Origin of the sequence: Thalassospira xiamenensis M-5 = DSM 17429, from assembly GCF_000300235.2 — a bacterium.
Lineage (GTDB): Bacteria > Pseudomonadota > Alphaproteobacteria > Rhodospirillales > Thalassospiraceae > Thalassospira > Thalassospira xiamenensis.
Genome location: NZ_CP004389.1, coordinates 57,672 through 173,014, shown reverse-complemented (window position 1 = coordinate 173,014; position 115,343 = coordinate 57,672). Strand labels below are relative to the sequence as shown.

The 115,343-nt window shown below is 50.4% G+C and carries 116 protein-coding genes and 1 pseudogene (2 of these 117 cut by a window edge); 43 read left to right on the top strand and 74 right to left on the bottom strand.

Features of this window, described 5'->3' with window-relative positions; all coding sequences use genetic code 11:
* From TH3_RS22070 to TH3_RS22015, 11 genes are all read right to left on the bottom strand, one after another.
* Positions 1-377: the 5' portion of a hypothetical protein gene (locus tag TH3_RS22070; protein ID WP_007091052.1), read on the bottom strand. The gene continues 1,651 nt to the left of window position 1, outside the view; 377 of the gene's 2,028 nt are visible here — the first part of the coding sequence; the start codon lies at positions 375-377; its stop codon lies off the left edge, out of view.
* Between the two features lie 51 nt (positions 378-428).
* Complete coding sequence (locus tag TH3_RS22065; RefSeq protein WP_007091051.1) at positions 429-878, bottom strand: hypothetical protein; 450 nt, start codon at positions 876-878, stop codon at positions 429-431.
* Positions 879-1,415, bottom strand: coding sequence for a LabA-like NYN domain-containing protein (locus TH3_RS22060; protein WP_007091050.1), 537 nt, complete (start codon positions 1,413-1,415; stop codon positions 879-881).
* 540 nt (positions 1,416-1,955) lie between these two features.
* Positions 1,956-2,243 (bottom strand): hypothetical protein, encoded by a 288-nt coding sequence (locus TH3_RS22050; RefSeq protein ID WP_007091048.1) that lies wholly within the window; start codon positions 2,241-2,243, stop codon positions 1,956-1,958.
* 135 nt (positions 2,244-2,378) lie between these two features.
* A complete protein-coding gene (locus TH3_RS22045; RefSeq protein ID WP_007091047.1) occupies positions 2,379-4,046 on the bottom strand; it encodes a hypothetical protein in 1,668 nt (555 codons plus the stop codon).
* Positions 4,047-4,121: 75 nt separating this feature from the next.
* On the bottom strand, positions 4,122-5,261 hold the full coding sequence (locus tag TH3_RS22040; protein WP_007091046.1) for a replication initiator protein A: 1,140 nt from the start codon (positions 5,259-5,261) through the stop codon (positions 4,122-4,124).
* Between the two features lie 1,329 nt (positions 5,262-6,590).
* Complete coding sequence (locus tag TH3_RS22035) at positions 6,591-7,019, bottom strand: DUF7831 domain-containing protein (RefSeq protein WP_007091045.1); 429 nt, start codon at positions 7,017-7,019, stop codon at positions 6,591-6,593.
* A gap of 97 nt (positions 7,020-7,116) precedes the next feature.
* Positions 7,117-8,304, bottom strand: coding sequence for a site-specific DNA-methyltransferase (locus TH3_RS22560; protein WP_007091044.1), 1,188 nt, complete (start codon positions 8,302-8,304; stop codon positions 7,117-7,119).
* Positions 8,305-8,342: 38 nt separating this feature from the next.
* A complete protein-coding gene (locus tag TH3_RS22025; RefSeq protein WP_007091043.1) occupies positions 8,343-9,416 on the bottom strand; it encodes a phosphoadenosine phosphosulfate reductase domain-containing protein in 1,074 nt (357 codons plus the stop codon).
* A gap of 6 nt (positions 9,417-9,422) precedes the next feature.
* On the bottom strand, positions 9,423-9,680 hold the full coding sequence (locus TH3_RS22020) for a hypothetical protein (protein ID WP_007091042.1): 258 nt from the start codon (positions 9,678-9,680) through the stop codon (positions 9,423-9,425).
* A 17-nt stretch (positions 9,681-9,697) separates the two neighbouring features.
* Entirely contained in the window at positions 9,698-10,603 is a 906-nt protein-coding gene (locus TH3_RS22015; protein ID WP_007091041.1) for a DNA cytosine methyltransferase, read from the bottom strand.
* A gap of 114 nt (positions 10,604-10,717) precedes the next feature.
* On the opposite strand from TH3_RS22015, the gene TH3_RS22965 reads away from it, so the two are divergent.
* Positions 10,718-11,182, top strand: a complete 465-nt coding sequence (locus TH3_RS22965; RefSeq protein WP_139328232.1) for a helix-turn-helix transcriptional regulator — start codon at positions 10,718-10,720, stop codon at positions 11,180-11,182.
* 110 nt (positions 11,183-11,292) lie between these two features.
* Positions 11,293-12,510 (top strand): hypothetical protein, encoded by a 1,218-nt coding sequence (locus TH3_RS22010; RefSeq protein ID WP_007091040.1) that lies wholly within the window; start codon positions 11,293-11,295, stop codon positions 12,508-12,510.
* A 54-nt stretch (positions 12,511-12,564) separates the two neighbouring features.
* Here TH3_RS22010 and TH3_RS22005 read toward each other — a convergent pair whose 3' ends face one another.
* The 6 genes from TH3_RS22005 to TH3_RS21980 all read right to left on the bottom strand — a co-directional run bounded on the left by TH3_RS22005 (position 12,565) and on the right by TH3_RS21980 (position 17,180).
* On the bottom strand, positions 12,565-13,314 hold the full coding sequence (locus TH3_RS22005; RefSeq protein ID WP_007091039.1) for a DNA N-6-adenine-methyltransferase: 750 nt from the start codon (positions 13,312-13,314) through the stop codon (positions 12,565-12,567).
* Positions 13,311-13,820, bottom strand: coding sequence for a hypothetical protein (locus tag TH3_RS22000; RefSeq protein ID WP_040109989.1), 510 nt, complete (start codon positions 13,818-13,820; stop codon positions 13,311-13,313). The genes TH3_RS22005 and TH3_RS22000 overlap by 4 nt, the downstream gene beginning before the upstream one ends.
* A 2-nt stretch (positions 13,821-13,822) precedes the next feature.
* Positions 13,823-14,053 carry a hypothetical protein gene (locus tag TH3_RS21995; RefSeq protein WP_007091037.1) on the bottom strand — a complete coding sequence of 77 codons (231 nt, stop codon included), beginning with the start codon at positions 14,051-14,053 and terminating at the stop codon, positions 13,823-13,825.
* A gap of 30 nt (positions 14,054-14,083) precedes the next feature.
* The gene (locus TH3_RS21990) at positions 14,084-14,485 is read right to left on the bottom strand and encodes a hypothetical protein (RefSeq protein ID WP_007091036.1); all 402 of its coding nucleotides are present in this window, start codon (positions 14,483-14,485) and stop codon (positions 14,084-14,086) included.
* A gap of 154 nt (positions 14,486-14,639) precedes the next feature.
* Positions 14,640-15,128, bottom strand: a complete 489-nt coding sequence (locus tag TH3_RS21985; RefSeq protein ID WP_007091035.1) for a helix-turn-helix domain-containing protein — start codon at positions 15,126-15,128, stop codon at positions 14,640-14,642.
* Between the two features lie 522 nt (positions 15,129-15,650).
* Positions 15,651-17,180, bottom strand: coding sequence for a hypothetical protein (locus TH3_RS21980; protein WP_007091034.1), 1,530 nt, complete (start codon positions 17,178-17,180; stop codon positions 15,651-15,653).
* 976 nt (positions 17,181-18,156) lie between these two features.
* Here TH3_RS21980 and TH3_RS22555 point away from each other — a divergent pair.
* Positions 18,157-19,332, top strand: a complete 1,176-nt coding sequence (locus tag TH3_RS22555; protein ID WP_007091032.1) for a hypothetical protein — start codon at positions 18,157-18,159, stop codon at positions 19,330-19,332.
* A 57-nt stretch (positions 19,333-19,389) separates the two neighbouring features.
* On the opposite strand, the gene TH3_RS21965 is transcribed toward TH3_RS22555, so the two are convergent.
* The 5 genes from TH3_RS21965 to TH3_RS21945 form a co-directional block, all read right to left on the bottom strand.
* Positions 19,390-20,544: a hypothetical protein gene (locus tag TH3_RS21965; protein WP_040109987.1), complete on the bottom strand. Its 1,155-nt coding sequence runs from the start codon at positions 20,542-20,544 to the stop codon at positions 19,390-19,392.
* Between the two features lie 23 nt (positions 20,545-20,567).
* Positions 20,568-20,855 (bottom strand): hypothetical protein, encoded by a 288-nt coding sequence (locus TH3_RS21960; RefSeq protein ID WP_007091030.1) that lies wholly within the window; start codon positions 20,853-20,855, stop codon positions 20,568-20,570.
* 9 nt (positions 20,856-20,864) lie between these two features.
* Positions 20,865-21,608, bottom strand: a complete 744-nt coding sequence (locus tag TH3_RS21955) for an endonuclease I family protein (RefSeq protein WP_052268448.1) — start codon at positions 21,606-21,608, stop codon at positions 20,865-20,867.
* Positions 21,609-21,747: 139 nt separating this feature from the next.
* Positions 21,748-22,266: a conjugal transfer protein TraL gene (locus tag TH3_RS22960; RefSeq protein WP_139328231.1), complete on the bottom strand. Its 519-nt coding sequence runs from the start codon at positions 22,264-22,266 to the stop codon at positions 21,748-21,750.
* 97 nt (positions 22,267-22,363) lie between these two features.
* A complete protein-coding gene (locus TH3_RS21945) occupies positions 22,364-22,834 on the bottom strand; it encodes a hypothetical protein (protein ID WP_139328230.1) in 471 nt (156 codons plus the stop codon).
* 630 nt (positions 22,835-23,464) lie between these two features.
* Here TH3_RS21945 and TH3_RS21940 point away from each other — a divergent pair.
* The gene (locus tag TH3_RS21940) at positions 23,465-24,169 is read left to right on the top strand and encodes a hypothetical protein (RefSeq protein WP_007091026.1); all 705 of its coding nucleotides are present in this window, start codon (positions 23,465-23,467) and stop codon (positions 24,167-24,169) included.
* 158 nt (positions 24,170-24,327) lie between these two features.
* Positions 24,328-24,972 carry a hypothetical protein gene (locus TH3_RS21935; RefSeq protein ID WP_007091025.1) on the top strand — a complete coding sequence of 215 codons (645 nt, stop codon included), beginning with the start codon at positions 24,328-24,330 and terminating at the stop codon, positions 24,970-24,972.
* Here the strand turns inward: TH3_RS21935 and TH3_RS21930 are convergent.
* Complete coding sequence (locus tag TH3_RS21930; RefSeq protein ID WP_040109980.1) at positions 24,969-25,586, bottom strand: hypothetical protein; 618 nt, start codon at positions 25,584-25,586, stop codon at positions 24,969-24,971. The two genes, TH3_RS21935 and TH3_RS21930, sit on opposite strands and share 4 nt — an antisense overlap.
* A gap of 71 nt (positions 25,587-25,657) precedes the next feature.
* Between TH3_RS21930 and TH3_RS21925 the strand changes: the two genes are divergently transcribed.
* The 7 genes from TH3_RS21925 (at position 25,658) to TH3_RS21895 (ending at position 35,214) form a co-directional block, all read left to right on the top strand.
* Positions 25,658-26,230, top strand: a complete 573-nt coding sequence (locus tag TH3_RS21925) for a hypothetical protein (RefSeq protein WP_139328229.1) — start codon at positions 25,658-25,660, stop codon at positions 26,228-26,230.
* A 154-nt stretch (positions 26,231-26,384) separates the two neighbouring features.
* On the top strand, positions 26,385-27,233 hold the full coding sequence (locus tag TH3_RS21920) for a hypothetical protein (RefSeq protein ID WP_007091022.1): 849 nt from the start codon (positions 26,385-26,387) through the stop codon (positions 27,231-27,233).
* On the top strand, positions 27,233-28,021 hold the full coding sequence (locus tag TH3_RS22550; protein ID WP_007091021.1) for a lytic transglycosylase domain-containing protein: 789 nt from the start codon (positions 27,233-27,235) through the stop codon (positions 28,019-28,021). Before TH3_RS21920 ends, TH3_RS22550 begins: the two co-directional genes overlap by 1 nt.
* Positions 28,021-29,658 carry a secretion/conjugation apparatus DotM-related subunit gene (locus TH3_RS21910; protein WP_007091020.1) on the top strand — a complete coding sequence of 546 codons (1,638 nt, stop codon included), beginning with the start codon at positions 28,021-28,023 and terminating at the stop codon, positions 29,656-29,658. Before TH3_RS22550 ends, TH3_RS21910 begins: the two co-directional genes overlap by 1 nt.
* An 83-nt stretch (positions 29,659-29,741) precedes the next feature.
* Positions 29,742-33,572, top strand: coding sequence for a type IV secretion system DNA-binding domain-containing protein (locus TH3_RS21905; protein WP_139328228.1), 3,831 nt, complete (start codon positions 29,742-29,744; stop codon positions 33,570-33,572).
* Positions 33,573-33,692: 120 nt separating this feature from the next.
* Positions 33,693-34,316 (top strand): DUF7007 domain-containing protein, encoded by a 624-nt coding sequence (locus TH3_RS21900; protein ID WP_007091018.1) that lies wholly within the window; start codon positions 33,693-33,695, stop codon positions 34,314-34,316.
* A gap of 82 nt (positions 34,317-34,398) precedes the next feature.
* A complete protein-coding gene (locus TH3_RS21895) occupies positions 34,399-35,214 on the top strand; it encodes a hypothetical protein (RefSeq protein WP_007091017.1) in 816 nt (271 codons plus the stop codon).
* 112 nt (positions 35,215-35,326) lie between these two features.
* On the opposite strand, the gene TH3_RS21890 is transcribed toward TH3_RS21895, so the two are convergent.
* The 24 genes from TH3_RS21890 to TH3_RS21780 all read right to left on the bottom strand — a co-directional run bounded on the left by TH3_RS21890 (position 35,327) and on the right by TH3_RS21780 (position 56,856).
* The gene (locus TH3_RS21890) at positions 35,327-35,659 is read right to left on the bottom strand and encodes a hypothetical protein (protein WP_139328227.1); all 333 of its coding nucleotides are present in this window, start codon (positions 35,657-35,659) and stop codon (positions 35,327-35,329) included.
* Positions 35,628-35,852, bottom strand: a complete 225-nt coding sequence (locus tag TH3_RS22955) for a hypothetical protein (protein WP_139328226.1) — start codon at positions 35,850-35,852, stop codon at positions 35,628-35,630. Before TH3_RS22955 ends, TH3_RS21890 begins: the two co-directional genes overlap by 32 nt.
* Positions 35,853-36,287: 435 nt before the next feature.
* Complete coding sequence (locus TH3_RS21885) at positions 36,288-36,872, bottom strand: hypothetical protein (RefSeq protein WP_007091015.1); 585 nt, start codon at positions 36,870-36,872, stop codon at positions 36,288-36,290.
* Between the two features lie 89 nt (positions 36,873-36,961).
* Positions 36,962-37,999, bottom strand: a complete 1,038-nt coding sequence (locus tag TH3_RS21880; protein ID WP_040109973.1) for a hypothetical protein — start codon at positions 37,997-37,999, stop codon at positions 36,962-36,964.
* A gap of 87 nt (positions 38,000-38,086) precedes the next feature.
* Positions 38,087-38,638, bottom strand: a complete 552-nt coding sequence (locus tag TH3_RS21875) for a hypothetical protein (RefSeq protein ID WP_007091013.1) — start codon at positions 38,636-38,638, stop codon at positions 38,087-38,089.
* Positions 38,639-38,678: 40 nt separating this feature from the next.
* The gene (locus TH3_RS21870; RefSeq protein ID WP_007091012.1) at positions 38,679-39,254 is read right to left on the bottom strand and encodes a type 4 pilus major pilin; all 576 of its coding nucleotides are present in this window, start codon (positions 39,252-39,254) and stop codon (positions 38,679-38,681) included.
* An 84-nt stretch (positions 39,255-39,338) separates the two neighbouring features.
* Positions 39,339-40,424, bottom strand: a complete 1,086-nt coding sequence (locus TH3_RS21865) for a type II secretion system F family protein (RefSeq protein WP_139328225.1) — start codon at positions 40,422-40,424, stop codon at positions 39,339-39,341.
* A 101-nt stretch (positions 40,425-40,525) separates the two neighbouring features.
* Complete coding sequence (locus TH3_RS21860) at positions 40,526-42,289, bottom strand: ATPase, T2SS/T4P/T4SS family (protein ID WP_007091010.1); 1,764 nt, start codon at positions 42,287-42,289, stop codon at positions 40,526-40,528.
* Between the two features lie 24 nt (positions 42,290-42,313).
* Complete coding sequence (locus TH3_RS21855; RefSeq protein ID WP_007091009.1) at positions 42,314-43,012, bottom strand: hypothetical protein; 699 nt, start codon at positions 43,010-43,012, stop codon at positions 42,314-42,316.
* Between the two features lie 28 nt (positions 43,013-43,040).
* Entirely contained in the window at positions 43,041-44,477 is a 1,437-nt protein-coding gene (pilO2, locus tag TH3_RS21850) for a type 4b pilus protein PilO2 (RefSeq protein ID WP_007091008.1), read from the bottom strand.
* Between the two features lie 55 nt (positions 44,478-44,532).
* Positions 44,533-46,164 (bottom strand): type IVB pilus formation outer membrane protein, encoded by a 1,632-nt coding sequence (locus TH3_RS21845; protein ID WP_007091007.1) that lies wholly within the window; start codon positions 46,162-46,164, stop codon positions 44,533-44,535.
* Positions 46,164-47,096 (bottom strand): TcpQ domain-containing protein, encoded by a 933-nt coding sequence (locus tag TH3_RS21840; protein ID WP_007091006.1) that lies wholly within the window; start codon positions 47,094-47,096, stop codon positions 46,164-46,166. The genes TH3_RS21845 and TH3_RS21840 overlap by 1 nt, the downstream gene beginning before the upstream one ends.
* On the bottom strand, positions 47,096-47,407 hold the full coding sequence (locus TH3_RS21835; RefSeq protein ID WP_007091005.1) for a hypothetical protein: 312 nt from the start codon (positions 47,405-47,407) through the stop codon (positions 47,096-47,098). Before TH3_RS21835 ends, TH3_RS21840 begins: the two co-directional genes overlap by 1 nt.
* Positions 47,408-47,500: 93 nt before the next feature.
* A complete protein-coding gene (locus TH3_RS22950; RefSeq protein WP_076519598.1) occupies positions 47,501-48,022 on the bottom strand; it encodes a prepilin peptidase in 522 nt (173 codons plus the stop codon).
* A 24-nt stretch (positions 48,023-48,046) separates the two neighbouring features.
* Complete coding sequence (locus tag TH3_RS22545) at positions 48,047-49,084, bottom strand: ATPase, T2SS/T4P/T4SS family (protein WP_007091003.1); 1,038 nt, start codon at positions 49,082-49,084, stop codon at positions 48,047-48,049.
* A gap of 15 nt (positions 49,085-49,099) precedes the next feature.
* Positions 49,100-50,095, bottom strand: coding sequence for a hypothetical protein (locus TH3_RS21820; protein ID WP_007091002.1), 996 nt, complete (start codon positions 50,093-50,095; stop codon positions 49,100-49,102).
* Between the two features lie 54 nt (positions 50,096-50,149).
* Entirely contained in the window at positions 50,150-50,782 is a 633-nt protein-coding gene (locus TH3_RS21815) for a hypothetical protein (protein ID WP_007091001.1), read from the bottom strand.
* Between the two features lie 29 nt (positions 50,783-50,811).
* Positions 50,812-51,834 carry a ParM/StbA family protein gene (parM, locus tag TH3_RS21810; RefSeq protein ID WP_007091000.1) on the bottom strand — a complete coding sequence of 341 codons (1,023 nt, stop codon included), beginning with the start codon at positions 51,832-51,834 and terminating at the stop codon, positions 50,812-50,814.
* Positions 51,831-52,109, bottom strand: coding sequence for an IcmT/TraK family protein (icmT, locus tag TH3_RS23610; protein WP_007090999.1), 279 nt, complete (start codon positions 52,107-52,109; stop codon positions 51,831-51,833). The genes parM and icmT overlap by 4 nt, the downstream gene beginning before the upstream one ends.
* Positions 52,109-53,251 (bottom strand): type IV pilus twitching motility protein PilT, encoded by a 1,143-nt coding sequence (locus TH3_RS21800; protein WP_167710615.1) that lies wholly within the window; start codon positions 53,249-53,251, stop codon positions 52,109-52,111. Before TH3_RS21800 ends, icmT begins: the two co-directional genes overlap by 1 nt.
* A 32-nt stretch (positions 53,252-53,283) precedes the next feature.
* Positions 53,284-54,135, bottom strand: coding sequence for a type IV secretory system conjugative DNA transfer family protein (locus tag TH3_RS21795; protein ID WP_167710614.1), 852 nt, complete (start codon positions 54,133-54,135; stop codon positions 53,284-53,286).
* A 7-nt stretch (positions 54,136-54,142) separates the two neighbouring features.
* Entirely contained in the window at positions 54,143-54,673 is a 531-nt protein-coding gene (locus TH3_RS21790; protein ID WP_076519594.1) for a DotD/TraH family lipoprotein, read from the bottom strand.
* Between the two features lie 91 nt (positions 54,674-54,764).
* Positions 54,765-55,715, bottom strand: a complete 951-nt coding sequence (locus TH3_RS21785) for a hypothetical protein (RefSeq protein WP_007090995.1) — start codon at positions 55,713-55,715, stop codon at positions 54,765-54,767.
* Complete coding sequence (locus TH3_RS21780; RefSeq protein ID WP_007090994.1) at positions 55,705-56,856, bottom strand: site-specific integrase; 1,152 nt, start codon at positions 56,854-56,856, stop codon at positions 55,705-55,707. The genes TH3_RS21785 and TH3_RS21780 overlap by 11 nt, the downstream gene beginning before the upstream one ends.
* Before the next feature lie 734 nt (positions 56,857-57,590).
* Here TH3_RS21780 and TH3_RS21775 point away from each other — a divergent pair.
* Positions 57,591-58,514: a replication initiation protein gene (locus TH3_RS21775; RefSeq protein WP_007090993.1), complete on the top strand. Its 924-nt coding sequence runs from the start codon at positions 57,591-57,593 to the stop codon at positions 58,512-58,514.
* Positions 58,515-59,050: 536 nt separating this feature from the next.
* On the opposite strand, the gene TH3_RS21770 is transcribed toward TH3_RS21775, so the two are convergent.
* From TH3_RS21770 to TH3_RS21735, 7 genes are all read right to left on the bottom strand, one after another.
* On the bottom strand, positions 59,051-59,644 hold the full coding sequence (locus tag TH3_RS21770) for a hypothetical protein (RefSeq protein ID WP_007090992.1): 594 nt from the start codon (positions 59,642-59,644) through the stop codon (positions 59,051-59,053).
* Between the two features lie 68 nt (positions 59,645-59,712).
* Positions 59,713-62,700: a hypothetical protein gene (locus tag TH3_RS21765; RefSeq protein WP_007090991.1), complete on the bottom strand. Its 2,988-nt coding sequence runs from the start codon at positions 62,698-62,700 to the stop codon at positions 59,713-59,715.
* A gap of 22 nt (positions 62,701-62,722) precedes the next feature.
* Positions 62,723-64,189 carry a hypothetical protein gene (locus TH3_RS22945; RefSeq protein ID WP_139328224.1) on the bottom strand — a complete coding sequence of 489 codons (1,467 nt, stop codon included), beginning with the start codon at positions 64,187-64,189 and terminating at the stop codon, positions 62,723-62,725.
* Positions 64,190-64,192: 3 nt separating this feature from the next.
* A complete protein-coding gene (locus TH3_RS21755; protein WP_167710613.1) occupies positions 64,193-64,939 on the bottom strand; it encodes an HNH endonuclease in 747 nt (248 codons plus the stop codon).
* Positions 64,905-65,330, bottom strand: coding sequence for a hypothetical protein (locus TH3_RS21745; RefSeq protein ID WP_007090987.1), 426 nt, complete (start codon positions 65,328-65,330; stop codon positions 64,905-64,907). Before TH3_RS21745 ends, TH3_RS21755 begins: the two co-directional genes overlap by 35 nt.
* A gap of 82 nt (positions 65,331-65,412) precedes the next feature.
* Positions 65,413-65,985, bottom strand: coding sequence for a hypothetical protein (locus TH3_RS21740; RefSeq protein ID WP_007090986.1), 573 nt, complete (start codon positions 65,983-65,985; stop codon positions 65,413-65,415).
* A gap of 14 nt (positions 65,986-65,999) precedes the next feature.
* Complete coding sequence (locus TH3_RS21735) at positions 66,000-67,622, bottom strand: SH3 domain-containing protein (RefSeq protein WP_007090985.1); 1,623 nt, start codon at positions 67,620-67,622, stop codon at positions 66,000-66,002.
* Between the two features lie 195 nt (positions 67,623-67,817).
* Between TH3_RS21735 and TH3_RS22940 the strand changes: the two genes are divergently transcribed.
* Positions 67,818-68,291 carry a hypothetical protein gene (locus TH3_RS22940; RefSeq protein ID WP_139328222.1) on the top strand — a complete coding sequence of 158 codons (474 nt, stop codon included), beginning with the start codon at positions 67,818-67,820 and terminating at the stop codon, positions 68,289-68,291.
* 38 nt (positions 68,292-68,329) lie between these two features.
* Here TH3_RS22940 and TH3_RS21730 read toward each other — a convergent pair whose 3' ends face one another.
* The gene (locus TH3_RS21730) at positions 68,330-69,334 is read right to left on the bottom strand and encodes a hypothetical protein (protein WP_007090984.1); all 1,005 of its coding nucleotides are present in this window, start codon (positions 69,332-69,334) and stop codon (positions 68,330-68,332) included.
* A gap of 186 nt (positions 69,335-69,520) precedes the next feature.
* Here TH3_RS21730 and TH3_RS21725 point away from each other — a divergent pair, with 186 nt between their 5' ends.
* The 6 genes from TH3_RS21725 to TH3_RS21705 all read left to right on the top strand — a co-directional run bounded on the left by TH3_RS21725 (position 69,521) and on the right by TH3_RS21705 (position 74,646).
* Positions 69,521-69,931 (top strand): hypothetical protein, encoded by a 411-nt coding sequence (locus TH3_RS21725; protein WP_007090983.1) that lies wholly within the window; start codon positions 69,521-69,523, stop codon positions 69,929-69,931.
* Positions 69,928-71,151 carry a CHC2 zinc finger domain-containing protein gene (locus tag TH3_RS21720; RefSeq protein ID WP_007090982.1) on the top strand — a complete coding sequence of 408 codons (1,224 nt, stop codon included), beginning with the start codon at positions 69,928-69,930 and terminating at the stop codon, positions 71,149-71,151. Before TH3_RS21725 ends, TH3_RS21720 begins: the two co-directional genes overlap by 4 nt.
* 316 nt (positions 71,152-71,467) lie before the next feature.
* A complete protein-coding gene (locus TH3_RS21715) occupies positions 71,468-72,115 on the top strand; it encodes a DotI/IcmL family type IV secretion protein (protein ID WP_007090980.1) in 648 nt (215 codons plus the stop codon).
* 61 nt (positions 72,116-72,176) lie between these two features.
* The gene (locus TH3_RS22935; protein ID WP_139328221.1) at positions 72,177-72,455 is read left to right on the top strand and encodes a hypothetical protein; all 279 of its coding nucleotides are present in this window, start codon (positions 72,177-72,179) and stop codon (positions 72,453-72,455) included.
* Complete coding sequence (locus TH3_RS21710) at positions 72,445-73,380, top strand: DotH/IcmK family type IV secretion protein (protein ID WP_007090979.1); 936 nt, start codon at positions 72,445-72,447, stop codon at positions 73,378-73,380. Before TH3_RS22935 ends, TH3_RS21710 begins: the two co-directional genes overlap by 11 nt.
* Positions 73,381-74,646 carry a TraB/TrbI/VirB10 family type IV secretion system protein gene (locus tag TH3_RS21705; RefSeq protein WP_007090978.1) on the top strand — a complete coding sequence of 422 codons (1,266 nt, stop codon included), beginning with the start codon at positions 73,381-73,383 and terminating at the stop codon, positions 74,644-74,646.
* Positions 74,647-74,720: 74 nt separating this feature from the next.
* On the opposite strand, the gene TH3_RS21700 is transcribed toward TH3_RS21705, so the two are convergent.
* Positions 74,721-78,053 (bottom strand): AAA family ATPase, encoded by a 3,333-nt coding sequence (locus tag TH3_RS21700; RefSeq protein WP_007090977.1) that lies wholly within the window; start codon positions 78,051-78,053, stop codon positions 74,721-74,723.
* Between the two features lie 165 nt (positions 78,054-78,218).
* Here TH3_RS21700 and TH3_RS21690 point away from each other — a divergent pair, with 165 nt between their 5' ends.
* Both TH3_RS21690 and TH3_RS21685 read left to right on the top strand, forming a co-directional pair.
* The gene (locus tag TH3_RS21690) at positions 78,219-79,679 is read left to right on the top strand and encodes a disulfide isomerase DsbC N-terminal domain-containing protein (RefSeq protein WP_139328220.1); all 1,461 of its coding nucleotides are present in this window, start codon (positions 78,219-78,221) and stop codon (positions 79,677-79,679) included.
* A 79-nt stretch (positions 79,680-79,758) separates the two neighbouring features.
* Entirely contained in the window at positions 79,759-80,118 is a 360-nt protein-coding gene (locus TH3_RS21685; RefSeq protein ID WP_007090974.1) for a hypothetical protein, read from the top strand.
* A 69-nt stretch (positions 80,119-80,187) separates the two neighbouring features.
* On the opposite strand, the gene TH3_RS21680 is transcribed toward TH3_RS21685, so the two are convergent.
* The 3 genes from TH3_RS21680 to TH3_RS21670 are packed head-to-tail and all read right to left on the bottom strand — an operon-like array spanning position 80,188 to position 82,363.
* A complete protein-coding gene (locus TH3_RS21680) occupies positions 80,188-81,135 on the bottom strand; it encodes a hypothetical protein (protein WP_007090973.1) in 948 nt (315 codons plus the stop codon).
* On the bottom strand, positions 81,132-81,764 hold the full coding sequence (locus TH3_RS21675; protein WP_139328219.1) for a hypothetical protein: 633 nt from the start codon (positions 81,762-81,764) through the stop codon (positions 81,132-81,134). Before TH3_RS21675 ends, TH3_RS21680 begins: the two co-directional genes overlap by 4 nt.
* A 38-nt stretch (positions 81,765-81,802) precedes the next feature.
* Entirely contained in the window at positions 81,803-82,363 is a 561-nt protein-coding gene (locus tag TH3_RS21670; protein WP_007090971.1) for a type IVB secretion system protein IcmW, read from the bottom strand.
* A 126-nt stretch (positions 82,364-82,489) separates the two neighbouring features.
* Between TH3_RS21670 and TH3_RS21665 the strand changes: the two genes are divergently transcribed.
* The 4 genes from TH3_RS21665 to TH3_RS21650 all read left to right on the top strand — a co-directional run bounded on the left by TH3_RS21665 (position 82,490) and on the right by TH3_RS21650 (position 87,302).
* Positions 82,490-82,861 carry a hypothetical protein gene (locus TH3_RS21665; protein WP_007090970.1) on the top strand — a complete coding sequence of 124 codons (372 nt, stop codon included), beginning with the start codon at positions 82,490-82,492 and terminating at the stop codon, positions 82,859-82,861.
* An 87-nt stretch (positions 82,862-82,948) separates the two neighbouring features.
* Entirely contained in the window at positions 82,949-83,920 is a 972-nt protein-coding gene (locus TH3_RS21660; RefSeq protein ID WP_007090969.1) for a BTB/POZ domain-containing protein, read from the top strand.
* The gene (locus tag TH3_RS21655) at positions 83,917-86,574 is read left to right on the top strand and encodes a DotA/TraY family protein (protein WP_040109959.1); all 2,658 of its coding nucleotides are present in this window, start codon (positions 83,917-83,919) and stop codon (positions 86,572-86,574) included. Before TH3_RS21660 ends, TH3_RS21655 begins: the two co-directional genes overlap by 4 nt.
* A 101-nt stretch (positions 86,575-86,675) precedes the next feature.
* Complete coding sequence (locus tag TH3_RS21650) at positions 86,676-87,302, top strand: hypothetical protein (RefSeq protein WP_139328218.1); 627 nt, start codon at positions 86,676-86,678, stop codon at positions 87,300-87,302.
* 19 nt (positions 87,303-87,321) lie between these two features.
* Here the strand turns inward: TH3_RS21650 and TH3_RS21645 are convergent, their stop codons facing one another.
* From TH3_RS21645 to TH3_RS21610, 8 genes are all read right to left on the bottom strand, one after another.
* Complete coding sequence (locus TH3_RS21645) at positions 87,322-87,969, bottom strand: hypothetical protein (protein WP_007090966.1); 648 nt, start codon at positions 87,967-87,969, stop codon at positions 87,322-87,324.
* Between the two features lie 260 nt (positions 87,970-88,229).
* Positions 88,230-88,610 (bottom strand): hypothetical protein, encoded by a 381-nt coding sequence (locus TH3_RS21640; RefSeq protein WP_007090965.1) that lies wholly within the window; start codon positions 88,608-88,610, stop codon positions 88,230-88,232.
* A gap of 93 nt (positions 88,611-88,703) precedes the next feature.
* On the bottom strand, positions 88,704-89,054 hold the full coding sequence (locus TH3_RS21635) for a hypothetical protein (RefSeq protein WP_007090964.1): 351 nt from the start codon (positions 89,052-89,054) through the stop codon (positions 88,704-88,706).
* Between the two features lie 695 nt (positions 89,055-89,749).
* Positions 89,750-90,088, bottom strand: coding sequence for a hypothetical protein (locus tag TH3_RS22930; protein WP_007090962.1), 339 nt, complete (start codon positions 90,086-90,088; stop codon positions 89,750-89,752).
* A 72-nt stretch (positions 90,089-90,160) separates the two neighbouring features.
* On the bottom strand, positions 90,161-90,322 hold the full coding sequence (locus TH3_RS23150; RefSeq protein WP_167710612.1) for a hypothetical protein: 162 nt from the start codon (positions 90,320-90,322) through the stop codon (positions 90,161-90,163).
* Complete coding sequence (locus TH3_RS21620; protein WP_007090961.1) at positions 90,322-90,663, bottom strand: hypothetical protein; 342 nt, start codon at positions 90,661-90,663, stop codon at positions 90,322-90,324. The genes TH3_RS23150 and TH3_RS21620 overlap by 1 nt, the downstream gene beginning before the upstream one ends.
* Before the next feature lie 5 nt (positions 90,664-90,668).
* Positions 90,669-90,869, bottom strand: coding sequence for a hypothetical protein (locus tag TH3_RS21615; protein WP_007090960.1), 201 nt, complete (start codon positions 90,867-90,869; stop codon positions 90,669-90,671).
* Positions 90,870-91,107: 238 nt separating this feature from the next.
* Positions 91,108-91,557: a hypothetical protein gene (locus TH3_RS21610; RefSeq protein ID WP_007090959.1), complete on the bottom strand. Its 450-nt coding sequence runs from the start codon at positions 91,555-91,557 to the stop codon at positions 91,108-91,110.
* A 195-nt stretch (positions 91,558-91,752) separates the two neighbouring features.
* On the opposite strand from TH3_RS21610, the gene TH3_RS21605 reads away from it, so the two are divergent.
* The 3 genes from TH3_RS21605 to TH3_RS21595 all read left to right on the top strand — a co-directional run bounded on the left by TH3_RS21605 (position 91,753) and on the right by TH3_RS21595 (position 93,891).
* Positions 91,753-92,382 (top strand): recombinase family protein, encoded by a 630-nt coding sequence (locus TH3_RS21605; protein WP_007090958.1) that lies wholly within the window; start codon positions 91,753-91,755, stop codon positions 92,380-92,382.
* Positions 92,383-92,815: 433 nt separating this feature from the next.
* Positions 92,816-93,202 (top strand): MbcA/ParS/Xre antitoxin family protein, encoded by a 387-nt coding sequence (locus TH3_RS21600; RefSeq protein WP_040110023.1) that lies wholly within the window; start codon positions 92,816-92,818, stop codon positions 93,200-93,202.
* Positions 93,199-93,891, top strand: a complete 693-nt coding sequence (locus TH3_RS21595) for an RES family NAD+ phosphorylase (protein ID WP_007092576.1) — start codon at positions 93,199-93,201, stop codon at positions 93,889-93,891. Before TH3_RS21600 ends, TH3_RS21595 begins: the two co-directional genes overlap by 4 nt.
* 660 nt (positions 93,892-94,551) lie before the next feature.
* On the opposite strand, the gene dmpG is transcribed toward TH3_RS21595, so the two are convergent.
* The 5 genes from dmpG to TH3_RS21570 all read right to left on the bottom strand — a co-directional run bounded on the left by dmpG (position 94,552) and on the right by TH3_RS21570 (position 99,440).
* A complete protein-coding gene (gene dmpG, locus TH3_RS21590; RefSeq protein WP_007092487.1) occupies positions 94,552-95,592 on the bottom strand; it encodes a 4-hydroxy-2-oxovalerate aldolase in 1,041 nt (346 codons plus the stop codon).
* Between the two features lie 10 nt (positions 95,593-95,602).
* A complete protein-coding gene (locus TH3_RS21585) occupies positions 95,603-96,514 on the bottom strand; it encodes an acetaldehyde dehydrogenase (acetylating) (protein ID WP_040109951.1) in 912 nt (303 codons plus the stop codon).
* A gap of 23 nt (positions 96,515-96,537) precedes the next feature.
* Complete coding sequence (locus tag TH3_RS21580; protein ID WP_007092485.1) at positions 96,538-97,821, bottom strand: TRAP transporter large permease; 1,284 nt, start codon at positions 97,819-97,821, stop codon at positions 96,538-96,540.
* Positions 97,818-98,300, bottom strand: coding sequence for a TRAP transporter small permease (locus TH3_RS21575; RefSeq protein WP_007092484.1), 483 nt, complete (start codon positions 98,298-98,300; stop codon positions 97,818-97,820). Before TH3_RS21575 ends, TH3_RS21580 begins: the two co-directional genes overlap by 4 nt.
* Positions 98,301-98,432: 132 nt before the next feature.
* Positions 98,433-99,440 (bottom strand): TRAP transporter substrate-binding protein, encoded by a 1,008-nt coding sequence (locus TH3_RS21570; RefSeq protein WP_007092483.1) that lies wholly within the window; start codon positions 99,438-99,440, stop codon positions 98,433-98,435.
* 212 nt (positions 99,441-99,652) lie between these two features.
* Between TH3_RS21570 and TH3_RS21565 the strand changes: the two genes are divergently transcribed.
* The gene (locus TH3_RS21565) at positions 99,653-101,053 is read left to right on the top strand and encodes an FAD-binding oxidoreductase (RefSeq protein ID WP_052268446.1); all 1,401 of its coding nucleotides are present in this window, start codon (positions 99,653-99,655) and stop codon (positions 101,051-101,053) included.
* Between the two features lie 84 nt (positions 101,054-101,137).
* On the opposite strand, the gene TH3_RS21560 is transcribed toward TH3_RS21565, so the two are convergent.
* Positions 101,138-102,127 (bottom strand): IclR family transcriptional regulator, encoded by a 990-nt coding sequence (locus TH3_RS21560; protein ID WP_217694443.1) that lies wholly within the window; start codon positions 102,125-102,127, stop codon positions 101,138-101,140.
* Between the two features lie 42 nt (positions 102,128-102,169).
* Positions 102,170-102,897, bottom strand: a pseudogene (locus TH3_RS21555) (IS701 family transposase); the annotation flags it as partial.
* A gap of 52 nt (positions 102,898-102,949) precedes the next feature.
* Between TH3_RS21555 and TH3_RS21550 the strand changes: the two are divergent.
* The 13 genes from TH3_RS21550 to TH3_RS21485 form a co-directional block, all read left to right on the top strand.
* Positions 102,950-103,162 carry a hypothetical protein gene (locus TH3_RS21550; protein WP_040109950.1) on the top strand — a complete coding sequence of 71 codons (213 nt, stop codon included), beginning with the start codon at positions 102,950-102,952 and terminating at the stop codon, positions 103,160-103,162.
* A 14-nt stretch (positions 103,163-103,176) separates the two neighbouring features.
* Positions 103,177-103,953, top strand: a complete 777-nt coding sequence (locus TH3_RS21545; RefSeq protein WP_007092478.1) for an abortive infection family protein — start codon at positions 103,177-103,179, stop codon at positions 103,951-103,953.
* Positions 103,954-104,003: 50 nt separating this feature from the next.
* Positions 104,004-104,630 carry a DUF6904 family protein gene (locus TH3_RS21540; RefSeq protein WP_007092477.1) on the top strand — a complete coding sequence of 209 codons (627 nt, stop codon included), beginning with the start codon at positions 104,004-104,006 and terminating at the stop codon, positions 104,628-104,630.
* A 30-nt stretch (positions 104,631-104,660) separates the two neighbouring features.
* The gene (locus TH3_RS23145; RefSeq protein WP_167710611.1) at positions 104,661-104,837 is read left to right on the top strand and encodes a hypothetical protein; all 177 of its coding nucleotides are present in this window, start codon (positions 104,661-104,663) and stop codon (positions 104,835-104,837) included.
* A gap of 35 nt (positions 104,838-104,872) precedes the next feature.
* The gene (locus tag TH3_RS21535) at positions 104,873-106,042 is read left to right on the top strand and encodes an SIR2 family protein (protein WP_007092476.1); all 1,170 of its coding nucleotides are present in this window, start codon (positions 104,873-104,875) and stop codon (positions 106,040-106,042) included.
* Between the two features lie 218 nt (positions 106,043-106,260).
* A complete protein-coding gene (locus TH3_RS21525) occupies positions 106,261-106,638 on the top strand; it encodes a hypothetical protein (RefSeq protein ID WP_007092475.1) in 378 nt (125 codons plus the stop codon).
* A 12-nt stretch (positions 106,639-106,650) separates the two neighbouring features.
* Positions 106,651-107,064, top strand: a complete 414-nt coding sequence (locus TH3_RS21520; protein ID WP_007092474.1) for a hypothetical protein — start codon at positions 106,651-106,653, stop codon at positions 107,062-107,064.
* A gap of 591 nt (positions 107,065-107,655) precedes the next feature.
* Positions 107,656-108,042, top strand: a complete 387-nt coding sequence (locus TH3_RS21515) for an MbcA/ParS/Xre antitoxin family protein (RefSeq protein ID WP_040110019.1) — start codon at positions 107,656-107,658, stop codon at positions 108,040-108,042.
* Positions 108,039-108,731, top strand: a complete 693-nt coding sequence (locus TH3_RS21510; RefSeq protein ID WP_040109942.1) for an RES family NAD+ phosphorylase — start codon at positions 108,039-108,041, stop codon at positions 108,729-108,731. The genes TH3_RS21515 and TH3_RS21510 overlap by 4 nt, the downstream gene beginning before the upstream one ends.
* Before the next feature lie 575 nt (positions 108,732-109,306).
* The gene (locus TH3_RS21500) at positions 109,307-113,344 is read left to right on the top strand and encodes a helix-turn-helix domain-containing protein (RefSeq protein WP_040109941.1); all 4,038 of its coding nucleotides are present in this window, start codon (positions 109,307-109,309) and stop codon (positions 113,342-113,344) included.
* A 377-nt stretch (positions 113,345-113,721) separates the two neighbouring features.
* Positions 113,722-114,123, top strand: coding sequence for an antitoxin Xre/MbcA/ParS toxin-binding domain-containing protein (locus tag TH3_RS21495; RefSeq protein WP_007091762.1), 402 nt, complete (start codon positions 113,722-113,724; stop codon positions 114,121-114,123).
* Entirely contained in the window at positions 114,120-114,674 is a 555-nt protein-coding gene (locus TH3_RS22750; RefSeq protein ID WP_167710610.1) for an RES family NAD+ phosphorylase, read from the top strand. The genes TH3_RS21495 and TH3_RS22750 overlap by 4 nt, the downstream gene beginning before the upstream one ends.
* Before the next feature lie 410 nt (positions 114,675-115,084).
* On the top strand, positions 115,085-115,343 hold the 5' portion of the coding sequence (locus TH3_RS21485; protein WP_007091760.1) for a hypothetical protein. It continues 68 nt past the right edge of the window; 259 of the gene's 327 nt are visible here — the first part of the coding sequence; its start codon is at positions 115,085-115,087; its stop codon lies off the right edge, out of view.

Sequence of the window (115,343 nt, the reverse complement as noted above, 5' to 3'; positions counted from 1 at the left end):
GATTTTTGAGTGAAGTGATCAACTTTCTCAGCGATATATGCCTTGGCTTCCGCGTCAGAGATCAGCACAAGCTTTGACCAAACATCATCGAAATGAATTCGTGTGGAATTCCAACCCCACTCAAATTTCGGGGCTTCCACTTTTACAAAATTTGACCCGATATGCACGACGCACCCGAACCACTGATGCGGCTCTTCGTCATAGGTTTGCGTCTCCTTAACCCAATTGCGTTTGACACCGTTCACCAATACCCATTGGCCTAGATGAATGGGTGCCTCAGCTTCATTTCTTTCCAGACTTTCTTGATGCGGGCTGGGTGAAGCATCAAGCGATAGACCCGGACTGTTTTCGATCGTCGCTGGGGATTTGGGAGACATTCTGCACGCTCCTGACGGGAAGTGGTCGATTTGTTTTGGGCGGGTTTACGGCTACTGGCGGAGTAACTGCCAACGCTGAAGGCATTCTTCCGCTTCCGCTGCGCTTCGCGCGACAGCGTATGGGACGCCTATCATTTCGCACCATGCTTGAAAGTCGCTTTGATTGGCCGTCTGCTTGCCTGTACTGGATTTCATTTCAATGCAAAATGAACCGCTTTCAGCAAGGAATACATAGTCAGCGGCGCCAGCCACCATTCCCATCGCCTTGCCAATGGCATATCTGATCTTGGCGAGATTGCTTTGCTTCTTATCGCTTGCGCCTGCCAGTTCATTTGGTATGTGTGTCCAGACCGCTCTAAGCTCTCCTGTAATGCTTAGTTGGCGCAGTCTATTGGCAAATGCGACACATTCCCTTTCTTCCGGTCCCAGTCGCAGTTTTCCGGTGCCTGTCCGCTCGGTCAGCAAACGAATGAGTGTGCCAGTTCTATTCGCACCAATCATTTATTGCGCTGCCTTTCGGGCAATAACATTTTTAAGATTGGTCATGTCGATGAAGTCATCGGCCTGCTTCCGAAGTTCGTCGGAAACATGCGGATCTTTGGCCTGTGTCGATACAATGGACACCCGCAGCCCGTAGATCATTTGCAGATCGTGAACCAGCCGGGTGAAATCACTGTCGCCGCTGAACAGAATTACCCGATCGATGTGGCTCGCGATTAGAACCGCATCCAGGGCAAGTTCAATGCTCGGTTTTCCCCGTTGCTGGGGTTTTAGCTGCTTTGTAACCAGCGTGTACCCATTGAAAGACAATAAATCCATCAACGGTCGGAGCGGATTATTGGGCTGATCCGATCTGGGATTTTCAGGCTGGATTGCCGTGTAATAGAACATGCGACGCAGGTCACAGCTATCCTTGAGCACTTTGCGCAACTTGACGAAGTCGATGTCATATCCAAGGCTTTTAGCGCTTTGGTGTGTGTTTGTGCCATCAATGAAAACGGCTACCCGTTCACTCTTACTTACATCAAATACCGACATCCCTGCTCCTTGAGAGAGGTGAATTACAATGATTTATATAACACTGTGTTATATATGGCATAGTGTTATATTTTATAGGCGAGAGCGTCAACCCCCAGAATGATGATTTCGACAATTATGTTGTTCTGGGTACATCGTGGGGACCGCTTTGCAGATGTGCCGTTTAATCACGCGATGACGCGACCAACTATTGTGGCATGCGCTACTTGCCACTGGATTTCCTGTGTCTTTGTGGAGGATTTGACCGAATGGAATATGGTTGCCCAAGTCAACAATGCTGAGATCGTGGACGGCATTTGATGCTGGCAGATTGCCGTCATTTAAAGGGGCGGTTTCATGTTTAATTGATTGTCGCGGCTTGCCTTCATGTTCAGACGAACGCTGCTGGCCTCGATAGAGTGCATTTGCACTAATATCGATCACATTGCGTAACAGACTGCCCGCAAAGTCTATGTTTGGTCCAAAAAGGCTGTAAGGTCGCATAAGCACACCCTTCTCTCACAATCTCCTGTGAAGAAAGGTAACGCTTATTTCTGTTACCTATTTTTTGTCTTTGGAATATCGGGCGCGCAGGGCTGAGTTCAGTGTCTCAATTCTTTCTTCGCCATCAGGTAGAGTGTCCAACCAGTCTTCCAGTACCTTGCGGAAGGCATCAGCCGGCATCGTTTCGTGCAGAGACTTGATCAAAGTTACCAACTGGAACATGGGCCCCTTTGCCATCTTCAGTGACCGACTAATCGTGCCCTGCTGTCCGGTCGCTCCCAAAATAATTGCCAGCTCGGACTGAAGCAATTTTTTGGTTAGGTTGAATTCAATTTTACCGCTCAACACGATCTCCGAATGGCTGCGATTTCGATGCGGCAGCATTTTACCATCGGCCGATGCAAAATTGCATGACTTTGTTTTCCCATCAAAATCCTGTCGTTTTGCTGCAGGAAACAGGTCAAATCGGCCTTTCTGCTACTACATTTCAAATGAAGCAGCGTCGACCTTTGCTTGTGCCTTTTCGAGCTTGACCCGCGCCTGACTTCTTCTGAAATCTTCAAGCGAAGCCATTCTTGTAGGCATTGGAACGTTTCGATGCAGTCTTGTTTGCTCTGAAATCACCGTCGTTGCCTTGTCCAATCTACCCGAGATCACATCCCGAGCAGAGCCGATTACCATATTGACCCGATCTCTAATGGACGGGCTATCCTTCTCTCCCAGCCAGCTGAGCATAGCTTGGGTATAGTGCGGCATCCCCTCAACAATAGTCCGTACCTCTCTATGGTCTATTTGGCCTTTAATCGCGAGGGCCATTTCGCAAACCCTGGCATTTCTTTTCGCAACGTCGTGACCAGATCCGCGCATAAGTTCGTTGCGGGCCATGTCTACGTCAAGTAGAGCGACCTCGCGCTCGATGTGCTGCAGAGAATATTGCAGGGCCGCTGTCGCCCGCGCGCTTACCTGTTCGGATTGCGCGTGTTCGATGATGAAGCGATTGGAAGTGCACAAATCGATGATCAGATTGGGGACTCGTTCCTGCAAGATCTTCTGCTGCAGTGGATCTGTTGAGCTGCTTCCGTAACCAAGGGAAAGAAGTACGCCTTTTTTACTCCCTTCCGACCCTGAGCCGTTTTGGTCGGTGAGGTCTCTCACTAACTTGGCGTCGGGAAGATCAATGTTGGCTGCCGCGGCAAAATCCTCGTCTATTCTGACAAAGGTCTCATGGCTGAGAATTTCAATTGCCAGCAATGCCCGACCGGTCATCCGATCGACAATTAGTGCATCCCACCCCTCGCCTTTTGTAACGCAGCTATAGCACGGGGCTGAAAGTACATCTTCAATCGCGGATGCAAATTTATCGAGATTCTTGATTTGGGTTGTCAGTTCCTGAATGCGAGCCGTTTCAGTATTGGCTTCAACTTCCGGCAGATTTTTAACGGCCTCGCTTTGTGCAGAAACCTTCGCCCTGGTGGCAAAGAGTTTGGCGCCTAAAAATGAACTAAAGCGGTTTGTTGATTCTTCACCGTTGCCCTTAATATGAACAGCCCACTGTGAACGGTCAGAAGCAGTCGCGCGCAAACCTTCGAACATAATACTTTCAGGAGCATCATTGAGATCGATTGCACTTGCGTCGTTCAATTCGTGACGAAATTCTTCGACCGCTAGGTTGTGATCCACCTTTTGAATTTCGATGGAAATCAACTTCCCGGCTTCTACGTTAGGTTCAAGTGTGAAAAAATTGATGGGTGCTGCCTGTTTGGCCGTAAAGGATTCAATCTGGTCCGGATAGATGGTCCGAAGATTGATTCCATCGATCTCCGTCGTCACGAAACCAAGATGATCGCACCGGTTCGCGGGTGGATCCAGATGAAGCGAAGTGGCTTTTTCCCGCGTCCTGCTTGTTTGCTGCTCAAAAGACGGCGGCCGGACGGAAATTCCAGTTGAAGAAGCTGCAAATGCAAATTCGCTCGCGAAATCAGGGGCATCTCCGAAAAATACAGTCCCGTTCAAGGGTTCTGTTGGAGATGGTTCGTTTATTTCCGTATCAGCCGTTGCATCGCGAGCTGTTGCATCTTGTGGACCATCGAGAAGATAAGAAGCCTCTTCATCAGCCACTTTCTTGAACCGCTGAAATCCAACTGCCATCGGTCGCTCCAATTCTTCATTCCGAAAATTGATCTGCAACCAGATTAAAAGAACTTGCCGTTACCTGATTTTATTTCAAGACGGTGTCCCACGCTTGTCGAACCATGTTTGACAGAAGCGGCGGAAGTGCTTTCCGGGATTGTTAGGTGTGATATCATTATCGCCTACCCACTGCCGCCATTGCGATTCAAGAAAATGCGGGTCCCATCCTGGTGCGACCTCCCTTGCGTCATCAATTGCTCCGATCGGAAGGGCCCCGCCCCATGGAGCGTTGTCATCGCCATCGGCGTCTACATCGAGCGGAGGGATAGTGCCTTTGTTGACAAAGATCACCAAGTCTTGGTCTCGATCATATTCAACGTGATAGTCCGGCAAATGATCAGTTTTGGTGATCTCTTTGACTTTTTGCCGGAACTGCACGATCGGACTTGCTGAACCACACTTTTTAAGCAGGTTTTCAAGTTTGATTTTCCATGTTGTCTGGCGGCCGCAATGTTTCCGCGCAACCTCATAAATTCTGCGCTCCAAAGGCTTTCGCAGGCGGAAATAATCGCGATGAAGAGTTAGCACCTCCCTGTCGCGAATTGCGTTGAATACCCAATCTGACAATGTGACTTCGCAACTGATCATCCGCCCATCTTTTCCGTTTATTCGTTTTATGGAGGAAGATTCGATCAGTCCGAATGTGTCGGTCTGAACTTTGTTGCCAGTTTTAATGTTGGTCGTGATTGTGGTTCCGCGAATTCTCTCCAGGGCGTCGGAAAGTGCCTTGTAGTCCTTACCACCTGTGCCCCTATTGGTGAATTGAAGTAGATCACGGGTATTAAGGCGAATGCGCTTGGATGCGCGCTCCCCATTCTTCATCTTTGCGATAACCTGAGAGACGCAGTAGATAAGGATGTCTTTGTCATAGATGGTTGCCAAGCCACGAACACTCGGCGTGACGCGAAGCCATTGTCCGTTGTGCTCATACGTTCGCACAGTTCGCTCGGGCTTTTTAGACAGCGAATAGAACGGATGCTCCATATTGGGCATCAGATCCTTGATAACCGCGTCAGCAACATCACAGATGAAAAGATCGTACTGCGGGTGTCGCTCAGGCAACAGGGCGTCTAGTGGAGAGACATCAATAACGTCCGACGCATCGTCGCTATCGTCACTGCCATCAAAGACGATGACCTCTTGATATCCAGTTTGGCCGCTTTGTTCACTCAAGCGTAAATCCGCCTGTTCCCGAGATTTAAGATCATCCAGTCTTTCACGATCAGACTAAGAGTCAAGCTTCGGGGGATTAGTTATGTTTTTAAAGGGTTTCGGGGGATCAGATATTTCCAAGGCTCGGCCTATGTGCCTACGACTCGCAAACGCTGAAAGCTATCTCTTTAGAATATCGGGAAAATCTTGCGGGGGATCAGATATTCTGCGGGGTTTCAGTTATTTTGGCCCGGGATTTCAGGGTATAAAACTGTAGATGCTGAGCTGATCAGGCTGAGATATCCGTTTTGGGACAATTTGCCTCTGATTTTCTGCTCGACAACAGAGTGGACGGCCTGATTATCTAATTCTGCACCCTGCAAATTGACGGCTCTCCCTGACAAACAGGGTTCAAGACGTATTCGGGGGAACAGTTATGTTGCGGGGGATTGGTTATCTTTCGGGGGATTGGTTATCATGCGGGGGATCAGTTATCTTTCTCGTGATGGAAAGGCCGATCTGCCAGAAAAGCCGACATTTGCGCCTACCTGCAGACACCAATCCAAGGCGTTCGCTGATCCAAAACATGCATCGCATGGCTCGATCTCTGGGTATGATCATTGCTCCACGTACCCAAACACAGCGTTCGGGGGAACAGTTATCAATCGCTGCCAATGCGGGGGATCAGTTATCTGAAGTGCAGCTGGACGGAACTGTTTCATGTATTTCCAAGGGTATTGCGGCCTTCTGCCCCCCGTCCTCGACATCCTCAATTCGCCCATCGCTTATGGAATGCCTGATAGCCTTAGTGTTGGAGGCAACAGAAACGGCCTCTGATCATCCCAAGAATAGTGTCTGTGGATAACTTTTGATGGAGATTCGGGGGATTAGTTACAATGCTGCGGGGGATCAGATATTTTGATTCGGGGTTTCAGATATTTTTTGTCCAATAATGACATCCATTTCCGCCCCAAAACCGCCGAGTCATCAAAAAGGCCAGACATCCCGTAACACTAACAATAACACGGCTATTAACACCCACTGAAAAATCAACCTGTGGATAAGAATTACCACCTCCACAGCATCGTTCGGGGTTTCAGGAATAACAATGCGGGGGAACAGTTATATCTGTGCGGGGTATCAGTTATTTTGAACCGCTTATTTTATAGTTTAAGCCACTGTTATATCACATATTTTTGCAAGTAGTGAAACCTCCTTAACCCTCTATTATAACCCGTCAATAACACCCCAGTGCTCACTGGAGCACAAACCAAACATCGAACATGAGGAAAGGCGCTGCAAATTTGCTTGTCAAAGGTGTGATGTCGTTGCAGGCATTCACGACAAATTTCAGAAAGGCGAGGGTTCGTTATCGATCGCAGTTAGATCCTGCTCTGCTGCAAGTTTCGTAAGCACGGCAATCCCATCACGGATCGCAATGGCAATCTTTGGAGCATTCTCCTCAAGTCGAGCGAGGCCTGTACCGATCCCTGCTGCAGGAATGACAATTCTTCCACCCCGCTTGACATGTGACAATAGCCTGCCCCAGTCTTTGGCCGAATGTTCTCGCCATGTTTCAAAGTCATGGTCGGTAAAGAATGCTTCCGGTTCCATTGAGGGAAGCCGTTTTGTTGGGATGCCGACAGCGTTTGGCTCACCTCGCATTTCCCGAGCCTGGCCGCCCAAGCCTCTACGAATAAGATTGTCGCCGAACACAAAAAGAGTGTCACTGTTGTCTCGCAACATCTGGCGGGTAATTTTTGCTTCATAGGAGATCATTTTTGCGCACCTTCATTGTGTTCTGAGCCCAACTCCAGTCTAGATAGAATATCTGATACCCCGAATTTTTTATGAGCATTGCTCCAAATCAGATATCTCAAGATCCAAACCGAAGTGTTCCACCAGCGATGTAATGTGCTGACAGTTCCGAGCCTATCCATCGACGTTTAAGCAGTTCCGCGGCATAGCAAGTGGCCAAAGAGCCGGCCATCGGATCATAGACAAGGTCGCCTGGTTCAGTGGTGAGACGAATAAACCGGTCCGGTAGTGCGAGCGGGGAAATGGCCGGGTGCGGTCTGATGTCATGCTCCTTGCATGCCCGTCGATAAGCGCTATGGGGTCCTTCGTGAGCTTGCACCTGGAGCACTGACGGGATCGAAGTGCCGTTCGATGTCAAAAAGCCTTTTCCAGCGACTGACCCACCGGGGCGACGGCCGAGGCCCTTGCCACTCTCAAGAGCGTTTTTCCGGAATCTGGTTGTGTGAGGTGACTCAGCTTCGCGAACGTTGTCGTTGTTTGACTTGAAATCTTCAGACTTCGCGAACCAAAGCAAATGCTCGACCGAATTCTTAAGTCGCTTCTTCTTGACTGAAACCCATTGCACGGGCCCCGGCAGCTTGGCGGGATTGTGCCAGAAGTGTTCGTCGACCAAGTGCAGACCAAGTCGATCAATCAAATCGATCTCAAAACGAGCAACATACGGGTCTTTGAAAGGCTTACCAGCCACGGAAATCGAACCAATGTTCACGACCAGGCTTCCGGTATCTGCGAGAAGACCTGACCATTGCTCCGCCAAATCACCCATCCATTTGAGCCAATCTGAGCTGTTCAGGTTCCCATACTCTTTGGGTTGAAGTAGCGGATAAGGCGGGCTCGTGTAGACCAGATCGATGCTGCCGGGTTCAATTACTGCAGCCGCCTGCTCGGCAGTTCCCCATAGAACTTGCCCCAGCTCGGTCTCCCAGATCGTGAAAACGATACCAGTTTGATTTCGGCAGAGTTTATCTTCAGCCGCAGCAGTCAGTTCCCAAACACCTCGCGATGAAGACTGCAACAAGCCGCTTTCAACAGCATGGTGGCGGGCCCATCTGACCCTATGGTGGAACTTGGAAACTGTCGTGTTTCCCCCGCCTCGCACTGTCATTTCGAGTGCGGCCGGCGTTAAAGACAGTTTCTCTTCAATCGCTGCGTATGCATCCTGTGCGTGGATGCGGCCGCCTGCCTCATTGCAAACTTCCAATAAAGGTAGAACCAGCTGATTATGTGAAGGAAGCCTTCCGGACATCTATGATTTTCCTGCTGCTCTTCGTTTAGAAACGATGACTATGACGGCCCGCATCCGGACTTTTCAAAGGCGCCGGGTGGCAATAGCCATGCGTCGGCAGAGCCTATAATTGGGAGATAATAGTCTGATCGAGTGGCTTGCAATAAAGCCTCCCGATCATTGATTTCGATAGGCCTTGTGCTGTTCGCGAGTTCAACGACATTTTTCCTGCTGCGGCTAATCGTGGTGCCGAAGAGAGTTTCGTAGTTGGCGATGGGATCAATGCTGCTTGGGAAATAATGGTTCAAGGTTGCCCAGATCACTGAGGAGTTGAAAACGCACTTCTTGCAAGATGATCGCCCCCAGCCAAGCCGGTAGGGGATTGGAGAAATGACTCCATGCCGTTTGAGCGCATCCCAAACCCTATCTTCTTCCCAATGCAAGACTGGACGCCATGAGTCTACATGTCGGGCTTTCCGCCCGGAACGACGATCACAGGCATGCGGTTCAAGTTGATTGTAATGGGCTCGGTTCGCGCTTTCTTCACGTCTTTCACCAGTAATGAAGAGAACCCTTTTACCGTTAAATCGGGTTTGATTATTGAGTGCTCGACGACCGACATCAATTTTCAATGCCGAACTGCACCAACGCGTCTGGAGATTGGCCGACACTTGCGGAAATTTGCGGCGGGTGCCGGGCTTTGCGCGCTCGGTGTCCCGATCCAGTTTGATCAGGCCATCAGGTGTTTCAACCCAGTGCGGCCGGCTGTGAGAGTTTTCTTTGAGCATTTCTCCTTCGAAACCGCCTTCAAGCCACGAGAAGTAAATTGGTAATCCATATGTCATTGCCAACTGGCGATTATAGTCGGCCATGAATGGCCAATCCATCAGGGTTGATCCTTCCCGGCCGTCTACGTCGTGGTGCCAAAGCTCCACTTTGCCCAGGTCAGTTCCCATATCAATCAGATGGAGAAGGCAGGCAATTGAGTCCTTTCCCCCGGACATGCAAAGGATGATATGATCGTATTGGCTGACGTCGATTTCCTCGGCAGAAAAGAAGGAGCTTCCCTCAGTCACCGTTGAGGCCGGAATGTCCTCGAAGCCTGCGCGGGCTGCGGATGATTGGAATGTCATGGCATCTCATCCGTCGGTCGAGATGAACGTATCGTTGAGGCGATAACAGGCCGCACCAACTTCGTCCGAAATAAAGGAATAAAACAAACCCTCATATCGGAAGCCTGTGAGCCTTGAATTGTTGATCTCCATTGTTCCTTCTTGTGCTCCTGGCTTCGATCGGTAAAGCATCGCCACTCCATATGTCGCGTGCCGAACAGGCACTTCGTCCATTTCAGTTTTATATTTGATGGCAGACGGTTTAGGTTTCGCGATGTAAGTCATGGTTGATCCTCGTTGAGTTAATTCATGGGTAAACTGGGGTTGAGCGATGATTGGTTCATGTATCGGGTCATTTCCTTGGCGACCCAAATTCCGACGGGGACGGACACTCCATTGCCAATCTGGCGATAGGCTTCTGTATCTGACACCGGAAACTGGACCCAGTCAGGCACGCCCTGAAGGCGTGCATATTCCCTGACTGTGTAAGGTCGGACACCGAGCGGGTACGACTTGTCGACAATCAGTCGAGTTGACTTGTCCTTGGCGTAATGAGCAACTGCAGCCGGCGCGATATCGTCATTGGCAGGATCGGAAATAATTGGAAGATCCCTGTATTTGCCATTCAGTCGGGCCAAAACTGATCCAGGTACCGTTACGCGCGCGCCTTCTTCAAAAACTTCGCTTAAGCGCATTCTGCGAAATCCTTCAGGCGCTCGAACATTGAATGGGCGCCTGGTTCCAATGATGATCAGCCGATTGCGACGCTGCGGCAGCCACATGTCTGATCGGACTGGACAGAACACTTGCACGTAGTATTGCTTCAGCCGTGTCATTGCTTCCATGACGACCGGAAACACGCGCATGCCAACGACGTTCTCCACAACATAAAATTCGGGAGCTCCGATAGCGATAAATCGAAGGGCGTGGGCGAACAGATCATCACCTGTGCGGACGCCATGAATATCGCCAATTGTTGAGTACCGGTTACAGGGATAGGTGAAAATCATTCCGTGGCACTGGCTGTTATCCTCAACAGTCGTCTGCGTTACATCACAGTGCTCTATGTGATCTCCAAGGTTTGCTCGATAAGTCTCGCAAGCTTTTTGGTCGAGTTCGAATGCCTTGTTGATCTGAAGTCCCCCTTCGATGAGTCCAATGTCAAACAGGCCTGCGCCTGAGAAGAAAGAATTCACCGTGATGATCATTCGCTGTTACCCGGATGTGATATTTTGATACAAAAACATTTACATGAAGTAAAATAATGGATCAATACAAAAAATCAACTTGAGGTAAAACTTTCGATAAGGCATAAAGCCTCAATGAGTGTTCCGTCAGAAATATTGCGCCTGAAAGCATTGGGTATTTCGCATCGTCAAGCTGCGCGCCATATCGGCGTGACCGAAACCCATATGTCGAGAATGCTTCATCGATCGGGCGGCGCGGAGCCGTCTGTGGCCTTACGTTCCTACTTGCTGACAATGGAATTTCTTGATCAAGCGATCCGTGTTCAGTTATTGAAGGCTCTTGATCAAGCTCTTTCCGGCCAATCAATTCAGGCAATTTCACCCGTCAATCCGCCCGTTAGATTTAACAGGCGGTCCGGACGGGGGCGCCCAACCGTTGCTGAAACGAATGAAGAGGCTTGGGCTCTCGCCGAAAAACTGTGGCACGACCCGCTTGGTGGAACAGTGAACGAGATTGCGTATGCGACAGGAATTTCACGAGCGACACTCAACCGGCGCCTTGGCTCAATTAAACGCGCAAGAAATACGTCTCAAAAATAAATATCAATCTCATCGTCTATTATTTTGTGCCGAGCCAGAATAATGAAAAATCTGGTTACATAATTTGACGTTAATCTTGTGGGAAGGATACACAATCACGAACGGGCCAAATGATGAAAACTGTCTTCCCATACGATGCGCGCGGGGATTTTGTTTATTCCGCCAAAGAGCTGCTTCAAACGACGTCTCCGATGATGGTAACGTCCCAATATCCGCTATATGGCAACATGTCCTTCACGATGCCAGCCATCAGAACATCGTTCAGTTTTGTTGTAGGACATATTCATCAGCACGGTGAAAATTCCTTGGCCACAAAAAGTGAAACTGTTCAGATTTTCCATGTTGCCGATCAGTTTGAGATGAATGCGTTGGATGATGATTGCTCCATTTATTCAGATGCCCTGTCGGAGGGCAGTGTTGATCCAATGCATCTTCAGTGGACAGGGTTGCCTTCAGCTTTGCCAGCTGCTGCACAGATCGTTACGGTCGCAACCGACGATTACGTTGGTGCCGATCTGAGCGACACCATGACGCCCTACAATTGGTTCGGTTTAGCGCTGGTCGCATTCGAACGGCAAGTTGATGGATACATCGCCGAACAAGATGAGCTGTGCGATGACATTTCCCTTAACGAGTATCCTGCCTTTGGCGGTCGGAATGGTTTCCTCGCTACGGAACCAATTCAGTCGGCCCTGGAAGAATTTTCAATGCATGAAGAGTTCTGCGTCTGCGGTTCCATTGAAGAAATCGTCGTCAAAGATCGCCTGTCTGGGGTGGATCATCTGACGGTTAAATTCAACGACGGGTGCTTTAGCATCTCGGGCACGGACGCCTGGCCATGGTCACAGAAATACACAAATTGTGCGATCGGGCACGCAGACAGCATCGAGGCCGCTTACGACGATCTTCATACTTTCCTTCCGAGGCTCCTGCATGCGGTTGCGTGTGACCATGAAGCGTCCAAAGCCATCCGTCAGGAGACATACAGGGATTATGTTCTGTGTGGGTTGCCTGACATGATCAAAGCTGTTCAAGCTAAGAATATCGAAGCTGATGACATGCGCTTGCGTGTAGATGAATTGCGTCGCGGGGTACAGTTTGTGATGGAAGATTGCCCATACGCGGCGTTATCGAGATTACCGGTGCACGTTCAGAAAAAGTTGCCGGCTCTCTATGAGGCTCGACCGCAAACCATGCTGGAAAAGCTGTCCGTTCTTGCAGCCCATCTATCGGATATTCCCGACCAGATCAGCTCGGTTGTCACCGCAAGAAAACGGTCTCATTATTCCCCTCCATCTCCGGCAGAAAACGACCAGCCGACGCTTTAAGCTGGCGACGTTTCTAATTTAATAGGGGGCCAGATAAACTCTGGGCCCCCTATTCTATTTTTCGCACGGCTGACAGGTATTTGCTTTCCATCGCCCTTCGCCAAGCGGGGTGAACGGCCCTCTCTGTAAGGTTTGTCGCACCTTGGCTTTCCAGTGCTTGTTCGATCCCGTTTTGGGGTGTCCCCGTACCAGTTCATAAAGCTTAGCGACACTAACGGTCCCGCCCTCTCCCTGAGTGAACTGGTCAATGATCTCGCGCCAGCTCTGGTGTGCTGGGTTCCAGGCGATGGCAAATATCCGGGGAACACGCAAGGGCACAAATTGGCCCTCCAAACCACTGTCTATCAGCATGTCAGCATCATACTGGCCATAGGCTGCCAAAACTGATGGTGCTCCCGCATTGCGTGGCGCCCGGTCCCCATTTACGTGGTGAAAGTGAAGCCTTCCTTTAAGAAACAGAATCGCCGTGGCTTCATCCCATACCCATTTGGAGAAGCCCTTTGTTTCTGTTCTCGCAAACAGCAGCGCTGTTCCAGTTCCGTGCTTCGCCAATCGTTCCATCCATAGCCACAGCGCGTTTCCATAAGGCGCATTCAGAAACACGCGTCTGAACCACGGCATCCGCAGCCCGTCGTCAAGGACTGTATAATGGGTCTTTGCTGTGTTCCAGGGGCGTTTAATCGGGGCACATGGATCGAGATCGAACTCACCCAAGGCATGAAGCAGCGCTGGCGGCGTGAGCCATTCATCCTTGTTCGCTCGTGCTGACTGATGGCCCCCCATCCCTTTTGATCGCTTGCTCATTGATTGTTTCTTCTACCTGTCATGTTTACCGGTTCAACGATCCAAATACAGAAAGGGCCCAGACAAATTAGACGATAATCGCTATGCTTTGCGTGTCTGAAACGCCAGGTCGACGGTGATGTCAGATCGCCAAACATCCCAAGAGTGATTAACTTGGCTCCGGTCGGCGATACGTTTCCCGCTTTTGGTTGCGTTCGACCGGTCGCGTGGGGGCTGGCTATTCTGTGACGTTCGTAAAGATATCTGGTGCGGATTGGTTGACCGGGTGAACCTGCAACCTCTACCGTCTTTGTGATGCCCCTCATCCCCGTGTCGGTCAGCAGGAAGTGATCAGCAAATGGCTCCGGTTCAAATAATGCCAAAGGGGTATCTTCGGTCAGTCCGCTATGACCTGTTCCAAGGTGGAACCCGATCCAGGCGTCCACCTCCTCTCGCGAGGCATCTGTTGGCAGCTCGACTTCATACTCAACACGGATAAGTCTGCCTGCGCTGAATTCCCGGTTCATGATTACGCGCTCGGGGTATCTGGCCATTCGACATAAACCGTTGATGCAACAACTGGCCAGTCAAAGACATTTGCACCCTTGCGAGCCGATCCGGAGACCATAACGGCTTCGGGTTCGTCACTTGCTTCAACATCGAGGTCGATGATCCGGACGAGCTTGCCGATATAATCTGGATTGGAACTTTCGACTGCCTGCACTACACCGCCAGACACAATGATACTGATGCTATTCATATCGATACCTTTCCTAATGTTTGGCAGGGGTTATTCGCTGACGAACAGTGTGTCATTGCCCTGTAGAGAGTCGAGATAGACAGACGGTGTATTCACCGTAAAAAGGTCGGAGCAATGCTTGGGGACGGCTTCGAAGGCAATTTTGTCCTTGAATACCCGGACGATCGGCACATCAATTGCCTGACATGTTGAACGAGCCGCAGAAATGATAGCCGCCTTGTCTGAAAGCGCCTCAAAATCTTCATCAAGATCGATGCTCCAGTGTCCCCCGCGGAATGGCTTTTCAATGTTTCTGACCTGCAGGCGGGCAACTTCTTTTGACAATTCCTGAAATTCTTTGATGTCATCAGGATGCAGATCAACCACAAAACTCTGTGGTACATCGTTTGCGAAATCATTGACGCAAATTGCCGAAAGCACGAGTACAGTCATAGTGTTATCTCACGTTATGGAACATGAAAATATAACACTATGTTATATTATGTATGTCAAGACACAATCGGCAAAAGTATGTTCCGATGATGCCAGAGACCTCATGTGAATAGAGCGTGCTGATACGTTGAGGGGCGAATTTTCGGATGAAAGTCTAGGCTGTGCCGACGTCGTCATTGCCTTCAGTGTCGCTCATGCTCTTCACCAGATCAAAGAACCTTTTCCGCTGATTGCCGTTCAATTTGTAATATGCCCGTACCAATTCGAGTGTTTCTCGTTTTGCCATGACATCAAGTTCAGCCTCACGCCCCAGATCGACTTTTCGTCTGGCTTCGCTGGTTGATTCTGCTACGGATTCCGGCAAGTCATCAAAAAAGTAGGAAACTGGCACATCAAGCGCTTGGGCTAGATCGTAAAGCCGCGATGCCCCGATTCTGTTGCCTCCGCGCTCATATTTCTGCAATTGCTGGAAGGTTAACCCAACTGATTTGGCGACTGCATTCTGGGTGAGTCCCAATAGAGTGCGCCTCATACGCAATCGTTTCCCGACATGAATATCGACGGCGTGCGGGACTCCGTTTGGCCCTCTCGAACGGTTTTTACCACGCATACTGGGTTTCACCGTGATTTTCTTGTCTGTCATGAAACCGGTCCTTCTCTCGATTCAATCTATTATATTTTGTATCGCAATATGATCTATCTATAATGGTCTGATTTGTGTGCGGATCAATAGCGTTTATGTGATGAATGAATAATTCTGTGTTCTGTCATTCTGATAATACTATTTACGTCAATCGAAAATTAAATGGCCAACATCAACAACCTTTTAGGTCGATGATCGCCTTGACATCTGCGATGATGCGACTTGAGAAATCATGTGTGCTGTACGATTTTTTGCATAATGTTCATGAAGCATTCGCTTCGAAGTTTATCGATGATGCCAGGTAACATTCCCCATCGTATTATCTGATTGATGTAGAATGAACCGATGGCTAATAAGCCGTCATTGGATTGCCTCCTGTTGCAAGAAAGCAGTTCCGAATTGAGTGGCGTGTTGCTGTGACTTATAGCTTCGCGTCACCCTGTCATTCGGTTATGCACTCCATTGTGAGAAAAAAGGCCGCTCATCTGAAGCGGCCCTAGTTGGTGCGGTTTGTCGCTGATATCAGATTTCGGGTGATGTCGGTTCGCTATCGTTTTCCAAATTCAGGCTGTTCGGTTTGACGTTGGCAGCAAATTCGGATGGCATGAACCCGGTTGTGATCGTCCCATAAAGTGATGCCTCACCTTCGGCGACCTGGGCGGCATAGACAGGGTCTTCAGCAATGCGTTCGAAGTATTTCGTCGCAGCTGCCTCGAATGCCCGGTAGTCGTCGATTTTATCATTGCTTTCAAGCATTGCCCGGCTCACGAAGGTATTGACATATTTGTCAGCAGTAGCCCTGACCACGGCGTCAAGTTCCGGATGATCCGTGCTCAGCTGAGTGAGTTTTGCATATGACGCTTCAAAGCTCTCGGTCCCCCGATTTGCACGGGTCGTGAAGTCAACTTCCGGTCGTTCGTGAATATTGATCATATGGTGAGCGACCGTTTCGTAAGAGCTTGCGAACTTGGGGATATCTGAAAGTTCTGCCAAATAGTCGCGATAACCTTTTTCATCGAAGCTATCTTCATTGAAGAAGTGCGCCTCGATCTTTGCCTGAATGTCTTCCATCGCAGTGTCATAGTTGTACTGCGTGACCTGATCGATACCGACAGTTCGCGAGGCCATCGCTTCAAAAGTCTGCTCTGCCCGATCAAATGATGCGCGGATATTGTCAAAGGTAATGTGTTCCGGTGCTGTGGTCACGTTCCGATAGCCGCTGTAATGGTTCAATGCAGCGTGCGTGGCGATCGCATCTGCGTTGTTGCGACGGATATCTTCCGGATTGTTTGCAAATTCAAGCTGCCATACCGCGCTTTCCCAGTTAATGGTATAGCCGAGATTATGGCTCCAGTCTGCTGCTGTTAAATCGGCAACAGTCGCAAGGTCTTTCAGATCGGCCTGACTGGTCCCCGGTCGTTTTTCGGCAGCCTCGTAGAGCATGTTATTGGCGCAATGGCCTACTGCCAGCGAAACCAGATATCCCGCCCCGACCATGTTGGGGTAATCATGGTTGTCAAAGTTGAAGATAGCTGAAGAAGGGAACACGACGCACGCGTTCCTGTCGCCTTTTGTGCTGAATGGAACAACTTCGGCCATGTGCTGGCGGAGATTGGTTGCATCGCTGAAGCCTTCGCGCATGGCTTCTTCAAATGACCGATTTTCGCGAAAGCCCTCTTTTACCATCGCGTTGACGAACGGCTCGCTGTCTTTGCCCAGGCGATCGGTGATGTGAGCGATATTATCGTCCATCGAGTTGGCAAAATTGTAGATGGTTATCTTGCCGGCCATCTCTGGAAATTGCTGATCAATTGCCTGTTCAAGATCAAGCATCATTTTACTGATGCTGGCTTCATCTGCTGGAGCTGATGCCCTAACGCCTTCTTCCCCGATGGAAAGCGAATTGGCGTGAACCTGGCCCGGCGCAAGAGTGCCCGCCGCAATTGCTGCTGCACACGAAAGCATGATTGCCCGCTTTCCCGGGTTGTCCGGCAACAGCACGCGCGCCCCATCTTTGAATTTTTCGATGATCTGATCTACCGTGATTTTCATGGTCTTCCCCTGGGGTTTTGTTGCTTTGCGGCTGAAACAATTTCACCGACCAAGTATCTCACCTTTTTTTGTTACCTGATTTTTCTTGGTTCAATGACAAGCTTTGACGCAAGCTCGCTCCTACCAATTGGATACGGCGAATATAATTCAAATATTTTTTGGGATTCTCGGGAAACCGTCGCATATTGATCTGCGAGCAAATAAATTTCGGTTGTTACTAAAAAATATAACGGAAACAGAGGCGGGCATTACCAGATGAGAAGATACAGAACGACAACCGACCTGATGGTTGACATCCTATTGATTGCATTTCTTGCTGGCGGGCTCTTTTGCTTGAGCGATTTAATATGGAGCAGCATCACTCAGTCTTTTGCTGACCTGAGAACGACTCTCTCTGAAGCGATCCAATTTGGAAATCAGAAAGCAAACCTACTTGAACTGGGGATGGAGCAAGAAACTGCGGGCCGCACGTGGTTGTATTGGCTCTCCGTTGTCTATGCCATCATTGCGCTTTTCGGAACGATGTATCACTTGTCTCCGATCGGACGGTGGCCGTCCATAGGCGAGTTTATGTTCACTTGCGTTGCGTGGACATTTTTCGCTGGAATTGCGTTAGTTTCGGCTATGCGTTCAAGCCGAGAGGTGACTGTCCGATATACCATCACGCCAGTTTATGACGCTGATCTTCGGGGTTTGCTCATCTTTGCTGGTCTCCTGCTCGGGCCAATATTTGGATGAGATTGCGTGAAGGGCCTCATAGGTAACAGAATGCCAGAAGGTAACGAGCTCGGAGGCCCTTCCCTGTTCTCTCAATGTTAATACGAACACGATGATAACTCAGTGGCTAATCTATTAATCTGTGGATGGGTCTTCCGATGTCTGCGGGCGACCGCGGTCATTGCGATTGATTGAGAAAGTCCGGTTACAAATTCCTCGGGTATTTTGGATATATCAAAACCATTATCGGAATATATCCATGCCATTCACGATTTCAGAAACACAAAACACTTCTAACCATTTTGTTTACCACGTCGCACCTGCAAATCAGCTTCCCGCGATAATGGGAAATGGACTGTTTCGTCCACGCGGTGACGAAATAGCTCCAGGTGTTCTCCTTTACGATGATCTGGACGCTGTAGCTGCTGCCGCGGCATGTAATTTTGACAACATGTTCGGTGATGATGAAAAGCTTGCACTTCTGGCCGTCCCCATAGAGCAGGTTCGCAACCGTGTCGATGCCGATGACGGCAAGTTTTATTGCGACTTTGTTTCGGTTTTCCAGACAAGCGTTGTGTCGACAGATTTCCGCTCACTGGATATTGATGACATCAAGCAACGGATCAGCTTGCCAGCGGGTGAAAGATCGTCCGAAGCGAGTGCTTTTCCAAACGATGAGATATCGGTTCCGGTCGAAGCCTTGCTTGATCATGTTGTTGATCCGTCTGGACCCCTCACATACGAGCAGTGGGTTGAACGTTACGCCCCTCTGTTCGACGCGCAGAACGCTGCCCCGGTGCAGTCAAAGCGCTTCCACGGCTACAGTGCCCTGTTCGCTGGTGAAGGTCGCCAGGAAGGTTTGGAAATTGATCATCACCATCTTTGGACTTTGCTTGAAGTCAATGGCATGTTGTATGTGGCCAATGGCTTGCATTTTGTGAATCGGGTGGATCATTTTATCTGCCGGAACAAATGGGCTGAAGGCGCTCAAATCGAATTCGAGTATGACGAAGAGCTCAATGATCGAGAGCTGCCCTTTGATCTGGATCTCAGTGGCGACGGTGAGAACACCCGCATATCGTATCAGTATCGCGACGCAGACAACTGGAAGACTGTCGTCGAAGAGGTTGTGTCAGGTCAAATCACCCGTGACCAGGTCCACGACATGGCAGATAAACTGACTGATTATTGCATTTTTGATCCGGCTCTCGTGGGTTTATGTCGAGGTTGCCCGGACGAGAACGGTCCTGATTGGAACGATGATGTGGATCACGTTTTTCATGAACTGCTCTCTATCGAGAGGACTTATGCTGACGTCACAGCGGGAAGTGCTGCTGATCTCGTGAATAGCTGGTCGTTGGTGAATGAAGGATGGACCGACATTCGCGAGCCCGATCCGCAACAGGTTGATATTGTGGGCGGGCCCTCAATTTGAATTGAGGCTGTCATGGGTTGAAAAAAGCCGGACCTGAAAATTGGGCCGGCTTTTTCGTTAAACAGTGCCTTGATAGCAGAGCGTTTCGTCTGAAGCCAATGGTGGAAGTCCGTGTTCATCGATCCACATGCTCACGGCACTTTCGGCTTCCTGCCATGCTTGTGCATGTGCCTTGTTATGCGGACATTCTTCCAGTCGGGCTTGGTTGGCAAGATAGCATGCCTCTGGGCGATATCCCGATTTCTCGATGTTATCGGTGGCAACTTTTGAAATTGCGCCAACCTCTTCATCGCTTCTTTCTGTGTTAAACAGCCAGATATTGCCATTTTCGACGTACTCAGGAACTGTACTGTTACCCATACTATAAGGTAATAAGGTACTTTCTTCGATGGTGGAATATTCAGTCGGCGATACTTGTTTGCTTTCTAAGGGCTCAGTTTTGGCCTTATGAAGCTGAATGCCAAGTGACGAGACGGCATACTCGACATAAGGAGACCAGCTCCATACCCTGCTTGAGTTGGCAAACATCAAATCAACCTTCCTCACAGACAGATTTGCGCGGAGCGTTAACTCGTCGATGTTTTCCTGAGTGATTGCGCGCTGAACCACCTCTTCGCTCAAGGCGACCAAGACTGAATATTCCTGCAGGCCAGCGATGGTGTCCAAAAGAGCAGAACTGGCAATGTCGATTAGTTCGATCTCTTTATGTCTGTCAATAATGCCTGCTTTTTGTTCAGCGCGTGACATTTCGGGGAGGCCAATTGTGATGCCAAGGCGAAGCGCATTCTTTGCAGAAGAATACTGCATCATCACTTGTCTAATTCTGGCTTCCGCACCTTGCACCTTTAGAAATTCCGATGCTCGATGCCGCCTGGTGTGAGTGACCTCTTCTTCCATGTTTTCTTGAGACATGATGACCGGGCGCAGTGACATCATCAGGGCGTCTGCATATAGAGACGATTTGCGATTCACGTTCTGCTCCACATAGAGGTGATACATCATCCTCATAAAGCGTGCTGTTTGCGCGGCTGGCTTTGTTTTCCCGTTGATCCACTGACAGACGGCAGAATCTGAAATGCTGAGCAGCATCGCCAGATTTGTGATCATGCCGTCAATCTGGCCATGATTTAAGGCGATGGCGATCGCTTTGATCTCCTCCACTTCCATCGGTGAAGGTTTCTTCTTCGGATTGATAAAGCTCTTGGTTGTCATGTCGCTGTACCCATCAGTTCAGATCAGGCAGGGGGTTGCTTGTCCAGTGTGATTGGGATGCGATAGGCTTCGTTGACGGCGCCAGTATTGTCGACCTGGCACACGTCTAGCCATTGGTCGCTTGCGGCGGCTGCGAGCAGAATGCCTGCGGCGTCTCGATCAAGATTGTCGACAACGTCGGTTGCAATTGCTCCGTCGAGCTTAATGGTAAGGTAGCCGGTTGGCGTAATCGTTGCGTGAACTGGCTCCGATGTGATTTCGATGGAGAGAAGTACCGGGCCCGTTTTGGTTTCGATGACAGATGATTCCATTTTTCCTGCCTATTGGAGATTCAGTGACACGAAGGGATTGACATTTCCCTGTGTGATGAAGATCAGCCGATTGCGATCAATTTCTTCTTGGGATACCGGGTCTGCCCGGTGCCACTCAATGAGTGTTCTTCTGGTGTCTGCAGGAATTTGAAGCGCATACCGATCTTCCATGTAGAACCAGATGCGTGCAACATCACCCTTGCGATAATCTGGTGGTTCAAAACCATTCGGGCTGTCTTTTGCCTGACATTGCCCAAAATGGACCGTCGAAGCCGCTCCGTCGTCGAGATCCATATACAGATCATTGCTTCGCAGCGCATTTACCTGCCCAATGGCTGGAACCAGGTTATGCAGATCGTAGATCATGGCGCGCGCTTCGGGGCTTTCCCGTTCACACTTGTCTCTACCCCCTTCCCTCCAGCATGGAAGTTTATTGGCGGGAAGTAGCGATGCCGGAACAACGTGTTCCCATTCAATGCGCGATGCTCTGCTTGAATAACTTTTGGGGGCTTCGTATCCGCACTCGGATAGTTCGGGCCGGCCTGATCCGTCGTTATCTTTGTCACTGGACCATAAGCAGTCACAATAGAAGGTGCGCCCACCATTAAAATATATGGTGTCGTCAGCCATATTTTTTGTTGATTGCCAAGTGGCGCTTGCTGGATTGTGGCGCTGGCCGCCTTCGGCTTGCGCGCTACCAAATGTAAAGCTGAAAAGAACAGCTAACGTGATCAGACCGAGATGTTTTGTCATGTAATTTATCCGAAACGCAGGAGCGAGCCTAAGTTACTTCGGATTATACAAAATTCATATCTGATTACAAAATACAAAATACAAAAAAATAGATAGCTGCCGGACAAGAACGTATCATCCGGTCCGGCAAGCTGACGTGTCAGTAATAATATGTTTCCCCCTGTTTTTTTCCGTCAATGAATACATCGATATAATTCAATGACTTTGTGCAGTGGGCGGGAGTTCTCTCTCCGTCCCGGTTGGTGCGGCATCGCGTTCCTTTGCGATATTCTTCCGGAATCGTCTTGTGTTCAACGCATCTTTCGCCATCGGATCCCCAAGATTTCCAGCGAACACAGACCTGATGTTCGGGAATATATGCAACGGGTCCATAATCAGCGCTTCCACTACCCCCTCCGGGTACGTCTTTGCTGGAGAAGCATTCATTCCAGTCGGGGATTGGAGATTTGTCCCTCTTTATGCGTGACATCATCGCTGCATGCGGGGGTTCGCAGCCGTTTGGAAATCCACCTGGCGCGCATAGCCATATGGCGCATTCGTTTTCTGAAGCTGCCACTGCTTCGTTGGCTTGTGACAGCAGTATGATCAGTGAGAACGTTACGCTTAAAGCCAAAGCATTTCGAATGCCGCGGCGAGATACCTCAATATTTCTGAACATTGTTTCTGCCTTGAAATGTGTGACCGTATTGCGGGCCTCTATTCCATATGTTAGGTCAGAATACAAAAAGTGTGGTGTCAAAAATTTTGTATATCAATCAGGCGAAAAGTCTTTCTGGCAGATCGACGCTGATACCGCTTCTCAGTGGTCGGGCATCCACAATCAAATCCGGATCATAAATGGTGAGCAAAGGAATCACTTCGTTGGCAACCGGGTCATAGGCCGAATAACCCAGAGCGCCGATGCAGGAAAACAGATCGTCAGCCATTAGAACATCCAGAAGATCGGGACGCCAGGTAATGAATGATCCCCACTGAAAAGTAGGCTCAGTTGGCGCCCCAGCTTCTTTCAGTATTTCAGTCCATCTTCGGGAAATATGGTCGAGAAGTGGACCGCGCGCCCAATTGAGGTGCAAAACCTGAAATGTCGGGTCTTCCAGGTCTTCTATGTCAATCCGGTTCGTTTTAGCTTTTGAATGTTCCGGAAATGGGTTGTTCAAGAGCCTCACGTCAACGGGAATGCATTTGCATCCACGGTCCTTGTAACCGTCGATGATGACTTTCGTCATGAAGGGCTTCCTGCTGATATTAGTGAGGCCGGTCAACCCCGTCGGTGGAAGCTTGAGTTTCCCAGGGGTGATCACGTCGTCTATAGACTGTTTCCGAGAAATGGATGTGCTGGTCAAATCGACCGGAATGTAAAATTGGACAGCGGTATAATTCAGTCCCATTGCATGCATTATAGTGCGCCTCTCAATTTCCCGCAGCAGCCCCATTAATCGCGAAGCTTCGGCAAAATACCCCGAAGTCCCGAAAAATCAAAACCCGTAAAACTTATTATTCGGTTTAGGCGTGATTTTTCATAGGTAACGATATTTTTTTACAGCCCAATCTATGGGCGTTTTGCCAGCGAAAGTCCCTGCGGTTGAAAAAATCATTAAAATACAAGGCTAAAGGGGTTGCCTTGCTTCCCCGATATGGACGATACAGCAATATCGCCCACGCCGAAGAATTGCCTGCGAGTTAACGTATCTCGATTGTCTGGAAAAGGTGTAGTAAGCTCTTAAAAGTAATTGTTTCCATTGGATTGTAATGTGTTATCGCGATTTTCGTATTGCGACACATCATGGCATCCGCTGGACAAATGTATCGATTGTATTTCAAGCGTTATTTCAGTTGTCAGCTAAGGTAAGTATTGTATGGGCAATGATCCGGTCGAAGACCCCATAAAAATCGATCCCGAAAGACGCCCTGTTATTGGCGAAGACCTGTATCAGGTTCGTTTGGAGCTGGGGGCAAGTTCGCGAGATATGCAATGGTTGCTGGCTATGGTGCCGACCAAATGGGCGAAGTCTTTGCGTGATCCCGGCCCGGTGTCCAACCTGACTACCGCACTCATCGTGCGATGGATGCAGCAGAATCAGCATCTGGTGCCAATCCACGATATAATTTCACCAGTTGAATTTTTCGAAGTCAGTGAAACATTGCTATCCGTTGGTGGCTTTTCACTCTCAGAAGAACAGTTTTGTTTTGCGCTCGGCCGCAGTGCCAGTGCTCTTTCACGTTGGAGGGTGACGGGAGATGAGCCGACTGCTGAGGCAAGCAACCTGATCTATTACCTCATCAAAGAGATTGAATTTGAGTCTGGTTCAAATTGGGCAAGCATATCCGATGTTTCTTACATGCTCAGGGCTGAATTGAACCGTTCAAATGAAACATTAGACGATAGTAATAAGGAAGAGTATAAGGTTGATCTGGCAGTTTCTACTATTCTATCGGAAGGCGGGCGCCATAGCTTAGTTGCCGTGTTCGTTAACTTCTGGAGAAACTGGCTCAAAATTGTTGAGCGTGAACAGGCGCTTCGCAAAAAGTACAGGGCGAGCGAAGCATCAAAAGCGCTTTAGCTGGCTTCAGACGGATCTAAGCTGTGGCGGGATAGCGCCGCGAGCCAATGGTACATAAGAGGGGACCGGTCGAGGAGTGATATGGGCGCGAACATCACAGCGTTTCAAATCCATTTTTGCCCGATCTGATAAAGAAAATTCCTGATGCGGAGACATTTATGTCATCCAACGATGTTCTGGTTAGGCTTATTGGGCAAGAACGGGCCGCAGTAGAAAAAGTCAAACAATTGATGCTCGCTATGGGTCTTGAAGTGAGCGTTGATTGGGACGTTGATCAGCGTGGCGCCATTGGCACTTTTGACGCTACCTTGCGTATCCTAGATGTGCAGGTCGAAGGTAACAAGGAGGATCCCGAAAGCGGCGGGCACTCTTCCAGTGGCAATGACGGCAGTGGACAGGGTGGTGTCGGTGGCTCTGGTCGCTCTGGTTGTCAAAAGATGGTTTCTCCGCCGCGGAGGGCTCCCTCTTTGCGCCTGGTTCATGATCGTGGAGCCAAAGGGTTTGATCGTGTCAGGTTGAACATTCGTCGCCGCGCGCTCGTGGATGCCCTGGCTCGCACTCTTGAAGGTGATGTTCGCCATGACCCGTCCAAATCTGCGCGCGATTGCTCCTGTCCCGTTTGTGCCTTGTTGAGCGCAGATGAGCACTATGGAGACAGGCACGCCGAAGTGTTCGAGCGAATTTTTGACGCAATTGAATGTCGTCGAGGCCAAAAATCAGAGGATCTGTCAAAAATTTATCCGTCAGCCGAAATTGATAAAGCACTTGCATCCATAGATTTCGATCCGGTCGACGGACATTAATTGCCGGTTTGAATATCTGCAGCTGGATTATAAAGGCCAGGAAGAAGCTCAGTCTTAAACGCATACTTCTTTCTAATGCCAATGATCCTGTTTTTTTCATTCAGGATCATGCCAATTGCATATATTTCCCCACCGTTTCGGATGTCCGGCAAAAGATTGAAGGCTTCTGACGGAATTGGAATCTCGATCGCAAAATATCGTTCTGTTTCCAAATCCCCGCCGACCAGGTTATCGGCTTCAAGGCAGAGCGCGAGGCCATGCCGCGTGACTTCGAGATATGCATGAGTCCAGTGAGCACCCATAAGGCCAATTAGATCACGCTTCTGGGCTGCAAGGAAGAGCTTCCCATGGCTCTGGCCTACTGCAAATCGTCGCGAAAAAAGCAAAGAACCTGAATAGACTGCAATCTCCCGCCTACGTCCGCCTCTCGCAGGTTTGCTCATATTAACCGGCGTAATACGACGTGCGACAATCTCTTCTGCCAGCCATCGGGTGAAGTGATTTTTGTAAACCTCGTTACGGAGTTTGGTGCTACGATCCATTTTGTACGGTTTCTGGTTACATTTTTTGATGTTGGTTACATAAATCACCCAGAATGGTGAAGCAGAGGACATTCTGTAATCTACATCGGAAACCAGAATCCTGTGTTGCAAAATATTCCAATGAGGTTGAAATGGACAATGTAATGGCTGAGGGTAGTTCGCGATTTTCTGATGGAGAAGTTACGATCTCCACACTCCGGCCGGTGCTTGTGTCCATCGCAGAGGAGGCAGTAGATCGGGCAAAAAGCCAAGAATCAGCTTCGGTTAACCGGGATGCTTCCAAATCTGTTCATGTTTCCGGCGAGCAGCTGTGGGACGAGGAAAAATATTATCGTCTCATGGTGCTGGAAATGGCGTCTCGATGGTCGCTGGCGACAGGGTATAATGCTTGCCCCATGATTTTTATTGATCGAACCCGTTTCGATATTCATGCCTTCAAGGTTCCCGAGCCCCTGTTAATGCTTCTTGCTGATCAGGTGGCAGAAGGGCTTGCGGAGCCCGATGGCATCAACATTGCCCCATTGCAAGCGCGCTGGAACCCCGAGATTAGCGCCGCAATGCGCGTTTCCAGGCAAGTTGCGGCAGACATTGAAACCGATCCTTCCTTGCTGACTGGGCCTATGACCTGGACATCAAGTGAAAATGAAAAATCGTCGCCGCAATTTGATGGTGACTCACTTGTTTTTGATCATGATGATCATGGCGCTTTCGTTTAAATCCTTTATAGCCGAATATGATATTGGCAAAGCCTGGGCTTATAATGAGCGCAGGCTTTTTTTTTGTGTTTTTATCGTTCTTTTCTCAACATTTGATTATGTGGCTTTGGTAGTCTGTATTTTGTAATCCACAATACATAATCGGATGATGCTGATGGAAGATACCTTGCCCGCCAGTCCGTTCGCACAAAATGATAGCGAAGTCGCCCATTCGAAAAAGTTCAGAAGCGGCGATTTGGATAATGTTCTGGCAAAGATCGAACTTGTCGCAAGCGTGGTGCCCGTCTTTGTAAGTGCGGCAAATGCGGCAAAAGGATCGACTGGTGTTTTCGTCCATCGCCTGCAAAGCCTCTTGGGTTCTTGTACGTCTTTAGGTGACGAGATCCTCACGGCATGTGGTGGGGATGAAACCGCGATCGAGCATGCAGATCTCCGCCGCCTTGCGTTGGAGACAGCTGCTGGATTGTTGGCATCTGCCGAGCGAAGAGGATTGCAGAACCTTCAGGAACAGGGGCTGATTGCCCCCTTGGTTGAGGCCGTAACTGATCTCGATGGTGGATATTCGCTAGACGCACCAGCGCTTCCTCACCTCGCGCCTGATTTCCTTTGGAAAATAAGAATTGTTCAGGCATTTGGGGACGTTCTGGCAAAAGCCATTGCCTTTCCTCTTGTTCGGTGCCGGGCACAGGTCATTCGAGACATCCTTGTTGCGGGTCAAGATATAGCAATCTCAACGGGTTTTGCTCTCGTTAGGGACGCGGACCCGCGTGATCTTGGTGGAGCAGGTAAAGGGGCAACCCAGGAAGAGGCTCGTGCAGCTGAAGAAGCGGCATTGGCATTATTGCCCATTGTCGGTCAGGTGCTCTATCGGCAATACACAATTGCGGCATCCGAGTTTAAGTTGACTGACGATGACGAACTCGACGGCTTTCTTAACACGCTGCTTACGCGATCTTCCCATGACGTGGGGACACTTGTTTCACTGGTCAGGGTCCACGGCTAATGTCAGCTCTCTCTGTGATTGCGGCCTGTGTTATGGCGGCCTCGGCAAATTATCAGCTTCCACCCGCAATAATCTGGAGCCTGCTGTCTGTTGAAGGTGGCAAGGTTGGAACGGTTTCGCGAAACAGCAACGGGACATCTGATCTGGGCCCGATGCAGATCAACACCATTCATGTTCCTCTTATTGCCAGCAGGTCGGGTGTTCCTCAGAAAATTGTACGCGATAGTTTGGTAAATGATCCCTGTTACAATATTTCTATTGGCGCATGGCATTTGCGTGGAAAAATTTCCGAGGTAGACGGGGATTTTTGGACTGGCGTGGGGCGGTATCACTCGAAAACGCCGAGGGTCCAGCAGGTTTATATGCGGAAATTGCTGGCCCGGATTGAGGATTTGTACGGGATTGGCGCCCTCTCTGGCGCACCGCTACCCGATGTACCGGTTCAAATTGGCTTAGTGCCGGCCGTTACCCGGGATGACATCCCTCCCCGCTTGCCCGATGAAGATGCAAGTGTTGAGCAAGATGAAACTTGGGGGAACATGCAATCCGTCAAAGTTGCCTCGACTTATACAAAATCGCCCTCAAAGAACAATGTGTCATCAGAGGACGTTGACCCCATCGCTGATGTAGCAACTTCGGAGATTTCCGAAAAGAAAACTGATGACGTACCCGTCATTTCGCAAAGTGGTGGGGGGATGATTTACGTCAGAATTGCCGATTACAGCGTCTTAGACAAGGACACTTCGCGCACTCTAGATCACGAGCAGTCCTCCAAGGAGAACAAGTAATGTCGAGCCAGAACAATCAGGTTGATGGCGGTCAGGATCTCATGCTTGGCGTCGGTTTCGGTGGGGCTGCGCTCTCGGTCGCTGGATGGGCTGTTTGGTATTTCTACGGAGATTCGATCGCGTATTATGTGATGTATCTTCGTTATTATCAGGCACTTGCCTTCACCAACGTATCGGCAAGTGCGCGTGCTGCCGTGGCCTATATAACGACAACTCCCGCTGATCAGGTTAGCCCAGTAGCACTGATCGAACTGAGCACAGCAGCCTTGCGATACTGGAGCTTCGTTGTAGCTGGTGGATTTGCATTGGTTTACTGGCGACTGCGATCAAACAGCTCGGCCTGGATTGTTAAAAAATTCCGTCGGTTCGGCACCGGGAACAATCTTGAGGATCTGATTTCTGTTCAGTCGCGCGAATGGAAAACGATCCTGCCCATCACTGTTGACAACCCGGCCGATGAAAGCGACGAAGAAGTGCAGCGACTTTACGCTCAGGCGCTGCACCCGGAAGAATGGCTGGAGCAGAACGGCGTTGCCTTGTCATACAACGGTATCGACATGGGAATGACCTTGTTCATCATTTCGGCACCTGATCAGACAGGCAAGCCGCTCTTCACCCTTGACCATCTCGCTGTCGCGTGGGGAGACGGTCGCATTCCAATTGACGAAAAAGGCCATGCCGATCCCTCCTCCGTCCGTAAATTTATCGATCAGTACCGTCCAAAATTGCTACCGGAGTTACGCGCGACGCCTCGTGCTATCCGTCACAGGGGTAAAGATTTTCTGATTGATGACAATCATCTGGTTGGCTGCGTTTGTTTGCTTGTGCCGGTCTTGTCAGCATTAACCCGTCAATTTCAAGCGACATGGAACGGATTTGGGGTTCTGCCGCCGCATACAAAAGTACTAGCAGCTGCGATGCTCTATCGCGGTGCCGTCGAGCGCGTCATGTGTCATAACATGCTTCTAGAGATAGCCGAAATCTGGACTGCGGTCCGGATCAAGCACAAGGGCAAAGGGACATGGAAACTTGAGCATTTCCATGAAGCGTTGCTTCAGGCCACGCCCTTGATGGAAATGAGCCGGCACGCGTTTAATCTTGCAAATGGTGCATCTCCAGCATCTTATATTGCAAGTATTCCTGATCAACAGGTGCAGTATATGACACGGGATAAAGCCGTGCCGCCTGCCATGTATTTGCTTCGGGTTTTCAGTCCCAAACTTTTCACTGATTTCCAGGCATATCGGGACGGAATTTTTCCGCGCGCTAAGGATATGGCCGCTCGTCGGAAACGTTTGACTGGTCTGGTGGATCGTCTGCGTGAAGGTCGTCGGATCTGTGACGGCCACTCTTTTCAGGAAACTGCTCTGGTTTCCTTATATGATTGGTCCAAAAAGAAGGGGTCAATCATGGCCACGGCTGAATTTGTCTGGCTGAGGGCCGCAGATCGGCCTCTTTGGTATGTCCTGAACAGTAATGGTCGACCAAAGCCGTTCATTGAAGCGGCAGGAATTCACGCGCATTGGATTGCTGAAACAGACACTGAAGCTCCGTTACAGATCCCGCAAGTTGCCCAGGCTCTTCGCGGAACCGTCGAATATTTCTATGACAAGTGGGCTGATGCCAAGGGTATGTGAGCTCCCTCATTAAAATCTACTCTGCGATAGCGATTTTTCGCTGCCGTCTCGAATAAACTTTTGGCCTGTGCTGGATATTTCAAATGAGCGACCAAATTCAAGGACCAACAAAGCAACAAGAGCTTCGCTTTAGTTCTTTGAACCGGGACATCCGGAGCAGCTATCAGAAGTTCGGTGATTGGTGGCGCGAGCCGCGCAATATTGACGGGGTCGCGATATTTCTACTATTGGCGGTTCTTGTTTTTCCAGCAGCCAGTGAGCTCATTCTTTTGTTGTGCGCCCTACTCTGCCTGCGTGTGCGAAAATTGCGTGGGACCTTACCGGTTCGGCTGCCGTCAACGGCGAATATCACAGACTATAACGATCCAAAGCCTGGCGCCGAAGGAGAGTATTACAAAGCTCGCGGTATTCTATATATGGGCCGTGATCGTGTTTCAGGAGATGAAGTTTGGCTGAGCAACGATGATGCCCGGCGCCATGGCCTGATGATCGGCACGACCGGATCAGGCAAGACCGAATTTCTCCTTGGGTTAAGCGCGAATGGACTTTGCTGGTCATCGGGTTTCATTTTCATGGATGGGAAGGCGGATGTTAAATTGTGGGGTAGTATCCGCAGTCTTGCACGGCGTTTTGGCCGCGATGATGACCTCATGATCCTGAACTTCATGCAGGGTGGCAAAGAAACAGGTGGGAACAGTCATACGGTGAACCCGTTTGCTACCACCACAACATCCATGATCAACAATATGCTGGAAAGTTTGATGCCGCCTGGGGGTGGTTCAAATGATATGTGGCAGCAGCGAGCCCAGGCATTTTCTTCGGCCGTGAACCGGCTGATGGTCGATCTTCGCAATCAGAAGCACTTATTGTTCAACGCTTTCACTCTCGCTGAGATGATGCCTCTGAAATCTATGGTTTCCGCCTTTTATGGCAGGCGGATCGAGATGGGTGTTGCAGGCTCCCCAAACCATGCCTTGATTCAGAACTATCGCTTGTCGTCAAAAACGCGCGAGGAATTGCAACGCTATTTGAACTCTCTGGCCGGGTTCAGCTGGTCAAAAGCGGCGGCGGGTGAGGAGCAGGAGGGAAAGGCACTTGAGCAACATGGTTTTCTGTTCATGCAGTTCACCAAGATCCTCAGTAGCCTTGCGACCAACTACGACTACATTTTCCAGAAACCGGTTGGCGACATCGATCTCAGCGACATCGTGATCAACCGACGCATCCTTGTTGTGCTTTTGCCCTCGCTTGAGAAGTCTCCAGATGAAACTGCCAACCTTGGCAAAATCAACGTCGCTCTACTTAAAGGGATGATGGCAACGTCTCTTGGTGACCAGATTGAGGGCTTTACTCAGGAAATCATCGACAACCGCCCAACGACAAGCATGAGCCCAATCATCAATATTTTCGATGAAGTTGGCTATTATTTTGTGCGAGGCAAAGCCGTCATGGCCGCGCAGGCGCGTAGCTTGGGCTTCTCTTTGTGGTTTGGTGCCCAGGACGATCAAGCGATGCGCAGTGGCGGTAACGGCATTGAGCAGGAAGTTAATGCCGTTATTGCAAACACCAACACCAAGGCATTTGGCAAAGTAGAGGACCCGCAGAACACATATGATCTGGCCAAGAAGTCTGGCGGTAGAACATATGTGGGACGTGTCGCAGGTTACTCGCAGCGCGCTGGAGCTCTGAGCGTGTCGAATGTGGACCGTGGTGACGTGTCTATCGAGGAAGTCGATCGTATCTCTTTTGATGACTTGAAAGGGCAGCGCGAGGGTCAGTTCCATCTTGTCTATGGTGATGCAATTGCGCGCGCATCAGTTATCTATGTGCCTCTCGTTAGCCTGAAGATGCAACGCAGGTCTCGGTTTATCACCGTGCGACCGCCAGAACATGCACTGCGCAACATTCAGAAGTCAGCGATATCTGAGGCGATTGCTGCGCGGATTTCTCGCCCTGATTGGTCTATTGCCGGGCGCCTCAGTGCTCTACATCATGCTGGTTCACGCGTAACGCCTATCCTGCAATCCAGCGGGCTTGATCACGTTTCGAACATCTGGGCACGCTCCGATGGCTATAAAAACCCGTGTGAACGGGCGGCAGCCACCCTGTTTGCTTTGGTCTTTGAGGATCGTGTGGATTGGCGGGCCAACAGGCATCACTTTACCGAAGATCTGGATGGCGAAACGGTCTCCCGGCCGAATCTCCTGATCGGAAGTGAGGGGAAAGAGGATCCTGTCGATACTTCAGGCAAACAAGGGGCCCCTGTCAGCAAGCCTGTGGGCGATATCGACGATATTTATGTCTCTCCACCGGAAGAGGTCGAGGTTATCGAAGCCCCGACCGATGCAACTGGAACCTCGGTTCAAGCTGGTACGGTGCCGCAACAGGGCGCAGATTCGTCCCAGGGTGGAGCGCAAGGATCGCCTGTGTCATTCCAGCCCCCGGCTCTTGATAGTATTACTGGGAACCAGACTGCCGGCCGAAGAAACCGGTCAGGATCGGATGATGATGAAACGCTTCTTCGCGTGGCATCTGCTATTCGTGGTGGGGCATCTGCTTCCAAAGCGTCAGAACCCACACGCAAAAACGTAATGCGTGATGCTGTTAAGCAAAATTTCGCCAAAACCTTCATGGGCATGGCAATTGCCAAGGCGGCAAAGAAAGAGGACGAGAGCGGGAAAGGTACTGCTAATGGCGCAAATTCCGGAGGAACAGCAAATATTGAGGCTGCCCTGGATGAGAGTGTCGCGAGTTCTGATAATTTCATCAAGTCAGAAGGAGCAACACCGGATGCCCATTTGTATTCCCCTGCTTCGCAGAGTGAGCGATCGCGTTCCGTACCGATAAATTCCGGTATCTCGCGTCGAAAGGGCTTCAATCGTGTTAGGGAAGATGAAGACAGCGGCGTTGTGGCTTTTGATGCGGTTGATTTCAATGACGAAGCCCGACAGTCAGCACTTGAAGATCGTCAGATCAGTGATGGCTATGCTGACGATGAGAACGAGAGCAACAATTTAATCCGCACTGGCAACCTTATTCATTCGCGCCTTCGGTCACATCTGTCCATAAGTGAGACGGCATACGGGCTGGAGGCAATGCGGGTGTCTCTTACAGCGGGCGGGGAGCGGGCCTTCCTGCGTGTTTCATCAACAGAGCGTATGAGTGCACATAGCCTGCGCAATGTCATTGCTGATGGTATCGAAGCTTATCTGTCGGACAAGATTGATCCGAAATCGGAAGTTGCCGAGGGCTTTTTCAACACCTTCAAAACTTGGAAGTCGGTTGGGGGAGAAGGTTTCACTGCGGAAGAATCTCAAGCTCTCGTGGATGTGATAACTGATCCGTCTGAAATTGAAGGAGGAATAGAGGACTTTATTCCGACCGGTTCAGATAATCCGCTGGCTGGCGCTTATCGCAAGGCATCTATTTCATTGTGGAACACACCCGAAACGATCCGTCGGGTCACTGACGACTTGCGAAACATTGGGATTGCCTCTGGCCGGAATACGGAAGAAGCCGGCCAGCAGATGGCCGAGATCGTGGCAGTCGCCGTTTCAAAGTCCGTTCCCCCATCGGACAAAGCCCGGTTGATGCCGTCAGGTCAGGCGGCACGGGATGCCGTGCGGGCGCGGATAGGCGCGTTGGTGTCGAAAACTGGCACAGGCTCGTCCGGATCAGGCGAAGACGGAGAAACTGGCCAGGGAGCGGGTCAGGCAGGTGAGATCGTTTCCGGCAATTTCCAGCATATGTTCGCAGATAGTGTCTCAAATACATCAGTCGATGATGCGGGTTCTGTCGATGCCTTGGGCATGATGAACAAATACAAAGCCAAGAAAGGCGCTGCAGATAAGGGTGGTTCGTCAGAAGGAGACACTGACTTGTCCCCAGGCTTTTCAGATGATGCGTGGGTGTAAGCATCCATGATCATAAACACGGTGCAAAAATCAGGTAACAGGATCGGGTGCTATCATAAAGGGCATGTAGGCGACGATTGCCATTTATTCGCCGCCGCGGTGAATATGAGGATTGCTGCTATGGAATATTATGCAGATTCATCCGATGCATGGACGCCTCTGCCCGAGGTTGCCGGTAATGGTGCGAGAAAATCCAATGTCATCGGATATGCTCGTGATTTCGGTGATTATGGACACGTAATCGTTTCCGCCAAACCAGATGCTTCCGGCAGATATTCTGTCCGTCATGCAGATCCGGGGTCAGATGATTATGTGGTCATTAATGAGGCCTCCGGTTTAACGCCTGAAGCTGGTATGAGCCAGGTTACGGAATGGGCCAATCATTCGATTGAATTCATCAAACTTGGCCGACGTTCTGTGCTGGAGAAGTTCAACACCCCATGGGGGCCGGTTTCTCACGCCATTCATTATGGCGAGGGTATTCGCCGTGTCTTTGCTATTAAAGGCAGTGGGTACGAACTATCTGACGAACTGCTGCGACGCCTGCCCTCTTTCGTTCGTGACATGGGAGTTGGAGAAGATGGTCGATGGTTTCCCGATGATTCGACCGCCAATTTGATCTGTTTTGCATTGCCGGAATTCTTTACCAGTCTTGAGATCAAAGTTGCAGGCAAAACATCGTTTCCAGACCACAACATCGATGCGGGAATTGATATGAAAGACGAGTGTCCGTCATTCAGCTGATTTTCTATGCGCTAAACCTGTAAGGAATACATCAAGCAGGATTTGTTCCGTTCGTGACAACCCAATAATTCGGAGTTCTATAATGAAGAAATTTGGATATCTCGGCCCAATCCTGATGGCGGTTACGATGCTTTTTGTATCTCCGCTGTCGGCCGACGAAATGACAGACTATGACGCATGTCTTATCGGCAAGACCGATGTGAAGGTGTGCAACGACAAATATCGTGCTGGTACGACCTCAACTGTTAACCAGCAAATGGACAGTGTGGATTACGTTCCAACAGATACAAGTTTCAGGTTCGCTGGTTCTGGACTTGAAGTAAAGCAGACTGGAACCCCCTACTATGTCGCATTCGGTGATCCGACTTGGAGTGGCGCAAATAATTGCTTTAAAACACAGGAAATGGTTTTGAAGGCCGTTTTCAAACGAGAAGATGGCGTGCAGGCTGAATTGCCAGTTCTTGATGAAGATGGCAACATGACAACAAAGATGGATGGGCCAACAGAAGCGTGTGAGTCCCAGGTTACATGGGGGGGCGTGACTCATCGAAAATATGAAAATCCCGTTCAAGTTGGGCACAGCACGGGGGGGCCATGTGGAACTCTGAACGATTACGCGCATGTCTATGATGCAAACTATCATTGCACCTTTTCAGATGCAGCCGGTACGCGGAAAATTATTCGCGAAGATGGGGAAGTAATCAGCACTGAAACTAAGGTATGTACCACCTACAATCGGTACTCACCCGTGAAAGCTACGTATTACGATCAAGGTTCCGATGCTGATGGAAGCTTTCGAGGTTATAAGCGTGTCGGATTTCCGTCGTCGGGATGGTCCTACCCAGCACATACCAATAGTGTTAAATCAGGGTGTATGGGCGCCTGGGCATGGTGGTAAATTCAGATTGCTATAGAATAGTTATCTGAATTTTGGTCGTTCGATTTTGAGTCGTTTTGTTATGAGAGGAGGGTATTTTTTGTGCCCTCCTCTTTTTTCTGAGTCATGAAGGTTATTCATCGAAGCAAGCACGAATCTCGTGAACGCTTCGTGCCCAAATCACGCATAGTCTCTGTTGCGCGCTATTTCTATTCGCACGAATGGTTTTGAGAGTTTGGCGTTTTGTATAGGTTAGATCCTTGCTTTCCGGAGCAGGGATCTCTTTCTTACCCTTGTGGCGATCGGTGCCACCTTGAAAGGTCAGTTGGTCAGATGTCACGCTATCGGGTGGTTGCGTTGCATTGGCTTGCCCACATAGTGCCGCAATAAACTGCACCGAAATCACTATCCCGGCAATCCTTGAAGTTCTGATTTCAAGGAATCTGGTGAACTGTTCCAGTTTCATTTTCAATTGGTTCGCTGATGAGATGATCGTGTGCAGAAACGTCATTGATCGATTGGTTGATTGCGGTTCGAGCATACAGCAAATGGATTGTAGCGCCAGCAGCTCCGCACAAACTTTTTGCTGCCTTTAGCTGACGGATTGCGGCATCGATATGATCCTCAGTTGTCACTTTCGCCATTTTCTGACCCTGCATAACTGCCTCTTGGTTCCGAAGTTTTTGAGATATCCTGTATAAGATACCAATTTCACGAATTAATGTGTCAAAATAATGCGTGCCGATAGTCAATTCTCAGAGTGTGGCGGGATACAATTGAGTGACTGGCTTTGACGCATGCGTTTGGAATGGCGGAAATCCAAGTCTTTTCGAGTGTCTCGCAAGCCGGTGCGGTTTTGCAGTTTATCCAAACTTATACGTACTGTGATGCCCTTGTGTAGCTTCTGTGTTAATCCCGTGAATGTTCCGCATTGGTGTTGTGTTCCTTCTGTGTGGGCCTCGTGAACATTCCGTTTAAGACTTTGTCAGAATGGCGAACGCCTGTGATTTCATTTTTGCAAAGTATCGAATGCACATAAAAAAAGCCCGCTAAATGCGAGCTTCTTCTGGTGCAATCAGTCAGAAAACTGGAAACTATGGCGCGATGCTTGATATCGAGTGTTCTTCAGACGGTATTGTGGCCGCGCTATCGACAGTGTGAGCAGACAGTTGCTTCATTGCTTCAACAATTTCGGTACCAGAGATAATAGGGAACGATCCCATATCTTCACGTCTGCCAGCAGTGCAAAGCAATATTTCCTGAATTGGTCTGCCGTTTCGCGCTTCTCGCTGAATCAAAACGGAAGCGGCATAGGCAAGCTCGATTTCATAGGAGCGGTTTTCCGGAAGTTCTACGTCTTCCAGATCATGGATTTCAAACGCCCTGATTGAGCCGTTGCTTCTCGCAAAAATGGACCAGGCTGGGTCTGGTTGGTCGAGCAGGGTTTCGTTGTCGATCAGAAACTCATCCCCTGAGACAGCTTCAAGTATCCTGAAATCGAAATGCTCGCCATTGATTTTATGTGAGACAACGTCTTCAACCTGTTCATGCGTTACAGCGTCGATAACGTCCTGTGCGGTAGCGTTGGAGGGGAGTTCAAGTTCGATGGTCCCGTAACAAGGGCGATTGAGTGCCACGAATACGGTCACTTCCTTTTGTATTGTATTTGGGTTGCTCATAACTGGACCTTACCAAGTGATATTAATCGTTTCACCCATATGTTACCGGATTAGCTCGTTACCAATTATAGCTCGGCGGGATGTGAGGCTTATGGCAAGCCGCATTTAATCATAACCGTAGCGGATGCCCGATCAATATTGGACACGTCCGTCCAGGTTCGATCATCCTCGCTCAATACCTGAATTTTCACCTGCCACTGGGTTGCGCTAATGTCTTCCGCATACGAGCGCGTTCCTGACATGACAGCGCCAGATCCTGTGCTTGACTGGAACATAGAAATTGACGTGAAGATCTTTGGAACCATTGAACTGGGACAAACTGGCTTATCAATCAACTGGTTGCCGGTAGCAAGAAAGACGTCATGAACCGCTTCAGAGGCGAATTTATAAACACCCTGGTATGTTTTGCCGCGGACAACCATGTCGTTTGCAGATACGAGATACGCATCGTATATGCTGTTGTTTCCCATAATCAGGTCGGTACGCATGGTGTTGGCCTCCTGGTCGCTCGATGGCATTCGGGCAAGAAAGTCCCCGACCCCACCTTGCCCGTTAAACCAGACAAGCCCAGCGAGCCGCCCCGCCATTTCATCTGCACCACCTGTCGGGACTGCATCTGGATAGTTTGTTTCCAAGTCGACAGTCCAGCCTGAGCTTCCTTGCGCGATCCCCTCATCTGGCAGGTATCCGCTTCCACCTATGAACCCGCCTCGGACACCTGCGAACATCGCTGCATTTCCAATGACTGGTGATGGAATTGGTGAGCCTCCCTCCGTCAGAAGAACAACTTCCAGTCCATCCGGGTGCGCAGCCGGGTTACGGGCGTATATCCTGTAATCCTGACCATAATTGTTAAAGTCTGCCGTGCCGCTTGGGAGGTATCCGCCTGAAATGACGTCATCCAGATCAATTTCTGTCATGGCATCAGCATCCGCCCGAGCAGCAGTCAGTGCGGCATCAAAATTGGCGCTGTCGCGAAAATATTGAGTGACGCCATCAAGGACATAAGCCAAATCTTCACCTGCTCGCGCGGCTTCGCCTTTTTGATGATAGTATTTGCCCGCATCGTAAATGATGTTGAAAATGCCCGCGATCAGTATCAAGCCAAAGATAACGTCAAGCGTCATAAATCCGCTCTGGTTCTTGTGCTCTTGACGAATTCGGGCAAAGGGGCGCGATTTTCGTAGATGAAAAGCTGATAGTGAGAAGTGCATTTACTTGAACCCGATCCTGACCGTTGTTCCTTCAGTAGCGCCAGCAGGTGCCGTGCCGCCAAAATTCGACCCATTCATCAACTCAATCGTTCCATCGTCCTGCACAGTTCCGATCATGGAATTTGAAACGTTCATATTCATGATGTTTGCCCGGATCGCGGCTTGAAGTTCTCTATTTCCAATTGCCCAGGAAACGACATACCAATTGCCCCCTGCCAAGCTGGTTGACGAGGCAAATCCGTCTTCGCCGCTAAAATCATCCAGATCTGAAAATATGTCATTAAGGGCAGCTTGAACGTCGCTGTCCGAAAGGCTCAAGTTGCAGACAGCATTGTCACATGAGGCCCTTGTCTTTGCTGCGCTTATTGCCGCCTGACTATAGAAGAGCAGCTGATAGGCGACCATCTCGCCGTAAGCTGCTCTCGTAGAGTTTCTCGGCGTGACCTGTTGGGCGGCTGGTGCGTCCAATACCGGTACTGCCCTTGGTTCAGAGCCAAAAAGGACAGACATCAAAATTGCCGTGCCGACGATTATAGCTAAGAACGATGTCATGATGTCTGTCTCTTCAACTTATCGGTCACAACCAGTTCATTTATTTTAGAAACGTTGCGGTGATCTGGTTCAGATTGTTCGCGCAGAGTGTTGCTGAGGCTGAGGGGCCGATGGTGTCTTCATCAACAACACCCGACGCGGTCGCGCTTCCCTGATAGCCGACAGCTCCAAGGCCATCAGCAACAGCACTGCGGCACATTGCCTGCGGCAAATCCGTAAACCGGAGAACGAAGCCTGCCTGTGTTGTTGTCGCAGGTGCCACGCCAACCGCACCGCCGCCGACATGGACAATTCCGTCACCGGCTGCGTTTTGCCATTTTTCCGGGATCGCGCCATTGTTGATCAAAATGGTGGCGGAAAGGCCGGCATAGTTGCGCTGACTTCCATAAATTGACGTGATGTTTGCCGGAAGCTCGGTCATCTGACTGCGGAACTGGGTAACCTGGCCGTTCGTCTCGGCGCGTTTGAACTGGTCATAGCCGAATGCTGCGACCCCTGCCGCAAGAATGGCTGCCAGAAGGAAGCTGCCAATCCCCCAGCCGGCCCGTCGCAAATCTACTTTGGCCTCAGACTGAATGATCGGTTTGGTTAGGGGGGGGCGTTTCAGGACAAGCATAATGATCCTCGTTGTACTGTATGAGATAGTCTATGCAGAATTATAAAGAACTGAGATTTTTCCGTGGGCAGAAATATGAGTTTCTTACATCGGTAGTCCGTCAGTGATGCCTGAGAAGGTGTCTTTCATGGCCAGCATGATCAGAACGGCAACGACAAACAGAATGAGGCCGGAAGCCCGCGTAATAATAGTCGCCTGGGCGTCGATTTCTTCGCTAAGGTTTTCCATCCACTCATTGTAGATCACCTCAACTACCTCTTCAGGTTTATCGCCATCAGATAGGGTCACAAGCTCGTCAACGATCTCCCGGTCCGGAAATTCCATACTGCTTAGTCGAAGCGCTTGGCCAAGGTTTTTGCCATCTCGGACATATGGGATAGCTTTATCCAGTCGGTAATTGAGCCAGGCATTCTTGCTGTGATCACGGATTTCCTGCATGGCATGCTGCATCATTCGGTTTTTCAGCATCAGGGTCAGAGTGGCAATAAACCTGATGCCGATGATCTTGCGATATAGTGACCATGGCGGGATACGGTCCAATCTGACCCGAATGTGTTCAAACCGTCCCCAATGGCGATGTAACGTGCCTGTGGCAAGGGAGATGACACAGATGGCTAGAATGATGATTTCCATATACCAGGTTTGAGAGAAGTTCGAGACTGAAAGCATGGTTGATTGCGCAAGTGTAAGGCCCTTATCACCGCTAATATCGATGATCATCGGTCCAATTTGGGCTGACATCGCAATGAGGGCCAATACGCCAATTACAAACAGGCCAATTGGTTGCAGGGCCGCCATTTTCGCCTTCTTCTCAACGGATCTGAGATTGAGATTGATTTTATTGAGCTCAGTGAGGGTGTCAGGCAATGTTTTTGCCTGGTCGCCAGCTCTCAGGATAAGCAGATCAGATTCAGGGACCCATCCTTCAAGAGCGATACCAATATTTGCGGTATTGAGCAGTTTAATCTCGACCTCTTGAAGCATGATAGCGATCGGTGATTTCCGCCGCTTCGCAATATCTTTTATTCGCGCTTCATGTGTCGATGCTGTCGATGCCAGTCGATCTTTAAGCAGGGAATGCACGGCCTCGTGGCTTTTCAGGCCCTGCTTCATCCGAAAAGAAAGCTTGCGATAAAAATTTCGCCGCCCTTTCGAGCCAATTCTGCTCACGAGTATCTTTTTTCTGATCTTCGCCAAAAAATGTGAGGTGGTCTGATGTTTGGTGCGTCTACCTTGAGGGAGGCGCCGACCCGACCTGTTGGATTTAATCGTCACAGTCCATCACCAGTGTCGTTGTGAGCGGGGCGTGGGTTCGAGATTTCATCGAAGTATCCAAATGTGCGCTCCACATCTGTCGGATCGATCAATCCGTCTGTCATTTTCTGGTACGCCTGGAGGATCATTGGCTCGCCGTTGAGGGAGTTCATCCAGTATTCCCGGGCTTCGTGTGTCTGTTTTTTCTTCAGAAGCTCAAGAAATTTCTGATCTGGGCGAATTATTTCCGCAACAAGCTCTCGCCCGGAATATCCTTCGTCACAATGTTTGCAACCGGGGCCGCGGAAGAGGAGTTTGACGTTCGGATCAAATGTGATTACACGCAGCAAGCGACTGGTGATGTTCAGGCGCAGTTCATCATTTTCAATCTGGTTAAGTGTTCTTGCGCAATGTGGGCAAACTCTGGGCAGCAGGCGTTGACTCATTACCGCGGCGATGTTTGCCTGCTCATATAGATCTTCGAATGAGGCTCCCAGACCACGATATCGCTGTAACAATTGCTCAAGCCGGCTAAATACCATGATCCCGTTTGTGGCATGGACAGTGGATGCCACAAATCTGCCTGACATGGCGATTTCAAGAACGCGTTGGGCCATAACGCCATCTCGCACCTCACCAAGGATGGCGTCGTCATAGTCGGACCGATTCAGACCGCGCATTGTTTCATGCAGTTTCTTGTCTGAGGCGTCCTCACCGTCCTCTTCAGCCATCACGTCCAGGGGAAGCAAACCGTCCACAAATAATTCGGGAGGATCTTCAAGGGATAGCTGGCTTGTTTCGCGCGCACCATTTTCGTTGATGTTGCGATCCCCGCGCCGCTGTACCAGCGCGGCCAGAGTACGAGATTTACCGCTGTTTACAGGTCCACCTATGACGACATACCCGCCCGGGTTCGTCGTGATGCGATCCAGCTGAGTGGCCTGTCGTTCGGAAAAGCCGATTTCGGTAAATGAGTTGATGCGCTTGTGCTTGCCATTCAGCCGGATCACCATATGGATGCCATTGCCGATCACGGGTAGAAAGTTCAATCGAGCTGACACGTAGCCCTTGAGAGCTTCCCTTAGTTGAGGGTCTTTGATCTTTTCAATTCGAACGTTGCCTTCCTGATGGCGGCGCGGGTTGAACTCCCCTTTGCTGTCGGACATACCGTAAACAGCGGCCATGAATTGTTTCGCGCGCTCAGCTTTCAGGGCTTTGACAACCACCGGTCTTTTTCGGCCATTATTTCGAACCTCAACAGAAACCTTCCGGCCATAGACGGAATAGTGAATATCCGACGCACCGTGATCGGCCGTCACCTTGATCAGTTCGTAAAAAAGCTTCTCGGCTTCAACCGTTTCAACGGCGGATGCGGCAGTCTCATCATCTTCGAACGTACCCAGCTTTTGGCGTATATAGTGGATGCCGGTGCTGGGGATATACTGTTTCTTGGTGACCGAAATTGACGAACTGCGCTCGATGAGCTTGATAAAGCTCGGTAACTCTGCCGTACCCTGAACGTTCTCAGTTACGAGCAAGCAGCCATTATCGAGCAGCAAAAGCCCTTCCTGCAGAACATCCGGCACTTTGCAAATGTCAGGATCATCAGAAAGGATGCTGGTAGCGCCCTGCAAAAGTCCGTCAAGCATATCCTGATCGGCTTTAGAGATAGCTGTTCCGCTATTCTCATGACGGGTTTGCTGTCGGGCAGTATTTGTTGTGAGTGATACAACAGTTTGGCTAGGCTGCATCCGTTCGAGACTTACATTTGGTTGGTTCATGATAGAGGTCACCTGTGGGTGCAATTAGTCGGCCGTAAAAGAGAGGTGCTCGACTGTCTTTTTCTTGTCGCCGCCAACTACTTCGACACCGGATGTATCAATACGGCTTACTGTCCAGGTGCCGATTTTGTCGCCGACGTGAACCGTTGCAGGTGATCCGTTCGATTTGGAGATGATGGCCCGATACTTATCCTCAGTGCCACTGATCAGGCGTACCATCGGCAGTGGCGAGTGTTCGAAAGCGTCTTCCTTCTTTTCGGGATCGGTATTGTCGGATTGCGTCTCGTCACCGGCAGGATTTCCCTTGTTGGCGGGAAGAGAAGGAAGGGCGTTAACGACATCTGTTGTCCCCTGAGGGCTGATAGGCGTCATCATGCTCGCCTGCAGGTTTTGCATTGCCATCTGTTTACCCTGCTGCGCTTCCAATCGGTCCTTCTCCAGTTCTAGAAGGCGCACCTCCAGCTCGGTTTTGTGAAGTTTTCGGCTCAATTCGTTCAACTCTGCTGCCGCCCCGGTCAGTTGCATCTTTCCTGCAATGTCCATTGCCTCAGTGAACGTTGTGGCCGCTTTTTCGGAGTTCAGTCTATTGTTCTGAGTGGACACGGCCTCGCTGCCGGCACCCTGAGCGAAGGCACTACCTGATAAGATTGTCAGGACGGAAAAAGCAAAAACGGAGATCGATTTTTTTGGCTTTGTGGTAAACATGTCGGGTTCCTGCTGCATTTTATGGCTCACCTCAGATTGTCCGGGGTCATGACGTTTCTGGAGGTGGCGGAGGCGGTTGCCAGGCGTAGACGAATGCATTGAAGCCCCACACATTGCTCATGGGGTCGAATTCAATACGGTTGATGGTTGTGCCAGGCAGAACGTCCAGCGCGGAGGCCCAGTCGGCAGGAAGAGTGACGGTTTGCCACGTCAATTCAAAAAAGCCCGGTTGCTCCGATGCTGTTATTGTATGCCCGCTTCTTTGGAAGAAATCAGCGACGACCGGCTTAACGAATTCAGGTGGCAGCAAAGCTTCCGGCCCTCGTTCTTTCAGTTGGGGCAATGCAATGGTGATGCTCGCATTGGAGCCCGCATCATCGAAGCTGGGTGCGGGCCAGTCCCGTGTATTCGCGACCTCAACCAGTCCGCTGATGCTTCCCGTTTCCTTTGCGAATTCTGCTGTGACGGTCGCTTCGCCGCAGATTATTTTTTTCTGATCCCATCCCGGTGCTTTTTGCCACATTGCGCTAACCCCAGACATGCAGTTAGCTATTACTTCTGAAGGAAGCGGCTTCTTAGCCCATACTGGATCGCGCACAGGTGCCAAGGGCGTCGCCTTTCCCTGGGCCCGCAGTTCTGCCGCCCGCCGCAGTTCTTCAAAACGCTGTTCTTCAAGATAATCCTGATACCAGGAATACCCATACATTCCGCCCAATAGGAGGAAAGCGGCACAGGCCATGCCAATCTGTTTCTTGTCGAACCTCCCGCCGTTTGCACCGAGATAGTGACTTAAATACCAAGCTACGCCGTATACCGGTTGCAACGTGACAGGGACGTCGAGCGAGTTCTCTGGCAGGTAAGCAATGCTTTCAACCGTCCACTCGGCATGCTGACCAAATCCCCAATGCAGAGGCGCATGGATGTCCTTCCATAACATGATCGCATCATTGGCAAGGCCTTGGCATACTTTGTGTGCTTCAGCTTCGTCTGCAGCCAATGTGTCGGCATAAATGCCGCCGTTAACAACAGCGACGATCCACCAGCGAGGATTGTTTGAGTTTTGATCAATTTTGATGACTGCGATAACGTTGCCGCCATCCTGATCAAGACGAAAGGCAATAATGGGAGCGAGCGCCGCCTGCCCCGATGTATGTCCTCGCTCAGTATTGCCAAATCCGAATTGGCGAATGCCCTTGGATGTGCTCGCCACGCAAATAAGATCTGCGTCGTAATTAAATTTCGGATCAGTCGCCAGAATTCTTGCTTCGGACCGGGCTTCTCGCAAAGATGATTTCTGGTTGTCAGATACCTGCCATTCAAGTCCAATAGCCCAATTTAGCCCTGCAAGTTCCAGTGTGGCGCCTGACGAAGGAGTTTCACTTTCGTCAATGACGCCTATTCTCTCGCGCGCATCAGCAGTGAGTGGGTCGTCCTGATCTGATGTGTATCTTGTCGCCATGCCATCTTCCAGATCGTTATGCATGTTTCCACCCCGGGGTAAGGGCCACAAGCCAATCACAGACTTGTGGCCGCCTAGATCAGTTCAATGCTGTTTTCACGTTTCCATGAGACAGGACATGAGGTGTGATAGTGATAATGATCTGGGTTCGGTTCCGCGCAGCCTGATCAGCCCCTCCCAGCAACACAAATTCTGGTGATCCAACCCCGGATTGATCTCGGCGAACGGTGTACCGGCCAAGCCCCGTCAAAACCATTGTTTGTCCGGAATTAACCGATGCAATTTGCTGGAAGCCTCGAATATCGATATCCGGTGTCTGGATTTCTGCATCGCCAGAACTGACCGTGTCGAGATTTCGAAGTGCCGCGATCTGGATGGAAGCGTTGAGCAGAACTCGACCGTCTTCAAACACACGAGGCAAAAGCGCGATAGAAAGACCGGTTGTGGTTGTCCCCTGCTCAAGCGAAGTTGTCGTGGAGTCACCGGATGTCGTTGTACCAGAGCTTTTGAGATAGCCGGTCTGCCGAAGCATATTGATCGGTCCGACGGTATTGTTGATGACGGTCACGCTGGCCTCATCGACCATTGCAACATGCCCCTGAGTGGAGAGAGCGCGGACCAGTGCCTCAGACCCTGACATCCCGCCTGACAAGACATTTGCTGTCAGTGATCCTGCGTTTTCGAATGCGCCAGCAGTTGGGGACACAAGATTGAGACCGAGCGATTTAGAGTTTGCAAACACGGCCTCCATGTTCAGCCCGTAATCATTCGACCGATCGAGAGTAACCGTCATGATCTTTACCGTGATGCCGACCATGCGTCGCATAATCTTGTTTTGGGCATTGATGAATTCTTCGACGCGACGCATCGCCCAGTTCGGTGCAGTAACGGTGATCGTGCCTGTGTAAGAGTTCATGGAGTAGCGCGATCCTTCAGGTACGATAGAGCGCAACCCCTCTTCAATGCCGGCCCATCCGTCCATAGTGAATTTCGAACTGACCTTCTGAGAGATGGCGGAAGAAGATCCCCCGGTGTCTGAATCGCTCTCGGAACCGGTATCCATCCCCATGTCAGTGCTCATGCTGGACTCGCTTGGGAGCACTTCAAACTGGAATGTTCGGGTGGCAAATTTGTAGAAGCGAATTCTTCCGTCGACATACTCGGAATCAACGGACCAACGCGCTGTCGCAAAATCAAGAAGTCCCTGTAGCGGTCCCTCATAATTCACCGGGTACGCGGTGCTGCCGATGGTCGATTCTTGGCTGGGCGATCCGAAACCTAGTGTTGATGCGCCTGTATCGGTTGCATACAAAGTGCTATCGGGTGTCGTTGTTGTTTCGGTGCTTTCGCCGTCCGGACCGGAGGTATCAACATAGGTAGCAATTCGCGTTTCATCGTTGATGATGCCAGCCAGATCGTGAAGCGTTATCGGATCGTGTGAGCGAACACCGATGTTGATGGATGGAATGGGATCGCCGCGGCGCGCAACAAAACTGTCGCCCCCAAGCCAGTATTCATCACTGAAACTGAGCGTCTTGGTATTTTTTACAGGGCCAGCGACTTTACTTTCTTCCAGCATTGGAGTGATTTCCTTGCTGTAGGAAGAAATTTCATCTGTCGCATCGCGATTAAGGCTGCATCCGCCCAAAGCAAGAATGCCCGCGAAGCAAAGAGCCGGAACTTTTGAAGGGTGTAGCCAGTTAAGCATCATCAGTTGGCTTCCATGTCATCGAGCGTTGAAATCACGAGAACCTTGTTTCGCTGAGCGCCGTTCGCCCGGATCGGGTGGTTGTCGCTTGTGAAGGCTGCAGTGATCAGGCTAAGTGCCTCACAGAAATAACCTTCAAATTCGGCGCTGGCTTTGATTGGATAAATCCGATTGGTGTTCCAGATCAGTGTCCAGGGTGTTGCTGCACCAATTGCAGTCCAATCGCGCAAGACTTCTTCAAGGGTTTGGCCTGCTTCGGCTTGCCACGTCCTGCGCGGGCCGGGATCGCCAATCCAATCCGGGCACGCCTCGATCTTTGGAATTTCGACTTCGTCGCTGAAAACAACTCCGTCGAATGGATTTTCTGGCTTCAAAGGCGCGTCGGCAACCGGAACATTCGTCACAGGTGCTTCCGTTGGCGCTATCAGAGGCTCTGACTTGATGGTTTCCATCGCAACCTGCGTATCCGGGCGACGCGCCAGTAGATACAGGTTTTCAGATAGCTTGCTGAGGGAAAGGGTTGGTCCGGCAGCCTCTTCAAGGGCAACCTTCCAATGCTTGTTGCCTGTCCAGCTGACCTGCTGATTTACGTCAACCCCGTATCCAGGTTCAACGGTCACGCCAGATGGCGGAATCTGTGCGAGCGCCATGGAAAGAGGCAGATCAGTGCCAAAACCCCGGTAAAATGCGTCATCAAGGGATGCTTTAGGTGCCGCAATCAGAGAAACCGGTTTGCCGTCCAAGCCGGACATTTCGCTTTGCGGATTGTTTTCATTGACGGGAATGCTGCCCAGTTCCGTGATCGACGGAGCAGGCAATTCCTTCTTGGGAGCCGGATCACTCTGTTCCCACAAGAATGCTGCGTGAGAGGATCCGGCTGTGATCAATGCCGCTGACGATGCGAATAATGCGGCGGCAATTCGTTTTGATGTCATCAAACTTGCTCCCCCTCGGACTGTATTTTGAATATTTCCGGATGTTTTGTTTTGAAACCAAGGGAGATCAGCTCGCGCAAATATTCTTGCCCATGTGCGTGATTATTGAATTCGGCAATAATTTTGGCTTCCACCTGGTCGCCCGGACGGAGATAGAGCGTGATCGGTCGGCGTTCTTGCCGACTGCGGGTCCCGTTCTTCCGTTGTCTGGCCAGTACCGCGCCTTCGTCGTTCATGTCAGACTGACGCGGATTAAATGAGTTGGTCATGGTGTTGGTTCTTGAAGATGTCATTCCGGTCTTATCCAACATGAAATCACTCGTCCTTACAGCTTAGTCTCCACTATACAGAATCGCTTTTTTGTATTGGGGAAGTTTTTTGTAGATGTTCAGTTTTTTGTATTTTTAGAAGTGCGGCAATATTTCAGGCGCGATCAAGCCGATTGCGACGCTCGCGGCAATACCCGGTGCCAGTGGCAATCCCGCGGCATCGTCAACATTTCCAGACCTCGCCGAAGATTTTTTGATTGCGCCAACAATGACAATATAGACCGCCATTGTGGGGAGTAGTGCGTAAAGCAAGTGTGATGCGCCGCATGTGGCACCCGCAGCGAAAAGAATATCCCGGTCCCCGCGACCAATAATGCGATCACTGGTGATTTCGTATCCAAATCCCAGGGCAAGGTAATAGGCCAAGCCGCCAAGAACGAACCCAAAGAACATGTCAGCCGGCTGATTTGTGATTGATGCCAAAACAACTGTGCTGCTGGGGAGTATGGCTGTCAGTGCACCAAGGCTTATTGCGATAGCTGATGGTGTGCGTTGAATGTGATGCTCTCGCCAGTCAACAATTGCAATGTATAGCCAGCACCCCAAAGACGTTATGCTCCACACATACCCGCTAATTTCCCATACAGTGTCATTCATTCCTGTGTTTTCCTGTCGGTAAATTCAGGCGAGATGTTTCGCTGGCTGGGCAATTGCATGTTTGGCGGCATATTGCTGCGCATATAGTTGGAGGAAATTCATCTGGAGGCGGGAAATTTCCGAGATGTTCTTGTTATTTTCATTTTCGATCGCCTGCCTTAAATTATTGAGTTCAGCAGTGATCTTGACGGAAGTGTTGTGGAACATTGCGCTATAAAAGCTATCGGTTCCAAACAAAGGATTGATGTTTGTTCTTTTTCCTCCCGCCGCATTGCTACGAAGACTGACACGAAAAATCCCCTTCAGAACGGCTGCCAAGTCGCTCGGGCGTCCGCCATCCTGCCTGCAATACCCGGTCATTGAGGTGATAGTATCTTCCACGTTCTGCGCATGAACTGTTGCGACAACAGCAGCGCCCTTACTGGCGGCTTTAATTGCAAGCATTGATGCCAGCGGCGAGCGTATCTCACCGATTAAGAGGTAGCGAGAAGATGTTCTGAGGACGTTCTTGAAAGGCGTTTCCCAATCTTCATCTTCGACAGGGACCTGAATGCAGCGCCCGGCTCCATTCTTCCAAGCTCTTTCAAGAGGATATTCTGGCGGTTCTTCGATTGTTGTTCCAATACCACCAAATGTTTCCAGCCAGCTGCCAAAGACGGCTGACGCCAACGTTGTTTTGCCACTGCCCATCGGGCCTGAGAACAAATATAGACCTGGCTCTAATCCCATTTTTGTGAGGAAGCCATGCAAGACCGGATTTACCTGCAGATCGTCAAGGGTAGGCACATAGTCATGTATTTGCCTCAGCTTGACGTATTCACTGATCTCTGACGTTATTTTGGTGTGACGGAACCAGCGCCCGGCAAGCTTCACCCTTGATCCGGACTTAACTCCACCCATGTCTGTCAGCTCTTTTATGACCTGAAGAACGATTTCACGGTTGGGGCCTACAGGTGTTGATAGCTCATCAGGGTTCGCGCCGTCGTCAGCGTCAGCGCCCAGAATGCCAACGTCATCCGGATTGTTGATGTCATATAGAATATCGGTGAAGTCAACCTTCATATCGAGTGTTGCCCGCTACTGTGTGTTGGCCGCTTGAAGGCTGCTTTTAAGCTGGTTCGTCTGGTGCTCGATGGCGCTCAAAAGGATTTCGTGGTCAAGGTCGATCAAGGCCGTTTGAAGCTTGCTCGCATCGTCCGTTTTCGGCTTCGCATCAAATATTTTGCGACTTTCCTTGCTGGGATCCGTCTCATTGAGCTTGATATGAAGGGCGCCATTAATTTGTTGGGCAAAATGCGCACGTTGCAAAATATCCTCTGTCCCGTTCAATTCCTTGGACGCAAGGTGAGTGACCGTTGTGATGGCATCGGGAATGTCCTTGGCGTGCACGGTAACAATACAGGGAATATTGTTTGCTGCCGCACGGAGAAGTATGTGGGCTTCGTGTTCATTTTCGAGTGCGGACATGAAGATGACAGAAGGCTGAGTGCGGATAACAGAGCTTGCTGATGTCGTGTTGGCGATGTCGACATGCGCACTAAACGCGCTTTCACCGTGCTGGCCGCCCAGATTGAATACCGGGTCACGATCAATAGCTACTCCAAGCCCTCTTTTGCTATCGAGAACCGACAAATAGGCTGCTGCGCCGTATGTTTCGCGCGTCTGTCGATGTTCGCTTGCGATCAGGAATATCCCTGGGCGGGAACAAAGGCCATGGACGTGCTTTGCGAGCAACGGCTGCTGCATAATTTTTGCAAGCGACGGCTTATCGCTGGCGATAGGATTCAGCATATACATTGTCCGCCCATCGAGCATATCGGAGCGGCTGGCTAAATAGACCGCGCCCTCATGCGAGATTGTCCGAGGTGGGCTATCGGGGCTGAAAAGCCTGTCGCAAATGGTTCCAAGTGCCATCGCTTCGTCCGGAACACGGCCGCCGATCGGCTTGATTGGGGTTGTGCCTTTGCTGCCGTTCAGATTGACGAGGAAGCCTTCAAACCGGTCATGCTCACCTGCATTGGGGATTAAACACAGGCTTGAGAATTGAAGAGCCTTCAAAGTAATTTCACTCATTGTGCGGCCTTTTTGTTGCTGCGCAGTTTTTTTTCTGCAGGCGTTTGCTTCGGTTTAGGGAGTTAAGCCTTGGACAAAGGCCGATAATGGGTTGTTCGCAGTGACCGGTTTAGGCGCGGGTTCTGCCGTATCTCGATCAGGTTTCCTGGGCGTGGCGGTGACATGTGCGGATTTTGACCCCCGATCCTGTGGGTTCTTGAGTGGTGTTGAATGTGGCGCCTCACCCGGCATAAGTTCTTTCGAAGGTATTGCTGTCGTGTCGGATTTCTGCGCCAGGTCAACTGTGGGGCGGCTTGCTTTCTCAGTAACTTTTGTTCGGCTCGCCTGTTCTGCTGGGACCTGACCAACTCTTGAAATGATGTAATCACTTAACAGTCCCGGGCATCCTTGTGATGGACCTCTTGAATGCTGGCCAAAAGCCTTGATCGCAGCCCCACTGGTAAGGGTAACGTGCCGAATATTCCGCTTTTTGTTGGCAGCCCTGATTGCGGGAAGTCCGAATTTTTTCTGTAGTTTCAGCAAATCAAACTTGTAAAGCCACAATGCTGCGAAAAAATCGTCAACAATCGCATCAAGCTGAAATTTGCTTTCAAGAGACTTATGCGCGCCCGGAAAAGCAGAGATGAAAGTTGCCCAGTCATCTGTGTTTGCGAAACTGAGTGAGACGCGTATGCGTTTGTTTGGCATTGTGGCCTACTTATCGTGGAGTTTATTGATCAGGCTGCAGTGGCCATCGCAAGCGCACGTTTCAGCATTCCGCGCGCATTTGACATTTCAGGCGTTGCGGCGGTAGCCCCCTGCTCGTAATGCTCTGCCAGTGATTTAAATATACGCGCTCCGCCGCCAACAAAGAGGAACACGTCAATATCTGCCGTCTCGCCTACAATTTTCTCGATACTGAAGATCAGGCGTTTTTCGACCGTCTCAATGATCTGAGCGCGGGCCTCTGTAAAGTCCTGATCTGATCCACGTAGACGAACGACGCCATTTCGAACTGCGATCTCCGCAGCCGGCAAAGGCAGTCGTTTGGCATTCACAACGTTGCATATATGTTCCGCAAGTTCTTCGCGGACATTGAGAACACCAACATCCTCTGTCCCCGAGCGCTGAAAATCGACGCTGAGATTGGATTTGATGACAGCAACATCAAGCGTCCGGCCGCCGATATCGACAATAGCAATTTGGCCCTGCGGTGCATTCATGATCTGTCCGTCCGCACCAAACACGTGATCGATGTAAGCCGAAATTCCTTGCGGGCTGACTTCCACATCAACGATTTCAATCGGCTCACAGTCATCAAGCCGTTTAACAGGCATTTTCAAGCTTTTCTTTTTAAGCTCAATGAGCTTGGAATTTTCCTTGCCTCTTGAATAATAATCCCCGATTGGAAGGCCGACGGTCAGATGCACTTTATGACCCGACAAACCAAGTGTATGGAGAGCATGATGGATTGCGACCCGGTTCCAGGGTGATGTGTGGTAATTGTCAAAGCGGACTTCTTCACCGTTCACACCAGTTCCGCAAACGAAACGCTGGTTCTCGGTTTCATACCAGCCGTCCTGAATTTGATCTTTACCCATCCCGAGAGAGAGCAGCCCATCGTCGTTCGGGGCCACGAAAGTCGGGATCACGCTTTCGATAATAGAGCCCTTGCCATCATGCATACACGCTTTGACCTGAGCATAGCCATCATCAACGGCAACGCGAATGATCGAATTCTTCTGCGTTTGCTTTGTCATCTAGGAAAACCTTTCAGCAAATGAACCGGTCGGCCCGGTCGGTGTTTTTTGTTTTTGATCGGCGATAATGCCGTGAAGACGTGTCGTTTAATCAGGCGCATGGCAACAGGTATGGGAAGACCGAAGTAACTTAGGGTACTGAGAAAAACGATGATCGTTACAGAGGTGTAGAATGTTTCCCATGACCAGTAGGCGCCATAAATGGTGAAGGCGAAAAAGGCCCTGCCATCCAGGAGCCATAGTTTCGGTGTTAAGGCCGTATATCTCCAGTGCATCACGCGGCTTCCCGAAGCTGTGTAAATTGCGGGATCATGTCTGGAAGAACTTCACCGGTTTCCACGAGGCGTTGGAGCGCAACTGACATGGGTTGCCCCTGTTCTGCTGTAATCTTGCGCAATTTCTCTGGCCAGAGTGAGAGTGGCGTTTCTGACATGAGTTCACGGACTTCCGGTGTGAAGACAAGAAACTCCCTTGCCGCTCGACGTTTGCCGTCTGCGCCCGGAACCAGAATCTGGTTTACAATCACCCTTGCGTTGCCGATGAAATCCAGCGCGGCACCATCACGTTCGTCAGCGGGGAAAAAATTGATCGCTCTACGCACGGTATCCGCAACTGTCTTGGTGTGCATCGTCGTGCAGGTGAAGTGCCCTGAGTTTGATGCGTCAATGGATGCTGCCATCGTAGCCCGGTTTTTGCATTCCCCGACAACAATGACTTCAGGTTTTCGGCGCATAGCTTCTTCTACGAAGGCTTCAAAACTCGGTATATCGCGGCCGATTTCCATTTGCGACACAAGGGTCGTTGCCCCCGGAATTTTTCGTAGGAGGAATTCGATCGGCTGTTCACCGAACAGATACTTTCGGTGAGCCATAGGATCCAACAAGTCCTCTTGAACGATCGACGCCATTAAGGTCGACTTGCCTGAGCCGGTTGGTCCCGTAATCGCCATCATGCCATTATCTGACATGAGATTGACGATTAATTCAGGTTCGATGTTCAGCTTTTCAAGGCGTGGAATTTCGGGCCGAATATGCCGCATAGTTATCTGAAGTCCCGCCCCACCGTCAGCGTCGTGCTGCACTATGTTCACGCGAAACCGCTCGCTCCGGGTCCGATCCACTCGAACTTCATAACCTGGGTTTAGGCTTTTGCCCTGGGCCAGAATTGTTGAGGCACTTCCGCCATAAATGGTATCTGCGATGTGGCGAAGCTCTGAAGTGCTGAACGAGCGCTGATTTATCGGGTGCCTATATCCCTCAACTTGCAACCAGACGGGCTGATCATTGAAGAAATCGACATCACTTGCACCGATCTCAATTGCGTGAAGGAGGATTTGATCCAATACCGCCCGATTAAGGAATGGGAATTGGTCATTCATTGCCACCCTGCTGCGGACTGCATTAGAAAGCTCGATCATCCTCGGGCTGAGTTGTCGCCATGGGGCACTCATCACTGCACACCCGCATCAATGATGATTGGAAGATATTCGCCGTCTTCACCAACAAGGTGAGCAGGATCAGCAATTTTTACGATGGCTTTGCCGATTTCCACCATGGTTCCCTCGCCGGTAATTCCGAGATCGCTTGTGGCGAGGTAAAGAGATCGAACCTGACCGCGCTCGACGAGCTCAAGATATTTCAGCATACCGGTAAATTCTCGTTTCAGGCGTGATTGGTCTTGCTGCCAGTTATCTGTCGTCATCCGGATGCCTTTTTCCCACCCTTCGGCAACCCATTGAGCCCAGTTCTGTTGTTCGATTTCTGTTTTCGGCAGCAGGGCTACTGGCGGCTTGTCCACCTTTTCATTGGATCCGCGCGAGATGAAATCTTTCCAGCGTGGAGCAGTTGCCGCTATTCGGGCCGGCTTTATGATTTTGAACGTAGTCTGAGTGATCGTTGCTGTGTTGCCGTCATCGGCAATTGACAGACTTTTGTCTGTTTGCTCGATCACAGGCGGAATGATAACGGCGTCGTTGCCTTTGATAGGGATCACAATTCGCCGGAAGTCATAGATACGATCAAGGGTTTCCTCATGATCGATAAAACGGTCAGCAATTTCTTCCTGCATACTGGCCATGGCAGCTCTCATTCCGAAAGAAAGTGCGGCCTCACGCATCGCAGTGTACCGGTTCAAATCCTCAGCATCTTCATCGCGCCCCTCAATTGCGTGCAATGCTTGCGCCTGCTCCAGCGTCACTGCCGGTTGATTGGGGTAGAAAATCTCGGGGTCAGAAACTTTGTGCTGTTGGCGCTCATAGCTGCAGCCAGCCAGAATGGCCGTTGAGCAAACTGTAAGCGTCATCAACTGTTTACAGACCCTCATATCGCAGCTCCACACGTTTAATGCTTGCGTCTGGATTAACCGCTACGGTCGCCCATCGCCCTGCTTGCGTGCCAAGATCGCGCAGGATTGCGTAGATGCTCCGAGGGCGTTCGCCGGATACGTGAACAATTACCGGCACAGCCCCTTTTCGGCCCGCGACCTCGAAGTCATAACCGATCTCCCTTGTAAGGGCTCGTAAGGCTGGCTCAATCTCACCATGCCAGTCAAAAATGATCTCACGATCCATTTCAGATGGAATGTGAAGTGGCTTCACTTCTGCTGGTGGGGTCCGTGCTTGTTGGACGAGTGAAAGTTTGTCCAGAGCACGTGAGGATTCCTCTGCTGCTGCAACAAGTGCGTCTCCGATCGGATCAACTTCTACGACTTTGATCTGCCGCGCGGCTGGAATGTTGGCCGTCGATGTGCCTGTAGTCTGGCAGCCCGTTAAGTTAGGGATCAGCGCGCCACAAATCAGGGTTGCTGCAATTTTGTATGATCTCATATGGCGACCGGTCATTCTGTATCCCGAAATTATGGGTTTTGGATATCGCTGTAACTTTTATACCAAAGCCAAATTTTGGTTTGGGGTGTTTTTTTGTATTTAGGCGCTAAAACATATCATCCTGATACAAATTGTATCGCGGGCCGTGTTCGCTGGCGAATTCCTGCTTACGCTGGGTGTCCACTGACTTCATCGTGGCGCAGTTCATGTAAATCTCGACATTCTGTTCAGTAATTACCGATGGAAGCCGATCATATTTTTTCGTGTCAGCTTTGGGCTTAAGTGCGCCAAACCCCTTTGCTGATTTACCTGTTACTTGGTCGTTGCCCAGCTGCTCGTTCTCTTTGACCTCAATCCTCTCGCGCCCGGCAGCATGTTCATCTGAAATTGGATCAGGTGCGATGAAACCCAGATGTAGTGGTCTGGTCATCATTTCTGCAGAAACAATCTGATCTGTTTCAGCCCTACCCCAAGCACCTGATGCATGCATGTGTGGGACATACATTTTTGCGACAAGGGGGTGGCGGGGGTCGGCCCATCGGGGCTCTCCATCGTCTACAAGAGCCTGCGTCCCACTCAGGAGGCCGTATGCAACCAGCCCACCTGCTACAGGGCGAACGGCTGCTTCATCTCCTCTCACAAGCACCCCTCTGGCACCTTTCATCAATGCAATTCGAACAGCTAGATTGGCGACAGTGGATTGAACGCGGTTGGGCGGGGTTGATCGGAATTGCGCATCGCTGAGACCGCTAGGACGAGACATCGGGATACAGAAAATTGTGTCCGGTCCGCTGTCAAAAATTTGCACGCCACCACATGGACGCATGACAGCGATATGGTTTCCACCCTTCACTGGCTTAGCGGTTAGAACGCCTCGGCAAACATTGGCAAACTCTGAGTAGTATTTTGGGAGCCTCTGTGCCCTATCGAGAACACCTGCATCGTAAATGCCATCGACGATGCGCATTCTGGCGTTAAACCACGTCACCCCAGAGTTGCTGTGTCTGTCCTTCATCGTTTCAAAGTTTTGTGGATTTGCGACAAGATCATTCAACATGTTTAGTGCTCCCTGCTTTCTCGGGGGAAGTGGATGGCATTCGGGGTTCTTTGGTGGAAACGACAAAGCTGATAGCTTCGCCAATAGGTCGCGGAACTGACATTGCCCCGCCGTCAGCATGTGACGTCCGTCGGCCGTAATGAATTTGTGCGGTTTCTTCGGATTTGTGCCCCATCACAGCGGCGGTCTCTCTGGTGCTGAGGGACTTCTTTGCTCGTGAGCTGAATGCGTGCCGCGCAGAGTAAAGTGTGATCCGTGCTTTGCGCCGTGGCCAAAGGGTCTTGTTCGCTTCCCATAGGGCGCGTCTGCAACTGTTATAAAATCTGTGCCATTCGCCGGGTGATTTGTTGTTCTGCCGACATATGGAAATGAACTGAACTAGAAGCTCGATTTCATCGTCGCTAAATCCTGAGATGTCGCATTCACGATATCGGCCAGGGGCTCGTCCGTGGGTGTGCTTGGCATTTTTTATGCGTAGATGTTCCGGTTTTCCATCGCTGCCGTGAACGTGTGAGACGTCACGCCACTCAAGAGGACGTAATCCCACAAGCATACCAGCACGAAGCCAGAGACTGGTGTTGCGAGCTGACGCAGATGGCAAACCTTCTAGGTAGGAGAAAAGTTGAACCGAATCCTCCTGTGGAATGCCCTTGAGCTTTTTCCATGTACCAGTTGGGTTCGCGCAGTCTTCATACAGATAGCGCGTGGATGCGAGGATCATCAACGATGTCGCCGCATCAATACCGGGTATCGTCTGAACACCCATCATCAACGCTGAGCGATATACGCGGCGGGACGAACGCTGAACAGAGGGCAGCTTGCTGTATGCCATCCATAGACTGAAAAGTGTCAGCGGTCCTTTTTGTCGCGGCAAGGGTTCCCATGTGCCCGGGACAAACATCGTCGGCGAGTGCCGTAAGCCAGTTTCCATTGGTGGAAAAGCCCAGTCGGGGGAAACGTCCGGAATTAGGTCTAGGGGACCGGCTGATGCATCAAGTAGATCGCGATACTCCGCCGTCAGATCTCGGATGGATTTGGCATAGAGGTCAATAGTCTCTGCGGTCAGGTCAGCACTTTCAAAATTGCTGGACGTCACGCTTCTGGGGAGCACCCCATTCCAGATACTTCCGTCTAAAATCATTCAATCGCTCCTTGTTCTAGGAGCCATGCTAGATGATGAACCTGTTACCGGATTTTTTGTATTTTGGAGATTTCACATTTTTTTTGAGATTTGGACGCTGCAAAATACCGTTCTCCCCATGTTAGTGTGAAGGATTTTGAGGGGGCGTTAGTATTTCGACTTGGGGGCACACAAGACCTACACGCCGCAAAGGTCTTGTGAATATCCTGTGTGGAATGCGCATAGTGTCTGTGACGTTGATGTGTCGGTCTTTTAATAAGGGTGCGCGATCCAGCCATCCGTGTCAGCTTTGGTACGGATGTGAAATAGATTCCCAGCCCTCTTTTCCCTGAATGCCAATGCAAAGGAGCCCATGCTGCTTTGCTTGGAGTAATCAACAAGCATTGACGCGGAAACCAACTTCCTTCTTTTCCTTTAGATTCTGTTTTCTATATTCCAGATATCTAAGTGTATGATGTATAAAGAAAAATCTGTTCTGGAAGGGGCAAATCGCGGGAATATGGGGACACATCGCGGGAGTATGGGGACATATTGCGGGAGCTGTAGGGACAAATTGCGGGACGTATGGGGACATATTGCGGGGAGAAATCTGAGCCTGTGGATAAGAAAATGGAGCTTATCCACAATCCGATACAAAAAATGTGTTTTTGTATTTCTGAAATAATGTATTTTGGGTCTTGGCAGATCTTAGGCGGTCTGATTTTTATACCTCACAACGCGCCAAAAGAGTATTGATGAGTAAACCGCAGCCGAAGCAAAAGCCATGCACCCTTATGGTCATCGCAGGTGTGCATAAGAGCGATAATGGTCAGGTTGTGATGCCTGGTGAAGTTATCGAAATGCATTTCCCAAATGGGAAATATTTTAATCTTCTCACATCCAAACTTTTAATTGCCCTGCTTGATTTGGCCGGGCCGGCTGTCGTTGAAGACCGTGCGCATGTAGCCCGCATTGAAGCGTTGAACTGGTCACACAAAGATGCCGGCACGATAGAGCGTGCCATTCGAGAGCTACAGCAGACAACCGTTGAGCTGACAACCACTGACGGCAAAGAATTCGTGACAAAGTCAGGTCCAATTTTGGCTCACGTCGAACGACGTCACCAAGCTTCCACCCGCGAGATTACGGTCGAGTTTTCCAAAACGTTCCGTGAGGTCATTGATCGATCCAATTATTGGGGAACCTTGCAGAAGACATCTGCGATGAAAATGGAATCCAAGTACGCGCTGGCACTGTACAGTTTTGCTTCTTTGCATGCCAACCGCTGGTCGCCCTATACAGATTGGAAGATAGAGGATTTGCGCAAGCGAATGATGGGGGATGCAAAGACGCTTGGCCGTTGGCAAGATTTCAAAAGGCGCGCTCTAGAGCCGGCGATTGAGGAAGTCAATCATCTGACAGATGTTCACATCCGATATGAGCCACTTCCCTTGAGGCCCGATGGAAAACGTCGGCGTGTGGATGCAGTGCGCATGTATGTGCGTCGCAAGACTGAAGAGGAAATGGCTGAAGTCAAATCTGAGTTGGAGAATGGACGCCAAGGCCGTTCCCGACGCAGGATTAACCAGCATGAGAGAGATATGCAGCGAAGCCTTGATTTTTCGGTCGCCGTCGACAAGTCCCTGTCGGAGCCGCTTCGCCGGACACTTCTTCGCTAAAAGGGAGGGCTTTGCCCTCCTTTTTTTTGGGGCTTCGCCCTGGCTTCTCAGTGGTTGGTGATCTTGGAGGCAATGATGTGCGCTGATTGGTCGTTTCTGCATCTGCCAGATGCTTGAACGACTAATTGGTCAGTATACCAACTGTCTATTAAAGGGACAAATCGCGGGAACACGAAGCGACGAACTGGCAAAGCGGAGAGTGTTAAGCCTTCGTTTGGGGACATATTGCGGGAATTTCACGGTCAAAAGACATTACAGGTTTGATTGATTTGGTCGTTCGTGCATCTCGCAGATGCCTGAACGACCAAATTCCTGCGATAGAAGTAATGCTATAGGGACAAATCGCGGGACGGCAATTAAGCTACTTCGGAATTATATAAATTCATTGCCCGCAATTTGTCCCCAAATGATCGTTTGCCATTAGCGACAGTACCAGACATCGGCTGTATTGGTCGTTCAAGCATCTGGCAGATGCAGAAACGTACAAAAAAAGGGAGGGCAATTGCCCTCCCTTCGATCGAAGCTTTTACGGGATGCTATACTGAGAATGTGGGGCTTTCAGGTTCAGGCTCTCCATAACGCAGGTCGAGATTTTCGCGCCGAGTGATGTCAACCACTTCCATGATTCGGGGCCCAATCGCTTCAGGTAACCGAAAGTGTGAAACGCTCTCCGGGTTTACATCAAATGATATTTCCCGAAGGCCGCGACTGATCAGAAAATCTAGCCCTTCTTTGATAAGGGCAAGTTTTTCGCAGAGCTTCTGTTCGTGAAGTTGCTCGGCCAGAAGTTCTTTGCCAACGGAATCTGATGTGCGGTTAAAGCTTTCAATGCCGGCAACAGCGACCGGATTGTTAACAGACCTCCTCCTGAGCTGTTCGATGTTCTCAAAAAGCTTTGAGGTATCATCGCCCGGAGACGCGTCAAAAATATTCTGACTTAACTCTCTGGACTGTAACCCATCAGACATACTGGCCAAGTTGATCGCAGTTTGTTCTGCCATTGTTTCATGGTCGCTGAGTGTGATGGCGATGAAGCTTTGCTGATCGCCATGTGTATCCATGATATTTTGGACGTACTTGCTAAGAACATCAGTTGATGTTTCGTGCCTTGAGGTGTTGAAGTCTTGCATGGTTCCATACCTACTCGTCACTGCCGATATTCACGATTGTCGCAAAAATTTCCGTTACTGATTTTCAATCAAGACACGTTGGCCAACTCGCTATCTTTGATGAGTTGTTTTGCGAGAATTTCTGCAGCGGCTAACGATGCATCTTCACTGGAGAGGTTCGCAGTTTTCGCCTGAAGATCTTTTTTCATTCTCGCTATCAAATTGACCGCTGACCCCTTCGGGAAGCGGTTTGCAAGGATTGATCTTGCGCGCTGACCTCCAACAGACCGGCTCATTGTCTCGCGCAAGTGCCGATCTTCCATCGTGGTGTTAAAAGCCCAGAGTTCGATCGGCCCAATTTTGTTGTAGAGAAACTGTCGAAATTCCGGCCGGTTCTTCAATTGCGCAAGCATCAGAAGAGGGGCGCCCATCGGTCCTGGGCCGTTGAGGGAATTATGAAGCACAGACTTCTGAGCTCCTTGGAGCTTAAACAGTTTAATCAACTCCTCACGTTCCTCCGCACCCGAACCGAGGATGAACTGACAGCTAGACAGGTTGATGAGGGATTCCGAGAAGTCTTTGTGTCGTTGGGAAGCGATCACGAGCATTAGGCCGGCTTTTCGGCCTTCCCGGGTGTCAAAATCGATTTGTTCATCGACAAACTCGATGCCGGCTGATCGCTGTTTTTCGTCGTAAAGCAACAACCGTTTGCTTTCCATGATCTGCTCAGCTTTGGCAACGTGATATGAGCGATACTTCTCGGGAATGTTGTCGAAGTGTGTCGGCCGGAGGAACCAGTCTCCAGCAATCACGTGGCGAGCAAGAAGCATCATAACGCCCGTTTTGGCAGCACCTGTATCAGTATTGCCTGGTACAACATCCTCGTTATCAATCGCGATAACCCTCGCCTCGCCGATATCAAAAGTGGTTTTACCGGCTAAGGCCGGATACTCTTCTGAAGCGGATGTTATAATTCGTTGAAAGGCATTGATCAGAGGTTCGCCAGTTCCGGCAACGCTCGTATTCTGGAATTCCTGTCGGATCTTTGGACTATTTGAAGCGGCGGCTACTTCAATCAGCGTGGGAACAGCATGTCGTTGGGCGAGTTTAGCGTGATGGTAATGCCCCGCTTCGAACAATAAATCCACCACATCCCACCAGGTCGGGTTGGAGGGTAAACTGATCGAGCTCTTCTGCAGGATATCATCAACAGAATAATCGATATTTCTGGAATAGAATGTCGGTTGCCCCTCTTTATCATCCTTCATGCGATAGGCTTCGTTCAGGACACGGGAAATCAGATCCCGCATGCCTTCAAACTGCTTGCCATCAGAATTAGCGCAAATGATCGAAAGGATATTCTTTTGGAGGTTCTTTTGAATTTTGAGCGGATATCGAAGCCCAAGTGAAGTATCGAGCATGTTGATGCGATGGTTCTCATCTTCCTGCATCTTGACGAAAATAGCTTGATGCTGCTTGTCAGCCGGAAGACCGTCACGAATGAGGTTGATTAGCCCCTCGGACGAAGAGCCGATATCAATGATACCTGCAAGTGGTAATGGAGCATTTTTCCGGCCTTGTGGGGTGAGGATATGGTCGAGGAGCATCGTCGAAATCAGAACCGATTTCCCCCTCCCCATCGGTCCGTAAATCAGATACACCCAGGCGTCTTGTTCTGATGAACCAACTTTAATCGGCATCGGTTTTCCGTCTGGCGAACGTAAAATCATTGTGCCGTCAGGGAATGGAGTGGCCGGCCGCGCAAGTGGAGCCATATGAAGTGCATCGCCCAATGGAGCTGCCGCGCCCGGACCGATTTTAGAGGGTCTTAATGCGAGGCTGGACCCCAAAGCAGCTTCTGCGGGATCACCAGAGAGATTGGTCGTCTCCATGTTTCCCCAGCTTCTCAGTGAAGCTCTCAACCGTTCAAGTCGGGTTAGCAGCAGCTTTTTTTCACCCAGAGGTGCCCATGTCGCAAAAGATGCTTGCAGGCTTACGAACGTTTCGCCGGCATTAGCTCTTTCACGCATCGCGTCATAGCTGGCTGAGATTTGTTTGTTCGCTGAGCCCGCAAACACAAGAAAACTCGCAAACAGCGCCTTGTTGGCAATGAATGAGAGGCCGTCCCCTGTCAAAAGGAAGCTCGCGCGGAATGGCATTGAAAATTCTGAGCGTAAAATGGAAAGCAGCAGACTTTGAAAATCGGCTACATGTGCTGGGGGTAGCTCCATATCTAAAGCCGAATATAGGCGCGAACCGATCTGGGCAATTGATGTGTCGATATCGAAGTTATCACGCCGGTTAAATATCTGCTCGTCAATTGGGTCTTCCAAAAGGGAAGGTAGATTACCTCTGTAGTTGGATGCCCTAATATCGACCTTGTCCCCCGGCAATCTGGGGTTCCAAACATCGGTTCGTTCTTCAGTGTAGACAGTACCACGAACCAAACGAACAAACTCATGTTTGGACGCAATGTGACAGTACATATTTACGTTGTTGTCAGATAGGGAAGCTTGGAACTGAGAAACAAACGCTTCATGTATCGCCAGAAGGGTGTCGTGCACTCTGGCCTGACGTTTATCCGCAGGTGATGCGTTGTTCGTCGCAGCTTTTCGATCTTTGTTGTCTGACGAAGTGAGAGCTGTCGGCCTGGTCCAAATTGCAATGGCGCATGTCTCATAGCGCATATCATGCGGGAGCATTTTTTCACGCTCGGCGAGAATGTCAGATATATCTAAGCCTATATTGTCAGCGGCGTCGCGTGCGAAAGAAACCTGTTGTAGCACGGCCTCCTGCGCACGGTCCGGGTCGGAACAATAAAAAAACTCGATTGAGTGATGCTTACGCTGCAAAAACCCGCCAAGGGTATGTGAAAGATGACTTACGATAGCGTTCAGCTCTTGGCCACCTGTGATCTGTGATCGACCGTTAAGAACAATCAGGCTGACGAGAGATCCATCGTAAGTAGACAGGGTTGATGCTGACGCAGAGCTTTCGAGGTCGCAGAAGTGCTTTAGTGAGGTGCTACCCCAGAATTCGACCAGTTGACGCCAATTGTTTGTCAATGTGCTCAGCATAATGTTCTGTCCACAGTCTTGATTAAAAAATGCTGTTTATGAGATTGCGGGCTTTTTCAACGCTCATAAGGGGAAGAGCATCTAGTCTTTTAAGCATCGGAGTGTCCCCGGTTGTTGCAAGCAGCGGCCGAAATGCATTCACGTGATATTTACCCGCTGATTTCTCGGGAAAATCGGTTGGTTGCAGGTCCGGCAAAAGCCCATTTGTTTCTGCCAAAATTGAGGCTGACAGCGGAACTTCCAGGCCACATTTATATGCAGCTTCGATCGCGAAACCGATGTTGCTCTCCGGTGTTTCGATCATTACGCGGCCAGATCCATAGCCGAGCACCTTAATCCCGAAACGCATTCGCAGTTCGATCGCGCGAAGCATAAGATCCATGCGTTCTCGACCACGAAGAATTGCAGCCCTCGGAGAGACTTTGGGCCACAACGAATTATCTGCTTGCCGTGGCGATGGTGCGCGGAGCAGGCTCGTATATGTGTTTTCCATTACAATTCCTGCAGACCAGGACAATGTCCCGTCTAGGGTCTGAAGTCGGGCAAGGTAATCGTTGTTGCAATCGATCGTCGTCTTGCCGTCATCGTCACATATGTAAGCAGAGAGAAGTTTCATCTTCAGTTTGTCGGCAATAAAAATGAATTCCAGCGGGGTGAGCCAAGTTCTGCGCGGTTTTTCGTTGGCAAAGGTCATCCCAAGGGCAAAAATCTCGATGTATGGATCATTGTCTGGGTTCGAACTGGTGTCATAATCCAGTTCGACTTGCGCAATGAATGGTTTTCCTGTCTCCAGCAGCCATTTTGCATGGCTGTCTGCTGCTTTTCCCATCTTATCAACCGGATAATGAGTCCAGTTGCCTTCCGGGACCTTGAGATTAAGGTATATGCTGGCGCTTGCTACGCGGGGGCGGACCAAAGAAATCCTTGTTAAATACTGATTCGGAGTGTCGATATGACTCCAGTTCTGGGTTGCATTTTCGATAGCGTCGCAACATTGGGGGCCATATATGCCGCTTGGATAGACCGGTGCCTTAACAAACTGCGAGATGCATGATGCAAGGGTGGGCAGTTTGAGGTTGTTCGAGTTTTTGAGTTGTGGAAATAACTGTTGGGCCACATGCATACAGTTGGAAAATATCTCAGCGATCAGAGGTGTGCATTCCTTTGGATAGTCTTTAACTGGTATGCCCCATTCTTCGCAGATCTGGTCGAGTGACAAACGCAGATATGCAGAATGCCGCAATAGCGGGTGCCTACGCAGATTGCTCCACCAAGCATTGAAAGACGCATTGGTTAACCAAAGGCAACTGTTACCAAGAGTAAGTGGGCTCGCGATCCGCTGTGTTTCCGCCCCGTGCTCGCATGCGTAACCAGATGTAGGGTTCTCTGGGTTATCAAACAGGATAACGCCGAAGCTCAGTCGAGCACCTGAGTTTGCTTTTACGGGCTGCTTTATCTGAGGGCGGTCGGAAAACGAGATGCCTTGCATGCGTTACTGTTCTTTCGCCAAACGGTGATAGAGTGGTTTCCATCGTTCAGGTTCGTGACCACCAAATGGTCCACCCGGATCAAAGGCCATCCAAGAAACCATTTCAGGAGCAATATCTTTGCCTCGGCGAAACAACTTCCCGGTCCATAGCAACCGCAAGCCATCCAGAAGCTCATGGCGTTTGTCATGAGCTTCTTTGTTGAGCCGAAGTATTGCTTCGCCGAGAATTTCTGGTCGGGAAGTTCCAATTAGGCGCTCTGCAACAGCTTGATGTCGGGCCAAATCCGACAGAAGTGTGCGCGAAGCGTCAGAAACAGTGTGAATATACCTGTTTGCAACAACGCATGTCAGGACAAGCATATTCAGGGATGCTTGCGAGAGCTGTTGGTGTTGAGGGTGAAGCCAGATCAAAACTGCCTCACCTTGCAGACCTGCCCGCCCCATATGCATTGTCATATGGCAGAGGGGGCAGATACATGCCAGGTTCATTTCGTCACAATGATTGTGATTGTGGTCGCGATGATGGACTTCAAGGAAACGTCGAGACTGCAACCCACACGCCTGACATGTGTACCGATCACGTTTTATGATACGTTCGAAAAGCTCAGCATGGCGGGCATCAATTTGTTGGTGGAAATTGTCGGGCATTGACCAGGTTGACCGAACCGCATCCAGGTGGAGGTTAATTGAATTTGTCATGCTGAGCTTGTCTTGCTTAATTGCCAATTGTATCGGCGAAGTTTTTGTCACCAATTTTTACTGTTTTGGCATCGTTGCCAAACAGACTTGCTGGTCCGATGCCAGTAAGAAGTGGAACGACAATCAGGACGCATGCGAGGATTAGGCCAGCGATATCGCCACCCACCCCCTGGGGCTGTTGGCCCCCAGCAGCCGCCTGCTTGGATTTGCGATAGAGGCTTGTAACGCTCGATACGGTGAAAATAAAACCGCCCAGAGTGGCTGCCCATCCACCAAAGTTAAGGATCGCTTTCATCGATCCCCCTACCGTTTCCTGATAGTCAGCGATGCCTTTTGCTGCATGAGCAATAGACGGGTCAATTAGAACAGCAACACCTGCGGCAGTAACTGCTGCACCAGCTGCAAGCTTTGCGAAGTAACGCTTATTCTTGGGAAAGCGCATGGGTAGTCTCCTAGTTAGTGTTCTGCAAAATGAAACTGCGTGTGAGTGATAAAGTTCTGATGGTTTAAGTGCTTGAAATCGCCTAGGTGCCGACTTTGAGGTCGATCAATTGTTCCATTACTGTTATGGAATTAAGGCAGAAGGACCCGCCAATGATTTGGGCTAAACATTTCCAGATCGAGGCATTCCCCTTCCGCTCTATCAGTCCCTTGAGGTCAAGAACTCCCTTCAAAGCAAAGATGAAACCAAGAAACCAGACCCACTGAAAAAGTGCTCGCATGGTCCTTTGGCCGTTCTCATCAAGTTTTTGGCCAAGAAAAGTGAAGGTGACATCGTTGCCGACAAAGCCCATGAAAGAACCAAACGTGCTTTGGCTCATTACTCCGAGGGTTGTAGAGAAGCTGATGATAGCTCCTCCAACCAGAAATACTCCGCAAGCTTGAAGAGGCGTTACCTGACTGTTCATCATGGACTTGCCGTCGCGGGTAGCGTCATAAAGAGCAACAACAGCGCCCAAGCAAATGAAGATACCAATGAGAGCGGTACTCCATCCGACGATGTTGATCAGTCCGGGCAGAATGGATGCCAGGTTTGTCGCCATCTCTGCAAACGCCGAAGCAGCGCCACTTAGTCTATCGACGATCTGGTCAAGCATTGATGATCATCTTCTCAATAATTGGGCTGCTTGACCGGCAATCGGCCGGCTTCGGTTGCGATCACCCATTCATCAGATTTTTCCTGATAGATGGACACAATCAAACCGTACCCTTTGAGCCTGTCACCCTCATGAACTTCAAGCAAACCTGATCCATTAAGTTTCAACCATGCTGTTCCAGGTTGGATTGATGCGATTGTGTAGACGGGAACATTTCCCGTGTTCCCAAGGTGGGACCTGCCCGATGTACTCAATGTTGTAGGAGCACGGTCTGAGACTGCTGGGGCGGGCGACACAGTCGATGTCGATGGGCGCTTAGGATCCTCAGTCTTGCGCGGTTTCACAGCCCCGCGCTCATTCGGTTGAGACGAACTGTCACGATAGGAAGGAGCTGGTGATGCCACCCACTTTGCTATCCAGAAACTGTTATCTAACAAGAGCCAGTTTCCATCCGGTGTGGCATCGATCGCTGTCACAGTTTCACCTTTCTTGAGAATCTTCACGACATCAGCTTTAAGCGAAGGAGCGCGCCGCATATTGATGTTCGTTGGTAATTCAATCGTTTGCGCGACACGCGCCGCATTCACTGCGGCGTTCAGTGAACTGCTCAGCTTCGTTTCCACTTCCCGTAATCTGGCATTGATATCATCAATTGAATCAGTGTTTTGCTCTACTTTGAGCACAACAGTTTTCTGCGACTGAGCAAGCTCTTCAAATCGTGCGGTAAGGCTGTCAAAATTCTGCAGAACTTTATTGAGGTCGTAGTTAATATCGTCCGTCTGAATATCCAGAGACCGTGCGCCATCTGATGAAGCCGCATCAGCGGGCTCGTTGTAGAAAATATCAGGGTTCACGCTAGAAGTTCCAGCATCTGACGATAATGTCGCGGCATCGAGTGATATGGGTTTGGTGTTCTTGGCAGTGAAACCATTATCTTCGCCAAACATCATCTTTGGGGTATTTGCCCTACCTTCTTGGGCTGCTTTCTGGATCTCGCCGCTGGATGGATTAGGCCCATTTACACTGGTTTCTGCAGTATCTAGGTTTTCATCGACTACCGGGACATCATTGCCATCCATATAGCTGTCCCTGAATTGCCAAAGACCGACCACAGCTACTCCGCCTATGCAAACTGCGACGAATGCATATTTCGCACTGCCTCTCAGCATTGTTGACAATGCCATTTTGTGCTTCGTTTGCGGTTTGATGGCTTCGACAACAATGTCATCGTCCGACGAGGCGGCATGAGGCACGCTATTGGCTTTTGCCGGTGACCCGGCCGTCACCGGATCATCGGGATCGTCAAAGCTTTGAAGGGTGAACCTTTGATCCTCGGCAGAGAGAGGTTCCGGGTTGCTGTCGCCTCCAGTCGTTGTCGTGTGCCCGTCAATGGATTCATCGGGTTGCTGCATGTCGTCAGCTTCGAGTTCTTCAACTGATCCCCATGGAGCGAAATCTGCAATATCCTCTGCGCGGGCCGCGTCCAGTCCGTCACCAATTTGTGCCGCGTTTTCACCGCGCTCCCTGGCTTCACGCTGACGAAATTCATTTTCAGATGTGTGAATGCTGCCAGGGGACAGGTCTTCAATCTCGCTTTCGTCGTGGCCGTCGAGAATTGATGAATACGTCTCAGCCATATCGGGTTGCCGCTCCAAAAAGTCATTTTCTGTAATACTAAGGGAACACCAGAATCAAATGGGGCAAAAAAATACATAATCAGGATTTTTTTGTATCTGAACAAAAAATGCCACATTCACGCAGCATTTCTTCCTACAATTCGGGGATCATGAGCGAGAGGTTCCCACACAATGAAAATTGCAAGGGCATAAAGAGTGCTGGATCACGAAAATTGGGCGATTGGGTCGATAGATGTGAAACCCACCAGAAAAACCATGCGGGAGTTTGTTCGCAGATTCTGGGTTAGTTACCAGCAAATGCCCTATTCATCAGAGATGATCGCGCACTGGCGGGTATGGCAAGGTGAGTTGCATTTGAATGCTGCGGCGGTCGGATTTGATGCATTAACACTGCGTGCAGGTGGTGGAAGTGATGGCATGATAGCAAAGCCTGATTTTCCATACGATAGCGTCGCTTTAATTGCGGCCAAATCATCAGTCGTAAATGCATTGATTATTGATGGGCCGGTCAGATCAATATGGTGCTCCCCTTCTCTGCCAGGTTTGCAAAGGCACACAGTAGAGACGATTGATGTTCCATGGCATGAGGAATTGCGACGTCAGTACGTTCTGGGATCTCTAATTGTCCCAGTTCAATCGCCTGTAAGAAGCGGAATGGCGTTGCAATGACAGTCTTCAGCGGGTGCCAAAGACTGTCATTCTATGTGTTAAAGCGTGATGGATGAAATTGTCAGAAGTTCATACTCGTTGGATGAGTATGTTTGTTCTTTATCCTGGCCAATTAGGGTTGCCGTGAACCCGGCAAGGTTTCTGCTATTTCCGGTCCGAACAATTGTCGCGATAGAGATCCCGGTCGTGTGTTTCCGAGACACCAGGATTGCGAGATCACCAGCAGATGGCGAGACTGTCGTGTTTGCAAGAATTTTGGCGCCAGCCCGGAGAATATCACCATAAATGTCGAAATGGAGCGGAATATCAACGCCTTCAGTCAGCAATGATTTTGCGGTATCAGGCAACTGGCGGTTTTCATTCATCAGAGATTCGAATTCGCTTGGAGCGACGACAATAATCCCTTTCTGTTCAGGTTCATCCCGCGCTAATTCTTCGTGAGCCTTAACGCTGATTGGAGATTCAGGTTCTTCTGAACTGGTGTTGACCAAGTCAGCGCCTTCGGGCGTCGCTGCTTTCTGGGCTTTTGACTTTGACTTTGTGGATTTCGAAGTTTTGCTGCGGGCTTTTGTGGGTGCTCGCTTGGCTTTATTATCTGACACAGTTGTTGTTGAAGTTTCCGGATCAACAGCGGCCATTTTTTGCTCGGCTTCTGTCGACACCTCTGGCTCTATGGAATCAGTTTCCGAAGCCGCGGGGCTGGCCTTGGTTGCTGCTTTTACTGTGCTTCCTGCTTTCGCAGGGTATTGCAATTCCATCCTCTTTTTATAAGCAGCATTTTCTTCCTTGGATGGTTTCTTGAACAAGTCCACCTGAGACATGCCGACAAGATCCGCAATTATTTTTCTCTGTTCAAGTTCAAGCGTTGCGGGCATTCCCTGATATATGTAGAACTGCATATAGGTCTGGTTGCGTCCCAGCAGCTCGCTGACTTTATAGATTGGGATTTTGTGCTCCCATAGCTTATCTCGAATACGCTCTCTCAACGCATCGAACGGTGGCTGCTTCGAACGTTTTTTCGTTCCACCGGATAATTCTGCCATCAAATACTCCTGCAATACAGTCGGCGGCCATCAGCAATCATCACATCATAGGTGTGTGGCGGCGACATTTTGCTTTCTGGCCAATTAAAGCTCCTCCATAAAAAAATACCAAAAAAAAATACAAAATACCAACACAACTTAAATCAGCGGCGGTATCCTAAAGGTAAAGAGCTTTCAGGATAGACCATGAGCGCTATGAAATTTAAATGGGATGACTTGAGGACTGAACTGTTGCGCCGACTTTGGGGCAATGGTCATCTCGCGGAAATTATTGCAAAAGCGCTTGGAGCGCCAAGCTCACATGCGGTGATGCTTAGAGCACGTCGGGACGGCCTTGGTCGTCGGATGCGCCTAAAAAGCGGCAGGCTGACCGCGCGTATTGAGCTGGTCGTCAAAGAAAAGGCCAAGCCAATAGAAGTTGGCAAAATACAAAAAGAACGGACTTGTCTTCAATGCCTCCGCACTTTTATGTCCCTCTGGAACGGCAATCGAATTTGTCCCGATTGCAAGTCAAAACAGGATGGGTCTGACGGAACTGTGACCGAGTATCGGGTGTTCGGCGGGGAACGCTACTCATCAGGTGTTGATCAGAAATGAGCGCCAGACGGAACAAGAGAGACGACATTGATATTTCTGAAATTACTTCGGCTGTTAAGGCGAGGCGGAACCTCTCAGAAGTGATCGTCAGCCTTACAGGGGGCAAGTTACGTCGCCGCGGCTCAGATCGTCGTCATGCAATGCTGTGCCCATTTCACAAGGAATCAACCCCGTCCTTTTTTCTAAAGGACGGTAATACTGGTGATGGAACTTATAATTGCTTTGGCTGTGGAGCCAAGGGTGATCTGATAAGTTTTGTGAAAGATTACAAGTCACTAAGCTTCAGGGAGGCCATAGACTATTTGGTCCCGGGGCTCTGGCCCGAAAGAGATAGGCCTGCTTCATCGAAAAGAGTAAAGGTTAGACGCCTTTCACAAGTCGAAAAGCCCGATGACAAGTTCGTCCCGGTCAAATGGCAGGCTATTGTCCCTGTCCCTGAGCATGCCTCATTGTATCCAACAGGCTTCGACAGAGCGCGCGGACGATCGGCGCCGATTAATAATCCCGTATCAGAGGACAGGCCGGTTACGCAGCTGCCGATCACCTTGCTGCATCCATACAAGGATGGACGTGGTCAGACGTATGGATATGTCATACGTGCCGACTTTGAGGACGCGAAAATTACCCCGTTTGTTCAGTGGGGAATTTCTGAAAAGGGTGTGGAGGGTTGGTTTATTTCCGAATTTCCTATGGAAAATCGCCTCCCTTACAAATACGAAAAGTTTGTTGAGAAGTTACAGGCTCGTGAAGACCGTCTAACGCCACTAATTGTCCTTCTGGTTGAAGGTGAGAAAACGTGTGATCACGCCGCTAAATTCTTTCCGGACCTAGCTGTAATGACCTGGCCGCAGGGCACGAAAAGCGTTGAGAGAGTCAACTGGGATTACTTGGCCGAAGCCGATATGGTCATTCTAAGTCCAGACAACGACAGTGGCGGCTACGAAGCGATGGCGCGCATCGCGTTGAAGGCGGAAGCCATGAGATTGCAACATATCTATTGCATGGCGCCAGTGTCGGCAGACAAAGGCGCAGATCTCGCAGATGTTCCTCTAGAAGACAAAAAGTATGCATCCCATCTGCTGAAAACATCAAAACCAGTCAGGGAAATGCTTGGTGACTGGATGCTTGAGATTACTGGCGATGCGGAATTTGCGTTGGGGGAAGTGCAGGAATCTGTTGCGGCAGGACGATCTCCGCACGAGGCCGATCCATGTTTATAGGAAAAATCATGAAATCGGCTTTGGGGTATTTCCCCTTCAGGAGCCGCCACCGACTTGTGGACGAGAAAGGGACCTCTTCAGAAAGGTATTTTGACGTTGGTGTTCTGCCATCGGGAAATGAATTGCGTGCCAGTTCGCGTGCGATTCATCGTCAGCATGTTCTGAGTGGAATTCTTGTCTCCTGTCTTCTGATCCTGTTTTTTTTTAATGCAGCGCGATGGTTTTTTCAGCCTGCCCCCAAAATTTGGCTAACCGGCCCTGAGTGCACTTATGCAGGGCCGATCGAAGCTACAGATGTAACGGAATAGTGGATGCTATGAGCAAGTTCGTTGAGACCATCAAAAACCGGGCGAAATTTTATAAAGATGGTGAAACCTCTGCAAAGCGTATCAATCACATGCTTGCAGCAGGCCTTGTTATATCCATTCTCTTCAGTGTTGTTGTCGTCGCGGCACCTCCAGCAGAGCGGTACATTCCGATGGGGCCGGGTTGCGCGGTTCAGGAAATTATCCCGCTAGACAAGCCTTATCTGACGACCGCCGATGTAATTGAATATGCCGCAGACACGGCCATTGGCTCTTATACCTTTTCGGCCGCAAACTTTTCTCGGGATCTGGGGAGCACCAAAAAGCGCTTTACTCCGGAAGGCTGGAGTGAATGGAACGATGCAATCACTGCAAATGGTGTTTTGAACTATGTCGTTCGTCACGCGGCTATGGTTACGGCCTACACTTCTGACGAGGCGCCCGTCGTCGTCAATGAAGGACTTGGAATTGCGTCTGGCAACTATGCCGATCGGTACGCGTGGGAAGTGAAAGTACCCTTCCGGGTTACGTATCTCAGTGCCAACAACAAGGTTCCGCAACAGCTGGAAGCGCGAGTGATCGTAATCCGGCGCCCTTATTCAGACGATCCGTTTTTCAAGGGATTAGGCGTCACCTCACTAATCGTAAGGCAGGGTTAGCCGATATCGGTTGCAATCACTGAATCTGACAAAACTATTCAGAAAGACGAAGGCGTTCCAAATGTCAGAAAAAAACTTCTCATTCTACAGGGTCAATATTCCCGACAGGCCGGTTGAGGATGCAAGACGATTAAGTGAATGGCCAGGCAGGCTGAATGGCTTCTCTCCCGTGACGGCATCTATCAGGGAATTTCAGGAGCTGCTTGTACATGCTCCGCGCGACGATATCGATGCAATCAGACTTGAAGGGATCATGATTGGCCTTCAGATCGCACAAAGCAGAAATGACGTTGCTGGTATCGTGCTTGCCGATGTTGAGGGGGAAGATTATGCAGAATAAGAGGATACTTCGTTCCTCATTGTTGGCGCTGTTAATATCAATGCCGAGTTATGGATGGGCCCAAGGCATCGACCCTAGTACGATGCCGCCATTGCCGAATCTTGAAGAAAAAGAAAACCCGGAGACCCGGGCTGCTATCAACAAGTTTTTGGACGGCATGTATCCCGTTCGTCCTGATGATATTCGCAAGTATCGTAAGGCGACTGAAGAGCAGAAAAAAGTCCAAGCGGAACGTTTCGGTCCGTCACCAACACCAAGATCCAGATCGGAAGAGGTATCCCTCGACAATGCCGAGGCGCCGCTAAAGCTTAATCTAATTGGCGGATATGCAAGCTCTGTGTCTTTCTTTGATGTTACTGGCAAGCCGTGGCCATTTATAAATGTAATCAATGGCGATGGAGTGTTCGACATTGGTGACCCTCTTGCTGAAACGGATACTCAAGGAAAAGGATCACATACGCTTTACATCAAGCCAAAAAAGACTTTTGCCCAGGGCAATGTGCTCGTGTATTTGGCAGGCAGCGACGTTCCCCTTATGATTGATCTTGTAGCGGGTGAGGACAAGCTGGATGGAAAGGTAACAATCACCGTTCAGGATTTTGGCCCGAACTTTACCATGCCTATCTCAATGGGGAGTGGGATACCGGACAACTCGGATCCGCTGCTTGACGACGTGTCTGCCGGAATTGCGCCTGCTGGCGCTGTATCGGTGGAGCTTGTAGGTGTTTCATCCAGTCTCGTCAAAGCGTGGAGGTTTGGTGGATCAATTTATGTTCGCTCTGCGGCATCGTTACTTGGTCCTGCGTGGCTCGAAGAGAAGTCTAACGGTAATTACAAAGCCTATCGGCTTCCTGATACTCCGCCTGTGCACAGTTTGTGGATGACATACAAGGGGAGAGAATTTGATGTGCGGGTGGAGGGCTAAATGAGTACCGAAAACAATTACGAATATGATTCTGATCGGGAATTTCTCCACGAGGCCATTCTTGATCCCAAGAAGAAGCCGCTTAAAGATCGCATCAAGAATAACTTCTCTCATCCAGGCACGAAAAGAATTCTCTGGGTTTCCGCTATAGCGATAGTGGTAATCATGGGTACAGTAGCCTTTAATCTATCGAACGTAATGCCGTCGGGTGAGGTCGAGCTGGTCGGCGACATTGATAAATTTGACACGGTTTCGCGGGGCAAAAACCAGCTCGAAAACAAAGAAATGCAGCGGCAAGCCAAGGCAGCTGACGAAATCCGGATTGATGAAGCCATCGATCGAAACGGAAGTGCTGCCATCGGATTGCCGTTGGATGCTTTCAATGTGGATCAGGAGCCAAATAGTTCGTCTGAATCAGATGGAACGATTATTGCGACCACGGTAAATGAGTCCGGCCCTATTCTAAGGACGGTGAAGACTTCAACTGAGGAATCTGGCTCCAACTCCGATAGTGAAAGCAGCGGAAACGTAAATCAGGTGCTTGTCGATAAGATTGCAGGCCAGTTTGCCGCGAACCAGAACAAATGGGATCAGTTTGGTGAAACTGTAACCTTGGTGGGGTCATATCAGCCAGATCGTGTTGCGACGTCTGACCTGCAAGACCCTTCGACGACGGAAGGGGCGGATACTGACGAACCGGTTAGGGTTGTCGCTCGTGCTGGCGAAATGTTCTATGGGATAAATCGGGTCGCGGCGACATCCGATTTGCCAGGCACTCCAATTATTTTTGACGTGAACACGGGGATTTTGACAGATCATACATTCATCGGTTCATTCGCTTCGAATAGCACTTGCATGCAAGTGACAATGAATTCTGTGAGTGGCCCCCGCTTTAGCCAGCCCATATCCGCCGTCATGATCGATCCAAGTTCGATGGATAGTTGCGTCTATGATTTGGTCAGGCCTCGCCTAATCGAGCGATACGGGATGAAGCTGGCTGTAGCTATTCTGGGTGGCTTTGCGAGCGCGAAAGCAAGTGCTGCCAGCACAGTCGTCACAAGTGCACTTGGTTCGGTCACAGAAGTGCAGGAAGCGCAGACCGAAGATCAAGCGGTTTGGGCTGGAGTAGAATCGCTCGCCGACACGGCACAAGATGAGCTTGATACAGTGGTCGATGAGAATTTTGGGCGTCCTGAAGTCGCTCTTTATTCGAACGCGTCCTATGCGATTGTGCTGCTAAGTGACCTAACGGAACCGATCAACTAAGGCAGGCTGCTGTGAAGGAAAAAGCGGAGCACCGAACGGTTGCTCCGCTTTTTCATGATGAGAGACGGCCACAATCAGAAAGGGATATCACAATCGTCAATCCGTGAACCCTGGTGGCCGGCCGACAGTCTGGGAGCCTCAACCGTTGGGTCCCATCCGTCAGGTGAGGGATCCGAAGTCTGATCATTGGCCAAGTCACTATCGGTCGCGAGGCCTGGTTCATTATAATCTGTGTAAGCCCATGTCGGAATATTTTCGGCCGGATATGAAGTGATTTCATTGTGCGGAGCGTGCATGACCCAGCCAAGATACGCTGCGTCTGGTCCGATGGCATGCTTGAGACGGTTTATCTGTTCCAGATTCGACGCTCCGCGGCGATACACACATGCGTCATCGGAATATTCATAGGTCCAGTCATGAGTTCGCAAACGCTCAGAATATTCGTGAATTTTTTCGTCGTTGGTATCGAGGTGCAATCCGAAGGCGCGAGCGCGGTGCATGACCTCTCTTGAGAGTTCGATCTTGCGAAGTTCCGCGGTCTTGATCCACTCTTCAACCGTCATAAGTGAGCGCTCGTTGAGGTCAACGAGGTCGGTAGTCAGCTTGGTCAGGTTGCTGATCGACACATCACTGTTTGAGTCAAAAGTGACACCTTTTTCTATCCCGATATTTTGCATCAGTAGTGCGTCTTTGGCCGCGTCCATCTGATATTCGATCATCGGCATTTCTTTTTCGGCCGTTGCTTCGACATTTGCGCGGATAAAGTCGCAGAGTGGTGAAATTCGGTTCTCGGACTCTACAATTTTCAGGGCCCGGTCGAAATTCTCGCGCTTGGAAATATTTACGGTCCATTTTTTACCACGAGATGCTGCCGTATACAGCATATTGCGGTTCATAGTTCTTTTCGCTTCGTCTGGATACACACAGATGGCATATTTTGCTTCTGACCCTTGTGCTTTGTAAGGGCTCATTGCAAAGCCCATCTCAAGAGAATTAATCCGAAACATCCCAAAGCGGTTTTCATCCATAGCAACAGGCACGGCAACCAGTTCGTTTTCTTGCTCAAACTTGAATGTCGCGACCCATCCCTCTACAGGGCTCTGTCCTGTTGGATCTTCTGGAACGTGCCTAAACCCCAAGAAAAGACCGATGGTGCCGTTCATTGTACGCTCATCCTTGCTCTTGCTTGGGCTCCTCACTGAAATGTGGGCTGGCAATGCACCATTGCTGGCAAGCGGGCTTGTAATGATCGGCAGGGGTTCATTGGTTACCTGAATAACCGGATCCCCTTTGGTAATTTCCAGCTCTTGCCCATCCCTTGTTGGATAAAAAAGTCGCCAACTTTCAATTTCGTTAGGTTGGATCTGGCCGGCAGGCGGGTTGAACTCAGCTTTGAGAGCCTTATTCATTGCCGACAGGCCGCATTTGCCGGGCCGCATTGGGGCCATCACCAAAGTGCTGCCATTCCAGCGGCCCTCCCCGTTCCAGCGTCGAGCTTCTTCAACGACGATAGGCAAGATTCCCTTGTCATCACTTTCAATGAAATCATGCCCCTCCCCGACAGCAGGAAAATCCCCGTTTCGGATATTCAAAAGTGCATCTGGAAGCACGGATGGTTCCTGAATTTGACCTGTTGAAGAACTGTCTGCTTTTTGACGGTAGACTTCGTCGAGAATAGTAATGGGTAGAACATTTGCATCAATCAGGTCGGCAAAAGTTTTGCCGGGGCCGATTAGCAACTGTGCTGTATCCCCGGCAAGAACGACCTGAGTTTTACTGAAATCTACCGCGCGCAAAAACTGGGCCATGAGAACAACGGATGGCATTGATGATTCATCTAGGGCGATAAAATGATAGTCCAGTCTTCGGTATTGATCGTGGAGGAAGCCAGGGCCGCGATTTACCGGTATCATCTCTGGGTCATCAAAATCGACACCAGGAATGGTGCCATCTTCAAGCGCCGAATCATATTCTGATGCAGATAGATGCATACGAAGCCGCGGAACCCACCAACGCTCGGGGACCCATTTTAGGATCGAGTGCATTGTGTAACCATCGACGCCAGCCGTGTCGCGAGCTCGGACAACGGCCTTACCCGCCAGTGACGTGACGACATACTTTGTACCTTCAAAAGCTTTGAAGACGCATGACATTGAAGTTGTTTTGCCCGATCCGGCAAACCCAATCCCTATCGACAATCTCTGAGTGAGGGAGTTCCATGTGATTTTTTGCTGGAGGGTATTCAGATTAATGCCCTGATCGCGCACAGCGTTTACTGCCTGACGGAAACGCTCTTCGAGAATGGCATGGGGAGTGTCGACCGGGTGGAGCTGCGCCAGCTTGAGTGATCTGATAATAGAGACCATTGCGGCATAGGTGATGGGGCGCATCAAGAGCGCCCCTTCTTCCGTCATGCGCGCTTTCAGTTTTTTTGATCTGATCAGCTCAGGTATTTGGTTGATGATTGTCACCTGGAGATCTTGCGTGCCTTTCGCATCGGCGAGCTTCGCGATCTTTACGGCACGTTTAGCAAGGTCCATTACAGGAAGAGCAATGTGACCGTCAGTTTCCTCGGTTTCCTGAAGAGCGAGATCCAACAGTGCTTCAATCCGGTCTTCGTGATCAGTTGGAAGGTCTAGTGTGCGAGCTGCAGCTTCGGCTGATCCAAACCCGACCCCATTGATTTGCATTGCTTTCCATGGTGACTTCGAAAACCTTCCAACGGCCGATTTTCCCCACTCTTCGACAATTGCTGAAGCTGCCCTTGAATTTACACCAAGCTCCATCAGCTTGATTGTGTCTGCCTCAGCTTGATCATTCATCACGATCGTCCACAATTTTGCGATCGCATGCGCCTTTGCGCTTGGGATAACTTTGGCAAGTTCTGCCTGATCACCCATAATCTCAGGCAGGTCGTTGCCGAAATGGGAAATAAGGTTGTTGATGGTTTTTCCACCAATGCCGGGCAATCTGTCCCTGTATTTCTGATAAAATCGTCTGACGCCAGCCAGTGATCTGTTTTCCTGTGTCAATATTTTGATTTTTGACGCTTTGAATTGTTCACCGTACTTTGAATGCTCGCCCCATACGCCGGACGCTTCAATATCATCACCGGTAGAGTAAACGAGCCCTTTTCGAACGGCTCCGGCGACAATGTGCATCTTGAAACCCCTGCCATTCTTCACTTTGACGCGAAGGACAGCAAACCGGTCATCTTTTGATCGATGCAAGATCTTTTCGACTGTGCCCTTTAGATCAACCTCGGGCTCATCTTCCTTGGCGGGCTCATTGTTAACCGACGGTTCAGCGGGAGCAAGACTTCCAGTATCAACACCACCTGAATGTTCAGCGCCAGACATGTTAGGGTCAAATTCATCTGATGCGGCAACGCGCGCAAATCCGGCCATGGAAACCTTCTTCGTCTGATTTTGTGTATTTCAAATCATTGTTGCCGAAAATTTTGTAACCAGAATCGGTTTTTGATAAATTAATGTACTTTTTTGGGTTGACCGATTTTGTATTTTGTATTTCTCTTCATCCAAATCAGATATTTTGTATTGGATGGAATTGAGATGCATAAACCCAGAAAATTCTTGCCATCTGCGCGCTTCCTGATCCCGGCCATGATCAGCTTGTCTGCCGTGTCACTGCCGGCCTTGGCCTCAGGTGTCGAAAGAGTGCCGCCAGCAACCGCTTTGAAAGCACAATCTCCCTCTGGCAATAGCTCCCCGTCCATTGGGTTGTCATCAAGTGCTCTGGTTGCAGAAACCACGTCGAAGCCGCGCAAATTCAGGTTTGGACCTTCTACAGAAAATGCAATGAAGGCACTTAGCGCAAAGGGAACGGTTGTTTATCTGGGCGCATTTGATGGTATCGACGGATTCCTGTATTCGGGAATTCAGGGAGAAAAAGCAGACAAGGAAATCATATACAAAACTGTATATGTCAGCCCTAACGGGCAATATTTAATTGACGGTTATATGATTGATGCAGATGGCCGCAATATCTCCCGTATGCAACTGGTCGCAATGTCTGGCGGTGAACTTGTTTCCGATGCTGACACGAAGTTTGGCAAGGAAGAGATCATCCAGTCTATTCTTGATTTCAAAATGTATTTCGATCTGGGCTTCCTTGATACGCTCAGAACAATTGCTTTTCCGTATGCCGTACCTGGTGAGAACCAGAACCGATTCAATACAATTTATCTGCCGCAAGGTGGAAAGTCTGTCATTGTTGGAACGGCTTATGATCTTGATGGTGACAACGTCACCCAAATGCAAATCACCAAGCTGATTGATGGCCAGAAATTTGGTGTCGAAAAGATTGTAGCCGAACAATCTGCAGCAGAAGCAACTGTCGGATCGGACGCTTCTGCGGTAGATGCCCGGGTGGCGAATGAGTTGGATGCTCTGCTCTCTGGCGATCCCGCGCCAATCGCTCGACCGGCAAATGATCCTGAAACCGAAAGTTCTCAAGAGGAACAGCAAGGGGTTCAGGAGCCTGATCAGGTTGATGACCCTGCAGCAAGTGCAGAAGCGCGTAAATTTGCAGCGCTTTCACAAATTTCTCACTTTTCAGTGGGTGGTGAAGGTCCGGATATCCCAGAAATCAACATCATCATCGATGCAAAATGCCCCTATTGCCATGATTTCTGGAATAAAGTTCGGGTTCTGGTGGAGAAGAAGATGCTTCGCCTGAATGTGTCGATGGCCGCTTTCAAGGATGAAGCATCTGTAAGTCTTGCGGCAACAATTCTTGACGCAAAAGACCCGGCTGCCGTTTTTGCGCAGGTTATGAATGGCTCTATAGCCAATTCGCAAATCACGCAGCTGACCGAATCTTCGCGTGAGAAAATATACGCAACTCATCAGGTTATGGATGAGTTCGATTTGCGGGTCTCCCCCCTGATCACATTTGTCAGCAAAGATGGGCAGCCGACAATTGTGGAGGGCGCGCCAAAAGACATCGTCGCCTTTCTCTCGCAAGTCTACGATCCCGAAAAGCTTGTAGCAGCACTTCGCAAACAGCAGTGATCCGATTACCAACCGAAGGTACGCAAACCTTTGGTTGGTCTTTTTTTGTGTTTTCCAATCTAATCAAAAGGTGATTGTCATGGCGGCTGGTCTCAAGAAAGGGAGCAACGATCGCAGGCGAAACAAAAAGCGCGAAGTCCGGCTGGGAGACTTTTCTCCGCGTTTTTCAAAACAAGGGAATTTGGAAGCCTATCGGCGTGAGCTTCAGAAGCGCGTCAATATCGTGACCTACGACATCGGTAGAATGCGTTGTCAGGTTAGCGAGGCCCCAACCTCAACTGCGCGTGCATTTGTTAAAAAACGCCTTGAAGAACTTTTGGCGGAAAAGAGATTCATTGAGTATCAACTTTCAACGCTCAACAACAATCCATGGTCCATTGAAAAGTCTATTGATAATGTCGATTTTGGGCACCCCGGATCCCACGCTCATCTTAATTGACTATGAAAAATGCAAAAAAAGCAGGAGACAATTTAGGTTCTCCTGCGTTTTTTTTATTGGGCGCTGGTGTTAATCAGAACTGACTGGTATCGAGAACTGTTCGGAGAATTCGCTCGATGAGCTGACCGCCTGCGCAAGCGCTTGAGCTCTTTCCAGTTCCAGGCGTTCCCAGTTAACTCGCAGATTTATGGAAGACAGGCGAATTAACTCTCTTAGAAGCTCGGGTGTGGTGATCATGCCCGATAGTGTTTTGGAGTAATATCCGGCGCCACCGTAGCGGGATTTCACCAGATAGTCGAAAATCTCAACCATGCTGAGCTTATCGGAGTTGGCAAAAGCATCTTCCGATATATGTCCCATAGCTGACAAGGTTTTCCGCCATTCATCGGCACTCACGGCTTCAGCTTGCTGAGACAACACAACAACTGCCGGGCTTGTTATCCATGCATGTCGCATTTTTCTGACACGGGCATCCATATCGTTATCGATATTGCCGAAATCAGAGTTTCGAGGTGAAGTTGATGCAGACAGGCTCTCCAGTGCAACTTTCATTTCGTCATCGCTCAGGGACGCTTGTTGCAAGACAAGATCAACTGGCTGCATGTCCTTGTTCTTCAGGTCTGCATCGCGCGCAAAAACACGTTCATTGTAGCCGTATGGTTCATCTTCAAGAGCATTCCGTGCCTGATCTACCAGCCAGCTCTCAGCGGTCACAGCTACAGCGGCGGATTTCTGTTCTGCTGCGGCAGTCGCGAGAGCGCCAGTCGATGAATAGCAGCCCTCTACCGATAGCACAGAGGAACGAACCGTTTCAGCCATTTGCTCGCGCTTTGCGAGATCTGAATCTGCAAGCACTTGACCGTTGGCGAGTTTGGACTGAAGTGCTCCAGAGAACATGCGGAAGAGCTCGGAGGCCTGCACTGCCAACACATCGACTGTTGGGATGCCGGTTGCCCAGGCAGGCTGTGTCAAAGCGGAGCTAAGGCAGAGGGCGGAGGCAAAGATTATCTTTCTCATTTCAGCGCTTCCTTCATCAACTCAATTGACCGGCTGCTATTTTCATAGGTTTCAGCTCCAAGGTCTTCGGCGGATGGAATATCCATATTGATGATGTCGCTGGCGCTACCATTGCCCTTGAGGATATCGGACAGTGAAGCGTTAGGATTGCGGTCAAGGCCAGTTCCGATATTTCCAGACAGACCAGGCACGCGCACGCCCCCGGGAAGTTCGAAGTCATCTGTGTTGATTGCCAGTGATTTGCTTAGACGATCATTCATTTCACCCCAAGCTTCCTCAGCTGCAGAGCAGACATTAGACAGCACGGCGTTCATGATATCATCGATGCCCGGGATACTTACGCCCAGTCCGAAGTCCATCGAAAACATGTTGTCGAGACAGGCCAGTTCTTCGATGTTCATGGGGGTCCCGATCACTTCACTCAGGATCGAGGACAATTTTTCGGAAGCCTTCTCAGATGATTCCTGAGAGGCTTCGAGTAAAGCAGGGTCACAAGCCTCGGTGATGGTAAACGCGTCGCCAGCTTCAAATGCGATGGCACCTGTAGACAACAACATTGCTGATGCCCAAAGTGAAGACCCGAGCATGGTCTGCTTTAACCTGTGACTGATTTTTGTAAACTGGGGCAATTTCTAATACTCCTGTCGGCTCCCATTCAGCGAACATTTCAATTATTGGAATGTGCCGAGTGCTGATGGTTCATTTGCTCGCGCGCAATGCGTGCAATTCTGGCTATGCGTTCCGGATTGAAGAGAGACGCCAGGCTTGTCCTCTGAAGAATGTGCAAGACAGTGTCTCGCAATATTGTGCGAGCGGTGTCCTCGACGTTCTGATCGCCGAAAATCTCTGCTTCTTGAGAGCGAAAGTATTGTCGAGTTGTCTCGATTTTCTGGAGCAAGCGAGCACCGCTGTCAAAAGCAGCTGAATTTTGTAAGGCTTCAAAAATCTGAAATCGACGAGGTGCACTGAGATAGGCAATGATAATCTGAATATCTCGCATGTCGCTATCTTGAATCTCGGCTTCTGATGCCAGCGACGTCAAGAGATACGATAGTGATTCCAGTGTCTGTTCGCGGCCCTTGCTCGAAGTCTCATCTTCTTGATCAGAGCGAAGATCAAGCGTCCACGGTTCCCCTTGGATCATGTTCTCAATGGCCCGGCGAACCTTGTCTTCAAGTTTACCTATCCACTGATCTGTAGCGCTCGACCTAATGTCGGGATGCAGCATCAAAACGCTCCACGAAAATGTGTATTTTGTAAGATCAGTAACACATCTGATCTGTATTATGGTTATAGTACAGGAACATCTTGTTACGTGTTGCTGTTTTTTTGTATACATAATGTAGGAGCGGATATGGCAACAGTTTGTGTATTTGACCGTGAAATGATCCAGTCGCTACCGCCGCCGATGAATAACGATCCGGAAGCTTCGAACAATAGTTTGAAGGAAGCTTTGTCGACGATCGTGCATATGATTGCTCCTGGTGTTGGCACTGCATTAGATGTTGCCGCATCGAGCGATGATATTCAGACCCAGCGGCCGAGCGGCTTCCTGGAAATCGATAACAACATGTCGGTTGATCCTGCCCGGTCGATTGATCCTCAAGGATTTATCGGGGACCGCTTCGTGCACACTTCGGATCACGCGGTTGAAAGTTTAAAGACATCGCGCTCACAGAATGAGCAGCGTTCTTCGGCGCGAGATGAATCGATGTACGAAATGTAAGGCCAGCTTTAACCCAAGAATGGAGCCCCGAATAATGATCGGGGCTCCTCAATATTTTTTGTTGCTACCAACAATAGAGCTTTTGTTATGGGTATTTCCGAATTGCGTACCGACTACACTATGCCGGCAGACTATGAAGATCTGCTGCTGTACCTGATAGGTCGTGATGGTCCTGCCCGGCCGACAAATGTTCAAGGGCTTCTTGATCTGCGCCCGGAAATGTTGGAATCCAGCAAATCATGGAGCAGTCTTGGTCCTGATGAACGCTTCCTGAAAATTCCCGATCAGTTTGGTTTGGACGGTAGCTTGCATGCTGTTGGCTCGCCAATTGTGGAGATCGGTAAGAATGTACGTATCGTGGGGGATTGTCTCCTAGATAAGTCGAAAATTCAGCTGATTGGAGAAGGCCTCATCTGCAGCGGAACACTTCGCCTCAAGTTCTGCAAGGGTTTGTCCGATGGATCCTTTCCTGATCACGTCACGGCTCATAAAACAGTGCTTCGGGGAACCAGTGTTACATCGAAGATCGTTGGGAAATTCTCTGGTCAGCTCGAAATCGATGGCCCTGAAACATTAACAGGATTTGAGCCTCGCGGCGGCCTATTGCGCCCATTTAGTTATGTCGACCGCACATTGGGAATTGCCGCAAACGCGTCCAGTCTCCGTAGTAACTTCAAAATGCTCACATCTCTCCCGCTCAGGAAAATTGTGGCTATGCCGCGGGGGACGTCTCTGTCGTTTGCCGAGGTGCAACGTGTCAAGGGAATGTCAGATATTGAAGTTGCGCGATCTGCCAGATCCAGAGCGATCCTTTCGGCTATTTTCTACGTGACGTCTTTGTATTGCGTCACAATGGCATTATTGCATTTTTTAGTGGGTGCCGAGCCATATCGCGGGCTCCTTTTTGTACCGTTTTTGTTTGTTTCGAGCTGTCTGGCGCAAAAGCATGCGCATGCGTCATATCAGCTTTGGACCAGGAAATTTGTTCCATTTCGAGATTTCATCCGAAAGCCCAGCCGCCTCGTTCCGCATTTCTCAGCACCGAAAGGACATGAATGATGTCAGTTCGCTCTAAAAGCGTATTCATCACGCTGGCCTCCCTGTTGTTCATGTTTTTCTTTGCTCTATCGCCGACATATGCGGCACTTGGAGATGACCCGCCCACTTCAACCGGAACGGATATGGCCGACGAGGCCGCAAATGATATGCAGGATGTTGCCGACGAAGTTCTTGAAAACGGCAGCAGCGAAACCGCGCGATATTTGCATATGCTGTTTGGCAGCCTGGTCGATTATGGCGGAGAAGGCTCTGATGATGCTCAGACACTTCTGGGTGTTTACATCAAGTATATGAACTATGCAGTTGCAGGGCTTGGAAGTGTCCTTCTTGGGTACTTCGTTCTTGTAGGGATGATCCAAACATCTTCAGATGGTGAGATTTTAGGTAAGAAGTGGTCTTCGACGTGGGTCCCGGTTCGAATCTCTGTAGCAATGGTTGGTCTTGTCCCCCTGCCGAGCGGCTATCTTGTCGCTCAGGTTTTGCTCATGAAAGTCGCCCTGGTGACGATCGGTGTAACAGATTGGATTCAAGCCAAGACCATTGAAGAATTCATTGATGGTGGTGTTTCAATCAGCGCAGCAGCTCCACCCAATGCAAGCGTGCCAGTTGCCGGTCTCACAAAAATGATGCTTTGCCAGCGCACTTTGGCCTATTCGGAAAGGCAGCTTTGGCTAATTGAGAGAGGTAGCTCGCCTGCCCCGGCAGCCATTGTCATCAAGGAAACTTCGACCGAGAAAGAAACGGTTGATGGTGATTCGTATAGTGTGACCAGAATTGGCGCAGATCGCATACAGAATGGTAAAAACAAAGAGCCTGGTGTGTGTGGAAGCATTGAGTTTTCACAGCGCATCGACAGAAAAGAGGAAGTCGCGGATTTCGGATTTAGCACTCTGGAAACCGTTTCACAGCCGATTTACGATGCGCATCTAGAAGCAATTCGCAAAATGCTCCGGGTTGGCGGCGAGATTGATGTTCTAGTGGATCAGATTGCCGCTTTGTCATTCCCAAACAAAACACGTGACTATAAGCCAACACGAGAGGAAATAAATGCAGTCCACTTGGCGTATAAGAAAGCTATAGCTGTCTACGAAACGACGGTTGTCTCGAAATCGCAAGAGGCAATCAGTAAATTGCGTTCCAGTTCTGAGAAGGCAAGCAAATTAAAAGAAGCATTGATAAAAGCAGGCTGGCTTCATGCCGGTTCCTACTATCTGACCATTTCATCGCTTAACCGGGAAATATTCGAAGCATCTTCGTATACCCCCATATTCCAGGAGCCCCGCGCCCCTCGCCCTGCAGACAATGGGCCGGCAGTAAACAATATCGCCTATAACAGTGCGATGAACGTGTTTGATGGGCTCGCAGCATATGTTGATGGTGATCCCGAATTTACCCCCATTTATGACTTTGACAGATCATATAGTGACACCCTGCGTGACCAGCGCAAAACTGGTGATGTTCTATCCGATATAATGGGTGACGCGATTGCGTGGATCAACTCAGCCTTTGGAGGGATCGCCTCCATGTTTGAATTTGGCAAAGGCTTCCAGGAACGCTATTCAAATGGAGATGCAAAGTATTTTGCCGATACCCTTGGGGAGCTTGTCCATTACGGTCACTTCTGGCTGAATGTTATGCTTGGTATTGTCGGTTTTTACGTTGTGGTGTCGCTGGCCGCAACGTTTGCGAACTTCACCCCACAAGCAGCTTTAATGAAAACATTGGGGAAGTTTATTGGAAAAGCGGGAGGTGGTGGCGGCTCACCTATCGGTGCGTTTGGAATTGGTATCGGCATGATCGTCGGCTTTATCTTGTCGTTGTCTTTTGCTGGTGCTGCTTTTCTTGCCCTCGTCCTCCCGGCAATGCCGTTTCTGATTTGGTCTACTGCAGTGGTTGGGTGGTTCATTCTGATCACTGAAGCAGTTATTGGCGCCTCGTTCTGGGCCGTTGCCCACTTGATGCCGAATGGTGAAGGTCTTTCAGGTGAAAGCGGCAAAAAGGGTTGGGAAATCCTGCTGAATATTGCAGCCCGGCCGCCGCTTATGTTGGGCGGGCTGTATGGCGGCATGGGCATTTTTGCAATGGCCTCGACATATTACCTTCTCGCTTGGGATTGGGCCGTAAACGACATCCTTCTTGGTCATTCCGCAGGGCTGTTGACCAGAATTTTGTTTGCAATCATGTTTGTGGGCCTATTGGCCGTGATTGCGGAGCGATCGTTCCGGTTCATGACATGGCTTCCAGATAAAGTATTGCGCTGGATGGGAGTTGCCGTCGAAACAATCGGTGACGAGGATGAAGACCGACGTCAGCGGGCTGTTATCATGGCCGGCACGCACAGCTCAGGTCAGGCTGTTAATCGTGGCTCAATGGCCGCGCTTGGAATGGGCATGAAAGCAAACAATCAGCTGAAAGATGGTGGCGGGGAAGGTGCAGAAAACGGTGGTGCCGCATCAAAAGACGTCTCTGCTACCCAGACTGTTGGAAATCACGAAAAGGGTGGAGGGCAAGATATGGCGATGAAAGCCGCAAACGCATCATCTGAAGCAAGTGACGAAGGTAAACGGTCATCCAGTGGGACCGAGGGTGCTTCGAACAATGGTGTTGAAATCAAGCAAGATGGCGGCGGAGGTGAGCGTGATCGCAAAGCTTAGATGAGGCGTATATGAAATCTAGATGTTGGCTGTCACTAGGTATGGAAATATACTGACAATAGCTTTTGCGTCTTCTTGTTGAAAAAGGGGAAATGTTTCCGATGTCACTTGATGACAATTATAGTGATGGTTTTTTTGGTGGAATGATTGTTTCCGGATTGCGGGAACAAAAGGTCCACAATGAGAACCGTCGTGTTTTCGAAAATGTGGTTAAAGAGAGGGATGACGGGTTGAAGGTCATCTCTGCCTTACGTTCGGAAATCGAAGCGCTGAAAAAGAAACAAAGTGAAATGCAGCTTGATTATGACCAAACGTGGGCATCGAACCATATCAAAAGCTGTATCGCGATTGGCCTTAAACTGGCTGCTGCTGAGGTAAAAGAGCGTGCTGCGGCAGGCGATTCTTGTGATTTTTTCTGTGGCAGTGGGATTGCGAGATCTTCCGCGCCAGATAATGAGCTTTTGTACTTTGAAGCTTTGGTTTGGAAAAAGGCAATTGGTGATTTGCACTGGATTCTAGAAGAAATGTCCCCGGAGTATCGTTTGGTGTTCTGGGAGCACGTTCATCGTGTGTTTGGTGACACTTTCCTTCGGTGTACTGCACCAGGCGCGGCTGAGGTTCCAGAAGAATTGATCGAGCTGGTGAATTGGAAGCGACCAGATATCGGCGCGCATCCAGATGCAATTCGCGTAAACGAAGCAGTTCAAGGTCGAGATAATTCAAACTGAAGTAGCTACCCTTATGCTGTCAAAGCGCAAATATGGTCGCAACTACAACACCGATAACTGTAGCTGCCCACTCGCGCCAGTCCTTCTTCTGTTCTGTTGCCCGTGACAGGTTACCCACCTTGAGGTCATAAACCCAGCGGGCCAAAAAGAATGCAAGAACCGCTGTAAGTATGATCGCCGGACCACCAAATCCGCGCCCCCACAAACCTGCGGAACCTGTCGTCAAAACTGTTGCTACCCACATTACGAGACGAGGATATGCTGACCTCGGTATAGAGCGTACCTTGCTTCCATCGCGTTTCTGACCTTTCCCGCTATGATCATGTGGCGGACGCACGGCTATTTCCTCAGATGAATTCGACCGCTGCTCAAATTCAGCAGGAGTACCCCAAAATTCATTGCCGTGTATTTCGTAATGTCGTTCGAGATGGTTTGCCTGATCCTTCATCAGCTCGCTGCGAAGCAGGCCATGGTCAAACGGCTTTGTGTACTGGCTGGCCAATCTAATCAAGTCGTCTGGATATAGGTGTGGTTGAGGACCGACACCTTCCCAAATAATTGGAATATCTCCACCAGGCATTAGCACTTGAAGAAAGAAGCTTCCGATCGGAGGATCCCGACCAATAACGACGTCATGGTCTTCCGCTTCCAGAATACATCGGCTCATAAAATAGTTCTCAATTTGGGGCCCTGTACAGGCTGCTTAGATCCAAGATGGTGCGCAACTTATTGATTTCCCATGTACCATTTAAATGCCGGCATCGATTGGCCTATTTCCACAAGTTTGTTGGCCAGTGCGCGGGTGATTGAGAAATACGAGAGTGCATAGCCTGACAGAAGTAAGGCCAATTCGAGTATTGCAGCTAATGGTAGGAGGAATATTCTCAATATCGCCATCAAACTTCCTCGATACTTCGAAAGATCATGTCACCAGCCCGGGTCTGGAGAGCCAAGCAAATTCAGATATATTTTTGCACCGTCCATTTTCCGACATGTCTCTGCAGAAAGGCCAACTTTCCCAGCTGCCTTTACGACCAAATCGTAAATCGGAATTTGTTGAATTGCATTTTCCTCTTCATCTACCAGCGCTTCATAATCGCTTCCTGAGATGACTGTCCCTCTCGACTTGTTGAGCTTGATTGTCCGCTCTAGACGCTCTTCGATCGAGTGCTGCAATACACGCAACCGATAACAAGCCTCTGCTCCTGCCAGATATTCGTTTGCGCTCAAATCGTCAGCTGAGGATGCGTTTGCAATCGAGGTGGAGAGGGCCAGAAAGCCCACAATACCGAGGAGATATTTTCTCATAAGGCACCTTTCAGAAGTAGTCTCGTTATCTGTTCGTTGCTTTGAATACTGGAAATTCGTCTAACAGTACCTTGTATGTGCTCGAACTTGCCATTAATTTTCGAAGTTAACGACTGGGCGGCTATTCATTTTGTCGAGTAGCACATCAGCGCCGACGGTGCTCACAAGTCGATCAATGATGTACTGCCCTACTTTGTGCATGTCGTCTGCTCCAGCGACACCCAGGGCAAGCATTTCGACTATGAATGGTTCGAAAGGTTTTATACCGAAACCTGATTTGAAATCGCTGAGTACAGTTTGATCGATTTGCGAACCTTTGCCCTCGTGAACAACGAATTTGCGTCTGACGTCACCGATGGTCAATTCAAGAATGGCAATTGCCGGAAACTCAAAATATGCGATTTCCCCTGTTTTTCTGTCTATGCTGGGTATCCTAAAAATCACTTCATGTTCTCCACCATCTCAATATCCGAAGCCCAACACTTGACGTTCGAAAAGTGCGCGTCGACGCGTCGATTATATGTCGGGATATCAATGCGCTACGTTTTCGCACAATTGAAAGCAAGCATATCGGTGACCTTACCGATATGGTCGTTCATCAAACATCAAGTACTTCAATATGAATTATTTCGAACGCCACTTCCATTTGCTCGATAAGCTGCTCTTTTCGGTGTGCGTCCAGTCGATCCCAGTCACTATATTCTCACCCATAATGTGCGGCCGCAGCTTTTTCGAGTTGATCATGAGTGATGGTTGTCAACGCCATCTCAGTGCCTCCAATTCGATACATTCTGACCATCTAAAATCATCAGAGCAAATCCACTTCGCCATAAGGCTATGCTGCGCGTGGGGCCTAGACTTGTGTGTCGCGGCCGTCTATGCGTCGCGCTACGGACTTCTTGGGAAAGATGGTGGTCAACCATTGGACATCACGGTAGTCACAGTCCCCAACTCGATCTGAGTATTCCTTGAGCGCGCCATGTTCGGCAACGCAAATAACACCCCCATACAGGACGCAAATCTCGATACCTGTTGGCATTTTGTTGATGTGCGCCCTCAATTCTTCGCACCACTTTTCTTGCTGTTTGGATAGCTCGGTCATTTGCTGCTCTCACTGAATGGAAGTGCATGAATTATCGTCAGCAATTGATTTGGTACTCCAAACCCGAGATTTCGCTGAGATGTTTGATGAGGCGCGTCGCCTTATTGAAATCACCAACGTCTGTTATTGCCCGGCAACCGTCTTTCCAAGCGTAAACAGTGAAGAAATCTGCCGCTTTACGATCTTGCAGTCCCAAAATCTCATTACTGCCTTTTTCCGACGTGGTGCCTGGATCGAGAGGGATGGTAGTGCATCCTTCAAGAACCAAGTATTCATACTCAGACCAATCTGGGGCCCGATTACCTTCGCAGCAGCTATACAATTCCGTTTTGGGGTAAGTCGCTAACGCATGTTCGTCTTTTGGATAACTATTCATCTAGCTCAATCCTTCCCTTGATCGCGCAGGCAATTAACAGAATGAGAGATTGTGTGCGGAATATCGACACGGTCAGATGACGGGGTTTCGGATGCAAAGTTCAGCAGTGATTGCCATGTTAATTTCAGAATTCAAGCCGTTGTCTTCTGATCCCGCTTCAATGGCGCTCCTTCCCAGCTCGATGCAAGTCAGAATGCCATTGATCTGTTCGTCGGAAAGGTAAACAGTACCCACTACTCTGCTCCTCTTTTGAATCCGAAACGAGATTTTGGAAGCTCAATCACATTCGCGAGTAGCCTCGGACGTGCAATCGGGCCATCATAAGGTTCAGGAAGTTCTCGGAACGCGATGGGCTCGCCCACGCATTCCTCCAGCGGATCTGAATAGTAGTCGTTAGGTGACATTCCAGACAGCCACCAATTATTTCCGGTGTGATAGCCTTCAACGACTTTACGGGTGCCGTCCTCATGTTGGACCGTAATTAAGACCATCGGACCAAGCAAATGTTTGTCGCGCTTAAAATACTCGGTGATCGGCGTGACCCAATTCGTCTCGTGTTCTGGAAAGTCATTCATCGCAGCTATGCCTTTGTATCGCGCATCACATCCTCGTGTGGGTATGTGCCGATAAAACCGTCGTTGAAATCGACGAGAATATTGTCCTTTCGAACCTCTGCCACGTAACCAATCCGGCTGTTTCGCCGGTTGTTGAAGTAACAGAGAACACGAGTTCCGATGTCTAACGCCCCGCGCTCGTTAATTGGGATTTTCTGATCGGTCATTCGACATAATCTCGTTCATTATTGCAGCAGCGATACTCTGCGAGGGTTCGCGACCATATTTGTCAGCGCATTCTTGGTCGCAGAACTCTTTGCCTTGTTGGGTGATCCATCCATGAGCCCGAACCCACGCCCGCGCTTCAGCTATAGATCCACCGGCATAGTGATCGCATTGCCCGCACTGGTCGCACTCTATTTGCACATATTTTTGGAGCGCCATATCTCGCTGTCCGGTTGCTCGTTATTTGGAAAATTCATCTAAAACCTCCCAAAGACGCCAAAGAGCCAAGCTGATGGCGCCAAACAAGAAGGCAATCACTTGGCACATCGACCAGATGAGAGTTTTGTCTCCCAAAAGATTGGCTTGGGCCTTAAGTGATTGACACAACGAGCTTGCGTTTGGGTTATTGGACAGCTTTGCCTCTTCGGCTTCAACAGCTTTTTCGACAATCCCGTGTGACAATAGTCGATTGCGTATTCCGGCAAAAAAACTTACGCACCAAAACATCATTGCAAGAAATAGCATCGACATGGCCCAGCTCGCTTCGCTTGGATTGACTTGCGTGATTGCGAAACCCAACCCAGCTCCTGAAGCAGACATTAAAAAGTACGTAAACTTTGACACTGAAGCGGAATGCTCAGAAATCAAATTAAGTCGATGTTGTTCGTTATCTGGAACCGTGTTGGTCATTTTGATCACCCCTTCTGCTCGGCGGCGCTGAAAGCAGTCATCTTCCATTGTCGCTATGGTTGTATAATAACACGCCTTTCGGAAATTCCAATAACTGTTTCCAACAATTTCCAAAAAAGTGTTCCAAAATGGAAAAAGGTATGGTCTATTGGACAGGCGATGGACAAGTTATGATCAATCTGGAAAGGCCCCGCCTTGAGCGCCGAAGAAAGACACTATGGTTATGCCCGCGTAAGTACACCGGATCAGAACCTTGATTTGCAAGTGGAAGCACTCAAGAACGCAGGCGTTGAAGAGCGACACATCTTCACAGACCATGCGACAGGCAGCGGCCCGATTAAGAAGCGACATGGCTTGCTGATGCTTCTCAAGGGCATGCGAGAAGGTGACACGCTTGTCGTCTGGAAGCTGGATCGCTTGGGCAGGACGGTTGCCGAATTGATCCGCACCCTGGATATCATTCGAAAAAAAGGTGCAGATTTGAAGGTTCTCACGCAACCAATTGATACGACGACTGCCATCGGCAAAGTGATGTTTAATGTTGTGGCTGCCTTTGCAGAGTTCGAGCGCGACCTGATTTCAGAGCGGACCAAGGCTGGCCTTGCGGAAGCGCGAAAGCGCGGCCGGCAGATAGGCCACAAGAAGAAGCTGACGACTGAAATGAAGAAAGAGGCCGCAGCCCTTCTTGGCGAAGGTTATTCATATGAGGCCATCGCAGAGAAGTGGAACGGCAAGGTAAGCAAAAGCACTCTGTATAATTACAGGGAAGAGATTGAGGCTTTCATTCCGCTGGACGTGGAAGATGCCGAAACGGATTCCAAATAAGGGACGCGAACCATCCAGATAAAACCATTCTCAACTATGGCCGTCACTGGTCTTCTCCTTTTTTAGGACTCTTGACGGCTCGCATGGGCAGATAATGGGGCTATTGGTCCTGATGAACTTGCAAATCAGTCCAAATGGACTATATTCTAGGGCAAATGCGGAGGGTTAGATGGTTAAGATAGAAGAACAGAAGCACGGTTCTGCGGGGACTGTGCACCTTCAGATTCCGGGAAAGCACTTGCAAGGCAGAAAAATTACACCGTTGGTTCAGCGGCTTTACGAAAGGCACCTGAAGCTGGAGGAAAATTTTAGGCACCTTTCCTCCGGGCCGGTGATTGTAAGTGAGTTAGGTGGCAACTCGGACGAAGGCTTGCTTGGAGAAATCAAGCCAATCGGACTGTCAGGCCTACTTGCCGTCCCTTTGTCCAATGAAATGCAGAAGGCCAGTTCCACTGTCAGCGAACAGCAAGCGTTAGTGGGCCTCAAGGCGGTCAACCGCATTTGTGAACAATGGGGCCTCTCGATCGAGGAAAGCGCAAACCTCGTGGATATGTCTCTCAGTACGTGGAAGAGGGCTAGAAAGCCGAACTTTTCTGGAAAGCTTAGCAAAGATCAGGTTCTCCGATTGAGTGCTATCGTTGGCATCTACAAATCGTTGAACCTCTACTTTGATGACAAGATTGCGCATAGCTGGATTAAATTGCCGAATGTAGGCCCACTGTGCCGCGGCGCCAGGCCAATAGATGTTTTGATCGAAGGTGGGCTACCTGCGCTTTTGCGCGTTCGACAATATCTTGATGCATTGCGGGGGGGATCATGATCCTCACGGAGCTTAAGGATCGTGGCCTAGTCCGTCTGATATCCGCGACTTACCACAAGCCACCCGTTCTTTCAGGATTAGTTGATAACGACGAAGAGATGGCTCTACTGACTGATCTCGAAGGGCAGACCAGTGCGCGCTTAGAGGCAGAAAAGGGTAACGACCCCAGTTGGGACCCTTTGATGCTCGCATGGCGGAAACGGCAACAAGATATCAGTGCTTATGGCAATAGTCATATCAATGCCGCCTTCACATATACACGGACTGGCGGAAATCGGTTTAACGGCGAACAACGCGGCGCTTGGTATTCTGCTTGGTATACTCAGGTATCCATCGCAGAGGTCGCGTTCCATCGCACGCGCGAGCTTTCCTATATAGGCAAATATGAGGACAAAGCGCGTTATGTAGAGATCATTTCAGATTGTATCGGCGAGTTCGCTGACATTCGAGATGAACCAGATCACCCGTGCTTACATGCTGATCCTGCAGTGGGCTATCCAAAGGGTCAGGCGCTATCCGAGGCGCTGATAGCTGATGAGCATATCGGCCTCATCTACCCCTCTGTGCGCGCCCCGGAGGGAGATTGCTTGGTAGTATTTGATCCTACGACTGTTCGTAATGTTCGACCGGGCGCCTCATGGGATCTCGTTTGGGATGGATCGCCGCATTATAGTGCCAAATGCGTTTAGCGACGCACATTGTGAATCTGAAGCGGACAGGTAAACAATTCCAAATAAGGGAGGAGCCAGATGGCCACTTACAGACAGATCCAACTGCATATAAAGGATCAGCATGGATATTCGGCCCAGACCTGCTGGATTGCTGACGTAATGGCTGAACATGGGTTGACGAAGAGGATCGCACCAAATCGGATTGATCCTACTCGGCGAGAAAAGCCATGTCCTTTAGGGAAGCGAAAAGATGTCGAAGACGCACTTCGTCATTTCAACATGATCTGATTTCCAGAAAAGGGACAATCAATGAAGGGGATATTGCAAGCCACGCACCCATCATCAGATCAACTTTACGATCTGCTCACCCGTGAAGAGTGGGAAGCGCTCGCTGTGTTTTCTTCTGAAGGCGTCATTACGAGGTTGCCTGATGCTATAACGAAGGAGCGGCTTCTCCGATTGGGCTTAACTGGCCATGGAGAGCGGCCAACAGCAGCAGGTTACGCTTTGTTGTTGACCTGGCTACGTCGCAACCCGAAGCGTAAGCGATGGGGTGGACGCCTCCACCAACCGCATCAACTGTGCCAATATAGACATTCTCAAAGTTTAATAAGAGATGGAGGCATCCTAACACTCTTTGACAATAGTGATCTCTTTTCCGAAATCAGCCCTGGAAGATCATTTTGTCGAAACTATCGTTCCGGCATTTTTGGACATCGTAAGTGCAAGGTCTTCGATCATGTCTTCCTGACCGCCGACCATGCCGCGACGCCCGAGTTCCAGCAACAAATCACGCGCAGGTATGCCGTAGCGCTTTTCAGCCCGTTCTGCAAACAGCAGGAACGAGGAATAAACACCGGCATAACCGAGGACGAGTGACCCGCGATCCACCCGAATCATGCGATCCATCATCGGTACTACAAGGTCTTCGGCGGCGTCCATTATCTTGAATAAATCGACGCCGGTCTCGACCCCCATGCGTTCAAACACGGCCACGAGAAGTTCGGTTGCCGCATTTCCTGCACCAGCCCCAAGCCCGGCAATGGCGCCATCAATACGGTTCGCACCAGCAGCCACTGCGGCAACAGAGTTGGCAATGCCCATCCCAAGATTGTGGTGACCATGGAAACCAAGCTCGGTTTCCGGCTGAAGGGCTGCACGGATCGCGGAAATGCGGTCCGTGACATCTTGCGGCAGCATATGACCGGCAGAATCCGTACAATAAATGCAGTTCGCACCATACCCTTCCATCAACAAGGCCTGTTCAACCAGTTTTTCCGGACTGGCACGATGTGACATCATCAGGAAGCCAACTGTATCGAGCCCGGTTTTAGCCGCAAAGGTAATGTGCTGTTCAGCGCAATCGGCCTCCGTGCAATGGGTGGCAATACGCACACCGGCGATCCCGCAATCCATTGCCCGCTTGAGCATGTCGATTGTTCCAATACCAGGCAACAAAAGTGCCGAGACCTTGGAATTTTTAAGATGCGGGATGACTGCCGAGAGATATTCCTCGTCCGTTGCGGCCGAGAAACCATAGTTCACCGATGCTCCGCCCAGACCATCCCCATGCGTAATTTCGATCCACGGCATACCGGCTTCGTCGGCGGCCTTGGCAACCTCGATCATCTGACTGACCGAAATCTGATGACGTTTGGCATGCATACCGTCCCGCAGGCTCATTTCGTGAAGGGTGATTTTACGTCCCTCGATATTCATCTGTCTCTCCTCAGCCACGTGCTGGTAACGTGAAGGCGCCGCAATCGGCCTGTTCAGCAAAAAGTTCGGCAGTGCGAAGTGCGGCCGCCGTCATGATGTCCAAATTGCCGGCATATTTCGGCAAGAAGTCACCGAGCCCTTCGACCTCGAGATAGATCGATACCCGGTTGCCGTCGAAGATCGGCCCGTTCACCAGTTTGTAACCCGGGACATATTTCTGAACTTCGGCCACCATTGCATTGACACTGGCAATAATTGCAGCCTGATCCGGTTCATTTTTAGTCAGCACATGCACAGTATCGCGCATCAGAAGCGGGGGTTCCGCCGGATTGACGATTATGATCGCCTTGCCACGTTTGGCACCACCGACTTTCTCGATCGCGGCCGCCGTCGTACTGGTGAATTCGTCAATATTTTTGCGTGTGCCCGGCCCTACGGAACGCGACGAAACCGCAGCAACGATTTCGCCATATTCGACCGGTTGCACACGTGAAACGGCCGCAACAATCGGGATGGTGGCCTGGCCGCCGCAGGTAACCATATTGACGTTCATTTCGTTGCTTTTGGCATGATCGGCAAGGTTAACTGACGGAATACAGAACGGGCCAATCGCCGCTGGCGTCAGATCAATCATTATCACGCCAAGCTCGTTCAACTTGCGGGAGTTTTCTGCATGAACATAGGCAGACGTCGCATCGAAGGCGACCCGAATATCATCGGAGATCACATGTTCAAGAACCCCGTCAATACCGGTTGCGCAGGTTTTGATGCCCATCTCGGCAGCTCGGTTGAGCCCCTCGGAGGCCGGATCAATGCCGACCATCCAGACGGGTTCAACCCAATCGGATCGTTTCATTTTCATTAGAAGGTCGGTGCCGATATTGCCCGGTCCTATGATCACCGCCCGCAATTTCCTAGTCATTTTGTATATCCTTTAACATCGAGTTACATGCCAACGACGGCAGGCAGAGCCAGTGTGAGAGCCGGTACATAGGTGACGATCATCAGCACTATAATCATGAGCAATGTCGGTATGATTGCCCCCTTGATCACGGTTTCCAGGGACAGGTCCGAGACACGTGCGGCGACGAACAGGTTCACGCCGACCGGCGGCGTAACCATGCCAATCGCGAGGTTGATGATCATCATGATGCCGAAATGCCCGGGACTGACACCCAGCGCTGTAACCAGCGGCAACAAAATCGGGGTCAGAATGATAATGGCGGCAATCGTTTCCATGAAGGTGCCAACAATCAGCAAGATCACGTTGATCGCCAGCAGTAAAAGCCATGTTTGATCCACGATCGACGTGATGGCATGGGCCAGCATGACGGGCACGCCTTCAATCGCCAGTGCGCGGCCAAAAATGGTGGCGGTTCCAACAATGAGCATGATTGTTGCCGACGTCAGTGCCGAACCGGCGAAGATCCGGTAGAGTTTTTTAAGGTTGAGTTCCCGATAAACAAAGACCCCCACAAACAATCCGTAAATGACCCCCACTGCGGCCGCCTCGGTCGGGGTAAAAACACCGCCGTAGATGCCGCCCAGAATGATCACTGGCACCATCAATGCCCATTTGGCGTCGTTGATGGTCGCAAGCACTTCCTTGCGCGAGGGATGATAATCGCTCGGGGTTTGTCCATCTGCCCGTGATTTCCACCATGCGTACGTGATCAGTGTCAGGCCGATCAGCAATCCGGGAAGAACACCCCCCATGAACAGCCTTGAGACTGACACGTTGGCAGAGGTCGCATAAATTACCATCGGGATAGAGGGGGGAATGATAACGCCAAGTGACCCGGAAGACGCGATAAGCCCGGCCGAGAAGCCTTTTTTATAGCCGTCTCTTGCCATGGCAGGCAGCAAGATGGTGCCGACAGCAGCCACCGTTGCCGGACCAGAACCGGAAATGGCGGCAAAGAAAATGCATGTCACAACGGCAATAATTGCCATACCGCCCGTATAACGGCCAAACAAAAGGCGTGCGACATTGATCAGGCGCTGAGACAATCCCCCTTGCCCCATCAGATCGCCCGCCAGAATAAAGAACGGGACGGCCATCAGAGGAAAACTGTCAATTGATGTAACAAGCACCTGAGGCACATAACTGCCGGAGACCTTGCCAGAGACAAGCAGCGCCACCGTTGAAGCAACACCTAGCGATACTGCAATCGGAACCGAGATAAAAAGAAGAACCGCCAGCAGGCCAAACAGAATGAGAGAAATCATTTCATCTCTCTTTCAGTGCCGTCGCGTAGCTCGCAGATGAATGATTGCGCCAGACGAACCAGTACCATTGAAAACCCGGTAAAAGGTGCGAGATAGATATAAGCCATGGGCATGCCGAGCGAGGCGGATTTTTGACCAAAGCGAAAGGTTTTCTCGATCAGGAACCAGCCCTGATACATCGCGTAACATGCAAAACCGGCAAAAATGGCATGGGTCAGCAGGCGCAAATATACCTGCCCTTTTGGCGGCAACAGGTGGGCAAACATGGTCACACGAATATGAGCATTTTTGCGGATAGCATAAGCGACGCCGCTATAGGTCATCCAGATGAAGAAATATCGTGCCAGTTCTTCAGACCAGGACAGAGATGCCCCCATCACATAACGCATGAAAATCTGAACACCGATGAGGATTGTCATCAGGGCCATAAGGACCACTGTGAATGCCTCTTCAAAATGCTCATCAATAAGTTTAAGCATGAATCCCTCCCTTGCCAGCCGATCAATGATCAGGGTGACTTCTGTGGATCAATCCTGCATCTGGCAGTTTCGGTACAGGGACTGGAAAAAGGATGGGGCGTCCGATACTGACGCCCCGCTTTTGTCAGGTGATTATTTTTTGGTTGCGGAAAGCAGACGATTGACGAGATCTGCACCGGCTTTTTCTTTGACCAGATCGGCAATCGGAGCAGCCTTCTGAACGAACAGAGACAGTTCTTCGGGCGTCAGTGTTGTGAACTTCACGTTCGTCATCGCGGCTTCAGCTTTGTCGTCCGCTTCCTGGGCCAGTTTGCGCTGGTAGGCTGTTGCGTCTTTGACTGCGGCATCAAAGATTACACGGTCTTTTGCACTTAAAGTGGCCAGCTTGTCCGGGCTTGCCAGAAGCGGCCACGGCGAATAGATGTGATTGGTCTTGGTGATGAATTTCTGAACTTCATTGAACTTCATGTCATAGAAAAGGTTGATCGGCCCTTCCTGTGCATCGAAGATTCCCTGTTGAAGGGCGGTGAACAGTTCGTTGAATGCCAGCGGTGCCGGATTGGCACCCTCCTCACGCCAGGTCGCAATATTGACCTCGTTTTCCATGGTGCGCATCTTCATGCCCGCCAGGTCATCCGGGGTCCGGATTTCTTTTTTCGAGTTGGTCAACTGGCGAAAACCGTTTTCCCAATATGCCAGACCGACAATACCCTTGTCTTTGAGCGAATTCATGATTTCGGTGCCGATTTCACCGTCAAGCACCGCATAAGCCTGTTTCCGATTGGTGAACAGGAAGGGAATGTCAAAGGCAAAGAATTCGGGGGCAAAAGAGGCGACGGGAGCCGAGGATGCGAAGGTCAGGTCGATATTACCTAATTGGACGTTCTCGATTGCCTCGCGCTCACCGCCGAGCTGAGAATTGGGATAAATTTCTAAACCGATTCGACCATCTGTTTTTTCGCGCAGTTCCTTGTCAAGGAACTCAAATGCCTTCTGACCGGTCGATGTCGGGGCAGAAGAATGTGCCGCCCGGAAAAGAATTTCAGGCTCAGCCTGTGCCTGGGATGCGAAAAACGCACCGGAGATCAGAACGGAAAGAGTAGTTGCGCGTATAATCTGCGCCGTTTTCTTGAACGACATCGTCGTCCTCCCTTTTTATCCGAACACCCTAGTTTGGTGTCCTGTGTTTCCTGATTTGTTTTTTTGGATATTGAGCAGAGGTCTCCGCCTCTGTATTTTTCGATCTGTTGGATTTAGTGAAAATGCATTTATTTGTCAAATAATAAAATCTATTTTCAATATGTGAAAAATAAGTTACCCGTTATGGCTCGTCCAAGTCCCGGAGATCCCCCATGCCAGCCAGATTTTTGCCCAAAGATTTTTACCATGCGCTAGAGGAAGCTGTCGGATCCGCCAATTTCAGACATGCAGATAACATTCCCCAATCAGCCTTGGGTGATTGGAGTACCGAACGTGGCGGAACGCCTTGTGCACTGGTCACTCCGCGCGACACCGCCGCGGTATCCGCAGTTCTGAGATTGTGCCATCAGCACCACGTTCCTGTTGTGCCCCAAGGCGGACTTTCAGGACTTGCTGGCGGGGCGGTTCCTTCGGAAGGTTCGGTGTTGCTGTCTTTGGCCCGAATGGACCAGATTGAGGAAATTGACACATCTTCGAGCCTGATGGTCGTGGAGGCGGGCTGCATCTTGCAGCGCATTCAGGACGCGGCACAGAATGCAGGATATTATTTTGCACTTGATCTTGGTGCGCGCGGCTCCTGTCAGATTGGCGGCAATATCTCGACCAATGCCGGGGGCAACCGTGTCATTCGATACGGCATGACGCGTGATCTTGTTCTTGGGCTGGAGGTTGTCTTTGCCGACGGCACAATTCTGCCAATGATGAACCGTATGCCCAAAAATAATGCGGCACTGGATCTCAAGCATTTGTTCATCGGATCGGAAGGAACGCTGGGCGTTATCACGCGCGCTGTGCTCAAGCTGCATCCAGGTGTTTGTGGTGCCAATACAGCATTGGTTGCGCTGCCAGAGTTTGACTCAGTTACCCGCCTTATCAGCCACGCCCAGTTCATGTTGTCGGGCCGCCTCACAGCGTTTGAACTGATGTGGAATGATTATTATCAGGCCGTTATTGATGGAACCGGTCAGAAGCCGCCACTGGCGACAGATTATCCACTTTATGCCCTTATCGACATGCAGGGGGCTGATCCGGATGGTGAAAGATCAGCGTTTGAAGCCATGCTGGAAACAGCCTTTGAAACCAGCATTATTTCCGATGCGACAATTGCCCAGTCTCACCGTGAGATTGAAACCTTCTGGTCGCTACGCGACGGTGTTTCCGAAATTCTGTCCCTGCGCGCCCCTGTCATCAGCTTTGACGTTTCTGTACCGCGCTCGCGCATCGGCGATTGTGTTGATGAAATTCGTGCGGCTTTGACACAGGCTTTCCCCAAATTACCGACGGTCTTTTTTGGCCATGCGGGGGATAGTAATATTCATCTGGTCGCCGGCCCCATCGACCAATTTGATCCAACAGGCAAGAACATCGAGAGGGCGGTCTATGAGATTATCCGCACCTATGGCGGCTCGGTGTCGGCAGAACATGGCATCGGTTTACACAAAAAACCGTGGCTTTCTTACAGTCGCTCGGAAACCGAGCTTGCAACTCTGAGACTGCTAAAACGGAGTTTTGACCCAAAGGAAATTCTAAACCCGGGGAAAGTTCTTTCATAAAAACGAGCCCTTGCGATTTGCGTGTCCCTAAAAGCTGCGACGGAGCCGCGGCAGCTTTTAGGGCAAATTCTAATTTGCTGTTCCCTATGCCCCAAGCTCGTGCGAAATCGATTTCGCAATCCGCTTGACCAGCGGGATCAGCTCTTGCATGCGTGCCGGTGACATATATTCGTGGGTCGATGAAACCGAAACTGCAGCAATAATTTTCCCGGTCGCATCGCGCAAGGGTGCGGCAACACAGCGAATGGATGGTTCATCTTCGCCAAGGTCATAGCTATAACCCTCTGCCCGGTATGACGCCATCAATGCCAGCCATTCTTTCTGTGACATCCGGTCTGGCAACAGGTGACCATCCTGCTCATAGAGCTGTTTTAAAACCAGCTCTGGTTCATCAAACAGCAAGGCCTTTCCGACCCCCGTTGAAATAACAGGTTTGCGACCACCCACCCGTGAACTGATCTCTACCGGCCGCGCACCAGGCAGTTTATCAAGATAGGTAACTTCCCATCCTTCGCGGCGCGCGAGATGGACCGTATCATGCGTTAGATCTGACAGTTCCTCCAACCATGGCCGGACCACCTGCACAAGATCGACCCGCGAATAGGCCGCAAAGCCAAGTTCAATCAACCGCGGGCCAAGTGTGAACCCGTGCGACCTTTCGGGCTTGAGGTAGCGTTGTTCTTGTAATACAGCAACAATGCGATGCACCGTGCCATATGTCAGCCCTGTAACTGAAGAAATTTCTTGAATATTGCGAGGGCGTTCAGCCACGGCGTCAATAATTTGGAACCCCCGCACAAGCGTTTGACTTCTGGGAGCCTGCAGTTCGTGCTCGTCTTTCAACGGTTTAGTTTTTTCTACCATGTCCTCAATATCCCAACGACGAATCAAATTTTTTATCAATAATCTAAACAAACATCCAGAGATCATAGGAAACAATTTTCTCAGCTGCTTATTGTTAGCATTACAGTTGCGATTTTTGTTTGAGGTGAGCTCGTTGGGCTGCGGCCTGATGGGCACGTCGCCAACATGACCATGCGATGATGTCTGCGGGTTCGATCCGATGTTGGGCAAGCTTGTTGGCGATCCGGCGGACCTCTTGAATTGACCATCGGATCAGATCCCGATGGTCCGCATCCTCGATCTTTTTGGGGGCGTCACGTCATTGGTGCGGTATCGGATCACCGCCATCATGGCGAAGGCCAGCCATGCCACGAGCGGCTCTCATTATGATCGAGGCCAAGCTCGTTTTTGGTCGTTTCGAAGCTGTCTTCGATCGCCCGGCGGCGGCCCTCGACGGAGACAAGAGCCTGTATTTCCGTGCCCGCCGGGCACCAGGTCGTAAAGTAGGCCAGATCACCGTCGCTGATGTTACGGCGGATCAGGAGGCCCCGGGTCCACACGCCTGATTTTGTCTCGTCATATTCATCGGCTTCGAGATCGGCGAGCTCGCAGTAGGCCCAGTCATGAAGGCGGGCACCCTTTGTGCCCTCGCCAGCGGAAAGGCGTTTCCATGCGCCTGGATCAAGGCCCTGTGCAATCTCTTCCGCCTTGCCTGCCCAAGAGCCAAAGTAATGGTCCGATTTCACGCCGAGAACGTAGCCTTTGCAGGCCCGGCGCAGAGCCTGCTCAACGTCACCAACCCCATATACCGCGTTCGCTGCGACCCACGAGAAAGGGACGTCGGCCGCCAGCGTCCGCTGTATAATTTGAACTGCCAAGGCTGGCTTGGTGGCGAAATTTACAAATTCAGGAACATGGGTTGCGGTAAGTCGTGCCGGATCACTCGTCCAGCTCTTCGGCAGATACAAGGCATGATCGATAAACGCGTGGCCGCGAGCCGAATACCGCCAGCGTCAATATCCCCGCGAAATCGGATTCCAACTAAGGGACATCATGATGGTTTCAACTGACAACGAGGAGAGCTTGCCAGAAGAGACCCTCCCTTCGTGCTGCAAGGTAAATGTTCTGGGCTGGGAGAGCGATAACAAGGAAGAAGCAACAGCCTTCGCTAACGCTGTCCTAGCCTGGATAAAGCAGCGTAATATTACGAAAGATACAGTTGCTCCGGTCGTTCGATCCGCGCTGACGATCGGTAATTCAAACTAAGGGAACACCGCAAGATGACTTGGAATTCAGAGCCAGAAGACATGCCGGATTCCACTCTTGAGCGGGCTATAATGCTTCAAAACATGATGATTTCCCTGGCTGAAAACGGCGGTTTTGACCAAGCTGCATATCATCAACTTCGCGCAGAATTCATGGATGGTGAAACACGCGATCTTCTTCCATCCTTCATTCGAACAAGTAGGGATCAGGGTCAACTATGGGGCCATTTAAAACAAATTGCCACCGGTACAGGGGCTTGGGCGGCGCGTCGAAAACATATCTATGACGGTTTCCAACCACTTCTAGAACATCTTGAGGGCTGTAACGGTGCCCCGGCGGATACGACTATTTCTGAGATACTGTCGTCCTTTGATCCCGACGGAGTTCACAGAGCATGGGAGAAGGCTCTAGCTAGACGTTATGAAGATCCTGATGGCGCGATTACCGCAGCGCGAACATTGTTGGAGACCGTCTGCAAATGCATTTTGGACGAAGCCGAGGATACTTATGGGGATGATGATCTTCCCAAATTATATAACAAGACAGCCAAGATATTGAACCTTTCCCCCTCCCAGCATACCGAGCAGCCTTTTAAGGCAATCCTTGGTGGGTGCCATACTGTAGTACAAAATCTTGGAACCCTTCGTAACAAGATTGGGGATGCCCATGGGCAAGGTCGCAAACCGGTTAGATCAGCTCCGCGTCATGCTGCGCTTGCGGTAAATCTAGCGGGGGCAATGGCGACTTTTTTGGTTGAGTGCTGGCAGGGCGCAGAAGATCGAAGAGATTAACCTGTTGCAAAAATGCGCGTTAAGAACATTCCAATTAAGGGAAGATAGATATGCTTGCAGGCGAAAAGACAGAATACCTTGCGGGGCTGACAATATGGGGAGATGCGTGGGACCTAAGAACAGCTTGCAATGTAATTCATGAAATCGGCGGAGATGACGATTTTCTTGTCTCACTTGCATATGATCTTCGGCACGCCCACCAGGGCGATCGAATGCAAGATCAAGCAATCCTGTTCGATGATAACAAGGTTATTTATGGAGAACAGGTTCTCTGGCCAGCGTTTGCTTTACAAGTTGCATGCCTCCGCCGTGAAGCCGGTTTCATGCGCACTACAGCTCAACAACAGTCGATGCTCTATAATTTGGAATTCGTTCTAGAAACGACCCTTTTGCAGGCCTTTCCCGATAAGTGGAAAAAAATCCTCAGTGTTGCGGCAGAGATTGCGCATTATCCTGACAACATAGCCAAGAACATAGATACCAGATTGACCTATTTCGCCTCTCTAAATGACGCAGCCGATCGAGACGAATGCATTATTTGGCTGATTAGAAGTCTCCATCCAGACTATAGCGAATCAGAGAGTTGGCCGACGCGGGATAGTGAACCAGGATGGATTCCGCCCGAAGTCTTTCAGTCATTGCAATCTCATTCCATTCATATTGATATCAAATGGTAACGCTCAGCAATTCCAATTAAGGGACACGAAATGAAGAGAATGCTCACTGGTGCAGCTATCGGTCTGATCGTCGGCGCTTTCCTCGGATCGATGACGGGGGTGGCCGCAATGGGAACCGCAGTAAATGGAATGTGGGTGTTTGGTCTTATCGGCGCATTCATAGGCGGCCTTGTCGCTTTTAAGCGCACCAAACCTATTTCCAAATAAGGGAACGCTTAGGAACAAATTGCAGGTCGGAGAAAATGACCACAATACATCCAGGTTATCGAGTTTTTGTTTTAGGTGCTGGTTTTTCGCGCCTAGCGGGCTTGCCGCTCGCTAATGAACTGTACAAAAAAGTGCGGCAAAATATTGAATTTCATCATGGACTTGATACAAAATTTCACCGAGATATTTCCAATTATATTGAATACGAAAGAGCATGTGGGCGGGTCATGTTCGAACAAGACGTAGACCTTGAAAGGTTCATGTCATTTCTGGATATAGAGCATTTTCTGAGACTCAGGGGGAGTGATACATGGAGCAGTGAGGGTAATGAAACTCAGCTAATGATAAGACGGTCAATTGGCGAAGTCATTCATCAGCATACACCTATTATATCTTCACTTCCCGATGAATACTTTAAGTTTGCAGAGAATATATCTGTAACTGATACTTTTATAACGCTTAATTATGACACTATTCTGGAGCAGTTACTCGATTATACTGGAAAGCCATACAGGTTATTTCCCGATCGATATAAAGAAGTTCATGCAACCGGTTGTGTGGTCGATTCAGATGTCAAAGAAGTCGTAATCATGAAACTCCATGGTTCTATCGACTGGTTTCACGATAAAGCATTCTTAGATTCGCAGGAGTATCTGGCATCTTTGGGAATGCAGCCGTCAAACAGACATACCGTTTTTGGAAATCCCGGCCGATTTAAAGTGGAGCCTTTAGTTGAAGGTATAAGACCTGAGAAAGATCCGCTTGCGCATATTCATCGCATCCGGGACGTTGACGGGTTTTATGGGCAACCCAATCGACTAGACGCTCCGTTTATCCTGTCTCCATCACATGTCAAATTTGTCTATGCAGAGCCACTACTCGATTTATGGTATGGGCTAGGCCAACTTGGGGGATATGAAAGAGGAATCTCTGTCATTGGCTTTTCTCTACCTGAACATGATGAATACATCAGGGTTCTTTTGTATCAAATCATATCAAATTATCAGCAATCATGGTGGGAAGATAAGCTTTTTGACGTGCTGAAAGACGACATTAAGTTCGTTGACTTTAGAGCATCAGAAGAAAGTATCATCCAGTTCCGAAAGAATTTTTCGTTTGTAGATGAGTCCAGAGCGCAATTCTTTTACCAAGGATTTAACGAGCAGGCTGTCGACTTTCTATTTAATCCGAAACTCCCGAGATGATTTTGAAACTTGGCTCCAACGCTAGCCAAACGGCATTGATTTTGAACTATGAATTGCGCTTCCTCTTTAAAAACTCTTTTTTAGCGACCAAGGCGAGGTTGAGTTGGGATTGTCGCTGAGTTTCGGCCATTTTAGCATAATCTAGCCACATTAGAATTGTGGGGAAGTTCGGCCCTATCTCAGATTGCCGGAAGGCCAATTCCAAATAAGGGACATCCATGAAGCGTAGGATAATCCTTGCATGTGTGATGGTCACATTGACAGCCTCAGTAGGCATGAGCGTGGTGAACGCACTCAGCAGTGACAAGTACGACCTGCCGGACCAATACCGTGTGTCGTTCGATCGACGATTTATTCTGCAAGCATCTCCAGAAAAAACGTTGGCAGTCCTATTTGAAGAATGGGGTGGGAAAGCAGGAATTCCTACCTGTTCGACCGGCGACCAGATTTGGACGGTTGCAACCACACGCAACTTCTCTGGTGACGCACAAGAGATTTTAACCTCCCTCGTCGCCTCCGTGAGTGCCCCAGGGAAGTTTATTGTGAAATGGCATCATGACAATAACTGCATGTCACTAAGCCACAATTCTAAATAAGGGACATCATGGATGAACACGCAATCAAAGACAAAAGAGCATAGTCTTGCGCATCAACTGGCAACGACCGTGCTGTGGGCGAGTCCGATGATCGCGGCTACGGCAATGGTGATGGTGATGCTGTTTGCGTATCTCCCCGAATGGGCCGGACAGGCCTCATGGGCGCTGTTCGGAATAGTGGTTGTTAAATTGATCTATCAAAAGCACCACTGGCAACAAACCCTAGTTCTATTAATGCTTCCGGTTATGCCGGCAGGGCTTGTCATATACGCGTTTGATATTCCATCCATCATGGAGATGTTCAAGTCTCAGGTGGGAAGCTGGTTGTTTGCTGTCTACTACCTTCTTATGACAGCTTGCGTTGCATATGACGCATGGGAAAAATACCATTCCAAATATGGGACAGAGAAATGCACGAAATTCTAAGCAGAATTGAACCCACCATCGACGAATGGCTCATCTTATTACCCGTATTCATCGTGTGTTTTGTGATCGTTGGCTTCTGCCTGTCATTGTTGAAAGCTTCGTTAGACAGTTTCTTCAAAAAACACGCAGGGCAGCGCAGCAAGAGCAATTCCAAATAAGGGACGCGAACCATCCAGATAACACCATTCTCAACTATGGCCGTCACTGGTCTTCTCCTTTTTTGGGACTCTTGACGGCTCGCATGGTGAGATAATGGGGCTATCGGTCCCGATGAGCTTGCAGCACAGTCCAAATGGACTATATTGTAGGGCAAATGCGGAGGGTTAGATGGTTAAGACAGAAGAACAGAAGCACGGTTCTGCGGGGGCTGTGCACCTTCAGATTCCGGGAAAACACTTGCAAGGCAGAAAAATTACACCGTTGGTTCAGCGGCTTTACGAAAGGCACCTGAAGCTGGAGGAAAATTTTAGGCACCTTTCCTCCGGGCCGGTGATTGTAAGTGAGTTAGGTGGCAACTCGGACGAAGGCTTGTTTGGAGAAATCAAGCCAATCGGACTGTCAGGCCTACTTGCCGTCCCTTTGTCCAATGAAATGCAGAAGGCGAGTTCCACTGTCAGCGAACAGCAGGCGTTAGTGGGCCTCAAGGCGGTCAACCGCATTTGTGAACAATGGGGCCTCTCGATCGAGGAAAGCGCAAACCTAGTGGATATGTCTCTCAGTACGTGGAAGAGGGCTAGAAAGCCGAACTTTTCTGGAAAGCTTAGCAAAGATCAGGTTCTCCGATTGAGTGCTATCGTTGGCATCTACAAAGCGTTGAATCTCTACTTTGATGACAAGATTGCGCATAGCTGGATTAAATTGCCGAATGTAGGCCCACTGTGCCGCGGCGCCAGGCCAATAGATGTTTTGATCGAAGGTGGGCTACCTGCGCTTTTGCGCGTTCGACAATATCTTGATGCATTGCGGGGGGGATCATGATCCTCACGGAGCTTAAGGATCGTGGCCTAGTCCGTCTGATATCCGCGACTTACCACAAGCCACCCGTTCTTTCAGGATTAGTTGATAACGACGAAGAGATGGCTCTACTGACTGATCTCGAAGGGCAGACCAGTGCGCGCTTAGAGGCAGAAAAGGGTAACGACCCCAGTTGGGACCCTTTGATGCTCGCATGGCGGAAACGGCAACAAGATATCAGTGCTTATGGCAATAGTCATATCAATGCCGCCTTCACATATACACGGACTGGCGGAAATCGGTTTAACGGCGAACAACGCGGTGCTTGGTATTCTGCTTGGGATACTCAGGTATCCATCGCAGAGGTCGCGTTCCATCGCACCCGCGAGCTTTCCTATATAGGCAAATATGAGGACAAAGCGCGATATGTAGAGATCATTTCAGATTGTATCGGCGAGTTCGCCGACATTCGAGATGAACCAGATCACCCGTGCTTACATGCTGATCCTGCAGTGGGCTATCCAAAGGGTCAGGCGCTATCCGAGGCGCTGATAGCTGATGAGCATATCGGCCTCATCTACCCCTCTGTGCGCGCCCCGGAGGGAGATTGCCTGGTAGTATTTGATCCTACGACTGTTCGTAATGTTCGACCGGGCGCCTCATGGGATCTCGTTTGGGATGGATCGCCGCATTATAGTGCCAAATGTGTTTAGCGACGCACATTGTGAATCTGAAGCGGACAGGTAAACAATTCCAAATAAGGGACAATTGTGATGATACGCAGACTTGCAATGGCCTGTTTACTCTTCAGCTCAATTACAAGCACAGCGTCCGCAGATGATGTCTTTGTAACAGAGGAATTTAAGACAGGTTCCCGCGTGTCAATGGTCTACATATGCGGTGTTGCTGGGGAAAAGTTTGCGCTAGATCCTTCGGCGCTTGAGACTTTAGCTTTTTTTGTACAAAGGGCTAGCATACCGGCACATAAATCCGGTCAACTTCTTAATGACGCGGTCTCGTGGTGGGATGCAAACATTGAAAACTACGACCCTGGACTGTTTTGGGAAAATCAGTGCGCTACGCCGTTCGAAAATATGCGCGGGGTGCAAAACGGCAATTCCAAATAAGGGACATAGATGCCGCAGAAAATAGATGAAGAGTTTCGGAAAGGCAGGCGCTGCCTCAGAGCTCCAATACCGGAGATTTATTTTGCGGCGCATCTGCGGGATCGCGCAGTATCCGCACACCGAGCTGGTAGTGTTGTAGAAGCTGAGGTCAGTGATTTAATATGACATCTATGTCTGGTCCTGCATTTCCAGCCCCTGAACAGATCCGTGCCGCACGCGCGTTGCTCGCATGGTCCCAGGCCGACCTTGCTGATGCAGCCGGCATTGCTGTTTCCACGGTCGCCGATTTCGAACGCAGCCTTCGAACCCCGGTCGCCAACAACGCCCAGGCCATGAAGGATGCCATCGAAGCGCAGGGCATTAGCTTCCTGCCGAGCGGGGCGGTCGTGACGGAGAAGATGCCCGCGCCGACTATGCCCAAGCCCGGCAAACCTATGCGCTGGATCGAAGCACAGCACATCGTGGAATGGGCGGGCACGCGTGACGGGCAGGCTAAGATGCCCGAATTGATCAGCCGCTTGTTGCTTGCGACGCATGGCCCGGCAGCGACGTTGCGCTTCCCCTCGGACGACAGCATCCAGCATCCGGGTTGGGACGGCGTGTGCGACACTCCTACAGATTTACTCTACGTTCCCGCCGGCATCACGGCGTGGGAGATCGGGGTCCAGCGCGGCAAGGTGCCGGCCAAGGCTGAGGATGACTATGTCAAGCGGACGGCCGATCCGCTGGAAATCGATCCGGCCGTATCCTGTTTCATCTTCCTCACACCACAGCGATGGCCGCAAAAGGACGTCTGGGCTGCTAAGAAGAAGCAAGATGGGGTGTGGCGCGACGTTCGTGTGATCGATGGCGACATGCTCGTCCATTGGCTCGAGCTTCACCCCGGCGTCGCCGAATGGCTTGCCGTCCGCATCCAGCGGCGGCCCGAAGGCTTGCGCGGGCTCGATTCGATCTGGCGCGAATGGTCGCTGGCGACCGTCACGCCGCTATCGAGCAATCTGATCGTGGTCGATCGCGACGATCAAGCGGCAAAAGTGCTGGCTTGGCTCTACGGTCCGCCAGCGACGATTTCGCTGCAGGCGGAAGCGTCGGGAGAAGCGATGGCGTTCGTCTCGGGTGCGCTTGCTGCGCTGCCCGAGCCCTACCGAGTGTATTGGATGAGCCGCATCCTGGCGGCACAATCAGAAGACGTCGCGCGCCAGTTGGTCGGGCTTGGGCCCAAGTTGGCGGTGATCCTCGATGGGGGCGATCCCGGGGTGGCGGCGGCGCTGGTGGCTGATGGTCATCACGTCCTGCGTGCGTTGGGTTCCGATGTAGGTGCGCCACACAATGTTATCCGGCTAGAGCGGCCGTGGCGGCATCACGTCGAGAGCGAGCTTGAGGCGATGGGCCTTGAGCGTGAAGAAGCCCACCGGCTGGCGCTGCAAAGCGGCCGCAGCCTTGTCGTCCTCCGGCGCCTGATGTCCGCAAGTTCGGCTGGCTGCCCAAGTTGGGCATCATCGCCGATCGACCCGGCCTTGTTCGCGGCGATGCTTGCCGGGGGTTGGCGCGACGATTATCCCGTCGACCGAGAAGTGCTCGAGCGCCTTTCGGGTCAGAGCTATGATGCGTTGGTCGCTTCGTTGGCGCCTTATGCCGCTGCGTTCGATGGCCCGGTGCGCCGTTCCGGCACGGCATGGCGGCTGGCCTCCCTACGGGATGCGTGGTTTCAGCTCGCGCCGTTCCTGACTGATGGGCATCTCGATCGCCTAAACGTTGCTTTCCTCGCGGTGATGGGCGAGCGTGACCCGGCATTCGACGCCAAGCCCGAGGACCGCTGGAAGATCGATCGCGAGCCGCCCAAGGTCGCATCCCCCGATTTGAGGCACGGGCTTGGCGAGGCGATGGTGGCTCTCGGCGTGTTTCCGGACCGCGCGAAGGCGGCATCGACCGCGACGTTCGCCGCGCATCGCAATGTCTCCGGATTGTTGGAAAAAGCCGACGAGCGTTTGTGGTGGTCGTTGTCGGACAGCTTCCGCTTGCTGTCCGAAGCCGCACCGCAGGCGTTTTTCAACAGCATCGACGCCGCGATCGACCGCGACCCGAGCCCGATGGCGGCGCTCTTCCGCAGCGACGAGGGCTTGTTTCACCCTCAGGAATATCTCTCCGACCTACTCTGGTCGCTAGAATTGCACGCCTGGAGTCCGCGTCACCTCGCGACTGTCAGTCTGCTCCTGGCGCGACTCGCTGAGCGCGATCCCGGCGGGCGCGTGTCCAATCGGCCGAAAGCGACCTTGCGCAGGATATTCCTCCCTTGGGTGCCGCAGACCTATGCTACTGCGGAGCAGCGGTTGCAGGTAATCGATCTCATTCTCAAGCACTACAATTGCGTCGGCTGGGAACTGTTGCTCGGGATCGCGCCAAGCATGCACGGCATCTCGACGCCGTCGGCGAGCCCGCGCTGGCGGGACTATACGGTGGATTATGCCGAGCCGGTCACGCGACCCGGCATCGCGCGGGCATACGACGCGATAGGCGAACGTGTCCTTGCGCATGTCGGGAATAACACCGTGCGTTGGGGCGAACTGCTCCAACATTGGGCGAATTTCAGTCCGGCATGGCGAGAAACCGCTGCGGCGCAACTGGCGGCGGCATCATCGGGGTTCGATAGTGCCGGTGGCGGGGACTTTCGCGAAAAATTGCGCGGCCTAATCGTAATGCACGAGCAATATTCCGGGGCCGATTGGACAATGGACGCGGCGCAGCTGGCGCCATTGAAGGTCGTATTCGAAATGCTCGAGCCGAACGAGCCGACTGCGCGGCATGCCTGGCTGTTCACGCGCGGCAATCACCACTTCCGCGGTAACCTGCCATGGGATGAAGCGGAGAAACGGCTCGCTGACGAGCGACGCGTCGCGGTTGCAGAACTGGCTGGCTCGTTATCGGTCGATGCGCTGGTCGATTATGCTCTGACCTTACAGATGCCCAACGAGCTTGGCGCGGCGTTCGTCGCCGCCGATATCACAGAGGACCTCAAGGATGCGATTCTTGATGCGGCAATAGCGCGCGGCGAGCCGCCGTTGACCGACATGGTGCAGCGCATGACGTATGCGCTTGCCGAAGTGCGCGGTGTGGCGTGGCTATGGGATCGGTTCGATGCTGCCATCGTTGCCGGTCGGCCGCCTACCGAAATCGTGCCATTGATGATGGCGTTGCCGGTCGAGCCGCCCACTTGGGAGCGGGTGGCCGCGGCGGGGGCAGAGATCAACGCTGCCTATTGGCGGACGATCAAGACGTTCCGTGTGCCCGAAGGTCCGGCGATACACATCGCGGTCGAAAAGCTCCTCGCTGAGGATCGTGGCCGCTCGGCGCTCGAAATGCTGATTGGACCGACCGACCGCGAAGGGTACGTTGCCGATCTGTTGGACGTTCTTCGCCATCCCTCAACAGTGAGCGAGGAGAAGTCTCAGGCCGATCACAACGACTTGACGATGTTCACTCACTACGTCGGCAAGGCATTCGTGCGCCTTGATGCCGACGACGCTGTCGGCGACGACGAGATACTCAAGCTCGAATGGGTTTATTTCCACGCCCTGCGGCATTCCGAGCGCCCGACGCGCAAGTTACATAAGGCATTGGCAAGGAATCCGGCCTTTTTCGTCGAGCTTCTCCATGCGGTGTTCGGGAAGATCGAACTCGAATCCGACGATGCGGGTGCACGTGAGCGCACACGGATGATTACCAGCCAGGCCTATCATGTCCTCGAAGACTGGTCGCACGTGCCGGGGACGCGCGACGACGGGGTGATTGACGGTGTCGAGCTGGAAAAATGGGTCAAGACGGCACGCAAGCTGTGCGCCGAGGCCGATCTCGCCGATATCGGGGACTCGCGGATCGGTCAAATTCTGTCGGCACCGCCGGTCGTTGCTGGCGAGGTCTGGCCGCCCGAGCCGATCTGCGAGGTAATCGAGCTGTGTCGCAGCCGAGACCTCGAGGATGGCTTTGCGGTTGGCGTATCGAACCGCCGCGGCGTTACTGTCCGGCTGCCCACCGATGGCGGAAAACAGGAGCGTGATCTCGCGGAGCGCTATCGCGCCGATGCGCTCCTCTGTGCGCAGACTTGGCCGCGCACCGGCGCGTTGCTCGAACGGATCGCGGAGAGCTACGATGCGCGTGCCAAGTGGGAAGACGAGCATGCCGAGCAACGGGACTGGACCTAACCTGAATGCCCGCCAACAGAACAGCTCTGCCAGGAGTTGTATGATTTCGACTGGGGAGAATTAAAAGATCAGGAGGATCGTTTTCAGAAATTCAATTTCGACGAAGTGGAATAGTAAGTGATCACCAAGGGTACGTACCACTGTTCACGCCCCCCACTTGGGGCAGGACGCAATCGTTGTTACCGATCTGTTTCAGGCTATCGCGTGGCCAACCATTCCAATTAAGGGACAGTCAGTGAAGGGCATCTTGGATGGTGTGGCCCTTCTCTGTTCCTGAATTTAATCAAGTTTCTCCTCACCTTCTTGCCTCTCGACAACTGAGCCACTATATTACTCACGTAATACCCCACTTTTGGGTCAAAATGAGAGGCACAGTCATGACCAGCACGGAAATGCTAGGCTATTTGGAAGACAATCGAGAAAAGGGATTCCTTCAGCAAGCCTTTGAGAAGAATGGCGTCGTTCGCATAGAGTTTCTAACGACTGCCTTGCATCTTACCAAAAAAGACATTGCTCCGGCCGTTGGTCTTCAGCGAGATGCGATCTCCAAAAAAAACCGGCTTGTAAGCCCCCGTACTCAGTTAAGGTTGTCTCAGTTGATCCAGATCCTTAATCGAGTGTTGCCTTGGATGGGGTCTGCTCCAGCAGCATGGGCATGGTATCGCTCACAGGAACTTCCGGGATTTGGTGGGCAGACTGCAGAGCAGTTGGTTAAATCCGGGAATGCGGACGCTGTGATCAACTATCTGGAGGAAGTCGCTGGCGGAGGTTATGCGTGATATTGCCTTTGCCAAGCGCATTGACCTTATGTAGTGCTTTCAAGGAGACGGTATATCGACTTAACAGTCCCCAATGGTCATGGGGACCAACTTCGGGTGATGGGGCAAAACTTCATGGCGGGCGGTTCAATCGTCCGAAAGAAGGCGCATTATATACCTCGACGGCCATCCAGACGGCTGTGTTGGAAGCAGCGCAAGGTATGCTTCCCAAAATAGTGCCTACCACTCTTTGCTGTTACGAGACAGATTTTGATAAAATACTGGACCTGACGTCTCCCGATGTTTGCAATCAACTAGGCATTTCCAACTCAGATCTTAATTGCCCGTGGCGAGCAATGAAGATGAAGAATCAAACCCCGCCTAGTTGGGAAATTGCGGATGACCTGAAAAGCCAGGGTATCCAAGGCATTCTGGTCAATAGCTTCGCTCCGCACGCAACTACGGAAAATGTAAACCTGGTATTATGGGATTGGTCAGACGCAGCGCCAAACAGGATTGTCGTATATGATCCACACGGCGCGTTGCCTAAAAACCAAGATAGCTGGAAATAGTATAAATTCCCCAGAGATGGGGAGATAAGCCGATACCTGGCCAATTACAATAAATCGGCGCCCGTCATCAGATCAGCTTTATGATCTTCTCACCCGTGAGGAATGGGAAGGGCTTGCGGTGTTTTCTTCAGAAGGCATCATTACTGGACTGCCAGATACTGGGACCAAGACGCGGCTTGTCAGGCTTGGTTTAATCGGTGCGGGAGAACGGCCAACAGCTGCGGGATATGCACTATTACTGAACTGGCTCCGCCGCAATCCAAAAAGATCCTTCGCGCAGATGTATATCAAAAGCTTGGGCCAAGATTTTTTGAGCATACTAAGCGGCAAAGGAATCTCAAATGAACTTGACCATAACGCGATACATTGCAATCACATGAGGTTATTATTGCTTGGTGGGGCTGAATTCAATGCTGCAGACTGGAATACGAGGCAAAGGACAAGTGATGCTGATAACGCATACTAAAGAGCGAGTTGAGCCAAGTGATGGGGAATTTGTGTTTGTCGTCTACCCGAGCCCGAGAGGTACTGGAGACATTTTCGGCTATTTGAATGCACCTGCTTTTATTGATTCGGAGGCAAAGTCCGCGACATTCCTTCAAAGTGATTATGGTGTGCCCGTTGAAAAGGCCTTTGCTCAAGTTCAGCAAACGGCACGGGCCTATCAGG

Bases quoted from the DNA above. Each gene is read 5' to 3' on its own strand.
- TH3_RS21940 (WP_007091026.1), top strand. From the start codon at position 23,465: ATGGGCAATGATCCGGTCGAAGACCCCATAAAAATCGATCCCGAAAGA.
- TH3_RS21705 (WP_007090978.1), top strand. From the start codon at position 73,381: ATGAGTACCGAAAACAATTACGAATATGATTCTGATCGGGAATTTCTC.
- TH3_RS21885 (WP_007091015.1), bottom strand. From the start codon at position 36,872: ATGAGCAACCCAAATACAATACAAAAGGAAGTGACCGTATTCGTGGCA.
- TH3_RS21520 (WP_007092474.1), top strand. From the start codon at position 106,651: ATGAACACGCAATCAAAGACAAAAGAGCATAGTCTTGCGCATCAACTG.
- TH3_RS21790 (WP_076519594.1), bottom strand. From the start codon at position 54,673: ATGACCGGTCGCCATATGAGATCATACAAAATTGCAGCAACCCTGATT.
- TH3_RS21995 (WP_007091037.1), bottom strand. From the start codon at position 14,053: ATGAATAGCATCAGTATCATTGTGTCTGGCGGTGTAGTGCAGGCAGTC.
- TH3_RS21815 (WP_007091001.1), bottom strand. From the start codon at position 50,782: ATGCCAAACAAACGCATACGCGTCTCACTCAGTTTCGCAAACACAGAT.
- TH3_RS21955 (WP_052268448.1), bottom strand. From the start codon at position 21,608: ATGACAAAACATCTCGGTCTGATCACGTTAGCTGTTCTTTTCAGCTTT.
- TH3_RS22015 (WP_007091041.1), bottom strand. From the start codon at position 10,603: ATGATCATCACGGTGAATTCTTTCTTCTCAGGCGCAGGCCTGTTTGAC.
- TH3_RS21800 (WP_167710615.1), bottom strand. From the start codon at position 53,251: ATGATCGAGCTTTCTAATGCAGTCCGCAGCAGGGTGGCAATGAATGAC.
- TH3_RS21765 (WP_007090991.1), bottom strand. From the start codon at position 62,700: ATGCTGAGCACATTGACAAACAATTGGCGTCAACTGGTCGAATTCTGG.
- TH3_RS21665 (WP_007090970.1), top strand. From the start codon at position 82,490: ATGGCAACAGTTTGTGTATTTGACCGTGAAATGATCCAGTCGCTACCG.
- TH3_RS22025 (WP_007091043.1), bottom strand. From the start codon at position 9,416: ATGACATTCCAATCATCCGCAGCCCGCGCAGGCTTCGAGGACATTCCG.
- TH3_RS22555 (WP_007091032.1), top strand. From the start codon at position 18,157: ATGCCATTCACGATTTCAGAAACACAAAACACTTCTAACCATTTTGTT.
- TH3_RS21720 (WP_007090982.1), top strand. From the start codon at position 69,928: ATGAGCGCCAGACGGAACAAGAGAGACGACATTGATATTTCTGAAATT.
- TH3_RS21945 (WP_139328230.1), bottom strand. From the start codon at position 22,834: ATGACGAAAGTCATCATCGACGGTTACAAGGACCGTGGATGCAAATGC.
- TH3_RS21840 (WP_007091006.1), bottom strand. From the start codon at position 47,096: ATGACATCAAAACGAATTGCCGCCGCATTATTCGCATCGTCAGCGGCA.
- TH3_RS21960 (WP_007091030.1), bottom strand. From the start codon at position 20,855: ATGGAATCATCTGTCATCGAAACCAAAACGGGCCCGGTACTTCTCTCC.
- TH3_RS21685 (WP_007090974.1), top strand. From the start codon at position 79,759: ATGGCGGCTGGTCTCAAGAAAGGGAGCAACGATCGCAGGCGAAACAAA.
- TH3_RS21515 (WP_040110019.1), top strand. From the start codon at position 107,656: ATGCAGAAGGCGAGTTCCACTGTCAGCGAACAGCAGGCGTTAGTGGGC.
- TH3_RS21535 (WP_007092476.1), top strand. From the start codon at position 104,873: ATGACCACAATACATCCAGGTTATCGAGTTTTTGTTTTAGGTGCTGGT.
- TH3_RS22945 (WP_139328224.1), bottom strand. From the start codon at position 64,189: ATGCAAGGCATCTCGTTTTCCGACCGCCCTCAGATAAAGCAGCCCGTA.
- TH3_RS22045 (WP_007091047.1), bottom strand. From the start codon at position 4,046: ATGGCAGTTGGATTTCAGCGGTTCAAGAAAGTGGCTGATGAAGAGGCT.
- TH3_RS21660 (WP_007090969.1), top strand. From the start codon at position 82,949: ATGGGTATTTCCGAATTGCGTACCGACTACACTATGCCGGCAGACTAT.
- TH3_RS21715 (WP_007090980.1), top strand. From the start codon at position 71,468: ATGAGCAAGTTCGTTGAGACCATCAAAAACCGGGCGAAATTTTATAAA.
- TH3_RS22960 (WP_139328231.1), bottom strand. From the start codon at position 22,266: ATGTTCAGAAATATTGAGGTATCTCGCCGCGGCATTCGAAATGCTTTG.
- TH3_RS21860 (WP_007091010.1), bottom strand. From the start codon at position 42,289: ATGAACCAACCAAATGTAAGTCTCGAACGGATGCAGCCTAGCCAAACT.
- TH3_RS21550 (WP_040109950.1), top strand. From the start codon at position 102,950: ATGATGGTTTCAACTGACAACGAGGAGAGCTTGCCAGAAGAGACCCTC.
- parM (WP_007091000.1), bottom strand. From the start codon at position 51,834: ATGACAAAGCAAACGCAGAAGAATTCGATCATTCGCGTTGCCGTTGAT.
- TH3_RS21545 (WP_007092478.1), top strand. From the start codon at position 103,177: ATGACTTGGAATTCAGAGCCAGAAGACATGCCGGATTCCACTCTTGAG.
- TH3_RS21580 (WP_007092485.1), bottom strand. From the start codon at position 97,821: ATGATTTCTCTCATTCTGTTTGGCCTGCTGGCGGTTCTTCTTTTTATC.
- TH3_RS21620 (WP_007090961.1), bottom strand. From the start codon at position 90,663: ATGAATGACTTTCCAGAACACGAGACGAATTGGGTCACGCCGATCACC.
- TH3_RS21930 (WP_040109980.1), bottom strand. From the start codon at position 25,586: ATGTCCTCTGCTTCACCATTCTGGGTGATTTATGTAACCAACATCAAA.
- TH3_RS22950 (WP_076519598.1), bottom strand. From the start codon at position 48,022: ATGAATGACACTGTATGGGAAATTAGCGGGTATGTGTGGAGCATAACG.
- TH3_RS21680 (WP_007090973.1), bottom strand. From the start codon at position 81,135: ATGAGAAAGATAATCTTTGCCTCCGCCCTCTGCCTTAGCTCCGCTTTG.
- TH3_RS21870 (WP_007091012.1), bottom strand. From the start codon at position 39,254: ATGCTTGTCCTGAAACGCCCCCCCCTAACCAAACCGATCATTCAGTCT.
- TH3_RS23145 (WP_167710611.1), top strand. From the start codon at position 104,661: ATGAAGAGAATGCTCACTGGTGCAGCTATCGGTCTGATCGTCGGCGCT.
- TH3_RS21610 (WP_007090959.1), bottom strand. From the start codon at position 91,557: ATGACCAACACGGTTCCAGATAACGAACAACATCGACTTAATTTGATT.
- TH3_RS22000 (WP_040109989.1), bottom strand. From the start codon at position 13,820: ATGAACCGGGAATTCAGCGCAGGCAGACTTATCCGTGTTGAGTATGAA.
- TH3_RS21740 (WP_007090986.1), bottom strand. From the start codon at position 65,985: ATGCTTGACCAGATCGTCGATAGACTAAGTGGCGCTGCTTCGGCGTTT.
- TH3_RS21980 (WP_007091034.1), bottom strand. From the start codon at position 17,180: ATGAAAATCACGGTAGATCAGATCATCGAAAAATTCAAAGATGGGGCG.
- TH3_RS22930 (WP_007090962.1), bottom strand. From the start codon at position 90,088: ATGAATAGTTATCCAAAAGACGAACATGCGTTAGCGACTTACCCCAAA.
- TH3_RS21845 (WP_007091007.1), bottom strand. From the start codon at position 46,164: ATGATGCTTAACTGGCTACACCCTTCAAAAGTTCCGGCTCTTTGCTTC.
- TH3_RS22965 (WP_139328232.1), top strand. From the start codon at position 10,718: ATGAGTGTTCCGTCAGAAATATTGCGCCTGAAAGCATTGGGTATTTCG.
- pilO2 (WP_007091008.1), bottom strand. From the start codon at position 44,477: ATGCATAACGATCTGGAAGATGGCATGGCGACAAGATACACATCAGAT.
- TH3_RS21985 (WP_007091035.1), bottom strand. From the start codon at position 15,128: ATGACAGACAAGAAAATCACGGTGAAACCCAGTATGCGTGGTAAAAAC.
- TH3_RS21895 (WP_007091017.1), top strand. From the start codon at position 34,399: ATGAAGAAATTTGGATATCTCGGCCCAATCCTGATGGCGGTTACGATG.
- TH3_RS21900 (WP_007091018.1), top strand. From the start codon at position 33,693: ATGGAATATTATGCAGATTCATCCGATGCATGGACGCCTCTGCCCGAG.
- TH3_RS21775 (WP_007090993.1), top strand. From the start codon at position 57,591: ATGAGTAAACCGCAGCCGAAGCAAAAGCCATGCACCCTTATGGTCATC.
- TH3_RS21935 (WP_007091025.1), top strand. From the start codon at position 24,328: ATGTCATCCAACGATGTTCTGGTTAGGCTTATTGGGCAAGAACGGGCC.
- TH3_RS21835 (WP_007091005.1), bottom strand. From the start codon at position 47,407: ATGTTGGATAAGACCGGAATGACATCTTCAAGAACCAACACCATGACC.
- TH3_RS21700 (WP_007090977.1), bottom strand. From the start codon at position 78,053: ATGGCCGGATTTGCGCGCGTTGCCGCATCAGATGAATTTGACCCTAAC.
- TH3_RS22035 (WP_007091045.1), bottom strand. From the start codon at position 7,019: ATGATCTCCTATGAAGCAAAAATTACCCGCCAGATGTTGCGAGACAAC.
- TH3_RS21780 (WP_007090994.1), bottom strand. From the start codon at position 56,856: ATGATTTTAGACGGAAGTATCTGGAATGGGGTGCTCCCCAGAAGCGTG.
- TH3_RS21495 (WP_007091762.1), top strand. From the start codon at position 113,722: ATGACCAGCACGGAAATGCTAGGCTATTTGGAAGACAATCGAGAAAAG.
- TH3_RS21730 (WP_007090984.1), bottom strand. From the start codon at position 69,334: ATGGCAGAATTATCCGGTGGAACGAAAAAACGTTCGAAGCAGCCACCG.
- TH3_RS21640 (WP_007090965.1), bottom strand. From the start codon at position 88,610: ATGAGAAAATATCTCCTCGGTATTGTGGGCTTTCTGGCCCTCTCCACC.
- TH3_RS22065 (WP_007091051.1), bottom strand. From the start codon at position 878: ATGATTGGTGCGAATAGAACTGGCACACTCATTCGTTTGCTGACCGAG.
- TH3_RS21655 (WP_040109959.1), top strand. From the start codon at position 83,917: ATGATGTCAGTTCGCTCTAAAAGCGTATTCATCACGCTGGCCTCCCTG.
- TH3_RS22545 (WP_007091003.1), bottom strand. From the start codon at position 49,084: ATGAAGGTTGACTTCACCGATATTCTATATGACATCAACAATCCGGAT.
- TH3_RS21725 (WP_007090983.1), top strand. From the start codon at position 69,521: ATGAGCGCTATGAAATTTAAATGGGATGACTTGAGGACTGAACTGTTG.
- TH3_RS21540 (WP_007092477.1), top strand. From the start codon at position 104,004: ATGCTTGCAGGCGAAAAGACAGAATACCTTGCGGGGCTGACAATATGG.
- TH3_RS21820 (WP_007091002.1), bottom strand. From the start codon at position 50,095: ATGAGTGAAATTACTTTGAAGGCTCTTCAATTCTCAAGCCTGTGTTTA.
- TH3_RS21570 (WP_007092483.1), bottom strand. From the start codon at position 99,440: ATGTCGTTCAAGAAAACGGCGCAGATTATACGCGCAACTACTCTTTCC.
- icmT (WP_007090999.1), bottom strand. From the start codon at position 52,109: ATGCACTGGAGATATACGGCCTTAACACCGAAACTATGGCTCCTGGAT.
- TH3_RS22550 (WP_007091021.1), top strand. From the start codon at position 27,233: ATGTCAGCTCTCTCTGTGATTGCGGCCTGTGTTATGGCGGCCTCGGCA.
- TH3_RS21585 (WP_040109951.1), bottom strand. From the start codon at position 96,514: ATGACTAGGAAATTGCGGGCGGTGATCATAGGACCGGGCAATATCGGC.
- TH3_RS21925 (WP_139328229.1), top strand. From the start codon at position 25,658: ATGGCTGAGGGTAGTTCGCGATTTTCTGATGGAGAAGTTACGATCTCC.
- TH3_RS21920 (WP_007091022.1), top strand. From the start codon at position 26,385: ATGGAAGATACCTTGCCCGCCAGTCCGTTCGCACAAAATGATAGCGAA.
- TH3_RS21735 (WP_007090985.1), bottom strand. From the start codon at position 67,622: ATGGCTGAGACGTATTCATCAATTCTCGACGGCCACGACGAAAGCGAG.
- TH3_RS22010 (WP_007091040.1), top strand. From the start codon at position 11,293: ATGATGAAAACTGTCTTCCCATACGATGCGCGCGGGGATTTTGTTTAT.
- TH3_RS21855 (WP_007091009.1), bottom strand. From the start codon at position 43,012: ATGCAGCAGGAACCCGACATGTTTACCACAAAGCCAAAAAAATCGATC.
- TH3_RS21510 (WP_040109942.1), top strand. From the start codon at position 108,039: ATGATCCTCACGGAGCTTAAGGATCGTGGCCTAGTCCGTCTGATATCC.
- TH3_RS22935 (WP_139328221.1), top strand. From the start codon at position 72,177: ATGTCAGAAAAAAACTTCTCATTCTACAGGGTCAATATTCCCGACAGG.
- TH3_RS21875 (WP_007091013.1), bottom strand. From the start codon at position 38,638: ATGACATCGTTCTTAGCTATAATCGTCGGCACGGCAATTTTGATGTCT.
- TH3_RS21965 (WP_040109987.1), bottom strand. From the start codon at position 20,544: ATGACAACCAAGAGCTTTATCAATCCGAAGAAGAAACCTTCACCGATG.
- TH3_RS21690 (WP_139328220.1), top strand. From the start codon at position 78,219: ATGCATAAACCCAGAAAATTCTTGCCATCTGCGCGCTTCCTGATCCCG.
- TH3_RS21890 (WP_139328227.1), bottom strand. From the start codon at position 35,659: ATGAAACTGGAACAGTTCACCAGATTCCTTGAAATCAGAACTTCAAGG.
- TH3_RS21910 (WP_007091020.1), top strand. From the start codon at position 28,021: ATGTCGAGCCAGAACAATCAGGTTGATGGCGGTCAGGATCTCATGCTT.
- TH3_RS21615 (WP_007090960.1), bottom strand. From the start codon at position 90,869: ATGACCGATCAGAAAATCCCAATTAACGAGCGCGGGGCGTTAGACATC.
- TH3_RS21745 (WP_007090987.1), bottom strand. From the start codon at position 65,330: ATGCGCTTTCCCAAGAATAAGCGTTACTTCGCAAAGCTTGCAGCTGGT.
- TH3_RS21785 (WP_007090995.1), bottom strand. From the start codon at position 55,715: ATGTTGAATGATCTTGTCGCAAATCCACAAAACTTTGAAACGATGAAG.
- TH3_RS21650 (WP_139328218.1), top strand. From the start codon at position 86,676: ATGTCACTTGATGACAATTATAGTGATGGTTTTTTTGGTGGAATGATT.
- TH3_RS22005 (WP_007091039.1), bottom strand. From the start codon at position 13,314: ATGAGCAAGCGATCAAAAGGGATGGGGGGCCATCAGTCAGCACGAGCG.
- TH3_RS21770 (WP_007090992.1), bottom strand. From the start codon at position 59,644: ATGCAAGACTTCAACACCTCAAGGCACGAAACATCAACTGATGTTCTT.
- TH3_RS21880 (WP_040109973.1), bottom strand. From the start codon at position 37,999: ATGACGCTTGACGTTATCTTTGGCTTGATACTGATCGCGGGCATTTTC.
- TH3_RS21905 (WP_139328228.1), top strand. From the start codon at position 29,742: ATGAGCGACCAAATTCAAGGACCAACAAAGCAACAAGAGCTTCGCTTT.
- TH3_RS21525 (WP_007092475.1), top strand. From the start codon at position 106,261: ATGAAGCGTAGGATAATCCTTGCATGTGTGATGGTCACATTGACAGCC.
- TH3_RS21670 (WP_007090971.1), bottom strand. From the start codon at position 82,363: ATGCTGCATCCCGACATTAGGTCGAGCGCTACAGATCAGTGGATAGGT.
- TH3_RS22560 (WP_007091044.1), bottom strand. From the start codon at position 8,304: ATGTCCGGAAGGCTTCCTTCACATAATCAGCTGGTTCTACCTTTATTG.
- TH3_RS22955 (WP_139328226.1), bottom strand. From the start codon at position 35,852: ATGCAGGGTCAGAAAATGGCGAAAGTGACAACTGAGGATCATATCGAT.
- TH3_RS22020 (WP_007091042.1), bottom strand. From the start codon at position 9,680: ATGACTTACATCGCGAAACCTAAACCGTCTGCCATCAAATATAAAACT.
- TH3_RS21795 (WP_167710614.1), bottom strand. From the start codon at position 54,135: ATGACGCTTACAGTTTGCTCAACGGCCATTCTGGCTGGCTGCAGCTAT.
- TH3_RS22060 (WP_007091050.1), bottom strand. From the start codon at position 1,415: ATGTCGGTATTTGATGTAAGTAAGAGTGAACGGGTAGCCGTTTTCATT.
- TH3_RS21645 (WP_007090966.1), bottom strand. From the start codon at position 87,969: ATGAGCCGATGTATTCTGGAAGCGGAAGACCATGACGTCGTTATTGGT.
- TH3_RS21710 (WP_007090979.1), top strand. From the start codon at position 72,445: ATGCAGAATAAGAGGATACTTCGTTCCTCATTGTTGGCGCTGTTAATA.
- TH3_RS21600 (WP_040110023.1), top strand. From the start codon at position 92,816: ATGCAGAAGGCCAGTTCCACTGTCAGCGAACAGCAAGCGTTAGTGGGC.
- dmpG (WP_007092487.1), bottom strand. From the start codon at position 95,592: ATGAATATCGAGGGACGTAAAATCACCCTTCACGAAATGAGCCTGCGG.
- TH3_RS21575 (WP_007092484.1), bottom strand. From the start codon at position 98,300: ATGCTTAAACTTATTGATGAGCATTTTGAAGAGGCATTCACAGTGGTC.
- TH3_RS21565 (WP_052268446.1), top strand. From the start codon at position 99,653: ATGCCAGCCAGATTTTTGCCCAAAGATTTTTACCATGCGCTAGAGGAA.
- TH3_RS21595 (WP_007092576.1), top strand. From the start codon at position 93,199: ATGATCCTCACGGAGCTTAAGGATCGTGGCCTAGTCCGTCTGATATCC.
- TH3_RS21500 (WP_040109941.1), top strand. From the start codon at position 109,307: ATGACATCTATGTCTGGTCCTGCATTTCCAGCCCCTGAACAGATCCGT.
- TH3_RS21990 (WP_007091036.1), bottom strand. From the start codon at position 14,485: ATGACTGTACTCGTGCTTTCGGCAATTTGCGTCAATGATTTCGCAAAC.